Here is a 115343-nt window from a genome sequence, read left to right on the forward strand (position 1 = left end):
CCGGCTTCGCGAACGCATCTTGCAATATTTCTGATGCTTCCCATTTGCCCGACAACAACGTGGAAGTTAGCTTCTAAACGTTTTCCGTGCATTCCGACAGGTTCCTGAATTTCCCCTTCGGAATCCATTGGATTAGGAATTGATATGATGGATTGCGTGATGCCTACAAGAAATGCCAGAAATGCAATGCTTTTCACATGGCAAGGGGTAATGAATCTTAAAAATGAAAAATGGAAGCCTTAAATCATAATGTAAGCAGATAACTTTGTGTCTTTCGTGTTTCAACATTCTTTAAACATTTTTTTTAAAAATAAAATAGACAGGTCTGTCTGTCTGTTATTTTTTTTCATACATTTGTTCTATAAAAGAAAGCAATATGAAATCTCCAAGGGAAAGAATTATCGCAACAACGTTCAATTTGTTTGCAAAGCAAGGATATAATTCAACAGGAATTAATCAGATTATTTCAGAATCTGAGGTGGCTAAAGCAAGCTTTTATCTTCATTTTAAATCAAAGGAAGACTTATGTGTAGAATTCCTCAATGTAAGACACGAATATTGGTTCCATGAGCTTCATACTTTTTCTGCCCAGTCAGAAGATCTTTATTCAAAGATTATGAATGCTTTTGATTTTCTGATCTATATGAACAAAAAAGAAAATTTCAGAGGTTGTAGCTTTCTGAACATTTTATCAGAAATCCCCGCAGATAATATTAAAATTCTAAACGTGATCCAGTCCCATAAAGCTGATCTTAGAAATTACTTTCTGGAATTATTGAAAGACGATGATCTTTCTGATCATATTTATATGCTTTTTGAAAGCAACATTATAGAAAGCCAGCTTTATAAATCGAATGAGCTGATAGAGAAATCAAAAAAAATAGTCACCCAATTAATCCCTTAAACAATGGAACAAAAACATCCGCTTCCGCCTTTCACTCTTGAAACGGCAAAGCAAAAAATTCAAATGGCAGAAGATGCCTGGAACAGTCAGGATCCTGAAAAAGTTTCCAAAGCTTATACAATAGACAGCGAATGGAGAAACAGAGATGCATTTGTCAACGGAAGAGAAGAGATTGTTGTATTTCTTCAGAAGAAATGGGAAAAAGAACTCAATTATAAACTTAAGAAAGAATATTGGGCACACACTGAAAACCGTATTGCGGTTCGTTTTGAATATGAATATCAGACTAAGGAAGGAAATTGGTTTAGAGCTTATGGAAATGAGAACTGGGAGTTTGATGAGAATGGCTTGATGGCTAAAAGATATGCCAGCATCAATGATCTTGCTATAAAAGAAGAGGAACGTAAATTTAGATAAAAGAATAAAACCGAGAGTAAAGATTCAAAGGTTTTTCCTTGCCACGAATGCACAAATTATAAGTGTATTCGTGGCATTTTTAATTTAATAGGAGTAATACAGCTAAAAATAAATAGTCGTAGAACTACTACACTTTTAGATATTTATGAATAAAAATATCTTCTAATAAAATAATATTTCTAAATTTAGAGAGTTATTGATTTAAAAAACACACTTTATGAAAAAACACATCTTAAATTCAGAGCTGTTCAGGCTCCTCATTGCTTATGATACTATAGAAAGAAACAATAACCTCTAATTTCTATACCATGAGCAGAACGAGAATTGTAAAAGGGAGCTATACCAAGATTTCTCAGGAAGGACACAGCATGTATTCCAATGAAAACATTATCACTACTGCAGGGAATTCAATTACAGAAATAGGAGTAAAAAATGGGGTTAGTTATGGGGAGCCAAAAGACCCTCCTAAGCCTCCGATGATTGATTACCCTGAGCCTTTTTTAAATGGTGATATTATTTTTTGTAACGGTTATTTGAGTAATCCAAAGAAAAATTTTGAATCCTATCTTAATGTAATTACTGATAAAGTTCCGGACGATCGAAAAGTAAAGCCATTACGGGGAGCTAATATGAGTGAAAAGAAAGTAACCGATGACGAAGACATCATGACCAACGATGAACTTGAAAAAATAAATGAGAAAGGAGGGGGAACCCTGTATAGTGAAAAAAACTATAAAGATACTGAACGTTTCCGTTGGTTATTTGCCGCGAAGGAACAGTTTGAAGGATATTGGGAAGGTTATGACAATGTTTCCGGGAAACGATACTCACAAATATTCAAGGAGTATTTTCATGCAAAAGGGAATGCCCATTTCATTAATGGATCCCATGGACTGCAATCATCCGGTGCACACCGTGTAGAACATGGTATTGCTCAGGGGTATGCCTGGGCAAAAAGAAAATGGAATATAAAAGAAAAGTCTGAAATTGATAAAATAAAGGATAAAAATCCAGGCTCGTTAAGTTACTCTCCTCAATATAAACCTGTAACCGTTGTTGGTCATAGCCAGGGAGCTGCAATTGCGGCAGGGGTTGCTTTAGGGATAATGTATTATGCTAATGAACTGGGGTGGGAGGAAATGTCCATTAATATTTTATTTTTAGGAACTCATCAACCACAAGGATTATACGGGCAGGACTATGAAGGGTTCAAAAAATATTATTTTGAAGATTTTATTAATGAATGGGTTTTGGAATGGGTAGGAGATATCTTTTCCAAGGAAAAACTGTATCAAAATCAGGGGATTTATGAAAAAATGAATGAACTTCTTGGAGATTCTTCCTGGGGAGGGCTTATTGAAAGGGCCGTACAATTTACTTTCCCGAATGACAGGGCTTTATTTGTAACCCGGATGGGCGATATTCCTTATGTAAAAAATGCCTGTAGTGAAAAGGATAATTTATACATAGAAAGCTGGGGATTTTATAAAGGAGAAAGCCGTGAGGGGTTCTTCTCTGATGGCGATGGTTATCACTTTCCCAAAAGGCTTCTTGATAAAGCATTCAATCCTGATGGAAGTCCCAATGAAAAAGGACATACTTTCAGGCAATGTGTGAAAGAGTATTGGAAGGCTTATCACTACTATAAAGACTATCGTAATGAGATAAGGGCAAATCCCCAAAAGAAATATACTGCAGCCTTACACCCAATTCCTAAAATTGGAAGAGTGCTACCTTTATGGTTTCAGGATATTATGATGCAGTCCATTGCTAAAAAAGAAGGCATAAAAAAGCAAGTTTATATGGAGAGTGAGCTTTATCGTCGTAAGCTTCATGCTCTGCTTGCTTTTGCAAAAGTACATGAAATGGAATTGCAGGCTCATTTTGCCCCGGTAGGACTGATGTTTAATAAAGGGACTTTGTCAAGTTGGGAACAATATCAAGATCAAACTATTTGGGATAGAATACAGGATGCAGGAAAAGATATTTTTTACAAAGTCCACTATTCTGATCAGAGGCAGGAAGATAAAAAGAAACAAGAAAAAGAATATGTAGAAGGTGAAGGAAAAAATAGACTGATAAAGACCAGTATTGCCAATACTCCCGGAATAAAAGAATGGGTAGATAAAGCGAAAGAAGAGCTTAAAGTTGAAAAACACTGGTATTCTGATATTCTGGATTGGTGGAACGGGAATAAGGAATATGATGGTTCCGGGTGGGGACATGGAGCAAGACAAGGGTTTGCCGAAGCGATTGGTCTTACAGGTGGAAATATTGATAGTATTGTTGAGGCAGGGCTTTATTCAATGCTGCAAGCCCGAGAAGTTGATATTAGCAATAGTGATAGATTGGTTAGAGATATAAATGAAGATCCAGCAGTAATAGATAGGGAAAAATTAATTGCAGAATTAGTATTAATTAACCCTAAATATTTGAAAGAAGATTTTACCTTTGACTTTGTACATCCCGACCCTAAAAAAAGAAATGGGATTCAACTTGGGGGCAAGCGATCTAATGAAAAAAGTATGTGGGAACAATTTAAAAATCCATTTAGTACCAAATATCTTGATACATGGAAAGTAGCAGTTAATGAATTAGCATGGCTTTTACGCTCTATAAATTTAAGCAGTGTAGTTGAGGTGAAAAAAAATGGTACCGTATATATTTATCATAAATTTAATGATCAATTTGATTTACGCCCATCTTCCAATGGAGAAAGAGTTATTGAGTATGATGTTGCATGTATTATATTAGGATTTCTTTATCATGATATTGCAGGAGGAAATGATCATATGAAAATAAAAGGCAATTGGAGTAATACTTATTCTAAGGAACAGATTGATTGGAAGGCCAATTCTATGAAAAGAATAGAAGAAGGAATGAAAAAAATGAAAGAGAAAATGGATGAGAATCGTCTAAAATGGATTAGAGATACACATTAAAAATGATATGAAGAATATAGTATATTTATTTAGCATGATAAGTGTTTTATTATGCATACAAAATTGTAACAAATTAAAAAACAAGGTGAAAGAAAATATGAAGGTACCTGATTATTCATACAAGGATGCCAAAATAGATGATTTCTACTATGTTATTGAAACCGAAGGAAGCAGTAATATAGTTCCTTTGATTAAGCCTTTTGATTTAATTAAAGCGGGCTCTCCTCAAGAATGGCAATTGGCAACCTATGATTTACCAAATGAATTGGGGAATGTCATCACTCCTGTCACTTCTATAAATGTTTTTCAAATATACATTTATGGTTATAAGCCATTTGAGAATGGTATGAGTGGTCCTGAGTTTGATTCTCCCGAAAAGTGGTTTATTCTTAATGCAAAAGATAGAAAGCTTACATTTTTTGACAAGGAGCTTGATTTCAAGATGGAAATAAAAAAACTGAATCTTCCAGATCACCTTTTAAATCCTGACGCAGTCTTTGAGGAATATAAGAATCAACGTATTTTATCTTGGTTCCCCGAAAATATTAAAAAACAATTGGAAAAAGTAAAAAAATAACATTATGTTGGAAATTATCATTTTATTCGTTCTTACCGGAATTTCATTCTTATTTATACTATATGCTTTGTTTATGCTCATCATAAAGAAGAAGAAATCTTTTAAATATCCTATTCTTATCAGTATCGTTGCATTTATTTCTATAGGATGTTTTACTCTATACCAAACCGCTACTAAAACCTACAACAAAATAGATGATTTGCTTGTAAAAGGAGCTTCTAAAACAGGAGAAATTACAGGGAAAACGGTTACAGCTTTTGGAAAATCAGCTTATGATGGAGTGGGAACAGTTTTGAAAAATAAAACAGAGATACAGTCATCACTTAAGCAAAAGGGAATTGAGGTAGGTAAAATTTTGAATGAGGAAAATAATATGTTACAGGTTTACATAATATTTAATAAAGATTACAAAGGAAATGTAACTGTTAGAGTTAAAGATATTAATAATGAAGAGATAGGGAGATCTACAGTATATGTCGAGGGAAAATCAGGCCAAGCCAATTATAAATCATTTATATTTAATCAATTGACAGATATTCCTGAGCAATCAACAATTTTCATAGAGTAGGAAAGAAAATTAGTATGCGGGATTTTACGTCTATTGTAATTTTTTTAGGTTGTAATAAAGTAGAATTGAAAAACTCGATCTTCCTAGAACATTAGCAATGAACGCATTTTATCTGATGGGAAGGGGGGCAAAGTTCATAAGATAAAAGAAAGCCCCCAAAATGATAAAGACTATTGCTACAACAGTTTTTACTGTTTTATGTACATGTTCACCATTGTAATTACAATAATAAAAACTTCGTATCTGTAAATTACAACTCACTTTTCTTCCCATGCAAAAGGGTATTGATCTTTCTTCTGGTCTGAACAGATACTTTATAAGCACCATCCCTTAATTTTTGAATTTTTCCTACGGGTTGAAAGATCATCTTACTTTCAAACGGATTAAATGAAAGAAGTTCATTACTACAATCTCGGGGATCCAGTAAAGAATTCTTTTCTATTTTAACTTCACCAATCTTGATGTAGGGCGAATTTTTCCATTCTACATTCAATTTGTTGATGGGTTGGTCTTTCAGGTCATAGCACAGCTGAATCAAAACATCGGCGGTAAAATCATTCCTCTGAAAATAATTCTTTAAAACCTTTTTCATGTTTTGTTTCTTTTCCATATTCTTATTAACAGACTTAGGACTGAGCTTTATTTTTATCATATAATCTCCCAGGCGGTAAGCCCCTACAGAATGATAATCAAAAGAGAGAATAAAATCATTTCTCTTGCTGAATAGTTTTAATGAATTTCTAATAAATGAACCTGTAAAAACAGAGGGAATAACTTTAATGGCTTGTGTTATAATTGAAAATAAACTGCTCCACTTTTTGATATAAGAAAGATTGACGGCAGTAAATAGTTTTAGAAATGTTGAAACTGAATTAACTGGGAACAATGGAAAGTTTACCAATGGATAATTGGAAAGCAGATTATTATTCTCATCCCTGATTTGCACCGCAAAGCCATAGGCTGGAATATCCCTTTTAGAATTTGTAATTTTCAATTGTGCATTGGAAAGCCTTACAAACAAATTAAATTTCTCTTTATCAAAAAAAGGTTTGAGAAATTCAGGAATATTGGGATCCACCCAAAAAATTCCCTTAGCAACAGCATATGTTTTCGCATGGGCATTTCTGGTAGCATAATTGACGTCACTTATAGAAGAGGACTGCTCAACAAAATCAGCAATCGATTTTTTATTGATTTCAAGAAGTTTTTTTTCCTCTTCATTAAGCTCATCAAACTTCTTATTATATAATATCGGATTTGGCATTTAGTTTTTAAATCCAATTATAACGCCAAGTTTCGGAATTTGTGTTAAGGAATTATTACAATTATTTGAATTTTATGAATGAGAAAGGGCGAATGCTGGAGGAGAGCGGTAACGAAACTATATAATTTTTATAGATATGCTTTTAAATGACTGAATATCAATTGATAAAATATTTTTATGAATGCTTGCTTATTGAAGCTGATAAGACAAATTGATGCCTGTTCATATAATTAAAGTTTGAACTTCCATCTCTCAGCTTCCATCTTTCAACTCCAAAAAGCCTTATCTTTGTAAAAAATTATAATATGGGAGTAGCAGATTTGTTATTTAAACGTAAAAAAGAATTAGCCGAAAAGAATCTTAATGACGGTAAAGAATATATGGAAGAGTATGGTAAGAGAGAAAGCGTTGTTCAATTACCAAGCGGCTTACAATACGAAATTATTACAGAAGGAGATGGGGCAAAACCAGGACCAAAATCTACTGTAAAATGCCACTATCATGGAACTACCATTTCCGGTAAAGTTTTCGATAGTTCTGTAAAAAGAGGAACTCCAGCATCTTTTCCTTTGAATAGAGTGATTTCCGGATGGACAGAAGCGCTTCAGCTAATGCCGGTAGGAAGTAAGTGGAGGCTGATTATTCCACCACATTTAGCGTACGGAGATCAGGAGATCAGTAAAGAAATCGGACCAAACAGTACCCTTGTTTTTGAAGTGGAATTATTGGGGATTAAATAATCCGGCTTAAAAATAAATTAAAAGATTACCTGATTTCAGGTAATTTTTTTTATTTGTACTATATTCGTATTGATGAATTATATTGAAACTGATTGATGATTTCTCACAATGATTCAGCTATTGCACAAAAATTGGTTTGAATGAAAAAGCTACTTTCCCTCTTTATCGTTTTCGGTCTGCTGACTTCTTGTGTTTCCAGGAAGAATCAGACTATTCAACAGAATATACTTACTCTGAAGGATAGTTATTGTAAAGCTCCTTTTAAATACAACTATAGTAATAAAGTCCCTTCCCACAATTCGGATTCTATTTTAGAAGCCAATAAAGAGCTGAAAGAAATGTTTTCTGACCAGAGTATTTTAATTTTAAATGCTTTGGATAATCTGCATGAAGTTCATCAGATTATGGATCTTAAAAAAGATTCCTCTTTGGCTTCTCAGGTTAAAGTTTTACAGTTAAAGACAAAAATCAATAGTAAAATCACCATTGCCCTTACTGAATTGGATGCGGTAGCTGCAGAATTCGATTGCGAAGGCGAAAGAGTAGCGCAGATAGGTAATTATGTGGATAATCTTAATTCTTCCAGAAATAATAAATTGATTCTATATTCTATCATTACAGGTGCAGCTGCCTCTATTGCCGGAGGAATTGTTGGAGATCAAGGCTGGAGCAATGCTATTGATATTGGAGGAGGGGTGCTGGGAGCAGGTTTTGGTTTAGCAACGCTTAATCCGAAAGGGAAAAAGGTAGAATTTATTCATCAGAGAAATCTTTTGAGAGATATTTGGAAAGGTAAATTGGAATCCCCAAACTTTCCACCATTTATCTGGTATATGTATACCGAAAAGAAATTTTCCAATAGAGAAGAACGTTCCATTATCGGAAACATGAAAGAAAGATGGCTTCATTATCAGTTCGATGATAATAAAGCGGCCGCAGATCAATCCGTTATTTTCAGTGATGGTGGATATTATAGAGCAGATGACCTTCATAACCGCGCTGCGATGCTCAATCAGATGCAATCGGCTACCCGAACAATCAATCAAAACATTAATTATTTACTGCTGGATCTGGATAAATAAATCCTTTAAGAAAAATTTAACTGTAATATATTTTGTTACAATTAAAATTTGTCTATCTTTGCAATGTAATTACAATGAACAATACAAGATTTGCTACGGCAATACATATAATGACCTTATTGGCGAAAAGTCCTCAGGAGTGGCTCACTTCTGATTGGATTGCGGGTAGTATCAATGTAAACCCGGTTATTGTACGTAAAGAAATCAGCGTTTTGAGAGAAGCAGGTTTAATTATCAGCAGACAAGGAAAAGAAGGAGGAAGCCATTTGGCTAAAGATGCTGAAAATATTACGATTTCTGAGATTTACAGATCAGTAAAGAATACAGAAGTACTAGGAAAGAAAAATCAGAACCCTAATCCTGCCTGTAGTGTTGGAAAAGAAATTAACAGTCATTTAAATACACTGTTTGAAGAAACAGATCAGTTGGTAAGTCAATTTTTAGGAGATAAATCTTTGCAGGAGTTCGCAGATCAGTTCGAATAAAAATTTTTTATCTATAAATGTAACAAAATTTATTACAATTTAATTAAAAATAAAACATTATGAAAAAAGTAGCAGTAATTGGTGCAACCGGATTTGTAGGAGCACACATCGTAACAGAATTATCAGACAGAGGATATGCAGTAGAAGCTTTAGTAAGAGATGCGTCTAAAGTAAAAACACAGGAAAATGTAACGGCAAAAAGCGTTGATGTAAACAATGTATCAGAATTAGCAGAAGCTTTAAAAGGAAGTGATGCTGTAATCAGTGCTTTTAATGCAGGATGGACCAACCCAAATCTTTACAATGACTTTTTGAATGGTTCTGAAAATATTGAAAAAGCAGTAGAAGAATCAGGAGTAAAAAGACTGATTGTAGTAGGTGGAGCAGGAAGCCTTTACACACCGGATAATGTTCAGATCGTAGATACACCGGATTTTCCGGATGCTTACAAACCGGGAGCAACTGCTGCAAGAGATTATTTAAACAAGATCAAAGGAAATAATACCTTAGATTGGACATTCTTCAGTCCTGCGGTGGAAATGAATCAGGCTAATGTAGGATCAAGAACGGGGCAATACAGAACATCTTTGGAAACACCTGTTTTTGATGCAGAAGGAAGAAGCCGTCTTTCTGTAGAAGATGTAGCCGTAGCTTTAGTGGATGAACTGGAACAGAACAACCACATCCGTGAACGCTTCACAGCAGCCTATTAATCTAAAAAGAACAAAATGTTAAAAAGAAAGCTATTATCATTAGTGACTATTTTAGGTTTCATCAGCATATTTGCAGGGAATCTGAAAGTTAAAGTCTATAATCCCGGAACCAAGGCAATATTTCCAATTACTTCTACCATTATTTATGGTGATAAAGATGCTATGCTTATTGATGCTCAGTTTCAAAAGCAATATGCAGAACAGTTAGTAAAAGAAATAAAAGCAACGGGAAAAAACCTGAAAACCGTTTTTATTTCTCATAGTGACCCGGATTTTTATTTTGGATTAGATGTCATTAAAAAAGCTTTTCCCAACGCAAGAATTATTTCTACAGCACAGACGGCTTATCTTATTTCCGCTTCAAAGGAGGATAAACTGGCAGTTTGGAAACCGCAATTAAAAGCAGATGCGCCCTCAGAAATTATTGTTCCGGAAGCAGTGACTTCCATTCCAGATCTTGAAGGAAATACAATTGAAATCAGACAGAATCCTGAAGATCCTGCTCACAGCTTTCTTTGGATTCCATCTATTAAAACTGTTGCAGGAGGAATTTCGGTTTCTGTAGATTCTCATCTTTGGATGGCAGATACTCAGAATGTAAAAGCTATTGACCAGTGGATTGAGCAGATTGATGCTATGAAATCTTTGAAACCTGAGCAGGTAATTCCATCACATTTTGCCAAACAGTCTCTATCGCCTGTATCTTTGGATTTCGTTAAAACTTACCTTGAAAATTATAAGAAAGCGGTTACGGAAAATAAAACTACAGCGGCTATCGTAGACTTTATGGTAAAGAAATATCCAAATCTTCCAGGAAAAGATGAATTGGAAATGGGGGTGAAAGTTTTCTTAGGTCAAATGGATTGGGATTTAAAATCACCTTATCCGGCTATCGGTAAGAAAGTAGAAGTTGATTTTGGAGCTGTAAAATTCCTTCTGGATTTTAAAGACAACAAAACAATGACATTCACCGGAACTGCCGGAAGCTCAAAAAACAGTACAGATACTGTAGGGTATACAGCAGTAGAAGTAGCAAAGAATATTTTTATGGTATACTGGCATGAGCCTCATTTGGGATTCAATGTAACGCATATTCAGGATTACAATAAAAATATAGTGTATTCCAATATTGCAGGACCAGATGGTACCTTTACTCATCCAAAAGGAACGCTTAAGATTCTAAAATAGAAAACAGCTGCTATGGGCAGCTGTTTTTGTTTATAGTGTAACCTTAAAACCTTGCGATAAAATAATTTCTCGCAGATTTCACAGATTTATAAGGGAAAAACTAATGTAATCCTTGAAAAACCTGTGAAGCCTGCAAGATCAGCAATACTACTACACATTATCTATCTTTTAGAGCCAAAAAAAGCTGCCTCATTAGAGACAGCTTTCTTTTATAGATTCATAAACAACTTCGGATTTACCGGAGTATTGTTTTTATGTACTTCATAATGAAGATGAGGTCCTGTAGAACGCCCGGAGTTCCCTGATTTAGCAATCACCTGACCTACTTTTACTTTATCATTCACCTTGGAAACAAGCTGTGATAAATGTCCGTAAAGAGTAGCCAGTCCGTTTCCATGAGAAACAATGACACAATTCCCATAACCACCTTTCTGCCCGGAGAAAATAACGGTTCCCGCGGCGGCGGCTCTTACATCAGAACCGAATGCAACGGCAATATCCAGTCCTTTATGGAATTGCATCTGGTCCGCTTCAGCTGGAGGATTATTTCTTTCCATAGGAGCTGCTTTAGAAGTAGTTGTTCCTGCAACAGCTTTTGTAGCAGGAGCTGAAGCAGCCGGTGCAGAAGCTACAGGAGCTGCTTTTGGAGTCACCATCACTTTAACTTCTCTTTTATTTCCATAACTGTCTGTTAATTCAACGATTTTTTCTACAGGTTCGGCTTTAGCTTCCGGCTTTGGTGCTGCTGCAGCAACAGGTTTAGCTTCTGTAGTAGCACTCGATTTTACCGAAGCAAAAACAGTTCTAAATGGAATAGGATTTTTTCTGATCCCGAAATTAGATGAAATATATCCATCTGTAGGCATTCCTAATGGAACCTCCATCAGTTTTTTCTGTAGGTTCATCAGGTATTGGCTGTATCGGTTGGCTTGTTTGGAAAGATAAATAGAATTGGCAATACTGTCCTGATTAAGCATCATTAGCTTTTCATTTGAAATGTCTTTAGACTTCAGGAAAGAGTTCAGTTGGGCAACGGTCTGATCTACCAACGTAAGATCAGTTTTCATTTTCAGATAATCTACACTGTCTTTTTCAGTGTTTATTTTTACAAGATTCACTGCGTAGGTTTTGTCATCCTTCTCTGAGAAAAGTTTGGCAATGAAGATACCTTGTGCAAAAACTACTAGTAAAAGTCCTCCCAGGAGAATGTTTACGTTCTTCTTGCTGTTTAGAAATTTTTTCATATTTCCTCTCTTAGAATATTTAAAACGGTTTTCAGCTGCAAATTTAATTAAAAATAAGTTTTGTTGGTTATTGTTAATTAAAATTCAGTTTTTTCTGTATCTAACGCTTAATTGTATATTTAATTGTGTTGAAGCATTATTTTTTTCAGAAAATGGTTTTTTATCATGCTTTAAAGTATTCTGTTAAATCTTTGTTTAATATATTTGCAGTTCACATTCCAATTATGGCTAAAAAGAAAATTATTTCAGAATCTTCGAATCCAAAAAAGACTAAAAAGGATGTTTCTGTAGGAGTAGTAGGAAGCGGAAGTTTTGCAACTGCTATCGTAAAAATGCTTGTTGAAAATTGTAAAGTTGTGCACTGGTGTGTAAGAAGTGAGTTTGTAAAAGGAGCTATTGAGCTTCGAGGACATAACCCGACTTATCTTACGGCTGCTCATTTTAATCTGAAGAGTTTAAAACTGACCACAGATATTAATGAACTGGTTTCTGCGTGTGATGTCGTTGTATTGGCAACACCTTCCATTTACCTGTCAGATACTTTGGATAAGATGACCTGTGATTATTCAGATAAAATCTTTGTTTCTGCAATCAAGGGAATTATTCCTAAAGTAAATGATGTGGTAGCCCATTACCTGCGTGATGAATTTAAGATCGGTTTCAGAAACCAGGCGGTCATTGCAGGACCTTGTCATGCAGAAGAGGTTGCGATGGAAAGACTTTCTTACCTCACCATTGCTACCGTAGAAGATGAAACAGCAGAAAAGCTGGAAGGAATTTTCAGTTCAGATTTTATTAAGGTACAAACCAGTAAAGATATTCTGGGAAATGAGTACAGTGCCATTCTTAAAAACATTTTTGCTATCGGAGCAGGAATTGCAAGCGGATTAGGATATGGAGATAACTTTACTGCCGTTTTTGTATCTAATGCGATCCGTGAAATGGAAATCTTCCTGGAAGCTATCTATGAAGCACCAAGAGATGTAAATGAAAGTGCTTACCTTGGAGACCTTTTGGTAACCGCCTATTCACTTTTCTCAAGAAACAGAAACCTTGGAAACCTTATCGGAAAAGGATATACTGTAAAATCAGCAATCCAGTCCATGAACATGGTCGCGGAAGGGTATTATGCCGCACAATCCATTTACAAGACTTCAAAACAGAAAAACCTGAAATTGCCTATTATTGATACGGTATATGGCATTCTTTATGAAGGTAAAAATGCTGAAAAACAGTTTAAAAAACTGACCGCAAAACTAAATTAAAAAACAAGGTTCCATATTCCAGAACCTTGTTTTAATACCTATATTGAAGACTTAAGTAGTAGTTTACTTAAGTCTTTTTTATTGACTCATTTTAGTAATAACAAGTGCCAGTGACGAACGAACATTCAGATTGCTGGCCGTAAATCCGTTGCCTGTATCAAATTCAAATTTTTGACGGATAGTGGTAGGGGCAGCTAAAGTCAAAAAATAACTTCCCTGAAAAAAAGTAAAAGAGCTTGATAACTGACACATTCTGTTAATTTCCGTAATATTAGTACCAGTTACTGCATTGATAATATATGATCGTGTGCAGGTGAAGTTTTGAGACAGGTATTGTGTATTGGCTGTTCCATTATTGTTATTTGCATTGCTGGAATCTACAGAATACCGAAGGATGTATGTTCCAGCCGGTAAAGTAATAGTAGAAGTATCAGATCCTAGTGAGGCAGCTGTAATTTTATTGGCAGCTACGGTGAAGTTGGTAAGTGTATTATTTGTACTTCCGGTAGGAATTAAAATACCTGAATTGATAATTAAGGACATAGACTGAGGTTCCGTTCCGGCAAGTATAAAACGTTGCCATTGATCTCTGATCCATACATAATATCCTTTAGGAAAAACAGAGGTTCCTCCTTTATTATAAATCATCAGACCATCGGCAGGATTAGCAATGGGGGTTGATGTACTATTCAGTACCGTAAGATCATATTGAGGAAAAAGCACTCCTTTATCGGATGAATTAATGTCTAGGACACTGCTTGCGTTAGGATTTGTTGTATTAATACCAACTTGTGCGTTAACGCGCGTGCTCAACAGTATTATAGTTATACAAGCAAGATAAATATAGTTTTTCATTGTAATAGTAATTATTGATTAAGGGCTGATCTTTGAATATCAATTTTAGCATTGGTAATAATAATTTCTCCGTTATTGGGAGTTGTTCCTCCTGCTCCCTGTTGATAAGTACCTCCTGCATCATGTGCAATGGAAGGAACTAATGTAATAGGGGTAACTGATGTGGAAACAAAAGAAAAGCTCATATTTAAAGTATGTGTTTTATTAGTCGCTATCGATTGTGCATTGATGCTTATTGTTTTTCCATATTGAGTTCCTGAAACAGGATCAATAAGTTTAACAAGATATTGATGCAATTGTATAGGAGTACCTCCAATTCCGGCAGTAGTACTTTCCAATGCCGTTCTTATATTCAGGCATACATTGACCAGGTAACCACTATTTCCGGGAAGTGTAATGACTCCTGACGTGGTGTTGTAAGATGCTCCAATATCATTTGAAACAACCGTAAAAGAAGCATCATTAAAATTTTTAAAAGTACCGTTGGCAAGGTTTCCCAATATTGTATAATCTGTAGTACGTTGAAGCATCATATAGCTTACGAGATTGTAAGTATCAGCGAGCTGAGTCCATCGGTTGTTTTTCCATATATAAAGACCGGGGCTGATAGAATTTCCTTTATTGTATACAATAAGCCCTTCTGCTGGATTAGGAACAGGGGTGATATTGTTCAATATGTCTACGATATCTACTCTGGGAAGAAGAACACCTTTATTTGTAGATTCGGATACTTCCAATACAGCTGAGCTATTAACAGTAGATTTCCCAATTCCTACTTGCGCGTATATTGTTTGTGCTATAATAAATAATAGGAGAATATAACCTTTTTTCATGTGTTTTTGTTTTTAAAGTTGTGATATTTTAATGTAAGATCCAGTTGGTATCACGTTGACAAGATCATAAAACGTACTGTTCTGCATTCTTCCCAATCGTAATCTTAGTCCTCCAATGATGTTGGCATTGGCATTAGCAGGAACACTGTAATAGTAGGACCATGTTGCTAAATGATTGGTATTTACTTTAGAGACAATGGGAACTTCCTTTCTGGTATTAGCTCCTGATACAAACGTATTACTGGTGTTATTGTATTGATCGTTGGTAAAATCTATAAAATATCCCATCAGATAATAAGTACTTCCTGAAAGAGGAGCGGTTCCCCCTTGTCCTGAAGGACTTTCCTGAGGCGAATTTAAATTAAGATTCACTTCTACCAGATAATTTCCTTGAGGAAGAACCAGAGAATATCCTCCAGAACTTGGATTCTGAACTACTTTGAAACCATTAATGTTGGATACGCCGGAGACCGCCGGAGGGTTCACTAACAATTGAGTGTTAGCTCCGGCAACAGCATTATCCAATGCCGAGAGGTTTCCTGTGAAATCGAGATAAGCAACCTTGGGAGTATTTTCGGCATCAATAGTACTTTGCCATTGTTTGGTAGTTCCGTTAAAAACATGTATGGCTTTATTATTAGTATTATTTCCTCCATTAAAACCAATAAGAGCATTAGCCGGTGAAGAGACAGGAGTAGTTATGCTGCTGAGATTGGTAATGTTGAGGTTAGGGAATAGCAATCCTTTACTTCCTCCTGAAATGACTAATGTGGGAGCACTCGTATAACCGCTTCCTCCGTTATTAATAGTGATACTGGTTATGGTTCCATTAGAGATATTAGCCGTAGCCCGTGCTTTAGTACCCCCGTTTATAATGGGGCCGCCGCCATAAAAATTAATGGTAGGTGCTGTAATATACCCACTTCCACCGTTGGTTATGGTAATTCCGTTTACAGCCCCACCTGATACCGTGGCTGTAGCTGTTGCAGAAACTCCATTGAAATTTTCGATATGCAAAATTGCACTGGGGTCCGGTTTGGACGTGTTGATTCCTACACTTCCGCTTTGGGCTAATGCCATTGTAGCGAAAAATGTACTTAAGAAGTTAACAATTGTCATCTTTTATATGTTTACGAAATAATTTTAACTAAATACACATGGAATATGGTATTAAATCAATTGAAAGATACGTATAAAAAATGATTAATTTGTGATTTTTTTACATAATTAAGGCTTTTAAATTATTATTTTGTCAATTAAAAGTGAATTTTAGTTGTTTGTTTTTAATTCGTATTCACTTATTTTTGAAAAATTATATGTACATAAACTATTATGATTAAAGTATTTTGTATTGCAAACTTTAATGAACTTAAATTAATATAAAATAGATGAGGGACTGAAATGTGATAATTACTTACTTTTTGGTGAATTATATGAGTCAAAATTTAATGTTAATTTAATAAAAAACATGATTTATAATTCATCATTTCAATGTTACTTTATTGATACTTTCCATCATATCGCCTTGCATAATTCAGAAGTGCTTTCAGAACAAAAAATAACGTGTTAAAATCGTTAAACGCGTTTCTCTTTTTAAAAGTTTTCCCGAAATTTGAACTAAAATTTAAAATTATGTCACAATCGCTTACAAGCAGAACACCGAAACCTAAATACGACGTTGTACTGATAGGGGGCGGAATCATGAGCGCCACTTTAGCAACACTGCTTCATGAATTTGATCCAACACTTGAAATTGCCATCTTCGAGAGATTAGGAAGGTTTGCCAAAGAAAGTACAGCAGCTTGGAACAACGCCGGAACAGGGCACTCCGCATTTTGTGAGCTAAATTATACACCGGAAAATCCGGATGGTAGTATTGATATCAAGAAAGCTGAAAGTATCGCAGAACAATTTGAAATTTCAAAACAGTTCTGGGCTTATTTATTAGCGAAAGGATATATTCAGGACCCGAAAGACTTCATCAATTCATGTCCACATATGAGTCTGGTATTTGGAGAAAAAGATGCTGAATATCTTAAAAAGCGTCATGATAAAATGTCCGAATCAGTTCTTTTCTCAGGAATGGAATTTTCTACAGATCATGATAAGCTGAGAGAATGGATCCCATTGGTAATGAGTAAAAGAAACAAATCTGAAATAATGGCTGCCACCAAAATGGATATGGGTACTGACGTTAACTTCGGAACATTAACCAGAAAAATGGGCAGACACCTGTTGGAAGATTCTAATGTAGAAGTATTTTTATACCATGAGGTAAAAGATATCAGCCCTAAGGAAGATGGAAAGTGGGAAATGAAGGTGAAAGACAGAATTCATAACCATAAACAGGAGGTGAATGCTGATTTTGTATTCATTGGTGCCGGAGGATACGCCCTTCCGCTTTTGGATAGCTCAGATATTAAAGAAAGCGAAGGCTATGGAGGATTTCCGGTTTCCGGACAATGGTTGGTAACTCATAATCAGGAATTGGTAGAGAAACACCAGGCTAAAGTATATACACAGGCAACCGTAGATGCACCGCCAATGTCTGTTCCTCACCTTGATCTTAGAATTATTGATGGCCAAAAAGCCCTTCTTTTCGGACCTTTCGCAGGATTTTCAACAAAATTTTTGAAAGAAGGAAGCTATCTTGATTTACCGGAAAGTGTTAATACTAAAAACTTAAGATCTTTATTTGGTGCATGGTGGCATAATCTTCCTCTTACTAAATACCTTATTCAGCAGGTAGCGATGACCAAGTCTCAAAGAATGCAGCATTTAAGAGAATTTATCAAGGACGCTAAAGAAGAGGATTGGGAATTGAAAGTAGCAGGCCAAAGAGTTCAGATCATCAAAAAAGATGATAAGTTAGGAGGTAAATTAGAGTTCGGAACAGAGGTAGTAGTAAATAAAAACGGTACAATTGCTTCTTTATTGGGGGCTTCACCGGGAGCATCTACAGCGGTACAGGCAATGCTTAATGTTCTTGAGAAATGTTTCCCAGAGAAACTTCATGGAGAATGGAGAGACAAATTGCTTGAAATGGTTCCATCATACGGACAAAAGCTGGCAGAGCATCCTGAACTTACTGAAAAAGTAAGGGAGTATACCAAAGAAAAGCTTGAATTAGAATACTAAATATTAATAATGAGCAATGAATAATAAGCATTACCAACAGCATTATTCATTGCTCATCACTTATTACTCATAAAAAGGTGGAAGAAATCGTTATAAAGCCGGTTATTGCAAAAGAGCTCCTGGAATCTCTTCAGACAAAGATAGAAGAAGAGAAACAGGTGATTGTACACTGTTGCTTTCCCGCATCACCATTTTTAGGGAATCTAATCAGGATCTGGCATTCGACTTATCTTTTTGATAACCAATCTGAGCATAGAAGCAAGATGATTCATGCGGAGAATATTTCAATTTCTCCTTATTGGACACCTGTTCCCTTTATGCAGGACTTTTGGTTTACTTTAATCTTTTCAGGGTTACCAAAAGACTGTAAAAGTTTTGATCTTAAAGAAGTTATTCCTGAAGAAGGTGGCTTCTTTGTAGAATCTATTAAAAGGAATTCTTCCGATGTCTATCGGGTAAAAATATCCGAATCTTATTAGCATGAAGATAAGGGACGAAAAGCTGGAGCAAATCATTCACTGGGCAGAAAATAATCAGGATGTCCGTGCTGTTCTATTAACCAGTTCATTGGTCAATCCCTATGCTCCGGTAGATGATTTTAGTGATCTTGATGTGGAGCTGGTTTTTCAAAGCAGAAAAGCTTACGAAGACAATAATGAATGGATCAGCCTTTTCGGAGAGCCAATTTCAATGATTGAAGAAAATGATACAGTCTTTGATGGAAAACATGCTATGAAGATGGTTTTGTATAAAGACCATGTGAAAGTAGATTTTAAACTATACCAGGTATCAGAATTTTCCGAAGAAGTGAAGGAAGAAAAACTTCCTGATGATTGGGATGTAGGATATAAGGTTTTGATTGATAAAGATGGTCTTACAAAGGATCTGAAGGCTCCAACCCATCAATCCATAATGATTCATCAGCCCACGGAAAAGAAATTTAAGCAACTATTGAATGATTTCTGGTGGGATACCACTTATGTGGCGAAATGCCTTAAGCGTGGTGATATTTTCTATGCTAAATTCATGTCTGAAGATGTATTGAGAACAGACTATCTGGTTCCTTTAATCGAATGGTATATTGCAAGTTCTCATGACTGGAATAATATAACTACGAATAAACACGGAAGGCTCTTTAAAAAACACCTTTCTGCAGAGCTATGGAGTAGAGTAGAGGCTACTTTTTCAGGATATGATATTGAAGAAAACTGGACGGCATTGTTTGCTTTTGCTGATCTTGTTCATGAGCTGGGAACTGCTTTAGCAGAAAAATTGAATTTTGAATATCCTTTTCAGCATGAAACAGACATTCGTCATTATCTCAGAGAAGTAAAAGAACTGCTTTAAGCAAACTCATTCTGGCGAATCAGATTTTCAATACAATATTCTGCAATAGCAGTAATCGTTACAAACGGATTAACTCCAATAGTTCCGGGAATTAAAGATCCATCCAATACATAAAGGTTTTCATGGTCCTTTAATTTTCCAAATTCATTGGTTGCTTCTCCTAATACACATCCGCCAAGGGGATGATAACAAATATCTGCTCCAAAACCATTATTGAAAAGGAAATGGCTTCTGGTTCCTCCATTCGCTTTATTCATTTTCCGGATAAAATACTTGGCATTTTCTTTCATTTTGGATGTATGGCTTTCATCCCAGTTCAATCTGATTTTTTGAGTGATTTTATCATAACCAACTTCTCCTTTTTTATCCACTCTGTTGATGAGCAGGTACAATGCTGTTGCAACATCCATTCCCATCGGTAAAGGGGCAATTTCTGTAAAGAAAGGATGTTCTTTATCTTCCCAGTTATCAATACCACCCACCGGAATTGTTGATTGTTTTGATCCTGTTCCGCCTGATAATGGTTTTACCCAGTTTCTTCCGGTCATAAAATTCCCGTTATTTCCCCAATTCTTACCGATTTGTTCATGAATAGGAAGGTTATTAACTGCATTAGAATGCAACAGCAGTTGTAAAGTTCCCATAGTTCCAGCCGAAAGGATCAGTTTTTTACAATTAAAAACCTTGTCTGCAACTATATTTCCGGAGGTATCAATTTGCTGTACAGTGAGTGTATAACTTTTATCATCATTGAGTTTAATATGATCCACACAATGAAGATCCAGAATTTCAAGATTTCCGGTTTCCATTGCTTTTTTCAGATAGGTTTTATCTAAACTGTTTTTACCATGGTTATTTCCATAGATCACTTCGGTATTGAGTGCTGAGCGGGGAACTTCATTCCTGAATTCCTTTTCCATATATTTAAAGTCATATACATTGGGAACCCGCATCGTTTTGAAGCCGGCTTTATGGGCTTCTTCTTCACCTACCCTCGTAAATTTATAATAGGGACATTCTTTTAGAAACTGTTCATCAATAACATTTATTTTAAGTTCTTCCTGTACCAACGGAAAGTAATGACTGTAAAATTTTTCAGCATCCAGATTGGGAAAAACTTCTCTGAAATAGCTTTCTTTGGGAGTCACGGCCATTCCGCCATTAACAAGTGAGCCTCCGCCTACCCCTCTTCCTACCCAAATATTAAGGTGTTCAAAATCCAGGCGGTCCAATGTTCCGGTAAAAGGAGTCAGAGAGAATAAATTCATAAAGGGAGCAATACTTTTCTTTTTCAGCCATGCGGCACTTTTCCCTGGTTTCAGAAGATTAGAGAATGGAATCCCTGATTTTTCCCAATTAAGACCCATCTCCAGCAGAACAACTTTCTTGCCGGCTTCACACAGTCGTAAAGCAGAAACAGCGCCCCCATATCCACTCCCAATGATAATAACAGAAGCATCTACAGTTTCTTTTATCCTATTGGCCCTTCGTTCAGCTGCCTGAAAAAGATCCGATTGTAGAAAATAAAAACCTGAGATAGCTAGTACGCTCGTTTTGATGAATTTCTTTCTGTCCATGGGCTTTTATAGTCAAAAAGTATGCTAGAACAACGATAACTTATTTTGTTTAAAACAGATTATGCTTTTTTAGTACAGTTTTAACTTTTCATACGGCGAAAAAATTCATAGTTTTACTTATAATTTTAAGTTCATGAGAAGATATATACTCCTATTTTTGCTTTTACCTTTGTTGTTTTTTTCTCAAAAAAAAGTTTCTAAAGAGGTAATAGAGATTAAAAAATTTCAAAAAGATCTTGATAAAGAATATCTGGATCCAAAGGAGACTCCCTTACGTGGGGACAATTTTAAGAATTTTAAAAAGCATCCGTTTTTCCCGATAGATATGAAATACCGGGTAACGGCAAAATTTGTTACCACTAAAGATGCACAGCCTTTTGAGCTGCCAACATCTTCAGGCAAAACAAAGTCTTATAAAGAATATGGAAAGGCAACATTTGAACTGGACGGAAAGCCCTATACACTAACGCTATATCAGAGTCTGGATCTGATTAAACAGGACAAGTACAAAGACTACCTTTTCCTGCCATTTCGTGATGCTACCAATGAAAAAGAAACGTATGGTGGCGGAAAATATATGGATCTGAAAATTCCTAAGGGAAATACCATCATTCTGGATTTTAACCAGTCTTATCATCCGTTTTGTGCTTATAATGCCTATGATTATAACTGTCCTATTGTTCCTGAAGAAAATAAACTTCCGGTGGAAATACGGGCGGGGGTAATGTATGAAGATATTTATCATCATTAAAGTATGGTAAAACTAGAATTTTTTAAATCAGAAGAGCATCTTTCAGGAGTTAGCTATAGTTTAGACGAAAGTCAGTTACGTTTCACCGCTTCAGCCGATCAGGCTTTACAAAGAATTAGAGAAAGAGACGATAATCATGCGTTTCCCATTATCATCCTGGAAGATAATATTCCGGCAGGATTTTTTGTCCTTGATTTTGGAAATGATAAATTCGAACTTACAGATAATGAGAATGCTGTGTTGGTAAGATCCCTATCTGTAAATCCTGTAATGCAGGGTAAGGGAATCGGGAAAATTGCCATGATGCAGGTAGACGATTTTATAAGGGAAAACTTTAAACAGTGTGATGAAATTGTTTTGGCTGTTAACCAGGAAAATAATTCAGCATATCACATTTATCTTAAAGCCGGATATATTTATGATGGTAAAACCAGAATGGGAAGAAATGGTCCGCAATATCTGATGTATAAAAAACTTTAATAAAATTTTAAAATCATAATTTTTTTCTTGCTGATTTCTTTCCATAACTTTGAGTAACATCAATTTACAAATATGGAAATATCACTTCATAATCAGGTAGCAGTGGTTACCGGAGCCTCCAGTGGAATAGGATCCGGAATTGCAAAATCATTGGCTTCCGCAGGAGCAATTGTTATTGTCAATCATTCTTCACCAAGGTCTCAGGACGAGGCAAAATCAGTATTAAAAGAGATTACGGATGCTGGAGGAAAAGGAATTACCTATCAATGTGATGTCTCACAGGAAGATCAGGTAATTCGGATGTTTCAGGATGTTGTTTCAGAATTTGGAACGGTAGATATTCTAGTAAATAATGCCGGAATACAGAAAGATGCCAAGTTTACGGAAATGACTTTAGATCAATGGAATGCAGTAATAGGGGTAAACCTCACTGGTCAGTTTCTTTGTGCAAGGGAAGCCATTAAGGAGTTTCTTCGCCGGGGAATAGATCCTTCCCGTTCCATAGCTTGTGGAAAGATTATCCATATCAGTTCTGTACATGAGATTATTCCCTGGGCAGGACATGCTAATTATGCGGCCAGTAAAGGAGCTATCAGAATGCTGATGCAGACATTAGCTCAGGAATATGGTGCGGATAAGATCCGTGTCAATTCTATTTGTCCGGGCGCCATTCAGACACCTATTAACCAAAATGCATGGAATACCCCGGAGGCTCTCAGTTCACTCCTCACCCTTATTCCTTATAACAGAATCGGACAACCGCAGGATATAGGAAATTTGGCTGTATTTCTTGCCAGTGATCTCGCTGACTATATTACCGGAACCAGTATTTTCGTTGATGGCGGAATGACTACGTTCGAGAGTTTCTCTACAGGCGGGTAGAGTTTCTCATTCAAGATTTAAAGTTAGGAATTGTTATCATGAGTACGTGATAGTTTTACCATTATATTATGTATTACTCTTAATTAACGCTTATGTCAGAAAAACAGAGAGTTTCAGATATCTCATGGAAAAAATGGGGACCCTATGTAAGTAACCGTGAATGGGGACTTGTTCGTGAAGATTACAGTGAAAATGGAGATGCCTGGAATTATACTAATCATGACACGGCAGAAGCCAAGACCTACCGATGGGGTGAGGAAGGTATCTGTGGAATATGTGATGATCTTCAGAAGCTTGTATTTTCCGTTGGGTTCTGGAATAAAAAGGATAGAATGGTAAAGGAACGTTTTTTTGGTCTTACCAATGGGCAGGGAAATCATGGGGAAGACGTAAAGGAATATTTTTATTATCTGGATTCCACACCTACGCATTCTTATATGAAGATGTTGTATAAATATCCTCAAAATCCTTTTCCTTATGATGACTTGATTAAAACCAATGCAGAAAGAAGTAAAGAAGAGCCTGAGTACGAGTTAATCGATACCGGAATTCTGGAACACAATGAATATTTCGATATTTTTATTGAATATGTTAAACAAAGTCAGAACGATATCCTTGTCAGACTAACAATTGTCAACAAAGCTGAAAAAGATGCAGACCTTATCATTTTGCCTACAATCTGGTTCAGAAACACTTGGAACTGGGGATATGATGATTATAAACCTGAATTGTCTGCTGAAGAAGCCAATCACATCAGAATAAATCATAAGGATCTTGAAGTGAAGAATTTATACGCAAGACAATCTTTAAAAGTATTGTTTTGTAATAATGAGACCAATAATGAAAGACTTTATCAATCTTCCAATGAATCAAGGTATTGTAAGGATGGAATTAATGATTTTGTTCTGAACGGAAACTCCCAAGCGGTTAACCCTAAAAATACAGGTACAAAAGCTTCATTTTTTATTGATGAATGTATTAAAGCTAAAGAATCCAGAGTATATGAATTCCGGCTTTCGGATAAGGAATTAAAAGATCCGTTCAGTGATTTTGAATCTACTTTTGAAGCAAGGCACAAAGAGGCAGATGAATTTTATGCTGAGGTTCAGAAAGGGATTCAGTCTGAGGATGAAAAGCTGATACAGCGACAGGCATTTGCCGGTATGCTTTGGAATAAAATGTTTTACCATTATAATGTTGAAAAATGGCTGAAAGGTGATCCTGCAGAGATGCCACCTCCTAAATCCCGTGAAAGAATAAGGAATTACGATTGGAAGCACCTCAATAATGAACATATTATTTCGATGCCTGATAAATGGGAGTATCCATGGTATGCTACCTGGGATCTTGCTTTTCATACGATCAGTTTTTCATTGATAGATCCGGATTTTGCCAAGCACCAGCTGAAACTTTTCTTATTTGAATGGTATATGCATCCAAATGGGCAGTTACCTGCCTATGAATGGAATTTTAGTGATGTGAACCCGCCTGTACATGCATGGGCTGTTTTCAGGGTGTTTAAGATTGATGAATACTTGAAAGAAAAGCCTGATCTTGAATTTTTAGAAAGTGCTTTTCAGAAACTCCTGATGAACTTTACATGGTGGGTGAATAAAAAGGATATCAATGGTAATAATATTTTTGAGGGTGGCTTTTTAGGACTTGATAATATCGGCGTTTTTGATAGAAATTGCACTTTGCCCAATGGAGAGCAGCTTGAACAATCAGACGGAACAAGCTGGATGGCTATGTTCGCTTTGAATATGATGCGGATTGCGTTGGAACTTGCTCAGTATAATAATGTATACGAAGAAATGGCAATGAAGTTTTTTGAACATTTTCTGGCCATTGCCAATTCGCTGGATAATATGGGAGATGAAAATTTCAGCCTTTGGGATGAGGATGATGAATTTTTTTATGATGCAATTGCTTCCAATGATGGTACTCATATGTATCTAAGACTAAGAACCATTGTAGGATTAATTCCTATGTTTGCTGTTGAAGTAATAGATGATGAAATGATCGAAAACCTGCCCAACTTCAAGAAAAGAATGAAATGGGTATTGGATAATAAACCCGAACTGGCTGCCCTGGTTTCAAGATGGGAAGTGAAAGGTCAGGACTCCAAACACCTTTTATCTTTGTTGCGAGGGCATCGGTTAAAAAGATTGCTTGCGAGAATGTTGAACCCTGACGAATTTCTAAGCGAATATGGGGTAAGAGCTCTTTCAAAAGAATATGAGAAAAACCCTTACACACTGAATCTCAATGAAACTGATTATAGCGTAAAATATACTCCTGCAGAAAGCGACAGTGGATTGTTTGGAGGGAACAGCAACTGGCGAGGACCAATTTGGTTTCCAATCAATTTTTTGATTATCGATAGCCTCCAGCGGTTTTTCTTCTATTACAGCCCCGACTTTTTAGTTGAATATCCTACCGGTAGTGGAAATTATTCGAGTTTGGATCAGATTGCAGATTCTTTAAATAAACGGCTGGCAAAAATATTTTTAAAGGATGAAGATGGTAAACGGCCTGTACATGGACAGTATGAAAAAATTCAAACTGATCCTGATTTTAAAGATTATATTTTATTCTACGAATATTTCCATGGTGATAATGGTCGTGGAGTAGGAGCTTCTCATCAAACAGGTTGGACAGGGCTTATTGCTAAAATTCTGCAGCCAAGGTTTACTAAGAAAGCAATTGCTGAATCCGAAACAGAAATGCCGGAGGATATTGAAGAAAATAAAAAAACAAATTAGGTTGAGGAAGTTGAGATAGTGAAGAATACTCATATTGCTGAGACTGTGAAAAGGAAAGATACATAAATAGGAATACTGAATTTGCTTTTTACACTTTGCCCATCAACTTTCTTTACCTTTAAAAACTATTCAAATATCTGCTGTATCACCTCCAGTGATGCAGGCGTTTTAAAATCTGTAATATGATAGTGGTAATATACCAAAAGGCTATCCAGGAAATCTTTTCTTAAGGAAGAATGTATTTTTACACTATAAAGATTTTCAGCGCTAAGAATGTTTTTCCAAATCATGGAAATTTCTTCACTGAATAGCTGATGGGCAGAAATGGTAGAAAAAGTTCCTGTTTCAGGATCTAAAAAGTTTCCTTCCCCTATTAAAGGAGCAACTCCCTGTACTTTTAGGATGACAAGCAGAAATAATAAATGACACTGATAGTTTTGTTGTTCCAGTTCAGCAATAAACCTTTCAATACTGAAGAAAATATTTAGGTTTTTATTTTCAAGCTTTAAAACCTGATTCAGAAAATCTGAAATAAAGAATATAACAGTACCTGCCTTGATATCAGCATAAGCATCATTACCTTTTACCAGCTCAAATTTTGAGATGGTGGGGATTCCATTTCCTCTTACCGGGCTAATGGAGAAGTTCAGTTTATTCAAGGGTTGCAGGAAGGCTTTCTTTTTATTTTTTCTGGAATAAATCCCCTTAAGAAAATAAGACTGAAAACCATCCTCTTCTGTAAAACAATGCAATACAGCATCATTTTCCCCGTATTTGATGAATGAAAGTAAAAAACCGGTTTGTGTATTCATTAATTGACTACGCCTATTTTGGCTGTCGCTTTATCAGAACCATCTTCATTGGTCATGAGTACAAAGTAAATTCCTGATGCCACTCTGGCTCCTCGTTGATTATTAAGATCCCATTCATAATAACCTCCTCGCGCTACGGCAGAATGTACAACATTTCCTGCAGCATCAACGATTCTTATGTTGGTCTTTTCCGCCAATCCTTTAATTGTAACTTTCCCTTTGAAATTAGAATAAACAACAGGATTAGGATAAACGACTACATCTCCAAAATTGGACGTTACATCAGAGATATCTCCTTGATATGTTACAATACCATTATAGGTAGCAAAATAAACTTTTCCAGTTTTTCTATCTACTTTTATATCGGTAACGGTATTGGTAGGAAGAGGAGAGTTCTCCATAGTAAAATGTTTTATGGTCTTTTGACCATCTGAAGAAAGGTAATACACACCACCTCCATCTACAGAAACCCATTTGTAATTTCCTCCGTCTGATTCTATCTGAAGAATACTGGAATCTCTGAAAAGTTCTTCACCAAGACCATTTTGTTCTATAATAATAGGGTTAACCTTAGGTTCAGGAGTTTTTATTTCAGAAGCGGCATTAGATAAAACCCTTACTCCTTTGTCTGTACTAATCCATACGTCACCGGATTTGTCGGCAGCTACAGATAATGTTCCGGAAGCAGTACTTGGAAACCCATTCTTTTCAACGAGTATATAATCGGTGTCATCGGAAAAATTGAGTGCATCTTTATAGTCATATACCCAAAAGGCATTTGATCGTGATAAAGGAATCCATAACATATTTTGATAAACAATAGGCTTTTGCACGGATGCACTTTTAAAATTAGATATTTTTAGATTGAAATCATCTTTAGCCTTGTCATATACAGCTACTGCGGGACCTCCATCATTAAATGAAAATACAGCAAAGATGTTGCTTTGGGCATCAGTAGTAAGACCTACCGCACGCCTTTGTCCAGGAGTGGCTTGTACTGGATAATATTTTACAAAATCAAAGTCTTTATTGGAAGCATTGTATTTCAGTTTGTAGATTCCCTGGGTATTTGCTAGTGCATAATTTGCAAAAAGAACTTCGTTATTATCAAGAGGGTTCAGGATAGCATCCAATACATTCAGAGTCCCGGTAAAAGTTTTAAAGTAAGAAGGATAGATCCATTCTGTACCATTAAAATAATAAAATCCGGGTCTTTTAGGGTTATTTACCGGTGTATTGTATCTTTCAGCTCTTGCTCCAGTAGAGACCAATAGCTGATTATTATCGTGTATACTTATTTTATAGGCAAAATTAAACTCCGGTCCGGATGGTTTATAGGTATGGTTGCTTTCATCCTTTATTCCTGATAATACAGTTCCACCAAATAATTTTCCACCAGCCATGATAGCAGTATTACACTGCTCTCCAAAATCTGTAGCATTCGAATTGGTTCCGTTAAGTCCAAAAGTATATACTCTACTGTCTGTAACTACTACATTGTTTTCTGTTACCACAACGTCCTGAATATTTCCAAGGTTAATAGGGAGCTGAATTGGAGCTCCATTATTATAGACAAATGCAGCAGTAGCCGAAGAAAATGCTAATTCTGTGTTAGAATCAATATGTTTGAAGGTTCCAGGAATCTCTGTAGTCCATGTAGAAAATACAGGAAAAGTAGTATTCATTTCATGGCTTTTTAAACCTGTATTCGTAACAGCGTATACCTTGTTTCCAAATATCGTAGCTTCATTACTGGCTTCATATACTCCAGCATTAAGAAAAAAAGCAGAGTCTCCAAATTCTTTTTTCTTTATATTGAATATAGATACCCCATAACCTACAGAAATTACAGCCTGTTCTCCTGTAATGGAGATATGATTAATTTTCTTGTTTCCATTATATCCGGCAGCAATAGGGATGTCAATGATATATTTAACCTCATTTGGGGTAAACACATCTATGGCTCCGTTTTCATAACCAATAACCCCTGTTTTACTTTTAGGATCATAATCGAAAGCTGTTATTCCTATATTATGGAGGCCATTCGCTTTAGATAACTTCGTAATTTCTCCTGTTGATATTGTATAATAGAAAATCCCGTTTTCTGTGGCAGCTACTATTTTTCCATTGTCTTCCTTCATGGCTAAGACATTGTTATAGGAAAAGAGATCTGCCCATTTTTTTGATGAAATGACCTGAGCTTTTGTAAACTGCAGGGAGGCTAAAATACCAAGAGAAATTAGAGAGAGTTTTTTCATGTTATGCTATTATGCTGCTATCTATTGCCTGGTTGTTCCAGGAAATATGCTGTACGCTTTTGTTTGAATCAAAATAAAAATCTATTCTACCTAAAAGAAGACCTGCCCATCCCACCTGGTTAACAAGAACGTTTTTGCCCTGTCTGTTAGTGAATGTTTCAGGTTCCGGTAAGAATGTATGGGTATGGCCGCCTAGAATAATGTCAATATTTTCAGTATTGGCCGCTAAAATTTTATCACTTATCTTATTAGGTTCATCCCTGTAATCATATCCGATGTGTGAAAGACAAATGACAAGATCACATTTCTGGTCTTTTTTCAAAAAGTTTGAATAATGCTGTGCTGCTTCAATTGGATTAGAATACACGGTTTCTGCATATTGCTTTTTACCAACAAGACCATCTAACTGGATACCTACTCCAAATATTCCAACTTTAATCCCATTTTTGTTGAAAATCTTATAAGGAGATGTTTTTCCATCCAGAATTGTATTCTTAAAATCATAATTTGAACAGATAAAAGGGAATTGTGCGTTCGGAAGAACCTTTAAAAATCCTTCAAGTCCGTTATCAAAATCATGATTTCCCATCGTAGAAGCATCATATTTCATCATGGACATTAGTTTGAATTCCAGTTCACCACCAAAAAAGTTAAAATAAGGAGTTCCCTGAAAAATATCTCCGGAATCAAGAAGAAGTACATTACTTTCCTGATTTCTGATTTGCTGAATTAAGCTGGCTCTTCTTGCAAAACCTCCCTGATTGGGATTCTTTGTGTAGCTTGCATCAAAAGGCTCTATTCTGCTATGCTGATCGTTAGTATGAAGAATGGTTAGTTTATTAGCGGGTTTTAAGTCAAGAATTTTTAATTCTTCCGCCATCATCATATTGGGAGCTAAAGCCATTGCCAAAGATCCACCACCTATTGCTTTTAAAAAACTTTTTCTATCCATTACTTTTTACCAATAAAATTTAAACGAACATCTGTAGGAGAAACAATTTCAGGATTTCTCTTGAAATAATCTATGTATAAATCCCTAAGCTTAACTCCTGTAGGGATAGACTCACCTTTTGAAAAGAATTTCATATTATCACCACCCAAAGCTAAATAGTCTGAAGTAGCAATATAATAGTCCTTGCTCGGATCTACTTCTTTTCCGTTAATTAATGATTTTACTAACTGTCCGTTTTTTGTTTCAATATACAAATGAGAGACTGGATTGTTGACTTGTGTTTTTGCATAGTATTCAAAAAGTCCCGGTAAATCTGCGCCTTTCATTTTTACAATAATCAGTTCGTTTTCAAAAGGCATTACCTCAAAAAGATTTTTCAGCATAATGTCTCCTTTTCCAATTGTAGTACGGATTCCTCCAATATTGATTAATGCAGCATCCACATTTTGTTTAAGATGGGCTTTCGTCCATTCATCACCGCCCTCAAGGGTATAGTCTGCTAAAAGATTTCCCAGATTGCTGTTATCTCCCTGCTTAGTAAGGTCTGCATTGGTGTGTGAGATTTTTTGGTTCATCTCTTTATCCAATTTCTGCTTATAAGGTTCAATAAATTTTACAAACGCCTCATCATTCTTTAGTTCATTATTAATAGAAATATTCTTCTGGGTCTTTACATTCACAAGCTGTGGCGTAGAAGCCGTTTTGCATGCAGTAAGAGATGCCAGAGCAATTCCTAGTAACAATAATTTGTTTTTCATATGCTGTAAATTATTTTTTATAAAGGTCATATGCAATCGCTGGTTATTTAGATGTTTTTATAAACAATTTCAGGTATAGCGATTTCATAATATCTTTTAGTATATGCAAATATAACTATATGTATAATAAAACATTATTATTTATTATAAATTCTTATTGTAAATGATTAAATTTGGCAAAAATAATTCGAACAGATGAGCATTTTAAAAGGAGTAGGTGTTGCATTGGTAACACCCTTTAATGAAGATTTATCCGTTGACTTCGACAGTTTAACAAAACTGATTGATTATAACATTGATAACGGAACCAATTATTTGGTAGTATTGGGAACTACAGCTGAGGCTGCAACGCTTTCTGATGAAGAGAAGAAACAGGTAATTGAGCATATCATTAAGGTGAATAATAAACGTCTTCCTTTAGTTTTAGGAATTGGCGGTAACAATACTCTTGAGGTCAAGAAACAGATTGAAGAAGCAGATCTTTCTGCATTTGAAGCCGTACTTTCTGTATCTCCATATTACAATAAGCCTAATCAGGAAGGTCTTTACCAACACTATAAAGCTTTAGCTGCTACTGGAAAGAATATTATCATTTACAATGTTCCTTCCAGAACCGGACAAAATATTGATGCTGATACCACGATTCGTCTTGCAAAAGAATTCCCGAATCTATTCATGATTAAAGAAGCTGCACCCAATATTTTGCAGTATTTTGATATCCTTAGAAAGAAACCTGAAGGATTTTCGTTGGTTTCCGGAGATGATGAGTTTACTCTTCCTGTAACATTGGCAGGGGGAAATGGAGTGATTTCTGTAATTGGACAGGGATATCCAAAAGAATTCTCTACGATGGTACAATTAGCTTTTGAAGGAAAGATAAAAGAGGCTTATGAGATCCACAATAAACTGGTTGACATTACCCGTCTTATTTTTGCAGAAGGTAACCCTTGTGGTATTAAAGTCGTATTAGCAGAAAAAGGAATTATCAAGAATTATCTTAGACTTCCTTTGGTTCAGGCATCAGAAGGGCTTTATGCTAAAATCAAAGCTGAAATGGCTAACATTTAATGGATGAAAATAGTAAGTGTTGAGATATTTTATGAATTTCAACTGCTTAATAAAGATAACCATTAACTATTATAAAATACAACAAAGTGAAAAGTTCAGGCTTTTCACTTTTTTTAATCATAATCTATAAAATATGAAATTAATAAAAGCAACAGGGGAGAATATTCCTCTCATCCAGGATCTTGCCAGAAGGTCATGGAAGAATGCCTATTCAGAGATCCTTTCAGAAGAACAAATGGAATATATGCTTTCTGAAATGTATTCAGAACAGGAAATTGATCGTCAACTTCAGAATCCCAATTATCACTATTATCTGATTGAAGATGAAACTAAGGGCTCTTATGAGGGCTTTATTGGATATGAACACAATTATGAACATGAAACTACAAAGCTTCACCGAATCTATCTGGTTCCTGAAAGCAAAGGAAAAGGTTTTGGAAAAGAAGCACTTCTGTTTCTAAATGAAAAAGTTTCTGAGAACGGAAATAAAAGGATTATCCTTAATGTCAATAAGTATAATGCTGCCAGAAACTTCTACGAATCCCAAGGCTATAAGGTTTATGGTGAAGGAGTGTTTGACATTGGAAACGGATTTGTGATGGATGATTTCTTAATGGAGTTTCTAATTCACTAATAATTGACTTAAAATTTTGTAACTTTATCCTGTAATTCTATAACGGGTGATTTCATTTTTTGAATCATCTTTGTTTCAGAACCCAATCACTTATAAATAATACATTCATATGCTTGGTTTTGAGCTGACATAGCTTTTTATCAGTATATTTTTTTCATCCTTAGTGTTTAAATTCCTGTATTTTCGGATACAGGAGTTTTTGCGTATTTATATTATGTTAAAAAAATATTTTCTATTTCACATTTAATTGAAATAAATTATTATATTTACGTAAAAAATAGGCTTACTTATACCAGGATGAAAATGTACGTTAAATTTGATTTCAATGCCCTTTGTAAAAAGGTATTGGACGAAAAACTGAAGGAGCACGGGCTGAAATACCGGTTGCTGAACTTCGGTGAGGTGGAGTTCTATGAACCTTTTACTCAGGAACAACATAATCTTTTCAAGAAAAATCTTGGTGATTATGGTATTGAGATCATAGAAAGCCAGAAAACGGCTTTGGTACAGAAAATAAAAGATGCTATTGTAGAACTTGTCTTTTCCGAAGAGATTATTCCCGTAAAAGCATCCATTTATATTTCTGAAAAACTGAATCACAGCTATGGATATCTTTCCAATTTGTTTTCAGAGGTTGCTTATACTTCCATAGAGAATTTTATTATTCTCCAGAAGATAGAACATGCGAAAGCTCTGATTATAAGAAATAAGCAAAGTCTTACTGAAATTGCCCATAAACTGAATTATTCCAGTGTGGCACATTTAAGTACTCAGTTTAAAAATACAACGGGAATTACACCCTCACAGTTTCAAAAGATCATAGGAAAAAGAAGAAGAGCCCAAAGCATGGTAATAAACCCTAAAATGCAGTATGAATAAAGAATTTCTGAACGTAATTGTAGCTGATAACGATGAAAACACCTTAATTTTTTTTAAAAATATATTTAAAGAGTTGAAGATCTCTATAAAAGTTCAATGTTTTAATAATGGAAAAGATTTGATGGAGTATCTCAATAATGATGATGCTGTAGTTCCCGAAATTGTTTTTATCAAATATACCATTCCCGGAAAAGACAGTATGGAATGCATTGATGAAGTAAGAGCCCATCAAAAGTTCAGCAACATGGTGACAGCTATTTATGGTGAAGAGATCTCTGAGAGTGAAATTGAAGAAACCTTTGTAAAAGGAAACAATATTTGTATCAGAAAACCTACCGATTTTGGGACTTTAAAAAAGGTACTTACAGAGGTTATTACAATAAACTGGCAGTATCATACTTCAGGATTAAACAAAGATAATTTTATTCTAAAAGTATGATGAACAGTAAGTTTCTGGTTTCCATTTAAAGAGAATGGGATGTTATTTATTGTATAATATTCACATTAAGGTGAAAATTTTATAACTAATAACTGAAATAATATAAAAAAGAAGACGGTTAATATTCAGACATTTGTAAATGTAAACTTAGTGACACAAATTTAATTATATACATGAAGATATAAATGAATGAGAAGTAATTGTTTCTACAGTAAAATATATAAATCACGATGTAAACAAAATGAGTTATATTCATTTCCAATTTTAAAGCATAGAAGATCTTTAAACAAAACGGTACAATCATGAAAACTTGAAATAGTTGGAGATATTTTTATTCGTTTCATTCCCTCATCTCCACCTAAACACAGTTAGTTTTTATAATAAGCAAGTTGGAAAAATAATTCATTTTGTTTTTTTATAATTTATTTTAATAGTGATGACTTATCTTCAAATAATATATAGATATTTTCACACCACATCACAAAATATTAAGTATAAGCTATTAAAATAAATTTTTAGAACAGACCAAAAGTAATTTCTTCTAAATAACAGTTTTATAAGGGGCCGCAGGAAAATCTTTTTTTCTGCGGTTTTTTTATGAAATTTTACTCCATTTATTTTTCCCTTTGTAGTACTTTATGTAGTAGTTTTTAATAATCAGATTGTCCTGTCTTGTTAGCATAGGATCAGCTTCAAGGATTTTGTCAACGGTATTTTTAGTGGTCTTAATGATGGCCGAGTCATTCACCAAATCTAGTCTTTTAAAATCAACCACACCACTTTGCTGGGTTCCTAAAATATCACCAGGACCACGAAGCTGCATATCAACCTCAGAAATTTTAAAGCCGTCGTTAGTTTCGGTCATCGTTTTAATACGGGTTCTGCTTTCTTTAGATAACTTATCGGATGTCATCAGAATGCAATAGCTCTGTTCTGCGCCTCTTCCTACACGTCCCCTGAGCTGATGAAGCTGTGAAAGCCCAAACCTCTCAGAACTTTCAATAACCATTACAGAAGCATTTGGAACATTTACCCCTACTTCAATAACCGTAGTGGCTACCATAATCTCTGCTTTTCCTGAGGCGAAATAAGCCATAGCCGCATCTTTTTCATCCGGTTTCATTTTCCCATGCAGCATGGTAACATTGTAATCAGAGAAGAAGTCCATGACATGCTCCAAACCTTCCATCAGATTTTTGTAATCCAGAGTTTCAGACTCTTCAATCAATGGATAAACAAAATAAATCTGTCTCCCTTTTTTGATCTCATCCCTACAGAAATTATAGACATACAATCTGTCTTTTTCCCTTCTGTGAGCTGTAATGATTGGCTTTCTTCCAACAGGCATTTCATCAATGACAGAAACATCCAGGTCCGAATAAAAACTCATCGCCAATGTTCTTGGAATAGGGGTTGCTGTCATTACCAGAATATGGGGTGGAATTTTATTTTTAGCCCAAAGTTTCGCCCGTTGTGCCACCCCAAATCGATGTTGCTCATCGATAATAGACAACCCAAGATTTTTGAATTTAACTTTGTCTTCCAAAACGGCGTGAGTTCCTACAAGAATAGAAAGTGTACCATTTTCCAATTCTTCATGAATAATTCTTCTTTCCTTTATTTTGGTAGAACCTGTCAACAACCGGATGTTGATTCCTGTTTTTTCCAGTAAATCCTTAATTCCATTATAATGCTGTTGGGCAAGAATCTCAGTAGGTGCCATCAGACAGCTTTGAAAGCCATTATCCATGGCAATAAGCATGGTTAATAAAGCAACCATTGTTTTTCCGGAACCTACATCCCCCTGTAAAAGCCTGTTCATCTGAATCGGTCTTTTCATATCCATTCTGATCTCCTTTAATACTCTTTTTTGAGCACCAGTAAGTTCAAACGGAAGGTGATTTTCATAAAAATCATTGAAATGATCACCTATAATAGGAAACGGATTACCATAAGACTGTGTTTTGTGATGAAGCTTTTTTAAACCATATCCCAATTGAAAAAAGAACGATTCTTCAAATTTTAATCTAAAATCTGCTTTATCAAAATGTTCCTGATCTTTTGGAAAATGGACATTTAGAAAAGCATGCTGTCGTGACATAAATTTGAATGTCTTCATCAAGTATTCCGGAAAATTTTCTTCAATAAGATTCGGAATTTCCCTGCAGATATTTCTTAAAGCATTTTGAAAAAATCTCTGATTGAGCCCTCTTTTCGTAAGTTTTTCAGAGCTTGGATAAATAGGTTTTAACCGGGTTTCGCCTTCTTTCTTTTCCTCAGCCTCAATTTCAGGATGTGGCATAGAAAACTGACGGTTAAAAACATTGATTTTCCCAAAAATATAAACTTCACGGTTAATGGGAAGCTGTTCCTTCAACCATTTAGAGTACTGAAACCATACAAGATCCATACTGCCTGTCTCATCATTGAACTTGGCCGTTAGTCTTTTGGTTTTTCCAGTCTGAATTTCCTGAACCTGGGTAATCTTTCCTTTAAACTGTATCTCCTGACTGGACTCTTCGTGAAGCTGAGAAACTTTATAGATTTTACTTTTATCCAGATAGCGGATAGGATAGAAGTTCAACATGTCTTCTACAGTGGATAAACCTAACACACTTTTGATGAGTTTGGCTCTTTCCGGACCTATTCCTTTTACATATTCTATGGAAGTTTCTAAAGTCATTTCTTATCTGAGATTCGGGAATCGAATATGGTATGAAAAATAAAGGTTCGAATTTCGGGAAAATAAAAAAGACTTCCAAACAAAATTGAAAGTCTTAGTTTATATAGCTTATTAAAGTTTAAAACTTAATGGCTGATTACTCTTTGATTTTAGATTTGAACTTTTTCTGATAATCTTCCCATTGTTCTCTGGTACGGATCTTTTTAAAGAGATCCTTTGAGATCAGCTCCAGATAAGGTTCCAGTTCTTTAGCAGATAATTCTCCCTGAAGAATAGTGATGGGGTCACCATGTTCATCTAAAAATACAGTACTAGGGACAGCACCTACATTCATATATTGAGTAAATTCATGTAAAGAATTTCGTCCTTTTTTCTGCTCTGTATTAGGATTAGAAAATGTTCTTCCAAAAATTTCAATAGTCTTTTTTTCTTCTGCATTAAATTTTACAGGATAGAAGTTCTCATTTAAAATCTGGGACAGTACGGGATGCCCGTAGGTTTTCTTGTCCATAATTTTACAGGGTCCGCACCAGTCTGCATAAAAGTCAATAAGAATCTTCTTGGGATTTTCCTTTTGAGCTTTTAAAGCCTCTCCAATAGTCATCCATTTAGTTTGTGCAAAACTAAAATTTAATAATAATAAGAGAACTATGCTTAAAAATTTTTTCATAATTTGATATTTACGTAAAAATAAGCATAATTACTTATTTTTTTTATTTTACATCCTGCATTAATTTTTTCACGAACGGAGATATCAAAATTAATACCACTCCGGCAATTATCGCATACAAACCCAATTGTTTATATCCATCGGTATAAGTGATAAGTTCATCATAGTTGGTAGAGCCTTCTTTTGCTGTAGCAAGACTTGCTCCGATAATTCCGGCAACATATTGGCCGTATGCTGAAGCAAGAAACCACATTCCCATCATCATTCCCTGAAGGTTCTTGGTAGAAAGCTTGGTCATAATAGATAGTCCGATAGGAGAGAGACATAATTCCCCAAGGGTAATGATTAGTAATGCCAATGTAAAGAAGTTCAGCGAAGTAATTCCTTGAAGGTCTGCAAATAATCGGGTGGCAAATAAAACGTAATATCCTGCCCCTAAGAAAATAAATCCTAATCCGAATTTAATGATCGTGTTCGGTTCAATTTTTCTTTTATTCAGCCAAATCCAAAGAAGACCAACTAACGGAGCAAGGAAAATAATGAAAAATGCACCTCCGGAATTATTAACACCATTTGGATCTAATCCGAAAAGATCTTTATTAAGGTTCTTTGCTGCAAAGATGCTTAATGAGCCTCCACTTTGCTCATAAATTCCCCAGAAAATAATGGAAAAGATAATGAATACTAAGGCTGCCCAAAGTTTTTTACGCTCTGCTGCAGTTACTTTAGACATTTCATAGAATAAATAGATCAAAGTCAATGGCCCGATTGTCCACATAAAATAATCCGTATATTCTGTTTTCGCAACCATGGTCATAATGATTGGAATGAAAATTAAAGACAGAACATACACACCATATTCTTTCCATTTTGGAATAGGAGCACTTTTTGTTTCTGCTAATGGATGACCTGGCTGTAAACCGATAGTACCCAATCTTCTTTGAGTAAATACAAAATTGATTAAGCTGATAACCATTACTACCGAAGCCAATCCGAAAGCAATATGCCATCTCATTTCTTCTGCGATCATATTTCCTAAGAACTCTCCTTTACCAATAGCAATACATAAATAGCCTCCTAACAAAGCACCTAGGTTAATTCCAGCATAAAACAAGGAGAAACCAGCATCTGCTCTTGAATCATTAGGCTTATAAAGCTGGCCTACCATGGATGAAATATTAGGTTTGAAGAAACCTGTTCCTACTACAGTAAATGCAATTCCAAGGAAAAAGAATTTGTGCGGATCGGTGGCCAGAATTAAACTTCCGAGAATCATCAGAAGCCCACCCCAAAACAGGGATTTTCTGAATCCTAAGATTTTATCGGCAAAAAGTCCACCTACAAAGGTAAAAGCATATACGAAGGCCTGGGTGGCGCCATATTGAAGGTTCGCTTCTTTTTCATGGAAATTAAGCTGTGAGATCATAAAGAAAACCAGCATTCCACGCATTCCGTAGAAACAAAAACGTTCCCACATTTCAGAGAAAAACAGACTCCAGATTTGTCTAGGGTATTTTCCTTTGAAATTTTGTATTTCATCTAAAGTTAAGCTCATAATGATATATGATTAAATTTTAATTAAGGGTTTTTATTTTTCTGATTCAGTTCAAAACGAATTCTGTCCTGATCGATGATTTGTTTTAATTCTTCTTCTTTTGGGAGATACAGCAGGTATTTGTTGGCAAATATTCTTATCATCCTGGCTGGAAAGTAATCGGTAATCATTTTCAACAATAAGTTTTCCAATCTGCCCATAGGTAAGCAGTAATGTAGAATTCGCTATTCGAAAAACTTTTTCGCGCGACTGTCTAATGATTTCCTTTACGGGTTGGAATAAAGAATCTTCGGAAATTTCCATCATACGAAAATAAAAAAAACCTCTGACTTAGCAGAGGTTTTATTCATATTTTGTTAATGCAGTTAGTTTACACCGTGCATCATTTTCTTTAAGACAGGTGAAAGTAAACCTAGGATCACAGAAGCAATACCACAAAGTACAACAAATACCATGAAGAATTCAAATAAGTTGTGAATCTCAAATCCTACAAAAGTAGGGTTGTGTAATGGTAATTGAGCCTTTTCAAATGCAGCAACCTGATCTGCGGTAAGCGTTACTTTTTTATCTAAAACATCCTGTAAGTTAACTCCAATTTCCTGAGCTTTCTTAAACTTATCACCAGTTGCAGGGATAAGTGCTCCTAATGAACCTGCTAAAGCATATCCGGCAGCATTGGAAATAAAGAAAACACCATACAATAATGAAGCAAATCTTTTTGGTGCTAATTTACCCACCAATGATAGTCCGATTGGAGATAAACAAAGCTCACCACAAGTTTGAATAAAGTAAAGAAGCATCAACCACTTAATAGCTAGTAAACCTGAGTTTCCTAGATCTTTTACATTGTGTGCAATGATGAAATAACTTAAAGCAATCACAGCAAGACCAATAGCTTGTTTCAGAGGAGATACAGGCTCTTTTCCGTTAGCTCTTAGCTTATCCCACATTAAGCTAAAAGGGAAAGCTAATAAAACAACGAAAATTCCGTTGAAAATCTGAACCATTGAAGGAGGCATATTCCATCCAAAAATATTTCTGTCAGTCTGGTTATCTGCAATAAACGTTAATGAAGAACCTGCCTGTTCAAAAGCTGCCCAGAAGAAGATAATGAAGAATGAAACGATATAAATTACCCAGATTCTCTGTCTTTCAATTTTATTTTCAGCAGAAGACATAATCAGGAATGCTAAGGAAATACCAGCTGCATAGATGAACGGATAGATGATTCCTTTAATCATGTGTCCCATTTCCATGGAGTTGAATCCAAATTCTCCTACCAATAAATACCTGAATACAAAGAATAGAACAACAAATATAGCAACAGTAGCACCAAGGAATGCACCAGAGAATTTTGCTGTTTGAGATTCTCCTTCTTCAAAATCTGCCGTTGAATTATTTTTTGGTAATCCTCCGATAGGTCTTCCTTCAGGAGTTACTACATATTTATTTTTAAGGATAAAGAATGTTACAGTTCCAATTACCATTGCAATTGAAGCGGCTAAGAACCCCCATTTGAAAGCAAAGATATCTCTTACCCCGGTAGTAGCATCTTTTACGTCTCCTACGTATGGGCAAATGAATTGTCCTAAGAATGCTCCGATGTTGATCCCCATATAGAAAATGGTAAATGCAGAATCCAGTTTGGATTTTTCCTGTTTTGGATACAGACTTCCCACCATGGAGGAAATGTTCGGTTTGAAAAATCCATTACCAAAAATGATAACAAATAAAGCCAGCCACATAATAAGCTTAGCGCTTCCAAGATCCGCAGAGAAAGTAGAGGCACTGATGAATAATAAAAACTGACCAATTGCCATAAGGGATCCCCCCACGATAATTGCAAATCTGTTTCCTATATATTTATCAGCTATAAATCCCCCCAAAAGCGGGGTTAAATAACATAAAGCTAAAAATCCACCATAGATAATTGCCGCATCAGCTTCTTTTATCAATAAGGAATTTACCATAAAGAGCGTTAAAAGTGCTCTCATTCCGTAAAAGTTGAAACGCTCCCACATTTCCGTTCCGAACAGAACCCACAATCCTTTTGGATGTCTGGAATTCTTATTCTCTACAAATTCATCCGGTTTAGGACTCAATGCTTCAATATTATCCATTCTATTGTTAATTTTTGTTAAGACTGACAAATATAGTTTATTTTGGGTTTTTGGCAAGGTTTTAATTTTATTTTTAAATAAAAAAGCTGCGGACCTAGTCCGCAGCTTTCTATTCTTTATAATATCAAGGGTTAATGCCCTTTTTCCTTCATAATTTTATTTAATCTTTTTAGCATTGAAAGGCCTAAAAGTGTAGCAAATATTAACAAACCGAAATTCACAAGGAAATAATTCGTCTTGTTTTCATAGTTGTACCACGTACTTGCCAGAATTCCTGAAAGTTTGTTTCCTACAGAGTTGGCAAGGAAGAAACCTCCCATCATTAAAGCTGTAATCCTTGCAGGGGAAAGCTTGGAAACGAAAGAAAGCCCCATTGGAGAAAGACATAATTCCCCAATAGTGATTACACCGTAACTTGCTACCAGCCATAATGGAGAAACTTTTACAGATCCATTATCTCCAGCCATTACCGCTAAAACCATTACCAGACATGATAATCCTGAAATAAACAGTCCTAAAACGATTTTGGTGGGTGTTAAAGGTTCTTTCCCTTTTCTTCTTAATAAAGCCCAGAATCCTACCACAACAGGAGTCAGTGCAATTACCCAGAATGGATTAATGGATTGGAATAATTCAGTATTGTATAAGTAAACTTTACTTTCAGGGTTTTTCTCAAGAGCAGCACGTTGTTCCGGGGTAATGTTTTTAAAGTAAACATCTTTTCCTATTTCTTTTTTCGTATCTCCGTTGTCATCTTTCTGAGAGCGGAATTGGTTATCATACACAGGAACTTCTTTGTCTTCAAAGCTTTTTCCATCAACCATGTAGATTCCTTCCAATGGTTTTTCCAAAGATGCAGGAACACTTCTGTCTGTATAATAATTAGCCCATCTCGTTAAAGCTGTACCATTCTGCTTGAAAACTGCCCAGAAAAACATACTGATAAGGAATACAGAAAGTAATGCACCGATGGATGCTTTTTCATCAGGTTTAGCCTTAAAGTAAAGAGAAGCATAGAAGTAAATAACAGGAACACATGCAAAAATAAAGGCATCTGTACTGTCACTTCCAAAGATATTGTTAGGAATGAACCAACCTATTGCACCAGCAACAATGGCTGGTAGAAATACTTTAAGCATGATCTCAGAAAGTTTTGTATCACCTTCCTGTACAGGTTTCATCTGTGCTGCGTGAATGTAATGTTTTCTTCCGATTGTAAAAATAACCATACCAATAAGCATTCCCACTCCTGCAGTAATGAAGGCCTCTCCCCAACCGAACTTATTACGCATAAATGCAGCAATAATGTTACAGATAAATGCCCCGATATTGATTCCCATGTAGAAAATATTGTACCCGGAATCCTTGTTCGCTTTATAAGGCTCTTCAGAATAAAGATTTCCTAAAAGGGTAGAGATGGTAGGTTTAAAGAAACCGTTTCCAATAATAATTAATGCCAGAGAAGCATAAAATAAAGGTAAATCCTTGAAAACACCCATCCCAATATATCCTGCGGCCATTAAGAAACCTCCAAGGTAAATAGATTTGATATATCCCAGCACTCTATCGGCAAGAAACCCTCCGATAAATGGAGTAAGATAAGTTAACGCAATATAAGTTCCGAAAATGTCATCAGCAGTTTTGTCCGGCAGTCCAAGACCTCCCTTCATACCGGCAGGTTCAATAACATACAGAACAAAGATTCCAAGAATCAGGTAGTACCCGAAACGCTCCCACATTTCTGTAAAGAAAAGATAGGGCAGCCCTTTAGGATGTTTTGTCTTCATATATTCAAATTTCAATTGCCCCAAAAATAAGTTTTTAATTCCAATTGATAAAATAAATAATATAGCCCTAAATGATTAATGAAATAAATATAAAAATCCCTTTCAAAAATTTTGAAAGGGAGCTATTTTTAGTTTTGAATTCTTGGTGGTGATGGAACCGGAGCTTGAATATTGACTTGTTCAACATATTTCTCCGTTTTCACTTTTATCAGACCATTGAGAAAATCCTGCAGATCCTTTTCACTAGATGCAAACTCTTTTTCCGGAGAGCCAGCACTTATTTGTGCACATGCTTTATCATCGGTAATCACATAATAATGGATAATGTCATAATCCAGATCGATGTCATGATATTTTATATAAAATATTTCCGTTCCGTTCACAGTCCTGAATTCTGTTCTTTTGATTTTATAGTGACTGGGATTCATTAGAAAACCTGTAAGGACAATGTCCTTTACATTTTTTAATGTGGCATTATTTTCTAAAGAAAAACTCCCAAAACTAGCAAACAGATCTTTATTCAATACTCCCTGAAGTGCAAATTCTCCACGGGAGTATTCATGTTGTTCTTGAAGAATAGTCCATTTTTTAGGATCAAAATAAAATCCGGCATCCGCTCTTTTGCTTTGAGCCAATGATAAAGCAGTTTTGGGATTTGTGTAAGATGTACTGTTGACTACAGTGTTTTCATACAGGCCTTCCGTTGCTTTGTTCATGAACTTCCATGTGTTGTCTGGGAAAATAATCACTTTTTGATCACCTGCTGTAAAGGCTTCCATAGTGGAAAAGTTTCCAAGGTCGCCTCTACTGGATTTCCAAGTTTTATCTTCAAAAAGCATAACTTCTTTACCATCGTTAGTAGTTGCTCTCTGTGAAAAGAACACAGACCAACACAATAAAAATAATAAGTAAAGAGCAGGCTTCATTAATTTTTTCTATAAATTATTCAAAATAAAATCTGTCATTTTCTGATACAGTTGTGGTCTTGTCTGGCCTCCGTAAATCCCGTGGTTTTTATCAGGGTAAGCCATAAAGTCAAATTGTTTTTTATTTTGAATCAGGGCTTCAGATAATTCCATAGAGTTTTGGAAATGAACGTTATCATCAGCTGTTCCATGGATTAAAAGAAATTTACCTTTCAACAGTTTTGCATATTCAGTAGGAGAGTTCTTATCATATCCATCAGGATTTTCCTGTGGTGTTCTCATAAATCTTTCTGTGTATACAGAATCATAATATCTCCAGTTGGTTACGGGTGCTACTGCAATACCCATTTTGAAAACATCCACTCCTTTTGTCATGGCTAAGCTGGTCATATAACCTCCGAAGCTCCATCCGAACATTCCGATTCTGCCTTTATCAATATATGATTGGTTTCCGAACCATTTTGCAGCCGTAATCTGGTCTTCGATCTCATATTTACCAAGATTCATATAGGTAACTTTCTTGTATTTTGCTCCTTTATAACCTGTTCCACGTCCATCTACACAAGCAACAATGTATCCTTTTTGTACAAGATGGTTGAACCACATTGTGTTACCGTTATCCCAAGAATTGGCAACCTGTTGAGAGCCCGGTCCTGAATACTGGAACATGAACAATGGATACTTTTTATTAGGATCGAAATTTTTAGGTTTCATTATCCATGCATTCATTTGATCGCCTACAGCATTAGGGATAGTGATAAATTCTTTTTCAACAAAATTATCTGCTTTCAATTTCTGAAGCTGATCGTTGTTGTTTTGAAGCTCCTTCACTGCTTTACCGTTCCCGTCTTTTAAAACATAAGTAAGAGGTTTTGCTGCCGTAGAAGAGGTTTCAATGAAATAATTATAACTTTTACTGAAATTAGCAGAATTGTTTCCTTCTGCATTGGAGATCAGCTGAGACTTTCCGTTTTCAATATTTACCTTAGAAACAACTTTATTGATGCTCCCTTTTTCAGTAGTTTGGATGTAGATTTCTTTAGATTTTGGATTGAAACCATAATAATCTGTTACCTCCCAATTTCCTTTTGTGACTTGTTTTTTTAATTTTCCATCTTTATCATACCAATATAAATGGCGGTTCCCATCTCTTTCGGAAGCCCAAAGGAAAGAATCATCATCAAGGAATTCAATAGTTGGGCTGTCAGTTTCAATCCACTTATCATCAGTTTCTGTGAATAATTTCTGTACTGTTCCTGTTTTAGTATTTACTTTTAAAACATCCGAAGCATTTTGAATTCTCTCCGAAGTAATTAAAACTACTTCATCTGCTTTTGCAGTCTGGAAAACATTCTGGATATAATAATTTTTAAAAGAACCTAAGTTGAGTGGCATTACTTTCTCTGTATCAAGACGGAATAACTGTGCCGAAACTACAGAGTTTTTTTCTCCTGCTTTAGGATATTTATAACGCATTTCTACAGGATAAAGGTTTTTTCCATAGATCGGAATATAAATTTCCGGAACCTGGCTCTCGTCCGATTTTATAAATACAATAGCATCAGAGTTTTTCGTCCACTCGTACTGTTTTGCATGTCCGAATTCTTCTTCATATACCCAGTCTGCCAAACCGTTAAGAATAGCATTTTTCTTACCATCAGTAGTAATCTGAGTGATTTTACCTGATGTTAGATCCTGATAAAATAAATTATTATCAGAAATGAAAGCTACTTTTGTGGCATCAGGTGAAAAAGCTGGCTCCTGAACAGGCTTTCCTTCGTTTAAGCTGATTACTTTTCCTGATTTTAAATCCTTCACTTCAAACTTTCCGAGGAAAGAGTGTCTGTAGATAGGCTGACTTTCCTTCTGCAAAAGGATTTTAGACTCATCATCCGAAAATATATAACTTTCAAAGCTTCCATCCACGATATTTCCTTCTTTCTGAGAAGTTTTATATGAATATTTTGCAATTCCTGAAGGTTCAATAACAAGATAATTTTCTCCGTTTTTCATAGAAGTAATCCCGGCAATACCTTTACCACGGTAATATCCTGAATATATTTTGTCTAAAGTGATTTCCTGTGCAGACCCATGATGAAATGCCGCTGCTATAGTCAAAGTTAAGAGTAGTTTTTTCATTTCTAATTTTAATGCTTCCAAATTTAATGAATCTTACTTACATAACCATATAAAACAAAAATCAGGACGCTATGCCCTGATCTTTTATTCTAATTTGCAACATGAATAGTGCCCGGGTCTCCATTGTCCGGTGGGTAATATCCTTCAGGAGCGCAGGTTGGGTAAGGAGAATTGCATGGTATTTCTTCCAATCCTCCGATCCACCAGATTCTGAGCTTACACGTTTGTCCGTCTACACATCTTTTCATTCCTGGTAAAACACCACCTTGTAGTTCTTTTAACTGTTGTCTTGAAACTTTTTTTAAATTTTTCATGGTAAATATTTTTGATTGAAAATCTAAGGTAATTAAAAAAATATCTAATGGTGAAATTTTAAAAAAAATAGAATTTGGCAGAAAAATTGAATATATATAATCACCAATCAATCAAAAAAGAGTAATTATGGAAACGAATGCATACAACCAGAAACTCAACCGATATGTATTGAACGACAGAATTGTTTATACAGGTTTTTCTAGTTTTAATGATGCACAGGAATGTGCCGATAAAAAAGGTGGAATATTAGTGGAAGTAGGGTTTAAAGATGGCAATGATAACCCCGAAATTACAGATGAAGCCGGTTTGATAGAAAAAAAAATTCATTACTATGTGTATGCAGGCGATGAGTATAAATTTATCCATTCATCTGATCCCGGATTTAGGAAATATGCGGAAGAGTTACAGAAAATTAAGGCGAGAAATGATAAAACAAGCCCAGATGAAAGGTACTTTGCCAATTTTGAACTTGAAAATATAGAAGACCCGATCATTGTGATCAAAAATGATCAGTTTCAGTCCGTAACTTCAAGAGAACGTTCAAAGTATTTGAAACATGCCAGAGTTTATGAACTAGGGGTATCCCTGCCAAAATCTTAAAAAATCATATTATGAGCAAGACTAAATATTCAGATAAAGCTCAGGACAAAGTAGGAAAAGTAATGCATGAATTCAAGGAGGGAAAGTTGAAATCTTCTTCCGGAGAAAAAGTAACAAACAGAAAACAAGCTGTAGCTATTGGTATTTCTGAAGCGAGAGAAAAAGGCCTGAAAGTGCCACCCAAAAAGAAAAGTAAATAATTTAAAATACAGATGCCCGGAAATTTTCCGGGCATCTTTTTATGATAGATAAAGATTAATTTTTTTATTGATAAAGTACTCTATAATATTCATCTGCCATTCTATCGCTATTGAACTGACCTTTTACATCATTCATGGCATTGTGCTGGATTTTTCTCCATTGGTCCGGACGATCGTAATACATAGGAAGAATTTCGTTTTCAAGAATCTCATATAATTTGTTTAAATCATAATTATCCTGTTCATAGATGCTCATATTCAGATAATCTGCTTTAGGAACAACGAAAGAGTTTTCTCCGTGTTGAGCAAATTCCGGGATCCAGCCATCATCTGTGGATAAATTGACAGATCCGTTCATAGCAGCTGTCATTCCTGAAGTTCCGGATGCTTCTCTTGGAACTCTTGGGTTGTTGAGCCAAAGGTCGGAACCTTGTTTTAGTGATTTACTTAAAGAAAGCTCATATCCGGTAAGAACGGCCATACTTTTGTGATTCTTACTTTCTTCAACCAAAGTATTGAAGGTAGAAATTGCTGAATAATCCATTGGGTAAGGTTTTCCTGCCCAGATGATCTGTACCGGATATTTCGGATTGTTCAGAAGTCTGTAAAATCTTTCTTTATCATGTAAAAGCAGTTCTGCACGTTTGTAGCCTGCAAATCTTCTTGCCCATACAATGGTAAAAACATTTGGATTGAATAGGTTTCCGGTTTGGTCTGCCACTATGCTGAACAGTTTCTTTTTTAAATGCTTTTTACGGTAATCGAAAACGGTATCATCATTTTCATCTTTCGCATTATAAAGAGGCTTATCTGCCCAATATTTGAATTCCTGTGCGTTGGTAATAGAAGTAATTTCACAGATACCGGGATATTTATTCCACATGGTACGGGAAACAACTCCGTGAAGCTGAGAAACCCCATTAGCCATTCTTGCCATTTTCAAAGCACAAAGAGAATGATTGAAACGTTCATCATCCATACCTTCAATGGCTTTTACTTCTTCCATGCTATAGCCGGAGAAATAAGTCATATCATAACATAATTTTAAATTATGCTTTTCATTTCCTGCCTCTTCCGGGGTATGCGTGGTGAAAACCAGTTTTTCTTTGACCTTATTCAGGTCACCATTGTATTTTCTTAATAAATAAAATGCCGCCGGAAGCCCGTGAGCTTCATTTAAATGGTAAACATCCCTTTCTATGTTCAGTTCATCCAGTAATTTAGCTCCTCCTTTTCCAAGTAAGATATATTGAGCCAGTTTGGTTGATTCATTAGCATCATAAAGTTTGTGGCAGATAGTTTTGGAAACATGATCATTTTCAGGGACATCTGTAGAAAGGAAAAACATGGGTGCCGTATTGAAAATTTCAGGATCAAGATACCATACTTTTACCCAAACAGGAGCACTGTGAATCTCAATTTGAAATTTTATTCCCGTATCCTCAAGAAAACTGTACATTTTTCTGGTCCATACAGGCTGAAGAGTCTGATCATGGTTTCTCGCCTGGTCATAATACCCGAATTTCCAAAGAATACCAATTCCGATAAGATCCTGCTTCAGGTTATAAGCACTTCTCATGTGAGATCCTGCTAAAAAACCAAGTCCTCCGGAGTATATTTTCAAGACCTGCTCAAGGGCAAATTCCATTGAGAAATAGGCTGTTTTTTTTGAATATTGGGGATTGATGCTGTAGGGTATTTGAAAATTCCTAAAATCCATAGAATTGCTGGTTTGTGTTTGAAAAGGCAAAGGTATTAATAATGAAAATAAACTCTATATTAATTAATGGATAAATTAATTTTAAAAATAAGCATTGAATAGTTTTTTTACTTACCTTTAAGAGTGTAAATTTTTGATAATCAAAAACTTTTAATAGTGAAAGCCAATGGCAGCATGTGTTTAATTAAATAAAAAAAATCACACATGAAAAAGACGTTTTCTGATGAAGATCTGATTAAGAATCTGAGTTTATATTACCTGAACCGGCATTTGAAAAAAAAGCCCATAGAAAAGTATCACCGTACCATAGATGAATCTCCGCTTCATGACCGTGAAAAATATCGAAAAAAGTCTGAAATTCTTCTACTCAATTCTTTTATGCATCATTTTCCTGATGTGAAATTTGAAAATCTTACCTGCGAGAGCCCGGACTTTATCGCAAAACTAAACGACAAAAAAATCGGAATAGAACTGACTGAAGTTATCAATCATCTGGAAATGAAAAAGGTAGAGAGTACTTTGAATAAAATGTTCCGTCAGGCAGAAATATTATTAGAACAGGAAGACACTACGAAATATCGTGGTGTTTATTTTTTAGAGTTCTACCCCAATATAAAGTTTGATAACCTTGAAGAGCAGGAGGAAAATATTATTAATATCTACAAAAGCATCAAAAAAAATAAAGGAATAGGTTGTGTGAAAAGCATAAGGAAATCTTTTCATCGAAGAAATGTTTTCATTACCCACGAGTATAGTATGAATCTTTTTGATGAACTCTGCTCAGATAAAATTCTGGAGCTCATTGAAAAAAAGAATGAAAAATTTCCATATTATGATACTTCAGTGGATGAATGCTGGCTGGTTATTGTTTCCGATATGAATTCTATTGCTTCAAGATATACATTTATTCAGGATAAAGACCATCTGAAAGAAGTGAAAAGTCCTTTCCATAAAATTTTTCATCTGGAAAATCTCTGCGGAAATATTACGAGTATAAAATAAGAAGTATGAATATTGACTTTTTAATTAATTAATGTATTTGTTTTAAATATCATAAAAAATATTGTCTTTTGTTATTTGTAATTAAATTATAGGTATATTTGGTATAAGTTGGATATTGGTCTGACTCAAAATGACTTAACCATAAAAACAAATATATCTATGAGGAAAATTTTACTATTTGCTTTTTTATACATTTCCCATTTTTTATACTCCCAGGCAGATTGTGCTACCGCGCTGGCTGTTTGTGGAAATTCTAATATTACTTATAGCCCTACCGGATATGGTAGTATCAAAGAAATGGTAAATTCCGGGACTTGTATAGATGCGTCAGGTGAACATAATTCAATCTGGTATAAAATTACGATTGCCACAGGAGGTACTCTTACCTTTAACCTGGTTCCTAATAATCAGGATGCTGATTATGACTGGGCTATTTTCGGACCCAATGTGAATTGCGGAAGTCTGGGAGCTGCCATACGTTGTAATGCTGCCACAGTTGTAGGAGTAGGAGCCGCTACCGGATTAAATATGACCAGTACGATTACAAATGCGATAGGAGGATCAACAACTCCCTATTGCCGATATTTGGACGTGTTACCTGGAGAATCGTATTACTTGTTTATTGATAACTGGGTCAGCAGTACGAGTAGTACAACTGCTCCTTTCTCTTTAACATGGGGTGGAACGGCCACGTTGGCCTCTCCATTTACCGATCCTACTCTTCAGCCTAATCCTTTTATTCCACCAGGCATTCCATCTGCTAATCCGGCAAACCCAAGAGAAGTTATCATTTGTGGAAATCCTGTTACATTTGATTTTACAACCTTATCAGCAGGGATTATTAATGGAAATCCTGGTTTTAGCGTAAGTTATCACACCAGTGCTAATGATGCATTAACAGTAAATAATCCCATTACAGCTCCTTTAACAGTAAATACTACAACGGTTTATTATTATAGTATAAGCTATACAGATCCAACCAACCCAAACAGCCCTCTCAATAAATGTAAACAGACGGGAACATTTAAATTTAAGGATGGATCTATTACAGTAAAAAATGCAACATTAATAGGGTGTAACAACAATAATGCAGGGACAGCTCTTTTTGATCTGACAACAGCTGATGTCACAGCAGCACCTAATGTTTTTAAAAAATACTATAACAGCATGTTTGATCTTAATGCCGGAACTAACGAGATCATCAATCCCAATGCATTTATGTCTGCTGAAGGAACAGTGTATGTAAAAGTGACTTCTGAGTATGGATGCAGTGCCATTGCAGAGATTACATTAAAATTCCATCCTGTAGTTGTTGTCAACGAAGCGACGCTTACCACTTGTTTTATAGAATCCAATCCGAGTACTGGATCTTTTAATCTTGCGGATGCTTTTGTTACCAACCCAAGCAATACGGATAAAAAGTATTACCCATCTGAAGCTGATGCTATTCATCAGACTAATGAAATTTTGACCCCTACGAACTATATTGCACCCAATGGAGTGGTGTATATAAGAGTGGCCAATAACAGAGGTTGTTACGCTATTGTTAAAGTGACTTTAGTAGTGATTCCTCCGAAATATTCTGATGTACTTAAAGATAAAACTATATGTATAGAAAGTAAAACCATTTTAGACGCAGGGCCGGGGTTCAAAAGTTATCTGTGGAGTACCGGAGAAACTACTCGAACAGTTAATGTAGGAGTAGGAGTATATTGGGTAAAACTTAAAACCGGAGATTGCTATACCACCCAAACTGTAAAGGTAATACCGTCTGAACAGCCTGTGATTTCCAATATTGAGATAGGCAGTAGTACGATAACAGTATCTGTAATAGGAGGTACACCACCTTATCAATATTCGCTGGACAATATTATCTGGCAGGATTCTAATATGTTTACTAACCTTTCAAGAGGGATATATAAGATTTTTGTAAAAGATGATTATAATTGTACTCCTATAGAAGTTGAAATTGTTGTTCCAAACCTAGTGAATGTGATCACTCCAAATGCTGACGGAGTGAATGATGTAATTGATTATTCAGCATTATCAGGTAAACAGAATCTTGTAATTAATATTTTTGACAGATATGGAACCAAGATCCATCAGGCTGATAAACTTAACAGTTATAAATGGGACGGAACAGTAAGTGGAAGAAGGGTTCCTACTGGTACCTATTGGTATTCTGTACTGTGGAATGAGAATAATAAAAAAAATACTCCTGTTAAATTTACAGGTTGGGTATTAGTAAAAAACCGGGAATAGTGATATACCATAAATAAAATACATAGATAAAACCACTTCTGCGGAGGTGGTTTTTCTATTTGATTTTTTTACTTTAGTTATTAAAATAGAAAGCATGAAAGACCTCTTTATGAAACGCTTTGAATACTATAAATCCTTGGGTGATAAATCGTTCGAGCAATTGTCAGATGAACAGATTTTTTGGCAGTATAATGAAGAAAGTAACTCCATTGCAGTCATTGTCCATCATCTTGCAGGAAATATGTTGTCAAGATGGACTAATTTTCTTACTGAAGATGGTGAAAAGTCCTGGCGTCACCGAGATGAAGAATTTGTGAATACTTTTAAAACCAAAGATGAGGTTCTTGCATTTTGGGAAAGAGGCTGGAAATGTTTTTTTGACGCCTTAGGTCAAATCAATGATGAAAATTTTTATGATACGATTTATATAAGAGGAGAAGGGCATTCTGTTATTGATGCTGTTTTCAGACAACTGGCTCATTATCCATATCATATCGGGCAGATTGTTTATATTGCTAAAATGATTAAAAATGAAGATTGGAATACACTTTCTATTGCCAGAAACAAATCGCAAGAGTTTAATACAGAAATGAAAAACAAATTTTTAAAGAATCCGGATTATGGAAACGTATAATTTTATCATTAATGAAAAAAACGGAGTTGTTTCCAGAAGTTTTATAGCATTGGATATTCATGATTTTCAGGCAGCAGGTAAATATATAGCCCAACTTCCCTATAAAAGGAATCAGAATAAAAATGATATACTTTGTGTTTTTGAAGAACAAGGGGGAACCTGTAGTATAAAACACGCTGTTTTGAAAAAACTGGCTATAGAAAATAATGAAGACAGTGTCCAATTAATACTTGGTATTTTTAAAATGGATTCAAAATATGCTTCTTCTATAAAAAAAACATTGGATCAGTATGCGCTCAATTATATACCAGAGGCTCACAACTATTTAAAAATAGGTGATCAGTATTATGACTTTACAAAATCCAGATCAGATTATAATGATTTTAAAAATAATATTGTCTCTGAAACAGAAATAGAATACTTTCAGATAGGTTCTGAAAAAATAGCAATTCATAAAGAGTTTCTACAAAAATGGCTAATAAATGAGAAACTAAGATACAGTTTGGAGGAAATATGGAAAATCAGAGAGAAATGTATTGAAGATTTACAAAAGCCATTGCAGGAAGAATTTGTTTCTAATTTTTCACCGGTTTGCTTTCAAAACAGTCCAGAAGTAAGAGAAGAATATAAACAATAGACTGAATCAATCTTGGATTATTATTAAAATTACTATCTTTGCACCCATAAAATTCAGAAGTAACACATGTCTGCTTTTCAAAGAACTGCCGCGTATCATACACTTGGCTGCAAATTAAATTTTGCAGAAACATCTACTATTGCCCGTCAATTAACAGATGCAGGTTATGATAAGGTGAACTTTGATGAGAAGGCAAACATTTACGTAATCAATACATGTTCAGTCACAGAAAACGCTGACCGTGAATGTAAGCTTCATGTAAAAAGAGCAATGAAAGCCAATCCTGATGGACTGGTGGTTATTGTTGGATGTTATGCACAGCTGAAACCTGAAGAAATTTCACAAATTGAAGGTGTAGACCTTGTGTTAGGAGCTAAAGAAAAATTCAATATTCTAAGCTACCTTGATGATTTAGAAAAATCAGACAACGAGGGTATCGTTCATTCATGCGAGATTGAGGAAACGGATTTCTTTATCGGAAGTTATTCTATTGGAGACAGAACAAGAGCATTCCTGAAAGTTCAAGACGGATGTGATTACAAATGTACTTATTGTACGATTCCATTAGCAAGAGGGATTTCTCGCTCAGATACCATCGATAATGTTCTTAAAAATGCTACAGAAATTGCAGCAAAAGACATCAAGGAAATCGTTCTTACCGGAGTCAATATCGGTGATTATGGTAAAGGTGAGTTTGGAAACAAACGACATGAACATACTTTTTTGGATCTTATTTCAGAATTGGATAAGGTGGAAGGAATTGAAAGAATCCGTATTTCCTCCATTGAACCTAATCTTTTAAAGGATGAAAGTATTGAACTGGTTTCTAAAAGCAGAAGCTTTGTTCCACATTTTCATATTCCGTTACAATCCGGATGCGATGATTTATTGAAAAAAATGAAACGTCGTTACCTGACTAAGCTGTACAATGACAGAGTAAACAAAATCCGTGAGGTAATGCCTGACGCTGCTATCGGCGTGGACGTTATTGTTGGATTTCCTGGAGAAACGGAAGAGAAGTTTATGGAAACTTATAATTTTCTTAATGAACTTCCTATCACGTACCTTCATGTATTTACTTATTCTGAAAGAGAGAATACTGAAGCCGCTGCTATGGATGGAGTCGTTCAGATCGCAGAAAGGAAAAAACGTAATAAAATGCTTAGAATTCTTTCTGAAAAGAAAAAAATGGCATTTTATCAGACTCAACTTGGAAAAACGCTTCCTGTACTTTGGGAGCACGAAAATAAAGACGGGAAAATGTTTGGCTTCACAGAAAACTATGTGAGAGTTCAGAAAGACTTTGACCCTGCCTTCGTCAATCAAATCGAATTTCTAAATTTAGAAAAAATCCTGTCAGATGGCACAGTTTCTGTGCAATCTTCCTACCAAAATTTTTTAGCAAAAGCATAGGCTCTTTGCAAAATTTCCACTAAATTTATTTTTAAACTTTAAATACTACATTCATGAGAGATAAGTTTTTATCTTGGGGAATTGTATTAGTAGCTGCTACCTGGATTGTAGCACTGCTGATAAAAGCGCATTACTGGATACCAACGCTGTTATCCGCTATTTATGCATTGGGAGTTTACAATGCTTACCAATCGAAACATGCTATTTTGAGGAACTTCCCGGTATTGGGGTACTTCAGGTATTTTTTCGAAAGTATTTCACCCGAAATGCAGCAATATTTCATTGAAAGGGAGACAGATGGGAAACCGTTCCCAAGAAATCAACGTTCTGCTGTATACAGACGTGCTAAAAATCTTAGTGATACTGTAGCTTTCGGAACTCAGTTAGAAGTAAATCATAGAAAATATGAGGGAATTAAGCATTCTATTTATGCAAAATCTCCATCAGAAGAACTTCCGAGAGTTTGGGTAGGAGGAGAGCAGTGTACACAGCCTTACCATGCTTCTTTATTTAACATCTCTGCAATGAGTTTTGGTGCATTGAGTGACAGGGCACAGATTTCATTAAACAGAGGAGCTAAAAAAGGAAATTTCTTTCATAATACAGGCGAAGGAGGGGTTTCTCCTCACCACCTGGAAGGAGGAGATTTATGCTGGCAGATCGGTACAGGATATTTTGGATGTCGTGATGAAGAAGGGAAATTTAATCCTGAATTATTTACAAAATATGCAACGCTTCCTAATGTTAAAATGATTGAGATTAAATTATCACAAGGAGCAAAACCAGGACACGGAGGAGTACTTCCGGGGGTGAAGAATACCCCGGAAATTGCAGCTATTCGTCATGTAAAACCAGGAATGACCATAATTTCTCCACCATCACACACTGCATTTTCAAATGCTGCCGGATTGTTGAAATTTGTACAGGAATTAAGAGAACTTTCAGGAGGGAAGCCTATTGGATTTAAACTTTGTATTGGTGATACTAAAGAATTTGAAGATATCTGTGTACAAATGAATGTATTGAAGATCTATCCTGATTTTATAACGATTGATGGAGCAGAAGGGGGAACAGGTGCCGCACCACCTGAATTCTCAGACGGAGTGGGAATGCCTTTAGAGCCTGCTTTGATCTTTGTCAACAGAACCCTTAATAATTATAACCTGAGAAATAAGCTGAGAGTAATTGCCAGTGGTAAAGTACTTACAAGTTTAGATATCTTAAGAGCGGTAGCGATGGGAGCGGATATGTGTAATAATGCAAGAGGATTTATGTTCTCGCTGGGATGTATCCAGGCCTTAAGATGTAATTCCAATAATTGTCCGACAGGAGTGGCTACACAAGATAAAATGCTTATTAAAGGGCTTGATGTTACAGATAAGGCAGAAAGAGTATATCATTTCCATAAAAATACCCTTCATACTTGCAATGAGCTGATTGCAGCAGCAGGAAGAAGTTCTTATGAAGAAGTAGACGCTACGATGTTTATGAGAGGAGATGAATTTGACCACCTTGCAGATCTTTATTTCCCTGATATTTTAGGAAATGTAAAGCAGAAAGCGAGAACTTAATTTAATCAGATGGCTGTAAAGACAGCTTTAATAAATAAAAAAAACAGATTAGAATATACCTCTAATCTGTTTTTTTATATCTGTTAAACTTGATAAATGTTTTGTCCTATTCTTGAAAAAACATAATGCCTTAGTTTAATAATGATAATAAAAAACCGTCTCTTATAGACGGCTTGTTTTTATTTATCATCGGTAGGTCTTGTCTCAGTTCCATAGATCTGGAAATTGAAAACAAATGATTTGTTTCTATAATTGTACCCACCATAAGGATAGTAAGCATTTCGAGCAAAAGCAGCTCTTGAAGGTACAATAATTACCCCTTGAAGGTTGTAAGGTGTTTCATTTGGTAAATCTTTAAAAGCGGTAAACTTCTGTAGTGCCTCTCTGAAACCAGGTATTTCAAAATAGTCTCTTTCTCTACCATTGTTCACTCTTACACTTTTCTTTGCATAGTAATAAGCTGGGTCAACCAATGGAATTGTGCTATCATCTATGGTATTTAAAAGTGGACTCTTAGCAGAAAATACAGAAGTTCCATTGTTATCAATAGCCAGGTAAGAATCAGCCCTACCCATTATTTTAATGATATCATCGGTACCAATTACTTTGCCTTCGCCTGGGGCAGGTTGTGCTCCGTTTCTCATGATATAAATTGTTCCTGAAGGAAGCTTTTCAACTCCCAATTGTGATAATTTCTTCTCATTATCATCAGAAGTATCAGTGGCACTGAAAGCTTTTATATTTCCTTGTGCATCCAGATAATTCTCATCCATGAATTTCATAATAGCTTGATCATCATACGTGTTTTGCACATTAATATCTGCGGGTTCCTGGTAAGCAGCTACCTCATCATCTTTTTTACAGGCGGAAAAACATAAAGATCCGGCAAGGATATATAAAAATATTTTTTTCATTTCAAAAAACTTTAATTACTTTACAAATAATATAACGGCAAAAGTATAAAAAAATATGAGAATAGATAAATTTTTATGGAGCATTCGTTTTTATAAGACGAGAAGTATTGCAGCTGAGGAGATTAAAAAGAATAGAGTTTCTATAGGAACGTCTGCCGTAAAATCATCTAAGGAGGTAAAAGAGGGAGATGTTATTAAGATTCGTAAGAATCAGATTGATTATAAAATAAAAGTATTGCAGATTCCTAAAAGCAGAATAGGAGCTAAATTAGTTCCCCTTCATATACAGGATGTTACTGATAAAGAACAATACGAATTGTTGAAACTGCGTAAAATGTCCCAGGATTATTACAGAAACAAAGGAGAGGGAAGACCTACAAAAAAGGACAGAAGGGATATGGATGATTATGTAGGCAATGATATTGATGCTGATTTTACTGATTGGGATGATTTCTTCGGAGAAACTGGTAATGAAACCGAAGATGAAGATTAAAATAAAAAGCTCTAGTGATAGAGCTTTTTTATTATCTCGTTGACAATGTCTTCAGGTTCTCTGGCGTCAGTGCCAACCGTGAACTGGGCCTTACTGTAAAATTGATTTCTTTCAAATAAATGCTTGGCAATAAATTCCGGGAGGTCTTCATCAGAGATGTTGGCAATTAACGGCCTTTTTTCCTTTTGTTTAGAAAGTCTTTCAACCAATGTTCCTACAGAGGTTCGTAAAAAAACGCTTTTAGAATTATGATTAATGATTTCCATGTTATTATAATAAACAGGAGTTCCGCCTCCGAGACTTAATATTACATTCTCTTCCGAAGCTAATATTTCTTCAAGGGTCTCTCTTTCTAGTTTTCTAAAGTAAATTTCTCCTTTTTTCTCAAAAATCTCAGGAATGGTTAATTTATTTCTTCTGGAAATCTCTTTATCAAGATCAATGAGTTTGAAATCTATTTTATCGCTTAATATTTTGGAAATGTGGGATTTGCCACTTCCCATATAACCAATTAGTGAAATTATCATGAATTTTTTTTTAACAAATTTGCGAAAAAGTTTTGAGATAAAGAAAAAAGTCATATCTTTGCACCACTTAAAACAAGAGACATTACTTAAATGAAAACTTGTTTATGAAGTGGCCGACTCGGTAGCTCAGCTGGTAGAGCAATACACTTTTAATGTATGGGTCCTGGGTTCGAATCCCAGCCGGGTCACTAGCAATAAATATTACAAATCTTGTAATTTTATTGCCTGCGTGGTGAAATTGGTAGACACGCCATCTTGAGGGGGTGGTTTCCTAAGGATGTGCTGGTTCGAGTCCAGTCGCAGGCACTGCAAAGAAAATTTTATAATTAAGAATATTTATCTATATTTATTCTTGATTGTGGCCGACTCGGTAGCTCAGCTGGTAGAGCAATACACTTTTAATGTATGGGTCCTGGGTTCGAATCCCAGCCGGGTCACAAGTTTACTGAAAAGTAAATTTTTTTCATATTAATATTTTGTGATTTGGTGTTTCAAAGGCTTCCTTCCGGAGGCCTTTGATTTTTTGCATTTAACTGAATAAAATATTTAATAATAAAGGAGATGTAATGTCTAAAACGGATAAAGCATGGGTTATATTTCTTTGATGATATGATGGTATTTCTATGTGTAAAATCCTAAAGAAAAGTATGCTTTGGAGGTAACTCTAAAGAAAAACTCTGACCAGACATGATCAGAGCTATGTTTTACTAGGAAAAGCCTTTGGAAGTAAGTATTAATCCAAATGCATATTGTCAATTAATCTCACTCCATCTACAACGACCACAATAAAGGCTCTGAATTTTCTGTCTTTATAGAAAAAATCGGTTTCCTGTAAGGTGTTTTCATCTGCAATAAGGAAGTATTCCAATTGCATTCCTTTTTGATTGTCAAAAATATCAGTTACTCTTTCTTTGATTTCAGGAATACTAACAGTTCTGAACCAGTCATTTACTTTTTTTAAAGTTTCATAAATGATTTTCGAAGCTTCTTTTCGGTCTTCATGAAGTCTTTGGTTTCTTGAGCTTAACGCCAGGCCGTTATCCGCTCTGTAAATAGAAACACCTTGTATTTTAACGGGTAGGTGTTTTTTATCAACCATTTTCCTGATTATAGCCAATTGTTGGAAATCTTTTTCTCCAAAATAAGCATTGTCAGGCTTTATCTGTCTGAATAATTCCTCTACAACGGTTCCTACACCGTCAAAATGTCCTGGTCTGGATTTTCCTTCCATTTCATTTTCCAATCCATCAAAATCATAGTGTTGACTTTCTGCTTTTTCAGGATAGATATCTGTAACTTCGGGAATGTAAACAGCATCTACAAGCCCGGATTTTTCCAAAATCAGGATATCCCTGTTGATATCTCTTGGGTATTTTTCAAGGTCTTCAGGATTGTTAAATTGAGTTGGATTTACAAAAATTGAAGAAATAACAAGGTCATTCTCCTTTTTTGCTTCTTCATACAGAGAAAGATGTCCCTTGTGCAGAGCTCCCATCGTAGGGGCAAAGCCAATTCTTTTTCCCATTTCCTTCTGTCTTTCAATGAAATCCTGAAGGATTTTTCTGTTTTTTATAACTTCCATAGTTTATTTTAATACTTATTCAAAAATACTAAAAATATCATATAATAAAATGTGTTTTTACCAATTTGCCAAAGGGAATTTTCGTAAAAAAATGTTAATTAAAATAATGTTGGATGTTTTTTTGTAATTTTGCACATTAAAGCATTTTTACAAAAATTAGATAGAAAGTTTATGCCGAATCAAAAAATACTGTATATTACTACAGAGATGTATCCGTACCAGGAAGATACAAATATGGCCGCTGTGGTAAACAAAATGGCGCTTAAGATGCACAATGAAGGCAATGATGTAAGAGTTTTTATGCCAAGATTTGGACAAATAAGTGAGAGAAAATTCCAACTTCATGAGGTGATCCGTCTTTCAGGGATGAATATTATTATCAATGACCTGGATCAGCCACTTATCATTAAAGTAGCGTCTCTTCCGGGGGAAAGACTTCAAGTTTACTTTATAGACAATGAAGAATACTTCAAAAGAAAACAATATTATTTCGATGATGAAGGAACCCCTTTCGATGATAATGACGAAAGAGCTATTTTCTTTGCCAGAGGAGTAATTGAAACCATCAAAAAGCTCAATTGGGTACCGGATGTTATTCATTTGAATGGATGGATGTCTTCATTTGTTCCAATTTATCTTAAAACTTACTACGAATCAGATACTTATTTCAAGGATGCAAAGATTGTTCTTTCCTTATACAATGAGAAAGAAGCTGAACTTGATAAAAAGATCGATGAAAAGCTGAAGTTTGATAATATTTCAGGATTAAAAGCGTTAGATAATCCAACGATCAAAAGTTTCGTTATCGAAAGTATGAACTATGTAGATACTGTTGTAAAAGGAGATGAATTCCTGGATGAAGACCTTGATAAGGCTTTCAATGAAACAGCGACTCAAAAGTCGGAGTATCTTGATGTAGATTCTATAAATCAACTTTATTAAAAAAACACATTTTTAATGACTCATACTCTTAAAAGGACTTTCGCCATGCTTCTATTGGCGGTTTTCGGAAGTGCAATTCTTTATAACTGCGAACCGGATCCGGATTCGCTTGGTCAACAACTCTTTGATAAAGATGCTGCAAAAGGTACTGAACTTTCATTGCCTATTATAGCCTATAATATTAATAATAATGACTCTATCAGGAGTGATGCGACCGGACTGCTCGCTACTGGAGGATCTAATGTAGCTGTTCTTGGAGCTTTTAAAGAAGGTCAATTTGGAATGCAGAAAGCTTCTTATATTACTCAATTGAGATTACCTGCAACCTTTGATTTCGGAGATAAACCAGAAGTAGATTCCGTGGTACTTGTGGTAAGAACGCCTGCAAATACAGCAGATGATACTTATTATATAGCTGATAAAGTAGTCGCACCTGGTGCTTATGACAAAAATGACTTTCCTGTTGGAAATGAGAAAGTAGCTGTTTCAATAGAGAAGAAAACATACCCGATTTTTAAATACGGTAAAGATGGTGATGCTTTTAAGTCTATGAAGATTAATGTAAATGAAGTTACTTCGTTCTTAGACGCTAGCAAAACAGAGTTCACACGTTCTACTGCAAGTGGTGTTACTACGGGTGCTCTACTTGGGTCTGGAGTTTTTGACGGAAATGTAAGTACTGTAACGATTACTAGGAAATCTGATAATGTTAATGTATTTGATGGTAAGTTAGGCTTTAGAATAAACCTGGATAAAACTTTCTTCCAGCAGAAGATTCTTGATCAAAAAGGAAAACCTGTCCTTCAGGATGCAGCGAACTTTACAAGATATTTTAATGGAATCAAACTTTCAGTGGAAGAAAATGATGGTTATCTTTTCCAGTTTTCCCCTAATGATATGCAGATTATTATGTATTATAAATCTGATATAACGACGAATGGTACTACAACTAGAACACCATTAAAACTTGAGTTTGATCTTGGAAATAAAAATGTTCATCTCGGACAATATGCATATGATAGAAGCAATTCTGCTCTTGGAACGGCAATACCTACATTTACGAAAAATGGTGATTCTAGAATTTTCCTTCAGGGAATGGGAGGACCTTCTATGGGGGTGAAAATTCCAGATGATGTTATTAATGGCTTGAAAGATAAGTTTAAAAATGATAAAGCTGGTATTATAGGAGCTAAAATCAGAGTATATGTAGATATGGATAATACATTTGTTAATGCTCAATCTGTAGCGGCAAACCGTAAATTTACACTTGTTCCGCTTCCCTATAAACAAGATGGTACAATTGATTATGCAAACCTTGTGTATACAGCAGATATGAATGCCGGATTCCCAATGTATTATTATAATGCGAAGAATGGCGATACTCCTGAGTATTATGAATTTGTAGTCACAAAAACGATTAAAAATATTGTTGAAGGTAAAGACGGTACTACTACTTTGGCAATCAATGATCCTTTATTGATTAACCTAGGAGCGTTTGTGAAAAACCCATCTAACAGTGGAATACCATATGGAGCAAGATATACTACCAGAGCTACTGATATGAACAGAGTAGTACTGATAGGAAGTGATCCTAGTAATGATAAAAATAGAGTTAAGCTGGTAGTTACTTATTCAACAGCTAATAAATAAAACACAATAAACATAAGACAAAATAAATATGTGCGGAATAGTAGGATATACAGGTTTTCAGGATGCTTATGAGATCGTAATTAATGGTCTTAGAAGACTGGAATACAGAGGGTATGATAGTGCTGGAATAGTTTTGGAAGGTTCAAACAATAAGTTTGAAGTAGAAAAAACAAAAGGTAAGGTGGAAGATTTGGTGAATATTTCCAAGCAATTAAAAGGAACGGCCAATATTGGTATGGGGCATACTCGTTGGGCTACCCATGGAGTTCCAAGCGACAGAAATTCTCACCCGCATTTGTCAAATAATGGAAAAATAGCTCTAGTACACAATGGTATTATTGAAAATTATGATACCATTAAAACGATGCTTACTGAAAAAGGATTTACTTTCAAATCAGAAACAGATACAGAAGTATTGGTGAATCTTGTACAGTATTTTATGGACCTTAATCCGGAAATTGATTTCCCGGCAGCTGTGAGATATGCTTTAAATGAAGTGTATGGAGCATATGCTATAACAGTACTTCATGAAGATTATCCTGGAGTGTTGGTTGTAGGAAGATTAGGATCTCCTTTAGCGATCGGACTTGGTGAAAAAGAATATTTCATTGCTTCTGATGCTTCTCCTTTTGTAGAGTTTACAAAAGAAGCTATTTACCTTGAAGAAGGCCACATGGCTACCATTTCATTAGAAAATGGAGTAGATATCAGAACAATTAATGACAACTCTAAGATTGAACCTGAAATCCAGGAGCTTAAATTAAGCTTAGAGCAAATTGAAAAAGGCGGATATGAGCATTTCATGTTAAAAGAAATCTTTGAACAGCCTAAGTCTATTCATGATACAATGAGAGGAAGACTTCTTGTTGATGAGGGAGTTATCAAAATGGCTGGAATCTGGGATCATGTAGAAAAGTTCAAAAATGCTAATAGAATAATTATCATTGCTTGTGGAACTTCATGGCATGCAGGTCTTATCGGAGAATACCTTATTGAAGAATATGCAAGAATTCCGGTAGAGGTAGAATATGCTTCAGAATTCAGATACAGAAACCCTATCATTACGGATAAAGATGTTGTTATAGCAATTTCTCAATCTGGAGAAACAGCAGACACAATGGCTGCTTTAAAATTAGCAAAAGAAAAAGGAGCATTTATATATGGTATATGTAATGTAGTAGATTCATCTATTGCAAGAATTACAGATGCCGGTTCTTACACCCATGCAGGTCCGGAAATTGGTGTGGCTTCTACAAAAGCATTTACAGCACAGCTTACTATTCTTACTTTAATTGCATTTAAATTAGGTAAGCATAATGGAAATTTAGGAAATGCTGAGTTTATGAGTTTAATTGCTGAGCTTGATGCTATTCCTAAAAAGATTGAAGAAGTATTAAGTACTACTCATGAGCTGACTCAAAATATTGCAAAAGATTTTGTAAAGGCTACCAACTTCCTTTATTTAGGAAGAGGATACAATTATCCAGCTGCCCTGGAAGGAGCTTTGAAATTAAAAGAAATTTCTTATATCCATGCAGAAGGGTATCCAGCTGCAGAAATGAAGCACGGACCAATCGCTCTGATTGATGAAAATATGCCAATTGTTATTATAGCTCCTAAAAAAGGACACTATGATAAAATTGTAAGTAATGTTCAGGAAATCAAAGCAAGAAAAGGAAAAGTTATAGCTGTTGTTAATAAAGGTGACCGTCAGGTTAGCGAAATGGCAGATTACGTTATTGAAATTCCTGAAACCTCAGAATGTTTCTCTCCAATTGTAGCGTCAGTACCGTTACAACTGCTTGCTTATTATATTGCAGTATATAGAGGAGCGAACGTAGATCAGCCGAGAAATTTGGCAAAATCTGTAACTGTGGAATAAAAATTAGTTGTAAATAAAATAAATTTAGATTTCTTCCGTTATTTCAAAAAAAATCTTAAAAGTTTCTTAAAAAAATTATATATTTACGGCTTAATTATAAAAATTAACATGAAAAGGATATTTCTTTTATTATTGTCTGCGTCGGTAGCATCGGTATCTTGTTCAGGTGGTGGCAGCTCTTCTGTAGGGAAGCCAGGAACAAAAGGAGAATTGATACCAAGAGAAAAAACGAAATCATTTGTTGCGGAACGACCATACGGAATGGTTGCAATTCCTGCAGGTTCATTTGTTGCTGGTTTAGCAGACCAGGATCCAACAAATACACCTGAAAAAGCATCATTGAAGACAGTTACTGTTTCTTCTTTCTTCATGGATGAAGCAGAAACTACCAATGCAGAATACAGGGTATTTATCAACTATGTAAGAGATTCTATCGCAAGAACTCTACTCGCTGAAGCTGCCGGAGAAGGTGGTGATGAAGGTGGTCGTAGAGGAGCAAGCATAGGAGATTATGCATACCTTGCTAAAAAAGAAGAAAATTTAACACCTTATCAAGAATATATGGAAGGTCAGGGGGGCCGTGAAGACGGAACCTATGATGCTAGCAAAAGATTAGACTGGAAAATTCCTTTACACTGGAGTACTTCAAAATACCCGGATGTAGAGTACGCAGAAGTTCTGGAATCTATGTATTTGCCTGCTTCTTCAAGAATTGGAAACGAAAGAATTTTAGATGTAAGTAAGTTGAAGTATACGTACCGTTGGGGAGATATGGATGCAGCGCTTGCAGATAACGAAAGAGGAGCCAATTACCTGAAAAGCCAAAGTATCGCGATTTATCCCGATACTACGGTTTGGGTAAAAGATTTCCACTTTGCTTACAATGAGCCATTATTTGAACAATATTTCTGGCACAAGGCTTACAAAAACTATCCTGTAGTAGGTGTAACATGGGATCAGGCGAGAGCTTATTGTAACTTCAGATCTAAATTGAAAACTGATTACAACGAAAGTCTAAAAAGAAAAAAACAAAGACCATTGCAGTTCCGTCTTCCAACAGAAATCGAATGGGAATATGCTGCAAGAGGCGGTATGCAAAATGCCACTTACCCTTGGGGAGGTCCATACTTAATGGATGACAGAGGTTGCTATTTAGCTAACTTCAAACCTAAGAGAGGTAACTATATGGAAGACGAGAAAAAAGGTACTTATACATATACAGCTCCAGTTAAGAAATTTAAGAAAAATGGATTTGGGTTATTTGATATGGCTGGAAATGTTTCTGAATGGACAGAATCTGCATATAACAACTCTTCTTATGGATTCTCTTCTACACTAAATCCTTCTACTAAAGATAAAAAGGATACTAAAAAATCTGTAAGAGGTGGATCTTGGAAAGATATAGGATATGCGTTAATGACGGGTGCAAGAGACTGGGAGAGAAAAGATTCAGCAAGAAGCTATATCGGATTTAGAACTGTACAGGACATTCCTGAAGCAGCTGTTAAGCCAAGAAGAGTTAACAGATAATAAACCAAAACAATTATTTTTCAATACAATTTTATTTAACATTAAAAAAACTAACTCAATATGTTTAAGACGAAAGATGCTTGGATGAATTTCTTCTATTCATTCGGTGCTGCAATTGTAATTCTTGGAGCTTGGCTTAAAATTACTCACATAACCCTGGGACCAATTAACGGTAATATAGCACTTACTGTAGGGCTTATTACAGAAGCGATTATCTTTATTATCTTCGCTTTCGACCCTCCAAAAACTGAAGAGTCTTATGCTTGGGAAAATGTTTACCCTGAATTATTAGATAAACATGCGAACCCAAACCCATTACACTCAAATGTAACTACTAGAAATACAGGTAACCAATTCGCAGAATTAGAAAACTCTCTTTCTACTAAATTGGATAAAATGCTTGAAGACGCTAGACTAGATGTTCAATTATTTGAGAGACTAAGAACTGGAATTGACAAGTTTTCAAGTTCTGTAGATCAAATCAACCAGACTGTTGACGTTTCTGCTTCTACTCATAAATATAACGATCAGTTGAACAAGGCTGCTCAGCATATGGAAAGTATGAATGCATTATATGCAATGCAGTTGGAAAGCGGTAAGAAACAAGCAGAATTTGCTACTAAATATGTTTCTGATATGCAGAAATCTGTTGAACATTCTGAAAAATTCAACCAAGAGCTACAAGGTTTAACATCTAATCTTAATAACTTAAATAGAGTTTATGGTGGTATGCTAACTGCTATGAAGTCTTAATTCCTAACCATTTCTGAACTTAAACTATTTAATCAAAAAACAAAGAAAAGAGAATGGCACAAGGAAAACAGACCCCTCGTCAGAAGATGATCAACCTGATGTATCTGGTGTTCATCGCGATGATGGCCCTAAACATTGATGCAGAAATCATCAGATCATATTATGACTCTACAAGAGCATTAAATGAAACCAGAACTTTAACAGAAAGAAAGAACGAAAAGATTTTTGAAAAAACGCTGGAAGCTAAAGCTCAGCAGGTTCCGGATACTTACTCAAAACCTTGGGAAGATTATAAATCTTTGAAAACCAAGATTGATGCGTTAGTAAAACATGCTCAGGATATCAAGGATTTACTGAAAAAGCAATCAGAATTTCATGATAAAGATCCTAAAACCGGAAAAGAGATTGACGTAAGTGAAAACTTTGCTGCATTAAATAACAATGAAGCTACTACGGAATATTTCTTTAAAGAAGGAGATGAAAATTCACCATCAAAAAATGCATTAGATCTTAAAGCAAAAATTGATGATGTCAGAAATTACATTAATGCTACTTTTGGTAATAATGAACAGCTTAAAGATTTAGTAGATAGAGCCAACAAATCTCTTATCGCGGAATATCCTAAAGGAAAATCTCCGAATGAGAAAACTTGGTTCCAAAATAAATTTTATCATCAGCCACTTATTGCTGCGATATCTAATTTGGAAATTATCCAAAATGATGCCAGAAATGTACAATCTGATGCATTAGCATTAATGCTTCAGGAGAAAGTAGATGCTAGTATCAAGTTTACAAGCTACGAACCAATTGTTTCAGGACCTACAGATATTCAGGCTGGTAAGCAGGCTGAAGTAAAAGTAATGTTAGGTACTTATTCTAATAGTAATAAGATTAGCATTTCTGGAGTTAGCAAGCAAGAAAATGGTAAAGGTATCATTCCTATTTCAGGAGCAGGTATCGGAGAACATAAACTAGCTGGAACGATTACATTAACAGATGCTTCAGGTAAGCCACAGTCTTTCCCTTGGACGCATACTTATAATGTAATTGCTGGACCTAGAGAAGTAAAACTTGAAAAAGGATTATTACTTTCTGCTGATAAAATGAACGTAATGTATAGAGGATTAGAAAACCCTGTATCAGGATCTATCCTAGGTGCAGATAATTCTAAACTTTCATTATCAGCTCCGGGAGCTTCTGTAAGAAATACAGGCCCTGGTAAGTGGATTGTAAAACCTTCAACAGGTACTACAGTGAAATTGACATTATCTGGAGTAGATCCTTATGGAAAATCAGTATCTCAGGTATTTGAATATAGAATCAAGAATGTTCCGCCACCGCAAGGTCAGATGAGAGGACAGAATGTATTGTCGATGCCGGCAACTTCTATTCCTAACCAATCTGTACAGGCTGCTATTCCTGACTTCGATTTCCCTGTTTCGTTCAATGTAACACAGTTCATGGTAAGAGTACCTGGTAGAGCAGCACTATTGATTCATGGAAATACATTAGGTGAAGCAGCAGGATTAATAAAGAATCTGAGAGCAGGAGATGTTGTATCTATCTTTGATATTAAAGCAACAGCTCAAGGATTGGAAGGCCAACAGATTAAAAACATTACTCCTATTATTATTAATGTTCAATAGGACTAAAATTGTAATTTATTATGAAAAAATATATTAGCACCCTTTTAGTATTAGTTTCGGGATTTGCATTTTCCCAGACTATTCTGAACGCTTCTTCTCCAGAAGAGTTTAGACAGATGAGAGCGGAGAACAAACAAAAAGTTGGTGATACTATTATTGATAAAACAGTAAAGCCTCTTGAATATGGATTTGTGGAAGACAAAGACATCCTTAAGAGTATGTTTGTTTGGGAAATCATCGATATGAATGATAAGATCAATCAGCCATTTTACTATGATAATCCGGACGGTCTTCTTTCTACACCTACTAGATCTCTATACCAGTTACTGTTAGATGCAGCTTTAAGTGGTAAAATTGAGCAGGTGTATGACGACGAAAACTTTACTGTAAAGCTTTCACCGGAGGGAATCCAAAAAAGATTAGAGAACGTTAGAATCAACGATGCTGCTATTGATATTCTAAACTCAGGAAGACAATTAACTGAACAGGAGAAAAAAGAATATACAGACGTATTTAAGACGACTACTGAGAAAGTAAAAGTGCTTAAAATCATGGGAATGTGGTTCGTAGATAAGAGAGACGGACAGATGAAATACAGACCTCTTGGTATTGCAGCAATGGGACCAGATCCTGCAGTACAAGGAGTTATAGGACCAGACGGTAAGCCAATTGCAAGCAATGATGATCTTATCGACCTATTCTGGATTTTCTATCCTAATGCAAGAGATGTTTTAGCAAACAATTATGTTTACAACAGAAAAAACTCTTCTGCAGACTTGTCTTTTGATGATATTATCAATGCAAGAAGATTCTCTTCTGTAATTTATAAATCTTCAAGCGGTTTAGGAGATGGTACCATTAAAGATTATATCCCTAAAGATGCTGATGATCAGTTAGAAGAAAGCGACAGAATCAAGTCGCAGATTCTAGAAATGGAAAATGATATGTGGAATTACTAAATTTCACTTGATATTTATACAAAACCTGAGTATTTTTACTCAGGTTTTTTTTATTATGAAATCGCCCTTTGTTTATTGCTAATCAATAATTAATGATATAGGCGATTACATAGAACCTTTAAATAAATGAAATTTCTCATATGAAAAGTGTAGATTATATTATTGTAGGAGATGGATATGCAGGGCTTTTTTTAGCTCATCAGCTGATTAAAAATAATAAATCCTTCGTGATCTTTTCCGAGGGAAGAAAAAACGCTTCACAGGTTTCTGCGGGCATAATTAATCCTGTGGTTCTTAAAAAGTTTACCACATTCTGGAAAGCTCAGGAGCAAATTGACTTCCTGAAAAGCAGCCTTAAAGAAATAGAATCCTATACAGGAGAAAATTATTTAATCGATGCATCTATTCATAGAATCTTTCATGATGAAAATGAACAGAAGCTTTGGCTCAAAAAATCGGGAAACGAAGAACTTTCGAACTTTTTGGATGAAAATTTTGAGTCTTTAAATGTAGTAAAAAACGACTTTCTCTCCGGAAAGGTAAACCAGTCTGCTAGATTAAATGTTAATGGATTTTTCGCAGGTTTATTCAATTATTTTGAAAAAAATAATTTTCTTATCAGTGAAAAGTTTGAATATGCCAAATTGAATCCATCAGAATCAACGTATAAAGATTTTAATTTTAAAAATATTATTTTCTGTGAAGGAATGGGAGTGAAGGAGAATCCTTACTTTTCAGAAATTACGGTGAACCCGAATAAAGGACATCACATAAAAGTTGAGCTCTCTCAGCCTATTCCGGAAAATATAACCATTAAAAAGAAGCATTTCCTTTTCCCAACTGGAAATGGACTTTATTTCTATGGTGGAACTTATGACCGGGAGCAGCTTCACCATCATATTGATGAATCAGCCGTTAATCAGTTAATCAATGGGTTGTCAGAATTCTATCCTTATGATTTTGAAGTGAAGGAGATCAATTTTGGTTTCAGACCTACGGTAAAGGATAGGAGACCCATTATTGGAAGACATGAAGTCTATAGTAATTTGTATGTTTTCAATGGACTGGGAGCAAGAGGAATTCTGAACGGATGTTATTTCTCAAGAGATCTTTTCCGTTTTATTGAAGAAGATATTCCCCTAGATGAAGAAGTTTCATTAAATAGATTTAATAAATAACTTTTATCAAATGTAATCTTAAAGGCGATACTATATGAATGAAAATCTATTAGGGATTATTGCAGGAGTTCTTACTTCCATATCCATGATTCCACAGCTTGTAAAAGTGATTCGGGAGAAAAATGTTGAAGATATTTCCCTGCTTATGCTTTTGGTTCTTATTTCCGGATTATCTTTATGGGTATGGTATGGCTTTGTAAAAGATGAACTTCCTATTATTTTATCAAATTCATTTGCTGTTTTGGTAAATATTTGCCTTTTGGTTTCCTATATAATATATCATAAAAAGTAAAAAAGACGTCCCCATACAAGGACGTCTTTTTATATTAAATCTAATTATTTTTTTCTTATTCAAGAATGAATTTAGCTAAAGGTGCCATTCTCGCTTTATTTAAAGTTAATGTATTTCCATTAACAGAGTAATTATCAGCGGCAAGGATTGCTTTTGTAAACTGATTTTCGATATCAAGATCCTCACAAGCCATCATGGTAGACATCCCTTGGTTGAATTTGATTCTCATCACATCCTGTTTGATCTCAAAAGTTCCTCCTAATCCGTTACATCCTGCGTGACCTTCATATTTCATCCCATTCATATCAAGTTTGAAATAAGGATTATTTTTTGGGTTCTTTAATGCAATCGGTTGACCGTTAAGCTCAGTTAATTTCCATTTTTTTCCAGTAATATCTGTTGTAGGTTTCTGTGCAGTTTGTGTCTGGCAAGAAACAAGAAATACAGTCAGGAAAAGAGCGGATAAATAGTAATACAAGCTTTTCATAAATTTTAATTTTAAATTTTCTGTTTGTACATAAGCTAATACGATGCCATTTTTGCCGGACCAGACTCTTTTTTTGCCTGTTTAAGATGGAAGAGCACCATATCTACATTCTTCTTTAAAAAAGTGATATTACCTTTAATTTCAGAGTATTGGTACTCTTCATTTGAGGCGGTATAGTCTGGTAAAGCTTCACTTTTTTTAAGGTCATAAGTTTTACCGTTTAAATGTACCGTTGCTGTATTTTTAGTCCGGTTTATAGTAACTTCTATTTTTTCTCCATAGCTGTCAACATATACATTTTTTGAAATGTCATCTGTATTTTCGGGAACAGCAGTGGTAACAGTTTCAGCTTCTTTTCCGGGGTGTTTACACGCTGTTGAGGAAAGAATTGCCAATCCCAAAAGGAGTGTTGTTAATAATTTTTTCATAGTGATAAGTGATTTTAAAGTGTTTCATGAAATATGATATTAATACTATATAAAAATACGAATATTTTTAATAAATATATGTTAATTTTTCATAAACTAACATTGTGTTTTAATCAGATAGGTTTTGTCCATTCTTTTTAAAACATTCTTCCGTGAAACAAAAACTGATTATTTATAGTAAGAATTTTGTGATTGAAGGTGCAGATGATGGTTTTTTAACCGTTTTATTTTCAATAGAATAATGAATTTTTTTTCGTTGTTCATTTGTTGTGTAAATTTTTTGCAAAAATAATTCTAAAATCAGAGAATAACAATATGCTTATATTAATAATTTGAAATTATGATAAATTTTAGTTTTTCAAGTTGATATTTTTCTTGATTCATGAGTTTGTTCTAAATAAAATGTCGAAAAACAAGACACAAGTCAATTGAAAAAGTAAGAACCGAGAAGTATTATGATATGGATGAGGAGCTTAATTGGTTTATAAACGCTTGTTTTCTAATGTATTGCATATTATGTGAAATTTCAGATTCAGGTTATTTAAAGAAGCGTTAAATTTTGTTAATCTATTATGATGATATAATAATCTAGATGTACATTTGCGACTTCAAAATGAGAAACTTTATAGTATATTTTTTAACTGGTCTTTTTCTGCTCTTTGTAGTAGAAAGCAGGCTTAACGTTAAAACGCTACGAAATGACTATTCCGGTCATGTTTCTCATCATTTACCTAAAAGAGCCAATAAGCTGAATCAGACCTATGAAAAACTTTCAATTCAGCAAATGGCAGATACCATAGACAATGCAACTTTAGAACTTGCGGAAAATGACTTTCAGCTGTCTGATGTATTTCAGGCGATTGTTGTTTTTGCCGGAGTTTTCGGTTTGGTCTATATTTTTGGATTAAAGAGTAATAAACAGTTTAGAACGGATATTCATGGGTTTATCTGGGGGATTACTGCCAAAAAGTTTATTCTGATCCGTTCTATAAGAATTTAAAATTTCATTTTTCCTAGTGAGTTTCTACCTGTTTTCAGGTGGGGAATGCTTTACGTTGTGTATGCGGTAATCATCACATCGTACTATTTTCTCTATTACCATTTTATTTCTATTCAAAACATTAACGATTTATAAAACTCTAGAATTATGATAAAAAGAGTTGCCTCAGCTATTGCACTTAGTGTCCTTTTACTGGCCGTAAGCTGCAATAAGAAAAAAGAGGAGAAAGAAGAAGTAACCACTTACCCGGTAACATCTCCGGTAGTGATGGACACTGTAATTAACAAGGAATATGTAGCTCAGATTCAATCTGTAAAGAACATTGAAGTCCGAGCACAGGAAAAAGGATTCCTTGAGAAAATTTTTGTCGATGAAGGTCAGTATGTACAGGCAGGACAAACCCTGTTCCGTATTATGCCTAAACTGTATCAGGCAGAATTATTAAAAGCAAAAGCTGAAGTTGAGCAGGCTTCTATCGAACTGAAAAACGCAAGCACATTAGCCGGAAACAATATTGTATCCAAAAATGAAAAGGCAATGGCTAAAGCTAAACTGGATGCTGCCAATGCAGAAATGAAGCTGGCTCAGATCCATTTGTCTTTTACCGATATTAAAGCTCCGTTTTCAGGAATTATCAATAGAATTCCTTTAAAGTTGGGAAGTTTGGTAGACGAAGGTGATCTGTTGACCTCATTATCAGATAATACAAGCATCTACACCTATTTCAACGTTTCTGAACCGGAATATCTAAGCTATCAGACCCATGCAGCAGACAGAGGAAGTAATCAAGTATCACTGATTACAGCAAATGGCGAAACGTATACCCAAAAGGGAGAAATTCAGACTATTGAAGGAGAATTTGACAATGAAACCGGAAATATTGCTTTTAGAGCGAAGTTTCCAAACCCAGACAAGCTTCTGAGAAATGGAGAAACCGGTAAAGTACAAATGACGATGCCGGTTCACAATGCTCTTATTATTCCTCAGAAAGCTACCTATGAAATTCAGGATCAGAAATATGTATTTGTTATTGATAAAAACGGTACTGCCAGATCCAAAAATATTAAAGTAGCCTATGAACTTCCTGATCTTTATGTGGTAAGCTCAGGAATTTCAAAAGGAGATCAGATTCTTTTGGAGGGTGTTCAGAAGGTGAAGGATGACCAGAAAATAAAAACAAAATTCCAGGATCCTAAAAAAGTTCTTCAATCATTGAAATTAAAAGCAGAGTAGTGGTCTCTAAAATGAAGTAGTATGTTTAAGAAATTCATCCGCAGACCTGTTCTGTCTATTGTAATCTCATTGATTATTGTATTTTTAGGGATATTGTCATTGGTAAAACTTCCGGTGACCCAGTTTCCCTCAATTTCTCCACCTAAAGTAAATATTACCGCAGAATATCCTGGTGCCAACAACGAATTATTGATTAAATCTGTTGTCATCCCATTGGAAAGAGGATTAAACGGGGTTCCGGGTATGAAATATATGACCTCGGATGCCGGAAATGACGGAGAAGCTTCCATTCAGGTGGTATTTGATCTGGGAACAGATCCCAACGTTGCAGCAGTAAACGTTCAAAACCGTGTATCTTCAGTGGTTAACAAATTACCTCCTCTGGTCGTTCGTGAAGGGGTAAAAATTACCCGTGAAGAACCGAATATGCTGATGTACATTAACCTGTACAGTGATGATCCAAAAGCTGATCAGAAATTCCTGTTCAACTATGCCGATATCAATGTGATGTCTGAATTGAGAAGGGTAAGTGGAGTAGGTTTCGCTGATATTTTGGGAACCCGTGAATATGCTATGCGTATCTGGCTTAAACCTGATAGACTTACTGCGTATAATATTTCAGCAGATGAAGTGATGGAAGCATTGAATGAGCAGAGTTTGGAAGCATCTCCGGGGAAAACCGGGGAGAGCTCAGGAAAACGCTCCCAGTCATTTGAATATGTATTGAAATATCCGGGACGTTATAATAATGAAAAAGACTATGGTAATATCATTCTAAAGGCTAAGCCTAATGGTGAATCTATAAGATTAAAAGATGTTGCTGATATTGAATTCGGAAGTTCCATGTATGATATTTATTCTACATTGAATGGAAAACCTTCTGCCGCTATTACTGTAAAACAATCTTATGGATCTAATGCAAGTGATGTTATTAAGAATGTAAAAACATTAATGGCAGACCTTGAGAAAAATAATTTCCCTAAAGGGATGCATTATGAGATCAGTTATGACGTTTCCAGATTCCTGGATGCTTCTATGGAAAAAGTAATCCATACTTTGTTTGAAGCTTTTGTACTGGTAGCTATTGTGGTATTCCTTTTCCTTGGGGACTGGCGTTCCACATTGATTCCTGCACTAGCTGTTCCTGTTTCATTGGTAGGAACTTTTGCGGTGATGTCAGCATTTGGGATTACTCTGAATATGATCTCACTGTTTGCTTTGGTAATGGCCATTGGAGTCGTTGTTGATGATGCCATTGTGGTGATTGAAGCGGTGCATGCCAAGATGGAAGAGAAGAACCTTTCTCCTTTAAAAGCTACGGAGGAAGCAATGCATGAGATCAGTGGAGCAATTATCGCCATTACTCTGGTAATGGCATCGGTGTTTATTCCGATTGCATTTATGTCCGGACCGGTTGGGGTGTTTTATCGCCAGTTTTCGATTACAATGGCATCTTCTATTATTTTATCGGGAGTAGTAGCCTTGACTTTGACACCAGCATTGTGTGCTTTAATTCTTAAAAATAATCACGGAAAAGCTAAGAAGAAAACTCCAATTACGATTTTCCTTGATAAATTTAATAATCTGTTTACGAAAGGTGCTGGAAGGTATGAGAAAATGCTAAATAAGACGGTAACTAAGAAAATGTTCACATTACCTCTTTTATTAGCTTTTTGTGCAGGTACTTATTTTCTGAGTAATTCAATTCCATCCGGATTTATTCCTGCTGAAGATCAGGGGATGATCTATGCGATTATCCAAACACCGCCGGGATCTACGTTGGAAAGAACCAATCAGATTGCAAGAGAACTTTTAAAAGAATCAGAAGATATTGATGGAGTACAGTCGGTTTCATCATTGGCAGGATATGAGATCTTAACAGAAGGTACCGGATCAAATTCCGGAACCTGTCTTATTAATCTTAAGAGCTGGGATGAACGTAAGGAATCAGCTGCTGAAATTATTGAAAAACTGGAAGAAAAAGCCAAAAATATACCAGGGGCCAATATTGAGTTTTTCCAACCACCTTCCGTTCCGGGATATGGTGCAGCAGGAGGTTTTGAACTCCGGTTGCTTGATAAGGCAGGAAGTGGGGATTATCATAAAATGGAACAGGTAAGTAATGATTTTGTAAAGGAGTTAAAGAAACGTCCGGAGCTGGGATCTGCATTTACCTTCTATTCTGCGAGTTTTCCTCAATATATGCTTAAGATAGATAATGACCTTGCTGAGCAAAAAGGAGTGACGATTGAAAAAGCGATGGATAACTTATCTACCTTGATTGGATCCAATTATGAGACGAGTTTTATTCGTTTTGACAGGCCTTATAAAGTGATTGTTCAGGCAGGACCTCAATATCGAGCTTTACCAACAGATTTATTGAAGTTATATGTTAAAAATGACAAAGATCAGATGGTGCCTTATTCAGACTTTATGAGATTGGAGAAAGTATATGGTTTATCTGAGATGACAAGACATAATATGTATAACTCTGCTCAAGTGAGTGGTACTCCGGCACCAGGATACAGTAGTGGGCAAGCTATTCAGGCTATTCAGGAAGTGGCAGATAAAACACTTCCGAGAGGTTTTGGTATCGACTGGGCTGGGATTTCAAAAGATGAAGTAAGCCGTGGAAATGAAGCTGTGTTTGTATTCCTGGTGTGTTTAGGATTCGTTTATCTGATCCTTTCTGCTCAGTATGAAAGTTTTATTCTTCCGTTACCTGTAATTTTATCATTACCAGTGGGGATTTTTGGAGCGTTTCTATGTCTGAAATTGTTAGGACTGGAAAATAATATCTATGCTCAGGTAGCTATGGTAATGCTTATCGGGCTCTTAGGTAAAAATGCTGTGTTAATTGTAGAATTTGCAGTACAGAAAAAGGCGGAAGAAGGAATTCCTGTGATGCAGGCTGCTATTGAAGGAGCTGCCATTCGTTTCCGTCCTATTTTGATGACCTCATTTGCATTCATTGCTGGATTGATTCCGTTGGTGATCGCTACAGGACCTGGTGCAGTTGGTAACCGTACCATTGGAACGGCAGCAGCGGGAGGGATGCTGATAGGAACTATTTTCGGATTGATGATTATTCCGGGATTGTACTACATCTTCGGGACCATAGCTGAAAAATCGAAACTGGCTAAATATGAAGAGGAGAATCCTTTAACAGAACAAACTGAACCTTATGAACACGATGGAAAATTCGAAGACTAAAAATATAATAATAGCTATTGCCTTATCTCTTGTGTTAGCAAGTTGTAAGGCACCAATGGCAACCGTCATAAATGATGAGGTAAAAACAAATATCCCTCAAAATTTCAATCAGGAAGAACAGCAGAATGCGAATAACAACAGTGGAACCACTCCCTGGAGACAGTTTTTTACTGATCCGAATCTGGTAAGCCTTATTGAAACAGCTTTAAAGAACAATCAGGAGCTGATGATCACTCTTCAGGAAATTGAAATTGCCAAGAGTGGCGTTTTAGCTAAAAAAGGAAGATTAACTCCTTCAGTTTCTGCGGGAATAGGAGCGGGGTTGAAAAAAGCTGGCCGTTATACGAGTGAAGGAGCTGGAGATGCCAGTACAGAAATGGAACCCGGTAAACCAATACCAGATCCGCTAGGAAATTTTGAAGCAGGTCTCAATGCGAGTTGGGAAATCGATATCTGGAAAAAGCTGAGAACAGAAAAGGAATCCGCAGTGGCACATTATCTTTCTACGGTAGAAGGGAAGAACTTTGTATTGTCTAATCTTATTGAAGAAGTGGCTGATAATTACTATGAATTATTGGCTCTGGATAATCAATTGGATATTATTCAGCAGTATATCAAACTTCAGCAAAGAGCATTGGAAATTTCCAAAATTCAGAAAGAAGCTGCTGCTGCTACAGAATTGGCAGTGAAGAAATTTGAAGCAGAATTAGCAAAATCCAAGGCTTCAGAATATACCATCCGTCAGCAGATTACAGAAAAAGAGAATGAGATCAATGCGTTGTTGGGAAGATATCCACAACCAATTGTGAGAACAAAGGAAAACTTTATGTCAACGATTCCGCCAACGGTGTATACAGGCATTCCTTCACAATTGCTGGCTAACCGTCCTGATATCAAGCAGGCTGAATTGGAGTTAAAGGCTTCAAAACTGGATGTAGAAGCAGCGAGGAAAGAGTTTTATCCATCATTGGAAATTTCTGCAACGTTGGGACTGGAAGCGTTTAAGCCATCTTATCTGGTGAAAATGCCGGAATCTATTGCTTACAACCTTGTAGGGGAACTGGCTGGGCCACTGATTAATAAAAGTGCCATCAAAGCGAACTTTCAGACTGCGGATGCTAAACAGATTCAGGCATTATATGAATATGATAAAACCATTTTAAATGCTTATCTGGATGTAGCCAATCTGATGTCAAAAGTTAAAAATATAGACCAGTATTATCAATTGAAATCTCAGGAAACAAAAGCGTTGGATCAATCTATTGATATTGCCAACCAGTTGTTCAGAAACTCCAGAGCAGATTACCTTGAAGTTCTTTTAAACCAAAGAGATGCTCTAGATGCTAAAATGGAATTGATAGAAGCGAAGCAAAAACAACTGAGTACAGTAGTAGACATCTATAAAAGTTTGGGTGGTGGCTGGAAATAAAGAAACATCATAATTCAATCAATAAACAGTTAATGTTTTGAGGGTTGGCTCTTCGGAGCTGGCCCTTTTTTGTTTTTGTTACGACAAGTTCTGTCGTTGTGTTGTGGTAGCTTTGGGTAAGATAAGATCATAAAAATGTAATGAAATTCCATAATTCATTACAAATATTTTGTGTTAAATCACATGGATATGATTTGTGCTAACGAAAAAAAGTTAAATTTGTGCGAATTTAAAAAGCTAATCATTAAACTCAAAAACAACACGGGAATGAAAAAAATGTATCTCGGTGCATGTACTATATGCACGGTTCTGGGTATGTCTGCTCAGGAAGTACTCTGGCAGAAAGATATCAAATCCACTACCCAGGATTTCCTAAGTCAGGTGACTACGACCATCGATCAGCAGTATCTTATTACAGGCAGCTCTATACAGAGCGATAAACTCCAACAAGGCAATAAACAAAACAACGGCTATGATTTTCATCTGGTGAAGCTGAATCAGCAGTGAGAACAGTCCTGGGAAAAGTATTTCTCAGGACAAAATCATGACTATTTATCCGCAACAGTAAGCACTCAGGATGGTGGATTTCTCTTAGCCGGAACTTCTTATTCAGGAAAAGGACTCGATAAGAAAGATGATTCCAAAGGTGGTTCCGATATCTGGCTCATCCGGATCAATGAATTCGGGGATGAATTATGGCAGAAAACATTGGGCACTTCTTCTGATGAGGAAGCTAAATCTGTTATTCAAACGACAGACTTAGGCTTTTTTATCGCCGGGAATGTCCAGAACTCTTCCAAAGGCTATGGTTCCAAAGATGTCTGGATAACCAGACTCGACAAAGATGGTAAAGAACTTTCTCAATTGATATTAGGCGGAAAAGGCTTAGACGAAGTCGAAAAAATGATTCCAACGAAGGACGGTGGAGCTTTGTTAGGAATTTATTCAAGGAGTTCCGAGGTTCGTGATATGGGTTCAGGAGCTAGAACCCGCGAAGAGAAGTCTTTAGGTGAACAATCTGTTACTCCAATAGCCATTAGCCAAAAGCCAAAAGCCAGCAGCAACTTCGGCGAAGGCGACTACTGGATTGTTAAACTGGATAAAAATGGAAAAGTAGAATGGGAAAAGAACTTTGGAGGTAAGGGAGACGACCATATCAGAACCTTGGCCTTAACATCAAACGGTTATGTTATTGGTGGTGAATCCCGATCAGAACGATCAGGAAACAAAACAGTAGGCACCCAAGAAGGTACGGATCTATGGCTGATTGCCCTTAATGAAAGAGGCGATGAGCAGTGGCAAAAGTCCTACAATTTCAAAAACCGTGATATTCTGATGGGAATGAGTGTGATTCATTCCGCAGATGACAAGTCTTCAAAAGGAATTTTACTTGGAGGTTACACTCAAGCAGAAGGAAGAATAGAAAAAGATGATGAGACCTTCTGGATGTTATATTTAGATGGCAACGGAAATGAACAATGGAGAAAACATATAACAGGAGAATCCAGACAAAAAGAGGAAAGACTTTCTGATTTGAAACTGAACAGAGATGGTTCTATTGTGTTAGCGGGAACCAGTGCCAAAGAATTAGGGAAAGAAAACTGGAAGATTGTAAAGCTTGGCGACAAGCAGGTAAGTGATCTGATTGCCAAATATGATATTAAGATCTACCCGAATCCGGTATCAGACTATGCCTATGTAGAAATCGGCTTTGATTTTAAAGAAGCTGATATTATGCTGTATGATATGAGCGGAAGACAGCTTCAGAACTTCAAAACCAAGAACAGAGTGACCAAGATTGATACTCAGGTTTTGGTGCAGGGAGCTTATCTAGTGACCATAAAAACTGATAATAATAAAACAGCGAATGCAAAGCTGATAAAAAAATAAAAAACTGATAACAATGAAGAAAATAATTATTCCCATAGGTATACTGCTTATGATAGGAACTGTACATGCACAACAAGATGCTCTAAAAATGGTTCCTAAAGTTATAGCTCCCAACCTGAATGCCAATGCCCTAGGACTATTTGATAAGCAATCTGTGAACATGTCTACAGGGACTCCGAGTATAGGGGTTTTGCTTCATACCATTCGTGTGGGGGATCTTGAACTTCCTATCAAGCTGCAATACGATGCCTCGGGAATCAAGGTAGGGCAGATGGCTACCTCTGTGGGACTAGGTTGGTCCATCAACAATTCAGGAATATTGACTCAGGAGGTTCGGGACAAGATAGATGGGCAATCCAATAATATTATTCAGCAGTATGTTAATACTACTACCATTGATGGAAGAAATGCTATTCTATATAATCATGAATATATTACACAGCCCTATACAGGGGATGATTTGGAAACCGACAATTATAATATTAACTATTTTGGGAATACAATTCCATTTTTTTACAACTATAACAATAATAGCTATATTCCCCAGCAAAAGGATGACACAAAAATTTTTAAGGGAGCCAATAAATGGACGGTCACCCTCAATGAGGGTACAGAATTTAATTTTGATCAACAGTATTCAAGTAAATCTGTCTCTTCCACTAAAGTTATCAAGCAACCTCCGTCCACACAACAAGCATTTAGCTCTCCCAATATTAATGATTCATGGTATCTGACGGGAATAACTAACAAAGGCCAGACAGCAACTCTTGAATATCTGAACTCTTCATGTGTATATGTTTCAAGAGGAGACGAAACAAATGATGCCCTGTCTCTTATAAGAAGTAAAGAAGACTTTAAGATAATAAAGGAAATTACTACACCATTTGAAAAAGTGGCATTTGAATACAGTGCCGAAAGAGAAGATCTGGTGAGCAATAGTGGTAAGGCTGATCTGTTGAAGTTCATCAAGGTATATGACAACTATGGAAAGCTTGTCAAACAGTTTCAACTCTTTTATGACTACTATGATGAAACACAATCATTACCCTCCTATGTTTCCATCGTCTCAAATGCTACTAATATTTATAAAAATAAAAGATTGCGATTAAGGGGAGTGAAAAGGCTGAATATTCAAACTGGAAGTTACGAAAATTATTATTCATTTGATTATAATTCAGAGACTCTGCCCAACAGATTTTCTGCCTCACAGGATATATGGGGGTATTATAATGGAGGAAATAATGGGGATTATATGTTTTCCGGAATCGAAAAGAAAAAACTTACAGTAGAGCCACAGTATGCCTCAATCGGCTTATTAACAAAGGTTACTTACCCAACAGGAGGTTTTTCAGAATATGATTATGAGAGTAATGTATCCAACCGTCCTGTTAATTATGATCTGATGATTCCAGCAGCCATGAATTCAGTTTCCAAGTCAATACGACTCAACAGGATGCCAATGAATTATAAAGGAAACGGAAAATATGAAATCCCATTTACGGTGGATGCTCCAATAGTTGGTAACTCCTTTAATGCTCAGGTTAAGATAAGCAACTGTCCGGGGACAGTATATTCAACTACTTGTAATTACAAGGTTATGATAGATGGTAATTGGCTTAATCCTGGTACAGGTACCTTCAATGCAAATTCTTTAACGATCGGAAATCATGTGCTTACTGCAAAAAGCAATGGGCATACAGAAGATCCTGATAATCTCGAAGTACCTTATTTCTTTTCTGTTGGAATGCAATGGGAGGAAAAAATACCTGAGACAGGTCCAATACCTCCCCCTATTTTGGTAGGAGGACAACGGGTGAAAAAGATCACCACAAACGACAATGTTAATAGCTATACCCAAGATTTTACCTATGTTAATGAAGATGGAACTACATCCGGGACTATACTTACACTCCCATTTGTGGGTGCTACGAATAGCTTTGGGGTAATCTATTCCCAAGGATCCAATCCTTTGTCTAAATTAAAGGGACAAAATCTGGTATACAGAAGAGTAGAAAGAATAGAAAAAAATTCTTCAGGCCTAGCCAATGGAAAAACGGTGCAGTATTTTAATAAGCCTATTACCCACTCTAATTTCAATAAAACACCTTTTCCTCCTCCTGATGACATAAGCCATACCTATGGACAGCTTAATAAGGAAGAGATTTTTGAATTCAAAAACGGAATATTCAATAAAATTGAAGAGGAAACCTATGTTTATACATATCCTGATAAATGTATCTCCGATAATCCAGCTAGCAACTGTATTACAATATTAAAAGGATTATCCTATAGTGAAGTTGTTAATATAATCAACACGAATAATACAATATATGATAACTTTGACTGGGGTCTTTATTCCCTTATGGCATCACCCTATAAGTTGCGTGCAAAGACATCAAAGAAATATTACAATAATTCTAGCATTAGTACTAGTGAGACACTTGATTATACCTCCTCTATGCACAACAATCTTACCTTAAAGATCACCACACTCCCGGGTAATATCGTTCAGCAAACTGCCTATCAATATGCTCATGAGAAGAACAATCAAAAACTGATTAACGCCAATATGGTTGGAATTCCTTTAGAAACCTCTGTATTACAAAAGAAAAATGTAAATGATCCGGGGAATATAATTTCCAAAACTGAAACCAAGTATGACGATCCTGCTACATTATTTCCAACCTCAATATTGTCTTACGATCTCCAAAATCCTAATCAGGGATCAACAGAATTGAGTTATGATAAGTATGATTCTAAAGGGAATATTGTGCAGTATACTAACAGATCGGGAGTATCAACAGTCATTATCTGGGGGTACAACCAAACTCAGCCTATTGCTAAGATTGACAATGCAAAACTGGAAGGAATTGGACAATCATTCATAGACAATATTGTGAATGCCTCTAATCTGGATGCTGCCGCTGAAAGAAATAATGATGAAACCAATCTGCACAATGCCTTTAAGGACTTTAGGAATAATTTGTCCGGTTACCAGATCACAACCTACAGTTATGATCCATTAATTGGAGTAAGAAGCATTACCCCTCCCTCCGGAATCCGTGAAGTTTACCTTTATGATGATGCTGGCAGACTTAAAGAAGTAAGAGAACATAATAATACCGGAAAACTATTAAAAGAATTCAATTACCATTACAAAAACTAAGACGATGAAAAAACTTATAATTCCCATAGGCATGCTGCTGATAAGCCATTCAGTCCATGCCCAGGCTACTCCGGGAGAAAACTATATCCAATCCAAGACCTATCTTGATTATAATGGAACGACCCCTTCAAAAACCTCAGAAACCGTCCAGTATTTTGATGGTTTGGGAAGACCTAAGCAGGTAGTGAATGTAAAAGCCTCTCCCTTGGGAAAAGATGTGGTTACTCACATTGAATATGACCAGTTCGGAAGACAGGTAAAAGATTATCTTCCCGTACCTCAATCAGGAACTTTGAATGGGGGGATTATTCCCAATCCTTTATCCAATGCCAGCAATTCTCCTTATGGCTCAGAAAAGATCTATTCCGAGAAAATATTGGAAAACTCTCCTTTGAACAGGCTTCAGCAACAGATCCAGGTGGGGAATGACTGGAGTACTAAGCCTGTGAAGTTTGGGTATGAAGCTAATGTTCTTAATGAAGTGTACCAGCATATGACCACTACCACCTGGGAAAACGGAGCCACTAAAAGTGGGATAAGCCTATCTCCAGCTGTTTTATACGCATCTGGTACCTTGTATAAGAATACAGTAACAGATGAAGATGGAAACCCAACGGTGGAGTTCAAAAACGGAAAAGGGCAAACTTTGCTGGTAAGAAAACTGATGGGCTCCACCGAGCAGGCAGATACTTACTATGTGTATAACGAATACGATCAGCTGGCCTTTGTGATTCCTCCCAATGCGGTTCAAAAACCTATTAGTGAATCTCTGCTTAATGATCTCTGCTACCAGTACCGTTACGACGGAAGAGGAAGACTGGTAGAAAAGAAACTTCCTGGTAAAGGTTGGGAATATATGGTGTATGATAAGGCTGACCGGTTAGTATTTACCCAGGATGCTAATATGAGCCCAACGAATAAATGGTTATTTACAAAATACGATGCATTAGGAAGAGTAATCATAACAGGTATTGTGAGTGGGAGCAGCAGAGCTTATATGCAGACAATGATTGGAGATGCAGTGATGACTGAGAATGGATCTGCCACCGGCTTTACAAAAAACGGAATGCAGATATTTTATACTAACACCAATTTCCCTTATCTTGAAACAGTCTTTTCGGTTAACTATTATGATACTTATCCGGGGTATAACTTTAATCCATCATTTCCTTCTACCATTCAGGGAGTAGAAACGTTAAAAGAAACGGTATCCCCGGAAGGGAAAAGTACCAAAGGACTTGCTGTAATGAGTCTGGTAAAAAATATTGAAGATGACAACTGGACCAAGATTTATACGTATTATGACACCAAAGGACGAGTGATAGGAACCCATTCCATCAATCATTTGGGAGGCTATACCAAAACAGAATCCAAGCTGGATTTTGCAGGACTAGCTCAAACGGTGATCATCAAACATAAGAGGTTAGAAACCGATACAGAAAGAGTCATCACCGAAACCTTTGATTATGACCACCAGAACAGACTGTTGGTTCACAAACATCAGGTAGATGCTAATCCCACAGAAATCCTTACCCAGAATACGTATAATGAACTTTCCCAGCTGGAATCTAAAAAAGTGGGTGGAATTGCTGCAGGATCTGCGCTTCAGCAGATGGATTATAAGTACAATATCCGTGGCTGGATGACTAAGATCAATGATCCTTCGAATCTAAATGGAAGATTGTTTGGGTATGAAATAAAATATCATAATCCTGTATCTTCAGCAAAATCACCTGGGAAGTTTAACGGAAATATTGCAGAGATCGACTGGAAGAATTCTTCAGAAGATATTCTGAAAAGATACAACTATGAATATGATCCTCTAAACCGTTTAAAAAATGGCTTTTACTCAGAACCTAATGCCACTAATCCTGCCAATGGTAATTTTGATGAATATCTTACCTATGATCTGAATGGAAACATTAGTACCCTGCAACGGAAAGCCACTCCAGTGTCAGGTCAAACTCCTGCATTGGTAGATAACCTTGAATATAAATATACCGGAAACCGCCTGAATCAGGTGATAGAATCTGCAATGAATGATACCGGGTATGAAGGCGGAAATAATATAATAGATTATGATGTAAATGGAAATATGATTAATATGAAGGATAAAGGGATGAATACTATTGGTTATAATCACCTTAACCTTCCCAATGCTTTCACAATCAGTAATGCAAATCCTATAATTGGGCAGCCATTTAATGCTAACCTAATGTATTTATACCGTGCAGATGGAACCAAACTAAGAAAGACGTATTCAACCCGGCCTCCGAGAGGATCGGCTAGAACCAGTATGACCGATTATCTGGATGGCTTCCAATACTCATACCGTGAGGGTGAAGGAATCTGTCTGACCTGTCGTACCGAATCTGCTTTTGAAGAACAGGCTTACGGAAATCTTGAAAAAAACTTTCCCAATATAGGAAATCCGCCAGCATGGAAACTGGATTTTGTACCCACTTCAGAAGGCTTTTACAGTTTCACAGAAAACCGTTATATTTACCAGTATAAAGATCACTTAGGCAATACCCGGGTAAGTTTTGCCAAAGACAGCGCAGGTGTTCTGGAAGTTACCGATACGAATAACTATTATCCTTTTGGTCTCAACCATATCTCAGGAATGTTTGGAACTTCTAATTTTGGAGGATTATATAGTTACAAGTACAACGGTAAGGAATTACAAGAGACTGGTATGTACGATTATGGGGCTAGAATGTATATGCCGGATATTGGAAGATGGGGTGTCGCAGATGAACTAGCAGAAAAATCAAGAAGGTTCTCACCCTATACTTATGCTTTGGATAATCCAATAATGTTTGTTGATCCAGATGGTAGAGAAGCACAAGGATGTTGTGGTAATTTATGGAATCTTGCCAAAACTTATTACTCTGGAATGTATCAGGGTGCAAAAGGTGTGGCAACAGAAACTTATCAAGGTGTTAAACAAATTGTTACTGATCCAGGAGGAACAGCGAAATCAATATACAATAATTCAGGGAGTATTCTAAAAGCGGGTGTTAATAAAGGAGTAGGTGCTGTCGCTACTGCAATATCAGCTCCAGCAATTGCTGTGGATAGTTTTAAAAAAGGAGATGCAACAGGAGCTGGAAAGATAGCAGGAAAAGCTTTGGCTGAAATGGCTATAATTGCTGGTACGGAAGGAGCTGGAAGTGCTATTAAAGGTAGTATTACAGCTGCTAAAACAGCCAGAACAATAAGTAAACTTGGTACTGAAGTAAACACTACTGCAGCTGAAATGTTTAACGCTGGAAAAGCTCCAGCAGCTATAGTTGGAGCAGAATTAAATGGAAAAACAGCTATAGGGATAAGTGGAGCCCCACCGTCTACGATTGCTCCACAGTTGGAAGGTGTTGTGAATGAATTAGGGGGGCTTGGTACGAGGACAGCCTCTGGAAATCCGGTTGGATGCTGTGCTGAGTTTAATGCCGGAAATGAATTATTATTAAATAATCCTTCCGCTACGGCATCACAAGTTAATTTTACTGAAGCAATAAGGCCAAGAACTGGAAAAGTTGTACCAATGTGTGATAACTGTAAAGCAACTTTTGGGAAATAAAAATATTATTATTTATGTACACAGAAATAGAACAACAAACCTTAGATATAGATTGGTTTTTTACAGATGGTAAGTATATAGGGTTTATAGCGTCTGGAGCTGGTAGATTACCTGAATCAGTAGCGAAATCATCGGAAAATAATGAAAGACTAGTGTCATATTTTAGAAATTTACAAGAAATATCGGAGGTAATAGTAAACCCAAAACTGAATGATTTATTGATCGAAATATTTGGCACAGGTGCTGATGAAAGATATTTACACGATTTTGTTTCTATGACCAAAAAAGGATTTTATTCTTTTGATAAAACTAATTTAAATAACTTTCTTGACTATGATTATCATTTAGTAACAAGCCCTATGAATCCTTTGACTATAGATGATTTGCCTCAGGATATATTAAATATTATTCTGCAAACTAAGTATTCAGATGGGATGAACAATATTATAAATATTGGTAAAATAAACTAATGATTACAAAGTAACAGATTTTGAGTAGATAACACAATAACCACTGCGACAGCGGTGGTTTTTGTATTGTTCTGTTTTGTATTAGGAAACAGAATAATACAAATAAATCTTTAGGATAATGTTTAGGTATAGAATAAAAGGACTGAATTTTTTATATTTGTGGTAATGAATAAACCTCCCGCTCGCGCGAGCATCATGCTCGTGTCCTCAATAACAAAAAAGCCATTGCTAGATCAGCAATGGCTTTTTTACATGGCTTAGAAAATCTTTATATTATTAAAAATATCTCCGCTGGCGCAAACATTTTGCTTATACCAACATAAAAAGAAAACCAATATATTCATTAAGAACTCATTACACTCTATTTTTTTAATAAAAGAAATTTATATTCTTTAACTTTGTCTTTTTCAATAGCGAACATTTCTTAGCATTGAAATTCATACCAACCCAAAAATAAAATCATGTCAATTACCAACGACGATCAATTAATCGGAATGCAGAAAGTGAGTGAAGCGGTTGCTTATACCTTGAAAGAGATGAAGCAATACGCTCAGCCAGGAATGACCACAAAGGAGCTTGATGAATATGGTGCCAAAATACTTGCTGATTTCGGAGCTAAGTCTGCACCTTATCTTACCTACGGATTTCCTGGATGGACTTGCATCAGTGTAGATAACGAATTTTGCCACGGGATTCCCACAGATCAAAGAGTTTTGAAGGAAGGTGACCTCATTAACATAGATGTTTCTGCAGAGCTCAACGGATATTGGGCTGATAATGGAGGATCCTTCGTGATTGGGGAAGACATCCATCAGCATCAGACATTGGTAAATGCTTCTAAAGATATTCTTCAAAAAGCAATTGATAATATAAAAGGTGGTGTGAAAATAGCAGATATCGGATTTTTAATGGAGACAGAAGCAAAGAAAAAAGGCTTTAAAGTCATTAAAAATCTTGGCGGACATGGTGTAGGAAGAAGCTTACATGAGGAGCCCGATGAGTTATTGAATTATAAAAACCGTTTCGATACCAGACGTTTTAAGAAAAATTCTGTAGTGGCGATTGAAACATTTATCTCTACTTCCTCAAATCTTGCTGTAGAATTAAAAGATGGTTGGACGATGGTAGGGAACAAAGGCGGCTATATGGCACAACATGAACATACCATTTTAATCACTGATGGAAAGCCTGTCATTTTAACTGAAATGAATGGAATCTTGAATTAACATATCATCTGTTTATTAATATTTTATCCCAACTACTGAACATATTTTAATTATTAATTCTGTTTATCCAATAAATGGAAGAGTAGATATTTTGTCTTTAACGTAGAAATTCCTCAATTAAAACATATAAAAATGATCAGTGAAAAGAACTTGAAGGTTATCGAAAATTTCATTCATTTATTTGATAGCAATATCTATCGTAAAAAAGAAATATTGATGGATATCGATCAGGTGCACCGTGACTTATTTTACATTAAAAAAGGAGTGGCCAGAATCTTTTACTATGACGATAAAGCACAGGATCATACCCATTGGATCAGTTCAGATCATAGTTTTATAGCTCTTTTTTCAAGCGTATCGTCTGGAAAGGCAGTTCCATTTGGAATTGAAGTCATTGAAGATCATAGCGAAATATTCAGATTGCCTTACCGTCAACTTCTTGAGTTGAAATTAAACAATCCCGAAATGCAGCAGTTTACGGAAGATTTATTTGCTGAGAGTTTAATCACGATGGGCTGCAGGCTGATGGATCTTCAAATCAAAACTACAGATCAGCGTTATGATGATTTTGTGGCTGCTCATCCGGAATGGCTCCAGAGAATCAATCTTGGATATATTGCCGGATACCTTGGGATGACGCAACAACAACTGAGCAAAGTAAGAGCTCAACAGAAATAATCCTTTTTTAATCCAGGTGAAAAGAAAAGCTAAACTTAAAAACTAATTTCGAAAAAGTTTAGCTAGCAAGGTATTGCTGAAAGAAAAATACAGCATACCATTTTTTCACCAAAATAGAAACATAATGAAAAAAGGAACATATCAATTGCATGATGAAGCCAATTTTAATTTTCAACTGAACAGAACCTTAATGTGGGGAAATGGAGATCTGGAAGAAATCAAAACAATAGCATCCAGAATCAATACCACAGAAGATTGGGTAAAGGAAATGAGTTCTCTTGCTAAAGAAGCAGAAGCCAATAAACAGATTCCTAAAGCTATTGGGTATTACAGGATGGCAGAGTTTTTTAAAGCAGATGGAACCTCTGAAAAATCAAGATTATATTCCAAATCAAAATCTTTATTCTACGAATATCACAAAATCATTTTTGAAAAGGAAATCAGAAGGGATGAGATAGACTATGAAAATGGAAAATTACCCGTTTGGATCTGTCTTCCCCAAGAAGAAATAAAAGATACTGTGATTATTCATGGGGGAAATGATTCCTACATGGAAGAATTTTTACCAGTAGTTCAGCGTCTGGTATCTGAAGGAATTGCAGTGTACATTTTTGATGGTCCAGGGCAGGGAGGGGCTTTAAGAGAATCCGGAATTTATTATACCCATGAATGGGAAAAGCCTATTAAAACTATTTTAGATGCCTATCATTTGGAAAATGTAACTTTAATTGGGTTGTCTTTAGGAGGAATGTTGGCACCGAGAGCTGCTGCATTTGAAAATCGTATTCAAAGAGTAGTAGCTTGGGGAATTATGCCTAGTTTTTATGAGGTCATATTGACTAAAGTTCCTCATGAATTAAGGATGTTGATGGATGCACAAGAAAAAGAAAAAGTCAATGCGCTTATTCAAAAGAAAATGGATGTTGATCCTCTGGTGAAATGGGCAATGCAGCACGGAATGTTCAGTATGAATGTGGAAACACCTTATGATTATATCAAAAAAGCTCAACATTTTGAAATGGAAAGTATCGGACTAAAGATTACCCAGGACTTTTTACTCCTAGGTTCCAATGAAGATCACTTTATCCCCGTTGAATTATACAAAAGAGTGATTGATGCTTTACCTAATGTAAAGTCACTTACCTATAAAATGTACACCAAGTACGATGGGGCTGAAAATCATTGTAATCTTGGAAATACAGAGCTTGTTTTGAGTGATATTATCCATTGGATATTACAGGCTAGAAATAAATAAAAAGATACTTTTTGTTTTAAAAACTTAAGGTTGTTTCTTAGGAAGCAGCCTTTTTTTATAGGTTAACAATTGAAACCCTTGGCTTTAAAATTGTTAATAAGCAAATACTTTCCTATATTTAAAGAACCAAACCATTCAGAAACTATTCACTATGAAAAAAGTTCTTTTAGCCATTCTGGGAATTCTCGTTATTCTTGCTGCTGTCGTATTAATTAAAACTTACACCTATCCTTTTAAGAAAAATCCGTCAGGAGCAGGGGAAGGATGGAAGCCTGTAAAAAATGACTCCGCAGTGTCACGATTTTCTGGAGGGATAAAAATTCCTACCGTTTCTACCGGAAGTTTAGGCGAATTTAATTATGAACCTTTTGACCGGTTTAAGGAATATTTAAAAGCTACTTATCCATTAGTCTATCAAAATACTGAAAACGTAGAGATTAATAAATACGGATTGGTTTTCAGGCTTAAAGGAAGTAATTCAGCATTAGAACCTATATTGTTTCTATCTCATATGGATGTAGTTCCTCCGGGGGATGCTGATATTAAAAATACCGCTGAAAATATCTTCAGACCGGATGATAAACCATCAGAACCTGTGGCCAAAGTTGCGGAAGACTGGGATTTTTCCCCTTTTTCAGGAGCTGTTGCTAACGGGAGAATTTATGGAAGAGGAGCAATAGATATGAAAGGAATGCTTTTCTCTTTAATGGAGTCTATGAATAACCTTATTAAAAGCAAACAAATTCCCCAGAGAGATATTTATTTAGCCTTTGGTTTTGATGAAGAAGTGGGAGGAAAGAACGGCGCTATGCAGATTGCAGATTATTTTAAGAAAAAAGGGTTGAAGTTCGATGCAGTATATGATGAAGGCGGACTGATTATGCGAAAAGGAAATGTAGCAGGGGTAGAGGCTGATGTTGCTGTAGTAGGTTGTGCTGAAAAAGGATTTCTTTCTGCCAAAATAAAAGTAAAAGGATTGGGTGGGCATTCCTCAATGCCTCCTATGGAAAGTGCTATCGGAAAAGCTGCAGTCATTATGCAAAGACTGGAAGACGATCAGATGAAACCGGAGATAACTCCATTAATTAAAGAATTTTTTGATAATATTGGCGGTGCTATGCCTTTTACGACAAGAATGGCACTGGCTAACCAATGGCTTTTAAAACCGGTACTGATCTCGCAGCTTACCAAAAGTAATACCACCAATGCATTGGTACGAACTACAACAGCATTAACGATGATGAAAGGAAGTGACGGAACCAATGTACTTTCTCCCGAAGTCGAATTTGTGGTCAACTTCAGGCTTCTTCCCGGAAATACTGTAAAAGATGTTAGAGATCATATTGCAAAAGCAACCAAGGGTTTTGATGTTGAAGTAGAGGAAATTGATAATACAAGAGAAGCATCAGCAATATCTTCATCGAATACCAAAGCATTCAAACTGATCGAAGCAGGAGTAAAAGAAATTTATCCTGAAGCCATTGTTTCCCCTTATCTCACCATGGCCGGAACAGACGCCGGGAAATATGAAATTGTAAGCAAAAACGTCTACAGATTCATGCCGATCAGAATCAACAGTGCGGAACAGCAAAGCATCCACAGTACCAATGAATATCTAAGCATAGAAAACTATCTGAAGATGATCCATTATTTTGAATTTATGATGAAAAATTATGATAAGTAATGCGGAGTTCGTGGAGAATAAAAAAGTAATCGTAAACTCTGTTACTAACAAAATATTGACAAGCTGAAGCGACTTGAGCATATAGTATTAACATTTATGCTGATTGTTGATTACAATCTTTTAGCCTGTCTCTATTTTCTTCTTTTTCAAAAAAAATATTATGCGTCAAGTTTTGTCGCATTACGGTAATAGCTTTGTCATATCAAAATTACAGAGCTATGGAATTGCCACTTTACTTAAACTTTAACGACTTTGAAAACCATTATTACGATCATCTTGAAAAATGGTTTGAAGAATATTATAATGCTAGTGAAGCAGATTACCTGAAAACGTTGGCAAGTATGTATAGTCCTTATGTATACTACAATTTTGCTGATGATAGCCTGCAGGCAGATGCAACCATTGAAATCAAAGACTGTTTCTTCCCTTATCATGAGAAAATCGGGATTTCTTTCTGTACAGGTTGTGAAAATGGTACCTCACCCAAAAAAGGAATGAATCACGTTTTTGAATGGAAAAACATTTCCATGATGGAATACGCTCAGCATATTTTGGACAAGATCAATCGCTATTGCTCAAAAAATAAAGAAGCCCTGAGTGGCAGTAAAAATATCCTGGATTACATCAATGATTATGATATTGTGACTTCCCGCGAAGGAGCAGGATATTGTATCAGCTATAACAGGCATCAGATGACCATTCCTTTTCTTAAGGCTTATCTTCCTTATTATGGACAGACGGTAGACATGGCACTATATAGGGATTTTATATTTTCCATTGTACAAATTGCAGAGTTTATTGATCAGAAATTAAAAACTATTCAGGCTTTTGAACATACCATTTATGCCCAGTCAAGAGCCGAAGCCAAATTCAAGGTGCAGATGAGCCGCCAGTTTCTGACCCTATGCAATTAAAATTTTACACCAACATTCATACTTAATTATATTGCGGAGAATCTATATTTTCCAACGAAAATCCCAGCCATTACTGACTGGGATTTTTTATATATAAACTTAATCAAGGTGATCCTGATCCGTTGTCTCTTTCTTTTTATAAGGAATGTTCCATATGAGGTCTGCCGCAATATAATGAACTCCTCCGTGCTGAATACTTTTGCTGCCCCTTATCAGATCATCCATATAACCGATATCCACTGTAAAAGGAGAATTGGGAATATTGAACATATAATAAGCAGCCAGCCGCAATTCACGGTATCCAAAAGAGTTCCAGTGTTGGTCATGCTCATTGAGATGACTAATGGAAAACAATGCTTCAGCACTTAATGCCAGTTTCTGATTATTCTTAGGAGATAGGTTATAGGTTAACTGGCTTTTGATCCGGGTTCTTAATTGAAAATCTTCATCCACTTTATGAAAATCAGCATCAAAGAACTTTCTGAATTCCTGTCGAACCGTATTTTTAAGCTTTAGTTTTTTCCCAAGATCAAAAGTATAGGCATAGCGTCCATAAATTCTGAATTCCTGTTCTATACCTTCTTTATCATAAGGAGCTTCTTTTTCATATTCAGGCTGTCGGCGGTAGCTTAAAGCATAACTGTATTGCTGATGAGGTGCAAAAGAGTGATAAAACTCGTGATTTAATACAAAAATAGCCTGTTTTGCAAACAAATTATTGTTATCCAGAGTACTTTTACGTCCTATCGCAACATAGCTCATCGTTTGTTTCTTTCCTAAAGAATCGAGATTACGCTTCACACCAAAAGCTGACCAAAAGGCGGTCTTGGCATCGCCTAATCCAGGCGGACTGATCTGTGCCTTTACTAGGCTTCCTAAGCAACCTGTTATACCTAAAATAATAAAAATTTTTCTTATACCGAACATCATGATAACTGCTTTACGATTACTATTAATACCTGCGAAATCATAAGGTTAGATAAAAATATCAGTGATACGCAGAGAAAATATGTGGTCAAAACAAATTTATGAGACTTTATGAATAGAATGTTTATTCAAACATCTTAAATACTGTTTAAAAACATGACAAAATAACCACCTGATTTAGGAAAGATTTAGGAACAATAAGCATGCTTGATAAATATTTGCAGGATTAAAATTTTATTCAATTCCGAATTTTTCCTTTGAACAATCAATGTAAATTTTATGGTTTAAAAAGATCTTATTACCCAACATTCCTGACATTCCTGAAAACTTCATCAACATATATTGACTTTGGGTAAATCCCTCCACGTAAGTTACTTCTCTCAATGGAAGATCTTTATTGTTAAACCGGATAGTGCTATGTGTTCTTGTAGTATATGTTGTTAAAATATTTGGCCTTGATTGGGCTTTTTCTATTATAACTTGTGATTGTGGTAGTCTTAAACTTTCCCAGTTTTCTTTATTCGTCAGCAATTCATAAGCACTTGTTCCGGAATCATACAGAAACTTTTCATCTTTTCCTTTTAAATTTCCGTGAATAACAATTTTCCTCTTTGTAAATTTAAAATCAATAAGAGTATTTTGAAACTCATCTGGTTCCTTAGAGAGATTGAAAACAACATTATTATCCTTGAAATTAATCAAAGTCTTTCGATCTTCAAGAATATCAGCGCCAAGAGTTCCAATGATTTTTGCAGGATTATTTTTTTTCAAATTTTTTCCTGTATTGGATATTTTGATTTTGTGTGACGTAATTTTTGTTTTGCCAATATAAAATGAGGTGATAGCCTGCTCATCTTTGGGGGTAATCCCTTTCAGTAATGGTATCGCTTTATTATAAAATTCTGTATAAACAGCTCCCGTATCGAATTGGAGATAATAAGTAATAGTGTCTTTTGGGAAATGTATGGGAACAAGCAATGCGTTTTTATCTTCTCCGATCCATTTGATGGGGATTGGTCCACTTTCGTTGTCTACTCTTAAGTAATTCTTTTCTGGAGTAAATTTTTGGTTAAAATAGAGGTACCCGCCTAATCCTGTAATGGCAATGATAATTAAAATATTTAGCGCAATTCTCTTTAGTATTTTCATGCTGATTTTTTATGCAAGATTCGGAAATCCCTTATTATTTTTACATGAAAACAATGCGACAATTTTACGACATTTCTATGTCCTTGTTTACAAGAAGCTGGTTTTCAATTTTATACTTAACTCTTGGGTTTTGTTCAGGCTGATTCCATTCTTAATGATAATAAATAATTTCAGCCCTAAAAATAGGATTAAAGGAATGATAAAAAGTGGAAATTTAAACGAAAATAACTTTTGAATAAACGGACTGATAATCATTAAAACCGAAAAAATTACCGATATAATAATCTGGATACAAAGGATGTTTTTTCCAAGTTCCCTGTTTTTTAAATCCTTCGTCTGATAGGTTAAAACAGCTGGAATAATAATACCTCCATATGGTATAATAAGACCAGCCAAAGCAGAAAAATTGATCTTTTTAGCTCTTTGGACATCAGCTTGTTCTTTTGCTGTTGTAATAAGATCTTCCGGTTGAACATTTAAAGCCTGGGCAAGTGCTTTTAAGGTAAATCCTTTTAGAATATTTCCGGCTTCAATTCTCTGAACTGTCCGAAGAGAAAGTCCCGAACTCTCAGCAAGTTCATTTTGAGTCATATTCATACGCTCTCGTAAAACTTTAACCTGGTTTTCCATGATTTGTCAACTATAACTGTCCTGCTAATTTAAAAAAGGAAAAAATTTTGATGTCAATAAACTTATAATTTAAATTCTTCAATTGTGGATAACTTGTTAATAAAATATTGATAAAATGTGAATAAGTCCATTTTTTATTTAAAACATCTCGTAAACCTGCTTTTGAAAGGGATAATGAAATTTATAAATAGAAATGTGATATTCATAAATATCTATTTTATTAAGATATTTTTAAAAGAAGAATGATGATTTTTATCTTTTATTTAGAATAATTCAAATTAATATTGCGAGAAAAATTGTTTATCCTTTATTTTGCATTTTTATTTATAATTATTTTAAATAAGGCTGAAAAAATGATACGATCAAGTGAATGTGAACTTCTGATGAAGTCAATAACCCATGCCCATGAAGCAGAACAGGATGATGTTTTAACAAATAAGATAGTACAATGGTCTAAACCATTTCTGATTTTCTTCTTTTCCCTAATAAGTTTAACTCAACTCTATGCGCAGGATCTGCAAGGTGGAATAACCGGTAAGGTCAATATGGTGGACGGACAGCCTTTAAGAGCAATCTCCGTCTCATTATTGGAAGCAGATCGCCAGACACTGACAGATGATGAGGGATACTATCGTTTTACCAATATAAACGCAGGCTCCTATACCCTAAAACTACAAATCTTAGGATCTAAAGAAATACGTATTCCTGTTGAGGTAAAAGCAGGAGAAAGTACCATACTGGATTATCAACTTACCAAAGAAAATATTCAGGCCATACAGGAAGTGGTTATCATGAAAAATGTCAACAGATTTTCTAAGAAAGAAAGTGGGTTTGTTGCAAGACTGCCTTTAAAGAACCTGGAAAATCCTCAGGTGTATAATACGGTCACTAAGGAACTTTTTCAGGAACAGGTTGCTGTAGACCTTGGAAGTATTTCTAAAAATGTACCGGGAGCCGGAGTTCCCATGATTGCGAATCAGGGAAGAGTGACATTCCGTTCAAGAGGATTTGAAACGGAGCCTAATGCAAGAAATGGAGTAGCCGGAGCTGCTTTTTCAGTGATAGATCCTGTCAACTTAGAGCGTATTGAAGCGATAAAAGGACCTTCTGCTACTTTATTCGGAAAGAGTGTGGCTAGCAGCTATGGTGGTGTGTATAACCGTGTAACAAAAAAGCCTTACAATAAGTTTGGAGGTGAAGTGGGATATGTTGGCGGAAGCTGGGATTATAACCGATTGACAGTAGATGTAAATACTCCTGTGAATAAAGACAGAACAGCACTTTTCCGTCTTAATGCTGCCGGAACATTTGAAAAAAGCTTTCAGGACTTAGGGTTTACGAACTCGCTGGCAATTGCCCCAAGTTTTTCTTATCAGATCAACGATCGTATGTCGCTTCTTTTGGATGTAGAGTTTAATCAGGCAAAAGGAACCTCAGTAGTGCGCTTTAATCCTTATACAGGAAGCAACAAAACTCAGTCTATTGCAGATATGAAGTTCTCTTACTATAAAAATTTCCTGGGTGATGATCTTGCTTATGAAACGCAGATGATGAATATCTTTGCTCAACTTAATTATAAAGTATCAGAAAACTGGACCTCCCAGACGATTATATCCCGTGCAAGGTCTACAATCAATGGATATATTTCTGCCATTAACGGGAAAACAGATTCTACCGCAAGTGCTCAGGTAATGGTAGGAACTACTTCATTTATCGCAACGAATATTCAGCAGAACTTTATCGGAGATTTCCATATTGGACGTTTCAGAAACAGAATGGTTGTAGGATTGGATTACTATAATAATTCTAATCATTTTGACCGTTATCATACCAATACAAAGGTATTTAACTTTGTTCATCCATCGGCGGATTTTAGAGTCAACCGTAATACAATCGATGCCCTTACTGCAACTTCTGTTGTTAGAAAAGAAAATAACAGTGACAATACCTATGCGGCCTACGTATCAAATGTCTTCAATGTAACAGATCAGTTGATGGTAATGACCAGTTTGAGGGTAGACAGATTCCAGTTTAAGGGTGTTTACGACATTACTACAGGTCAGATAAAAGGAGGTTTAAGTAACAGTGGAACCCAAGCAGGGCCTTATGCGCAGACAGCACTTTCTCCTAAGCTGGGACTTGTATATGAAATACTGAAAAATAAAGTTTCCCTGTTTGGAAACTATATGAACGGTTTCAATAATGTAAGTGGGGTAGATATTAACGGAAATTCATTTAAGCCTGAATATGCCAACCAGTTGGAATTTGGGGTAAAAGGAGATCTTTTCAATCACAGACTTGTGGGAACATTGAGTTATTACAATATCCGTGTTGATAATATTTTGAGAACCAATCCGGATGACATCAACTATTCTATACAGGATGGAACTCAATTGAGTAAAGGATTTGAAGCAGAATTAACAGCCAATCCTTTTGATGGATTGAATATCGTAGCAGGATATGCTTATAATGATAGTAAATTTACAAATGCCAATCCTTCTGTTAATGGGCTAAGACCAGCATTATCAGGTCCGGCAAACATGTTCAATTTCTGGATAAGTTACAGAATTCCGCAAGGAAAATTAAAAGGCCTTGGAATAGGAGGAGGAGGAAATATGGGATCATCTTCCTATCAAACCAATACACAAACAGCTAAAGTCATTATTCCGTCTTATACAATGCTAGACCTTGGAATTTTCTATGACCAGCCAAAATATAGAGTAGGATTGAAATTTGATAATATCACTAATGAAAAAGCTTGGTCGGTGCGTTTAACGCCGCAGGCACCAGCTCGTTTCTTAGGAAGCGTTTCACTGAAATTCTAAAATAAGTTTTTAATAATTGATGATAAAAAAGTCCCGGATTCATAGATCCGGGACTTTTATTTATATTGATTTTCTCAACTTTTTATCTTGATTCTATTCATTACTACATTTTGTATCTGATATAGCTTCGATCTTCTTAATTAATCCAAAGACAATAATTATTACGGTATCTTATCTTCGAATAGGAAGTTCCCAGAAATATTCCTGGAGTAGTATCCTGCCAATCCTGTCTGATGACATAAAGTCCCGGCATCGTTGGTTTAAAAATGGCTCTATGCTCCTTATCTACCGGAATATTCTTTTCCCAGTTTTCAGGATTAAAAATCCGAAGCATTGTGCCTTTTTCAGAAGGTTTCATATTACGGTAAGGGAAAATAGTATAAATACCGTTTTTTTCTTGAAGGCTTATATCCATAAACTGAAGAGGAGTGGTATTTTCTGATGGAGTCCCTACATGATAAGCCCCACACATAAAGTCAATAGGCCGTACATTTTCTTTCGGATCCTGAGAACGTACCAAAACAGGTTGTTGGTCATTCATTCCAAAGATCCTGTAGGTTCCTTCGTGATCCGGGATGAAGGTTCCTTCCCAATGATCTTCCTTTGGCTGCAGCTTAATGGTTAACTTTTCTCCTTTAGTATTCAAAAAAAAGAAACTAAAATCTTTGATTCTTTGAAATTCAGAGCCGGTAGTACGGTGCCGTTCACTGAGATCGTCAATAAAACCATAACATACCTGTATTTTAACCTCTTCTTTTATTTTTCCTGATCCATGAATTTCCATCCAGTAAGCACTGGCTTTTGCAAGTTGTGGAAAAAGGAAAGTACTCAGAAATAACAGCAAAGACAACGCTGTCCGTATTGTAAACATTTTACTTAAATTATATTGATGCTGCTAATTTAGGGAAAAGCTTAAAATAAAAACTGCGATATTAAAAAATACCGCAGTGTACTTGATTATAATGATTGATTTTGCAAGTTTGCTTTATTCTTATGCACCTGTTCTGCACATCGCATCCCAGGTAGTCCAGAAATGGGCATTAATAGCACCGATAGGTGGGTTGATACTGTCTGCAACAATTCCTACCATAGATGCACAGTTGGAATTACAACCTATTTCATTGTGGCTTCCTGTCTGAGGGGGGATTTGTCTCCATGTACCGGTAGAACCACTTAATAACTCCACCTTAATCTCGAAAATTCCTGAAAGGTTGGGAGTCTGAATTTGTTTCGTTGGATTGTCACTTGAAATAGAATCACTCCAAGTTCCCTGTGAAAATGTTACTCTCCATTTGCTAATCATTTTAGCAGTATCGTGTTGAGGTGAAAGATACACCCAGAACTGTGCTCCGCCTCCCAGTTGTAGCTGGCCGGAGGAATTGGCATTTACACTTGTTGATGTCATATTAAATTGATTTTTGTGGTTATTTATAGACCAAAGTAACAAAGAACAAAACAGATGCTGTAGAGTATAAACAACCAATTATATAGTTGAGTATAAATACTTATTTGAGTGGAAAATTGATTTTCTGAAGATTTTTTTAAACTGGTAAGAAATATGGGGTGATCTGAACATTTATCCAGACCGATAGTACTTTTTTAACGCAAAATTTTACTATCATATTTCATAGATTTTAGGGAGAAAAGATAGATCAACAAAGTTGATTCTTATGAAGCGAATGTATAGCCATATCACTTAATAAGCGACGAAGTCATACTCTTTTGTATTCTTAAAAGTATAGGGTTTTTATCATGAAAAATTTTGTGTGAAATTAATAGGTGAATTATCAATAACCCACTGTATATAAAACAAAAGAGTCTTAAGTTTTTTACTTAAGACTCTTTTTTGCAGAAAGGAAGGGATTCGAACCCTCGATACAGTTACCCGTATACTACCTTTCCAGGGTAGCTCCTTCAACCACTCGGACACCTTTCTTTTTGAGATTGCAAAAATAGGATATTTTCTTTAATTACCAAATTTTTAATGTGTTTTTTCATCAGTAATTTCTCCGCAAAGGCTTTGGGTAAAGTTGTCTGCGAAACTTCCGGAGTAATTAGGATTGTCGATCAGGTGCATAGCTTTCGTAATGGCAGTCTCTGCAGTCATATCTCTTCCGCTAATGGCTCCGATTCTTGAGAAGATATTACTGTTCTCATATTTACCGAACGAAATACCTCCGGAAATACACTGGCTCACCACTACGATCTCTGTACCGTTATTTCTGATCTCCTGCAGTGTTTCTTGAGTCTTTTCACTACTGAAAATAGTTCCGGAACCAAAAACCTGAAGAATTAGTACCTTCATTTTAGGAATTTCCTTAAAGTGGCTCAAATGCATTCCTGGGAAAATTCTCCAGAACAGAACATCTTCAGAGATATGCTCGTCAACATGAAACTCAACTTCCGGATTGCAACGAAAAAGATTGTCTTTGATGATATTTAAATGAACCCCGGACTGCCCAAGAATAGGATAGTTCGGACTTGCATACGCATCAAAATATTCCGCAGAATACTTTAATGTTCTGTTTCCTCGTAAGAGTTTATATTCAAAATAGATGGCAACCTCCTGAATGACTGCTTCGTCATTTTCATACAAACTGGCATAATAAAGACTTGTCAGAAGATTTTCTTTCGCATCGGTTCTCAGATCACCAATAGGCAATTGTGAACCGGTCATAATCACAGGCTTTCTTAATCCTTTTAACATGAAACTTAATGCTGAAGCAGTATAAGACATAGTGTCTGTCCCGTGAAGAATCAGGAATCCATCATAATCATTGTAGTTCTCAAGAATGTAGTTGGCAATGACCCTCCATTCTGCAGGTCCCATGTCCGAAGAGTCCAGTGGTTTGGCAAAAGGATGTACAAAAACTTCACATTCCATAAGCTTCATTTCAGGCATCTTTTCGAAGATATTGCCAAAATCAAAGGCACGCAGGCTTCCGGTTTCATAATCTTTTTCCATACCGATGGTTCCTCCAGTATAGATGAGTAGGACTTTTCGCTTCATGTATTATTTTTAATTAAGAATTTAACCCCGGTTAAGGATCATAGCCCAAAATTACGTTAATTTGCAAAGATTTGAAAATGAATGAAACGCTTATCATCAAATTTTATCAGAATAAGATGAATTCCATGCGTTATATAAGGCTATTGAAAAAAATAACTAAATGCAGATGAACGATTTAGCACAAACTTATGAATATTTAAAACAGTTTTTAACAGAAGAAAGATTCGCGAAAATTGAACACTTTTCTCAGGAAAGTTCAGACTTTGTACTTCCGGTGGTAGAAGATATCTATCAGTTTCGGAATGCCGCTGCCATTGTACGTTCTGTAGAAGCTTGTGGTTTTCATAAAGTAGTGGCTTTGCAGGAAGAATATAGTTTTGAACCTAATCTTCGGGTAACCAAAGGGGCAGATACTTGGGTTGAAGTGGAAAAACTTCCCCGAAATAGGCAATCCTTTCAGGAAATTAAAGACAGAGGCTACAAAATTGTAGTAGTATCACTGGAAAATAATGCTAAAATGCTTCCTGAATATGAGATTACAGAACCTATAGCGTTGGTATTCGGAACGGAAATGGAAGGCGTTTCGCAGGAGATTCTGGATTTCGCAGATGAAACACTGGCGATACCAATGTATGGTTTTACAAGGAGTTTTAATGTTTCCGTAGCGGCTTCCATTTGTGTGTATGAACTGAAGCAAAAACTGATAAAATCTGGTATTGATTATAAATTAGATGAAGAAAAGCTGCTAAGAATGAAAATCCTTTGGACAGTAAACTCTATAAGAAGCGGGCAGCAGATCTTTGAGAAATACCTGAAAGAAAATAATATTGATTGGAAATAATCAATTCGGAATATAAAAAAGGAGGTGTTTAAAACCTCCTTTTTTATAGATATAGATTAGGAATCTATTATTTATATTTTAAATGATATCTAGTTTAAAATCAAACTTGTTGTGTCATTCTGAATGTAACGAAGTGGAATGAAGAATCAAAGTTTTTAATGAGATTCTTCCTTCGTCAGAATGACAGTGAGCATAAAATTATATAAGCCAATGGCACTATAAACCTATATCATATTGTAATAATTCCACGCGGCTACAAATACGCCTGCAGTTTCAGTTCTCAACCTTTGATTTCCTAATGAAACCGCTTTGATCTTATGTTCAGCCAAAAATTCAATTTCCTTTTCAGAAAAATCCCCTTCAGGACCAATTAGGAAAGTAATCTTTTCCATTTTTGGAATACTTTTAAGTTCCATTCTTTCCAGATTTTCATGACAGTGCGCCACAAAAGTGTTTTCAGGATGAATGTCTTTTAAAAAATCGCTCAGCTTTACAGTATCATTAATAATGGGAAAATGAAATCTCAAACTTTGTTTTGAGGCAGCAACAGCCTGTTTTCTGATCTTATCAATATTAATATTTTTACGCTCTGTTTTTTCTGTAGCAATAATGCTGATTTCTGAGATTCCCATTTCTACAGCTTTTTCTACAAAAAATTCTATACGGTCAATATTCTTTGTAGGAGCAATAGCAATATGAAGTTTAGGAGTGAAATCCGGAAGGTTATTTTTGATTTCTGAAACCTCAATACCTGCTTTTTTTCCTTCTATAAACAGTTTTCCTGAAGCCAGTGCTCCTTTTCCATCTGTTACATGGATATCTTCACCCTCTTTCATTCGAAGAACTTTTACAATATGCTGCTGTTCCTCGTCGTTGATGATGACTGTATTACCTGTTATTTCTCCGTAAAATAATTTCATATATCCTGAGTTAAGAATGCGACACCTGTTTTTATGGTCGTGTAAATATCCGTATCACATTCACGGTAACTGCACAGGTATATTTCTTCTATCCATTTATTGTTAATGAAAATCAGATTTAAATATTCCTGTTTCCTTAAGTTATTTTTTATAGATAAATAATCACCTTCCTTGGGAGTATAAGGAAAACTAAAAAGGTTTTCGGAATTGATTTTCTCAAGAATTTCCTCTTTTACATCCTGGATGTATCCTGTTTCAGAGCTTGACGGAAAATAGTCATTAGCATCTTCCGAATCTTCATTTTTTCCTGTAACGGTTTCTAATACCCAATAATATTTTGAGTTCTTTTTAGAATGTGTTCCCAGTATTTTTTCTTCTAAGAGTATTTTCATAAGTCATATTTTGCAGTAGCAGAAGTTCTCAGATCAGTAAACTCACCTCTTTCAAACTTCAGTTGTGCTACCATGGCAATCATCGCTGCATTATCGGTGGTATATTCAAACTTTGGAATATAGATATTCCAGCCTAATTTTTCTTTGTTGTCTTCCATAGCCTTCCTTAATGCAGAATTGGCAGAAACTCCACCTGCAATGGCCACATCTTTTACATCAAGATCTTTAGCTGCTTTTTCAAGCTTATTCATTAGGATCTCAATAATACATTTTTGTACGGAAGCACAAAGATCGTTAAGGTTTTCCTTAATGAAATCCGGATTTTTTCTAACTTCTTTCTGAATGAAATATAAAACGGATGTTTTAATACCACTGAAAGAGTAGTCGTAGTTCTCCAACTTTGGTTTATTGAACTTAAAAGCATCGGGATTTCCTTCTTTGGCAAGCCTGTCGATAATTGGCCCCGCCGGATAATCCAGATCGAAGATTTTTCCAATTTTATCAAAGGCCTCTCCGGCAGCATCATCCGTTGTTTTTCCGATAATTTCCATATCAAAATAGTCCTTTACCAATACAATCATGGTATGACCACCACTTACGGTAAGGCATAGAAAAGGGAAAGTAGGCGGCACAGGATTTGCATCCTCGATGAAATGGGCCAAAATGTGAGCTTGAAGGTGATTAACTTCAATTAATGGAACATTAAGACTCATTGCCAGAGATTTAGCAAATGAAGTTCCTACAAGAAGTGATCCCAAAAGTCCGGGGCCGCGTGTAAATCCTATAGCAGAGATTGCATTTTGTTGTATATTTGCTTTGGTAAAAGATTTTTCAACAACGGGGATTATATTTTGTTGATGGGCTCGCGAAGCCAATTCAGGAACCACGCCTCCATATTCTTTATGGATAGCCTGGTTCGCAGCAATATTTGAAAGAATAGAATTCCCCTTGATGATAGCTGCTGAGGTGTCGTCGCAAGACGATTCAATACCTAAAATTATAGAGTCGCTCATAATAATGGCAAAGTTAGAGAATAATAACGAGAATGAGAATAAAAAATCAGTAGCTGAAAACCTAGGGGATCAGGTACAGAAGACTGTTGAAAATGTAGAGGAGAAAGTACGGGAAACAGTAAAAGAAGCCTCTGAACTCGCTTCAGATGCTATCAATCACCCTGTAGAAACTGCTGAAGAGTTTGGTAAACAGGCTATAAAAGATGTCACCAGCTATACCTGGTGGGCAAAGCTTCTTCTTATTCTTTTTTGGCTAGGTATTGTTCTTGCTGGAGGAGTACTTATTACCATCAATCTTCCGGTTACCAAGCAATGGGCAGCAGATCAGGCTTTGAAGCTTGTGAATAATGACTTTAAATCCGGATTTTCTACCGAAAGTGTAGATGTAAACTATTTTGGAGATGTTACCATAAAAGGGTTAAAAGTAAAAGATTATAAAGGCTTGGATTTTATACAGGCCCGTGAATTTCGTGCCGATTCAGATTGGCTTTCTCTTGCTGCAAATGCCATTTCAGGAAAAAGTAATTCCCTAAGCTTTAATTCCCTTACGCTGGTGAATGCAGAGATAAAGGTCATTACCTATAAAGGAGACAGTATCTCCAACTTTGTCCGATTCACAGAATTATTTGATGATGGAAAGAAAAGAGATCCTAAAAAACCTCCTTTTCAACTTAATTCAAGAGTACAGATCATAGATTCTAAAGTATCTATTGTTAATGAAAACTCTGATGGAGATCATGGGAAATGGCTTACTGCAACAAAATTTAATTTAAAAGCACCCAATGTTAAGGTCGTTGGTCCTAATATTACAGCGCTTATTAATAATATGTCTTTCGTAACCTCCAGATGGGGAAAATCTCATATTGTAGATACCTTTTCAACAGAACTGTCTTTAACCAAGCAGTTTTTGTCGTTAAAAGACCTTACTTTAAATACAGACCATACTTTATTGCAGGGAGATATAAAATTTAATCTTCATGATGGCTCATGGGCAGATTTTGCAGATAAAGTTCGCTGGGATATGAATATTAACCAGGGAAGTCAGGTGAGCGGATATGATATCAGCTATTTCGTAACCAACTGGGATAATATCAAACCGTTTAATCTTTCAGGACAAATGACGGGTCCTTTAAATAAATTTCATTTAGAGAACTTTCTGATCAGAAATCCTGATGTGAATATTGCCACCAAAACGATGAAGGTGGATAATTTATTAAACGGTCACTTTTCTATTGAAACAAAAGATCTTTCTACAGATTTTACTTATAAAGATTTGAAGGCAATGATGCCTACATTCATCTCCAGCAAGATGAAGAATTTTGCAGATGATTTTGGAAAGCTGAAGTATAACGGAACGGCTAAAGTAAATCCAGATCAAGTCTATGTTGAGAGTGGAAATTTAATGACAGGAATAGGCCAGGCGAAAATTTCTAAACTCTCTTTAACAGGGTACAGTACAGCAATGCCTAAGTATTCAGGTCGTCTTGAGGTAAAAGACCTTAATACTTCTGTGATTACTAAGAATAAGTCAGTTGGATTGATTTCCGGTAATTTTGACCTCAATGGGCAGAGCTTTGATGTAAATACAATGCGTCTCACCACCAAATCTCAGATTACCAGCATTGAGATTATGGATAAGGTCATCAATAATCTCTATTTGGATGGATTATTGGATCACAAAAAATACAATGGACTGATTACGGTTAATGATGAACAGGCAAAAGCAACCATCAAAGGGTTAATAGATTTCAGTACCTCTAAAATTGCAATGGATGTGAATGCGGATGTTACCCAGTTGAACATGAATTATTTTACCAATAAACCTGGCAGCCAGATTGTAAGTGGGCAGGTAGAAGGTAAAATGTCTATGTCATCCATTAATGATCTTACGTTAGACGTTAATGCCAATAATCTTTACTTTGCTACTGCTACACAGAAATACAATATTCCGACAGCGAAATTAAAGACATTTGTTGAAGCCGGAGGGCGTGTTATTGATGTGGATGCACCTGGAGCTGCTAACGGAAAAATTTCGGGTAAATATAATCTGGCGGATCTTGTAGGAATGGTAGAGAATGGAGTAGGCAGAATTCTTGTAGGACCACCTCCAAGAAAATTATATAGAGGTCAGAATTTTGCCATGAAATTTGATGTTCAGCAAGGATTGGTTAATTACTTCTTGCCAGATCTGAAGCTGCCTAACGGAGCAATGGTGGAAGGAGAATATGATGGAGACTCAAATAATCTTATCCTGAATCTGGACGCAACTGCTCTGAAATATATTATGACCAAAGAAGAGGAAATTACTGATGCTGACAAAGCATTAGCTTCTTCTAATCCTGATTATCAGGTCAACAATAGAAAGAATCTCAGCAAAGATAGTGCAATGGTAGACAGTGTTAAAGTAAGAATCAATACTGCAAACCTTGCTCAACAGGTGTATGCCAGAATCAATAGATTAGAATACAATAAAAATATCATTAAAGATTTTGAGCTTAAAGGGAATAATGAAAACGGAAATACCCTGCATCTTGCTACGGTGTTCAAACATGGAAGCCCGGATGATGAAATCAATGAAAAGCTTAAAGAATATGCTATTAATGTAGATCAGTCTACGGATGCAGCAGGTGATTATGTTTTCAGATTTGAACCTACTGAAGTTAAGTTTAATGAAGTTTCCTGGGCTATTGATACAAGTCCTGAGCTGAACCATTCCATTACCTACAGGAAGGCAACCGGAGATTTTGAAATCAGGAATCTGAGGGTTTATTCTGATAAGAGTGCTTTATTTATAAAAGAAGCTGAATTTAAATCTATCAAGGATTTTTATGTAGATGCTGATATCACTGATTTCTCGATAGAAAAACTGCTGGAAATGCAGTCCGGAGGGAATAGCATGGATATAAAAGGTCTGGCGAACGGAAGTGTAAAGATCAAGATGGATAAAAGTACTTTACAGCCTCTGGTAGATCTTAATATAGATGATATTAAAATGAATGGGAATGATATGGGAGCAATTTCCATTTCAGCGACCAACGGGTTTTCATTGAACGTATACGATATTGATGTAAAGGTTCATTCTGCAGGAGTTTTAGGAAACAACAGTTTAAACCTTACAGGTACTGTTAATAATAATACAGCTTCACCGGATATTGATCTGACAGCGGAAATGCGTGATTTTGACCTGTCATTTACCCAGCAGTTTGTTCAGAGTATTTTTGGAAACCTCAGAGGAAAAGCAACAGGTGATCTTAAGATTAACGGAAAGCTTAATAACCTTGATTATAGTGGTGATATTGCCTTAAAAGATTTCGGTTTAAAACTTCTGTTTACAGGAGTAGACTATTCATTTGATGATAACGTGATCCAATTAAGTAAAGGACTTGCCATTCTCAACAATATTGAAGTACATGATGGCAGATCCAATTCCAAAGGAAACATTTCCGGAGCGATTCGATTTGAAACACTATCTTCAATGGGGATTGACCTGATCATGAGAGCAGATAATCTTTTGGTATTGAATTCTACTCAAAAAGATTCTGACCTGTTTTGGGGAAGAGTTTACGGACAAGGTGATTTATATGTCTCTGGTCCTGTCTCCGGGTTGAGTATAAACACGCCTAATATGAAGGCGCTTAACGGAAGTACCTTCACCTTTAATTCAGCTTCTACTTCAAATGTTGAAGAGTTTAAGATGCTGAGGTTCCTGAAAGAAGGAAAAGATGGATTGGTAACACTGGAAGAAAAGAAAAAGACCGGTGCCAATATGAATATTGATTTCAATTTGGCTGTAGATAAAGGAACCACAGTAAATGTGCTTATTGGTGACGATGTGGGAAGCATTACCGTAAAAGGAGCTGCAGATCCGCTGAGATTCCACATGAACAGACAGGGAAATATTGCCATGAGTGGGACCTATAAGGTAGACAACGGAACATTTGTTTCTAAAGCAATTCTTAATAAAACCTTCCAGATCCAGAAAAACAGCAGCATCAGATGGGATGGTGATGCGATGAAGCCGGCACTGGATATTACAGCCAATTATGTAAGAATGGTTTCCAATGCAGGAGAATACCTGAGTATGGGAAAACTGCAGCCTATAAGTATTTTATTACAAGCTAATATTACGGAATCTCTGGTAGATCCTAAGGTAGAATTGAATGTAACAGCGATGGATGTTTCCAGTCAGGTAAGAGAGACGCTGGCAGCAAAAATGAGCCAGGAAGGGGAAAAAGTTCTTCAGTTTGGTTCTGTCCTTCTGTTGAGTACTTTTAACGTGTCTAATACCGGTGGAGTGGATGTGAATGTAGGAAACGTTGCCGAATCTTCAGGATATAACATGCTTCTAAAGCAGCTGGGTTCGGTTCTTAATACGATGAGTAATGAATTCCAGATTGACCTGAACTATGTAAAAGGTGATCAGAACTCCAATATTGGGGACAGGGCTAATGCAGGAGTTAGCGTTGCGCTTTCACCTAGAGTTAATATCAAGACCGGATTGGGAATTCCGTTATCCAGAACAGAGGCAAGTACTACCGGGGCACAGAACAATTATCTTTCTGGAGAAGGTTCTATAGAATATGATTTATCTAAAAAGAATGACGGTACTTTAGTGGTAAGAGGGTATTCTAAGCCTACCAACATTGGAATGATTAGTACAAACGGAACTGCTAATCAAGCCTATGGAGTTGGAGTTATGTGGAGTAAAAGCTTTAATTCTTTGTTTAAAAAGAAGAAAAAAGACAAAAAAGTATCTGCCGAGAAAACGGAAATAAAAACAGATTCTACAAAATCAAAAGCTAAATAATCGGAATATTTTAATGATTTTTATCATCCGTGTTAATTATTGTTAATGTTTGATATATTTTTTTTAGTTAAATTATTTTTCGTAAATTTGCAAAAAATACATAGATTTTTTAAAGAAATTGTAATTTAACTAATATGAACTATCAACTGGACGAAATAGACAAGAAGATTCTTGATTTCTTAGTAGAAAACACAAGAATGCCTTTTACAGAAATTGCTAAGCAGATGGATGTTTCTGCTGGAACAATTCACGTAAGAGTGAAAAAGATGGAAGATGCAGGTATTATTTTGGGATCATCTCTAAGCATCGATTATGGTAAGCTGGATTATCATTTTACAGCTTTCATCGGAATCCTTTTGACAAAATCAAACCGTACTCAAGAAGTATTGAAAGAATTGTCAGTTATTCCTAACGTAATAGAAGCTAGCGTTATTTCCGGGAAATATAATATTTTCTGTAAAGTAAGAGCGAAAAATACGGATGATGCTAAGAGAATTATCTATCAGATTGACGACATTCAGGACGTAATGAGAACTGAAAGTATGATTTCTATGGAAGAATTCTTGAGTGACAAAAATAGACTGATCAACGCGATCTCTATTTAATTCAAATTTTAAACGAATAACTATAAAAGAACTTATGAAATCTCTCATAAGTTCTTTATTTTTGTACCTATGGAAGAATACAGCTATTTTGACGAAGATCCGAAGAAAGGATGGGGATTTGTATTGGCATTTGCTGCCTTAATGTTGTTTACAGTAATGGGATTGGGAATAGATGTTGATGAATATCTTCAGCATGAATACCTTGATATCCCAAGATGGTATTTTTATGTTATCTTTTCAATTGATGCGCTCATGATGATTGGTCTGGTGCTAATGTTCTTTTATAAAAAAGTAGGAATTATTATGTTCCCGGCTTTATTGGTGCTGCATTTCTTTATGCATAACTACTATCTGTCTACCTTCCTGTATACAGATGTTACCAATCTTTTCCTTTTTACAGGTTTTGGAATGCTGGCTATTATTCCGAAGTGGAAGTTTTTTAAATAAGGGTGTTGTAAACCTCTTATTTCTACATAAAAAATAGCTTTTAAACATTGTTTAAAAGCTATTTTGCTTCTTGGATTTCATAATGGTGGATGGCTTTCTGTTTCAGTGGATTTTTACTCCATTCTTTCCATTCATTAGTAAAAGGATTATAACCGCACTTTAAAGGCTTTGATATATCTATGTTTTCTGAAGTATAATGTGATCGTTCAGTATAAGCCCTGCAATCTGTACAGATATACCTGAATTCACAGTCTTTACAGCCTTCTATACTGTCTTTAGTAATATTCCAGTATCTCTTGAATCCTGGTTGCATTAAAGCTTCTTCAAGACTTCTGTTTTGAATTTTTCCAAAGCTTTCCGGCATTAAAGGGCAATTTTTAATGTTGCCTTCAATGTCTATACTGATCTTTTTATACAGGCAGGAATTATGATTGATAGCTTCCAGTACTTTGGGAAGATTGGTATTGAAATACTTCATATCTACCTTTCCACAGGATGATATTTTTAGATGTTCTTTTACAAAGTTCAGGCTGAATTTGAATTCATCTTTTATTTTGAAAGGTTTCTGAGGACACTGATAGAAAATGAGACTATAAATTCTTTCCGTTTCATGGTTCAGTTTCTGTATGTATGATTGATCTATTGCTGCATGAAAAGGAGAAATGATTTCTATTCCCATAAGTACGGATGAGGTGAAGATGTGATCTATACTTATAAATTCCTCTACTGTTAACGATCTTGAACTGTAGATTACCAAGTGTCTGATCTCAAGATTCTCTACAGCGTTTCTTAACCTATTTAAAAGGCTGATCTCCGCAATTTCGATAAAGAGGTCATTGATACGATTTGGCTCACTGTATTCATAAGATAAGGCAGGAAAATTCCAATCCCAATCATTCTGTGTAATAAATCCATATTCATTTTCTAAAAGAATTTCTAAATATTCCTGAACAATATCCTGAGATTCTTTATCATACATTTCCAGGATTTCTTCAATAGATTTCTTTTTTAATTCTTCCATCAGGTCATAAAATTCTAATGGATAGAGCTCAGAGGTGTTCCTCTGAAGGTCAGAAATCAATATTCTATTGACTCCCTTCGTAATAAAAATGGTACTGAATATATTAAAATATCTCATAAGAATCTTACCAGGAATTTGTAAGGTTTTGATTTTGCATAGAAATCAGTCTGATATTTTTTACTGTTCATAGTGGTATTGACAGTAAGTTTCCTGCTTTCTTTGTTGTGTATCATTTCCATATAGTTATAAATGAGAGGAAGCGGGTGTTTTTCTTTGGGAGTAAAATTCTTTTTCATAAATAGTCAGCAATTTCTTTTTCTAATGAATAATTACAGAGCACTGAATGTCCAAGAAACTGGCCTATGGCATTCACTTCTAAAAAATAAAATTTATCCTTGCTCTTAATAAGATCCAATGAACCACTGTTGAGGTCCAGCGACAGCATCAGTAAATGAATTTTGTCTTCAATACTTTTGGGCAGATTATAAGGAACATTTCTGTTGGGTTTTGTATGGTTATATTTTCTGAAATCAATTTTGGTCCGCTCATCATTTTGTGAAAAGATGGCCGTTGACCATACTTTTCCATTCAGATAAAAGCTCCTGATCTCGAAATCTTTTTCAATTTTTTCCTGAAAAAAAGTAATAAAGAAATTACCTTTCTGAGGTTCCGTTACAATTGAAGTATACATCATCCCGGTGACATTTTCAGTAATATTTTCAGCCCTGGGATTTCCACCAATGGTTTTGATGATTGTTTTGTTGAGCTCTACTTCATCGGTATTATCAGCCAGGAAATAATCAGGGACATCCAAACCAACCTTTTTTGCCTTTTCCAATACCAGGAGTTTGTTGACATCACTATTGCTTTCTTTATTAATATGTCTTTTAGATTCTAAGGTTTTTCTCACATAATCTTCCAGCCAATGTTGATATTCATTCATATTAAGATTAATAGATTCATTGTCATAGCGCAGCCGCCTGAATGTCAACCCTCCGGTTCTGTACCATACACTGTTTATATCATCAATGCAAAATCTATTTCTTTCACTTACCAGAAAAAGTCTTTTTTGATCGGTTTTAATTTCAAAAATTTCATCTTCGTGTACTCGAATGAACTTCTTATTCATAGCAAGAAGATATTTGATCACTTCATTGGTTGTATTTTCTTTATTTTCAGAAATAATGAGAATCATTTTTGTTTTTTAAGCTTATCAAAAAAATCTTTGGCAATCTTCATCGAGGTTTTCATTCTGGGAAAGCCTACCGCTGCACGGTTTTTATCAATTCTTGCAGAATCGGCAGCACTCAGATTAGCCTCATCAAAGCGCATAAATATTCCATACATTGTTGCTCCTTTATTCGCATATTGATATTTGTCTACCATTTCAATATAATCTCTTGGAGTGCACTCTCCGGATTTTACATATTCAAGTAATTTAGCTTTGAAATATTCATAGTACTTCGTATAGGCCATGTGGTTAAGCATAGTTCCCATCGCCATTAGCTGGCCATCTCTTCCCAGATGTCCTTTTTTTTGCAAAGACGGATATCCATAATTTTTAAAAGTCCATAGTAAAAGTTCTGCATTTTTTTTATCATTCATTTCAACAATCTCTTTGATATTTCTGTTATGCTGATCTCTTGTAAAAGCAATACTGAATGAGTCTACCAAAACTTGATTAAGTCCCTTTCTCCATCGTTGAAATTTTTTTTCTACCTGTAGACTGTCTATTCCATGTCTTTTATATAGCTGATAAAAATCGCGGTCAGGCTGCCAATAAGGGGCTGTTTGTGCTAATAGCTTATCCAGACTTTTTACGCCGCCAAAATCCTGATGATATTTGTCCGCCATTTTGATGTAAACTTCATATTCGGTAATTCTCTCATTCTGGACCGGTGGATATTGCCTGAATAATTTCTTGTACTGTTTAATGGTAGCCAGGGTATCTTTATTTACTCTATGGATACTGTCAATAGTATACACTTTATTATAATAATCTATATAATTAAGGTCTCTGTTTTTACAAGAAATTAATAGAAAAATGGAAGTTAATAATAGGGATGAAAATAAGCTGTAATTATGATTTTTCATGATTGTGCTGAGTGTTAATTTAAGCGAATGAAAAAAGTAGTATTCTATCATTTTTTGTATTGAAAAAAATAGAGGGATAAACCCTCTATAATATTACAATCCGCCACAATTATCACCTATATATAATGTATTTATAAGTACACACTTGTCATTATAAGTTTTTTTGTCATAGCATGTTGCGTTTTCTGAAATGTCGTAGCTATTGGCTCCCTGAACAGCTTTTAAATCATTTCTGTTGATCTTTTTGTTTTCTAAAGAAGAGAAGTTTCTCTTCATGCCAATTAATTTTTTCATTTTTGATTGTTTTTTTGGTTGTTAAATAAAATGGTTTGTCATACAACCCCTGACATTGGGTAGTTTATTCTATTATTCAATTTGTACTGTACACATACAACTTAAATACAGAATAGGTATCAACGTCGATGTTTCAAAACTATAAAATAATTAGATCACTTTAAGGTGATAATACTTGTAATTTACTTGTAGATTTTAAGATGGATTTCTGTAATATGTACAGTAATTAAAGCCATTGTACATATTTATACCATTAAATTTGAGAATGATTTAATGGTATTGTGGAAAATCAAAAAATAGTATAAAGTATTGTTTGATAAGGAAAAAAAGAAACCAGAAAAGGGAGAGTTAAAAAAAGTATTATTTTTTTATTGTACATAAATCGTATCCTCATACAATATGTATCGAATTTACATAAAGCAGTCCAAATAGGATATGGAAACTCGGAAAAATGAGAGTAAAACTTTCGTGGAACGGAACCGATAATGAAATGCCTCCTTTTTGTGTCAATTCAATAGATGAAAAAAGTAAGGAAATGAAGCAAGGATACTGATGATCTTGAAATGAATACAAGTATTGTTGCCGGACCCTACAACAATTGGTAGACTGATAAACAAATAGCTCCAGATCTGTTATGATGAACATTATTAATTTCTGTCCGGGATTGTTATGCAAAAAGACTAGCTATAATCATGAAACTGGCTAGACCTTTCACAAATATAATACCCTGATTTAACAAGATAAAGGTAATTTTACCGCCCATTTAAAAAAAAGAAAATGAAGTAAAATAAATAATTGTCTCAGGCAGGTCTTATCATAATAATAAGCTGATGATTTGTTCTTTTTTCTATTCATGCTACTTTCAATATTCTAAAATAAACTGTAGAATACTATTAATCCTAATCAGATTAATCTCAATAACACCTAAATCAAATATATATAAATAACTTATTATGAATTCGTATAAATTTTACAAACAGGAAGGGAACCAATATATTTTTAAAAATCAACCGGTTTTTGTATCTGTTTTATGTCTTTTCTTTTTAATAATAGCAGGATTGATCTTTAAAGATGTAAGAGCTCTCAGCCTTATTCTTATTGCATTGGTAGTACTTATTGCTATTAACTTTTTTACCAAAAAGTTGGTCATTGATATGGACCGGAAAACAATTACGGGTAAGCATACCATTTTTGTTCCTGCCAGAACTTATGATATAAAAGATTTTACCAATTTTCATGTTTTGGCCACAAAATATATGGGTTTTATTACCACCAATGTAGTGTTGTCTATTTACTTTGAAGTTGACGGAAAAGAG

The 115343-nt window shown here is 35.5% G+C and carries 97 protein-coding genes, 4 tRNA genes and 3 pseudogenes (1 of these 104 running past the window's edge); 63 read left to right on the top strand and 41 right to left on the bottom strand.

Annotated features, from left to right (window positions below):
* Window positions 1-128, bottom strand: a pseudogene (locus tag NBX25_RS03085) (hypothetical protein); the annotation flags it as partial.
* On the opposite strand from NBX25_RS03085, the pseudogene tgt reads away from it, so the two are divergent.
* The 6 genes and pseudogenes from tgt to NBX25_RS03115 form a co-directional block, all read left to right on the top strand.
* A pseudogene (gene tgt, locus NBX25_RS03090) lies at window positions 121-237 on the top strand (tRNA guanosine(34) transglycosylase Tgt); the annotation flags it as partial. The pseudogenes NBX25_RS03085 and tgt overlap by 8 nt on opposite strands.
* Window positions 238-376: 139 nt before the next feature.
* Entirely contained in the window at window positions 377-904 is a 528-nt protein-coding gene (locus NBX25_RS03095; protein WP_250252799.1) for a TetR/AcrR family transcriptional regulator, read from the top strand.
* Window positions 905-907: 3 nt separating this feature from the next.
* Complete coding sequence (locus tag NBX25_RS03100) at window positions 908-1321, top strand: nuclear transport factor 2 family protein (protein WP_123908898.1); 414 nt, start codon at window positions 908-910, stop codon at window positions 1319-1321.
* Window positions 1322-1629: 308 nt separating this feature from the next.
* The gene (locus NBX25_RS03105) at window positions 1630-4263 is read left to right on the top strand and encodes an alpha/beta hydrolase family protein (RefSeq protein WP_250252802.1); all 2634 of its coding nucleotides are present in this window, start codon (window positions 1630-1632) and stop codon (window positions 4261-4263) included.
* Between the two features lie 7 nt (window positions 4264-4270).
* Window positions 4271-4840, top strand: a complete 570-nt coding sequence (locus NBX25_RS03110; RefSeq protein ID WP_250252803.1) for a hypothetical protein — start codon at window positions 4271-4273, stop codon at window positions 4838-4840.
* A gap of 4 nt (window positions 4841-4844) precedes the next feature.
* A complete protein-coding gene (locus NBX25_RS03115; RefSeq protein ID WP_250252805.1) occupies window positions 4845-5408 on the top strand; it encodes a hypothetical protein in 564 nt (187 codons plus the stop codon).
* 250 nt (window positions 5409-5658) lie between these two features.
* On the opposite strand, the gene NBX25_RS03120 is transcribed toward NBX25_RS03115, so the two are convergent.
* Complete coding sequence (locus NBX25_RS03120) at window positions 5659-6672, bottom strand: catalase family protein (RefSeq protein ID WP_250252807.1); 1014 nt, start codon at window positions 6670-6672, stop codon at window positions 5659-5661.
* 305 nt (window positions 6673-6977) lie between these two features.
* Here NBX25_RS03120 and bamJ point away from each other — a divergent pair, with 305 nt between their 5' ends.
* The 5 genes from bamJ to NBX25_RS03145 all read left to right on the top strand — a co-directional run bounded on the left by bamJ (window position 6978) and on the right by NBX25_RS03145 (window position 10880).
* Window positions 6978-7412 (top strand): BamJ family beta-barrel-assembly machinery protein, encoded by a 435-nt coding sequence (gene bamJ, locus NBX25_RS03125; protein WP_123859134.1) that lies wholly within the window; start codon window positions 6978-6980, stop codon window positions 7410-7412.
* 140 nt (window positions 7413-7552) lie between these two features.
* Window positions 7553-8494, top strand: coding sequence for a hypothetical protein (locus NBX25_RS03130; protein WP_250252809.1), 942 nt, complete (start codon window positions 7553-7555; stop codon window positions 8492-8494).
* A gap of 74 nt (window positions 8495-8568) precedes the next feature.
* On the top strand, window positions 8569-8979 hold the full coding sequence (locus NBX25_RS03135; protein ID WP_250252811.1) for an Rrf2 family transcriptional regulator: 411 nt from the start codon (window positions 8569-8571) through the stop codon (window positions 8977-8979).
* A 59-nt stretch (window positions 8980-9038) separates the two neighbouring features.
* Complete coding sequence (locus NBX25_RS03140) at window positions 9039-9692, top strand: NAD(P)-dependent oxidoreductase (RefSeq protein ID WP_123859137.1); 654 nt, start codon at window positions 9039-9041, stop codon at window positions 9690-9692.
* 15 nt (window positions 9693-9707) lie between these two features.
* Entirely contained in the window at window positions 9708-10880 is a 1173-nt protein-coding gene (locus NBX25_RS03145) for an MBL fold metallo-hydrolase (RefSeq protein ID WP_250252814.1), read from the top strand.
* 209 nt (window positions 10881-11089) lie between these two features.
* Here the strand turns inward: NBX25_RS03145 and NBX25_RS03150 are convergent, their stop codons facing one another.
* A complete protein-coding gene (locus NBX25_RS03150) occupies window positions 11090-12124 on the bottom strand; it encodes a M23 family metallopeptidase (RefSeq protein ID WP_250252815.1) in 1035 nt (344 codons plus the stop codon).
* A gap of 224 nt (window positions 12125-12348) precedes the next feature.
* On the opposite strand from NBX25_RS03150, the gene NBX25_RS03155 reads away from it, so the two are divergent.
* Window positions 12349-13389 (top strand): NAD(P)H-dependent glycerol-3-phosphate dehydrogenase, encoded by a 1041-nt coding sequence (locus NBX25_RS03155; protein WP_123908890.1) that lies wholly within the window; start codon window positions 12349-12351, stop codon window positions 13387-13389.
* A gap of 78 nt (window positions 13390-13467) precedes the next feature.
* Here the strand turns inward: NBX25_RS03155 and NBX25_RS03160 are convergent, their stop codons facing one another.
* Genes NBX25_RS03160 through NBX25_RS03170 form a run of 3 tightly spaced genes read right to left on the bottom strand, consistent with a single transcriptional unit; the run spans window position 13468 to window position 16196 of the window.
* Window positions 13468-14244, bottom strand: coding sequence for a phage tail-like protein (locus tag NBX25_RS03160; protein ID WP_123908889.1), 777 nt, complete (start codon window positions 14242-14244; stop codon window positions 13468-13470).
* 11 nt (window positions 14245-14255) lie between these two features.
* Entirely contained in the window at window positions 14256-15077 is an 822-nt protein-coding gene (locus NBX25_RS03165) for a phage tail-like protein (RefSeq protein ID WP_123908888.1), read from the bottom strand.
* A 12-nt stretch (window positions 15078-15089) separates the two neighbouring features.
* Entirely contained in the window at window positions 15090-16196 is a 1107-nt protein-coding gene (locus tag NBX25_RS03170) for a phage tail-like protein (RefSeq protein ID WP_250252817.1), read from the bottom strand.
* Window positions 16197-16709: 513 nt separating this feature from the next.
* Between NBX25_RS03170 and mqo the strand changes: the two genes are divergently transcribed.
* From mqo to NBX25_RS03185, 3 genes are all read left to right on the top strand, one after another.
* Complete coding sequence (mqo, locus tag NBX25_RS03175; RefSeq protein WP_250252818.1) at window positions 16710-18215, top strand: malate dehydrogenase (quinone); 1506 nt, start codon at window positions 16710-16712, stop codon at window positions 18213-18215.
* Between the two features lie 77 nt (window positions 18216-18292).
* Entirely contained in the window at window positions 18293-18694 is a 402-nt protein-coding gene (locus tag NBX25_RS03180; RefSeq protein WP_045493119.1) for a hypothetical protein, read from the top strand.
* A 1-nt stretch (window position 18695) separates the two neighbouring features.
* On the top strand, window positions 18696-19562 hold the full coding sequence (locus tag NBX25_RS03185; RefSeq protein WP_250252819.1) for an AadS family aminoglycoside 6-adenylyltransferase: 867 nt from the start codon (window positions 18696-18698) through the stop codon (window positions 19560-19562).
* Here the strand turns inward: NBX25_RS03185 and NBX25_RS03190 are convergent.
* Window positions 19559-21139, bottom strand: coding sequence for a GMC family oxidoreductase N-terminal domain-containing protein (locus NBX25_RS03190; RefSeq protein ID WP_250252820.1), 1581 nt, complete (start codon window positions 21137-21139; stop codon window positions 19559-19561). The two genes, NBX25_RS03185 and NBX25_RS03190, sit on opposite strands and share 4 nt — an antisense overlap.
* A 133-nt stretch (window positions 21140-21272) precedes the next feature.
* On the opposite strand from NBX25_RS03190, the gene NBX25_RS03195 reads away from it, so the two are divergent.
* The 4 genes from NBX25_RS03195 (at window position 21273) to NBX25_RS03210 (ending at window position 26017) form a co-directional block, all read left to right on the top strand.
* The gene (locus NBX25_RS03195; protein ID WP_123908883.1) at window positions 21273-21890 is read left to right on the top strand and encodes a DUF1684 domain-containing protein; all 618 of its coding nucleotides are present in this window, start codon (window positions 21273-21275) and stop codon (window positions 21888-21890) included.
* Between the two features lie 3 nt (window positions 21891-21893).
* On the top strand, window positions 21894-22370 hold the full coding sequence (locus NBX25_RS03200) for a GNAT family N-acetyltransferase (protein WP_250252821.1): 477 nt from the start codon (window positions 21894-21896) through the stop codon (window positions 22368-22370).
* A 72-nt stretch (window positions 22371-22442) separates the two neighbouring features.
* Window positions 22443-23252 carry a glucose 1-dehydrogenase gene (locus NBX25_RS03205; protein WP_123908881.1) on the top strand — a complete coding sequence of 270 codons (810 nt, stop codon included), beginning with the start codon at window positions 22443-22445 and terminating at the stop codon, window positions 23250-23252.
* Window positions 23253-23344: 92 nt separating this feature from the next.
* Window positions 23345-26017, top strand: coding sequence for an MGH1-like glycoside hydrolase domain-containing protein (locus NBX25_RS03210; RefSeq protein ID WP_250252822.1), 2673 nt, complete (start codon window positions 23345-23347; stop codon window positions 26015-26017).
* Between the two features lie 125 nt (window positions 26018-26142).
* Here NBX25_RS03210 and recO read toward each other — a convergent pair whose 3' ends face one another.
* Genes recO through NBX25_RS03230 form a run of 4 tightly spaced genes read right to left on the bottom strand, consistent with a single transcriptional unit; the run spans window position 26143 to window position 30797 of the window.
* On the bottom strand, window positions 26143-26829 hold the full coding sequence (gene recO / locus NBX25_RS03215; RefSeq protein WP_250252823.1) for a DNA repair protein RecO: 687 nt from the start codon (window positions 26827-26829) through the stop codon (window positions 26143-26145).
* A complete protein-coding gene (gene porZ / locus NBX25_RS03220) occupies window positions 26829-29087 on the bottom strand; it encodes a type IX secretion system anionic LPS delivery protein PorZ (protein WP_185145596.1) in 2259 nt (752 codons plus the stop codon). Before porZ ends, recO begins: the two co-directional genes overlap by 1 nt.
* A gap of 1 nt (window position 29088) precedes the next feature.
* Window positions 29089-30039, bottom strand: a complete 951-nt coding sequence (locus NBX25_RS03225; RefSeq protein ID WP_250252824.1) for a bifunctional metallophosphatase/5'-nucleotidase — start codon at window positions 30037-30039, stop codon at window positions 29089-29091.
* Complete coding sequence (locus NBX25_RS03230; RefSeq protein WP_123908877.1) at window positions 30039-30797, bottom strand: 5'-nucleotidase C-terminal domain-containing protein; 759 nt, start codon at window positions 30795-30797, stop codon at window positions 30039-30041. Before NBX25_RS03230 ends, NBX25_RS03225 begins: the two co-directional genes overlap by 1 nt.
* A 195-nt stretch (window positions 30798-30992) precedes the next feature.
* Between NBX25_RS03230 and dapA the strand changes: the two genes are divergently transcribed.
* The 4 genes from dapA to NBX25_RS03250 all read left to right on the top strand — a co-directional run bounded on the left by dapA (window position 30993) and on the right by NBX25_RS03250 (window position 33817).
* Window positions 30993-31865 (top strand): 4-hydroxy-tetrahydrodipicolinate synthase, encoded by an 873-nt coding sequence (gene dapA, locus NBX25_RS03235; RefSeq protein ID WP_123908876.1) that lies wholly within the window; start codon window positions 30993-30995, stop codon window positions 31863-31865.
* A gap of 133 nt (window positions 31866-31998) precedes the next feature.
* On the top strand, window positions 31999-32499 hold the full coding sequence (locus tag NBX25_RS03240; protein ID WP_250252825.1) for a GNAT family N-acetyltransferase: 501 nt from the start codon (window positions 31999-32001) through the stop codon (window positions 32497-32499).
* A 297-nt stretch (window positions 32500-32796) separates the two neighbouring features.
* A complete protein-coding gene (locus NBX25_RS03245) occupies window positions 32797-33378 on the top strand; it encodes a helix-turn-helix domain-containing protein (RefSeq protein WP_123859156.1) in 582 nt (193 codons plus the stop codon).
* A complete protein-coding gene (locus NBX25_RS03250; RefSeq protein ID WP_123908873.1) occupies window positions 33371-33817 on the top strand; it encodes a response regulator in 447 nt (148 codons plus the stop codon). Before NBX25_RS03245 ends, NBX25_RS03250 begins: the two co-directional genes overlap by 8 nt.
* A 595-nt stretch (window positions 33818-34412) precedes the next feature.
* Here the strand turns inward: NBX25_RS03250 and recG are convergent.
* The 9 genes from recG to NBX25_RS03295 all read right to left on the bottom strand — a co-directional run bounded on the left by recG (window position 34413) and on the right by NBX25_RS03295 (window position 46011).
* Window positions 34413-36500 (bottom strand): ATP-dependent DNA helicase RecG, encoded by a 2088-nt coding sequence (gene recG / locus NBX25_RS03255; RefSeq protein ID WP_123908872.1) that lies wholly within the window; start codon window positions 36498-36500, stop codon window positions 34413-34415.
* 136 nt (window positions 36501-36636) lie between these two features.
* Window positions 36637-37170, bottom strand: a complete 534-nt coding sequence (locus NBX25_RS03260; RefSeq protein WP_250252827.1) for a thioredoxin family protein — start codon at window positions 37168-37170, stop codon at window positions 36637-36639.
* A gap of 43 nt (window positions 37171-37213) precedes the next feature.
* On the bottom strand, window positions 37214-38725 hold the full coding sequence (locus NBX25_RS03265) for a peptide MFS transporter (RefSeq protein WP_250252835.1): 1512 nt from the start codon (window positions 38723-38725) through the stop codon (window positions 37214-37216).
* A 23-nt stretch (window positions 38726-38748) separates the two neighbouring features.
* On the bottom strand, window positions 38749-38925 hold the full coding sequence (locus NBX25_RS03270) for a hypothetical protein (protein ID WP_250252837.1): 177 nt from the start codon (window positions 38923-38925) through the stop codon (window positions 38749-38751).
* 165 nt (window positions 38926-39090) lie between these two features.
* Window positions 39091-40845, bottom strand: coding sequence for a peptide MFS transporter (locus NBX25_RS03275; protein ID WP_250252839.1), 1755 nt, complete (start codon window positions 40843-40845; stop codon window positions 39091-39093).
* A 131-nt stretch (window positions 40846-40976) separates the two neighbouring features.
* On the bottom strand, window positions 40977-42632 hold the full coding sequence (locus NBX25_RS03280) for a peptide MFS transporter (protein WP_123908868.1): 1656 nt from the start codon (window positions 42630-42632) through the stop codon (window positions 40977-40979).
* 128 nt (window positions 42633-42760) lie between these two features.
* Window positions 42761-43558 carry a hypothetical protein gene (locus NBX25_RS03285; RefSeq protein ID WP_250252841.1) on the bottom strand — a complete coding sequence of 266 codons (798 nt, stop codon included), beginning with the start codon at window positions 43556-43558 and terminating at the stop codon, window positions 42761-42763.
* A gap of 9 nt (window positions 43559-43567) precedes the next feature.
* Window positions 43568-45697 carry a S9 family peptidase gene (locus tag NBX25_RS03290; RefSeq protein WP_250252846.1) on the bottom strand — a complete coding sequence of 710 codons (2130 nt, stop codon included), beginning with the start codon at window positions 45695-45697 and terminating at the stop codon, window positions 43568-43570.
* Window positions 45698-45786: 89 nt separating this feature from the next.
* A complete protein-coding gene (locus NBX25_RS03295) occupies window positions 45787-46011 on the bottom strand; it encodes a bacteriocin-like protein (protein WP_250252848.1) in 225 nt (74 codons plus the stop codon).
* Window positions 46012-46138: 127 nt separating this feature from the next.
* Between NBX25_RS03295 and NBX25_RS03300 the strand changes: the two genes are divergently transcribed.
* Both NBX25_RS03300 and NBX25_RS03305 read left to right on the top strand, forming a co-directional pair.
* Entirely contained in the window at window positions 46139-46612 is a 474-nt protein-coding gene (locus tag NBX25_RS03300) for a hypothetical protein (protein WP_250252851.1), read from the top strand.
* 11 nt (window positions 46613-46623) lie between these two features.
* Entirely contained in the window at window positions 46624-46812 is a 189-nt protein-coding gene (locus NBX25_RS03305; protein ID WP_123908863.1) for a DUF6496 domain-containing protein, read from the top strand.
* Between the two features lie 64 nt (window positions 46813-46876).
* Here the strand turns inward: NBX25_RS03305 and glgP are convergent, their stop codons facing one another.
* Window positions 46877-48532, bottom strand: a complete 1656-nt coding sequence (glgP, locus tag NBX25_RS03310; RefSeq protein WP_250252852.1) for an alpha-glucan family phosphorylase — start codon at window positions 48530-48532, stop codon at window positions 46877-46879.
* A gap of 204 nt (window positions 48533-48736) precedes the next feature.
* Between glgP and NBX25_RS03315 the strand changes: the two genes are divergently transcribed.
* From NBX25_RS03315 to NBX25_RS03340, 6 genes are all read left to right on the top strand, one after another.
* The gene (locus NBX25_RS03315) at window positions 48737-49534 is read left to right on the top strand and encodes a hypothetical protein (RefSeq protein WP_123908861.1); all 798 of its coding nucleotides are present in this window, start codon (window positions 48737-48739) and stop codon (window positions 49532-49534) included.
* A gap of 159 nt (window positions 49535-49693) precedes the next feature.
* Window positions 49694-51796, top strand: a complete 2103-nt coding sequence (locus NBX25_RS03320) for an FIDD domain-containing protein (RefSeq protein WP_250252853.1) — start codon at window positions 49694-49696, stop codon at window positions 51794-51796.
* 94 nt (window positions 51797-51890) lie between these two features.
* Window positions 51891-52430, top strand: coding sequence for a DUF1572 family protein (locus tag NBX25_RS03325; RefSeq protein ID WP_250252854.1), 540 nt, complete (start codon window positions 51891-51893; stop codon window positions 52428-52430).
* Window positions 52417-53067, top strand: a complete 651-nt coding sequence (locus NBX25_RS03330; protein ID WP_250252855.1) for a hypothetical protein — start codon at window positions 52417-52419, stop codon at window positions 53065-53067. Before NBX25_RS03325 ends, NBX25_RS03330 begins: the two co-directional genes overlap by 14 nt.
* Before the next feature lie 66 nt (window positions 53068-53133).
* Window positions 53134-54480 (top strand): tRNA (N(6)-L-threonylcarbamoyladenosine(37)-C(2))-methylthiotransferase MtaB, encoded by a 1347-nt coding sequence (gene mtaB, locus NBX25_RS03335; RefSeq protein ID WP_123908858.1) that lies wholly within the window; start codon window positions 53134-53136, stop codon window positions 54478-54480.
* Window positions 54481-54533: 53 nt separating this feature from the next.
* Window positions 54534-56051 carry an FMN-binding glutamate synthase family protein gene (locus tag NBX25_RS03340; RefSeq protein WP_250252856.1) on the top strand — a complete coding sequence of 506 codons (1518 nt, stop codon included), beginning with the start codon at window positions 54534-54536 and terminating at the stop codon, window positions 56049-56051.
* A 179-nt stretch (window positions 56052-56230) separates the two neighbouring features.
* Here the strand turns inward: NBX25_RS03340 and NBX25_RS03345 are convergent, their stop codons facing one another.
* Window positions 56231-56965: a hypothetical protein gene (locus NBX25_RS03345; protein WP_250252857.1), complete on the bottom strand. Its 735-nt coding sequence runs from the start codon at window positions 56963-56965 to the stop codon at window positions 56231-56233.
* A gap of 55 nt (window positions 56966-57020) precedes the next feature.
* On the opposite strand from NBX25_RS03345, the gene NBX25_RS03350 reads away from it, so the two are divergent.
* Window positions 57021-57458, top strand: a complete 438-nt coding sequence (locus tag NBX25_RS03350; protein WP_123908855.1) for an RNA-binding S4 domain-containing protein — start codon at window positions 57021-57023, stop codon at window positions 57456-57458.
* A gap of 11 nt (window positions 57459-57469) precedes the next feature.
* Here NBX25_RS03350 and NBX25_RS03355 read toward each other — a convergent pair whose 3' ends face one another.
* A complete protein-coding gene (locus tag NBX25_RS03355) occupies window positions 57470-57985 on the bottom strand; it encodes a shikimate kinase (protein WP_250252858.1) in 516 nt (171 codons plus the stop codon).
* Window positions 57986-58100: 115 nt separating this feature from the next.
* On the opposite strand from NBX25_RS03355, the gene NBX25_RS03360 reads away from it, so the two are divergent.
* From NBX25_RS03360 to NBX25_RS03370, 3 genes are all read left to right on the top strand, one after another.
* Window positions 58101-58173 (top strand) — tRNA-Lys (locus NBX25_RS03360).
* Between the two features lie 35 nt (window positions 58174-58208).
* Window positions 58209-58291 (top strand) — tRNA-Leu (locus tag NBX25_RS03365).
* A gap of 58 nt (window positions 58292-58349) precedes the next feature.
* Window positions 58350-58422: transfer RNA gene (locus NBX25_RS03370), tRNA-Lys, on the top strand.
* A 296-nt stretch (window positions 58423-58718) separates the two neighbouring features.
* Here NBX25_RS03370 and panC read toward each other — a convergent pair.
* Window positions 58719-59567 carry a pantoate--beta-alanine ligase gene (gene panC, locus NBX25_RS03375; RefSeq protein WP_123908853.1) on the bottom strand — a complete coding sequence of 283 codons (849 nt, stop codon included), beginning with the start codon at window positions 59565-59567 and terminating at the stop codon, window positions 58719-58721.
* Between the two features lie 171 nt (window positions 59568-59738).
* Here panC and NBX25_RS03380 point away from each other — a divergent pair, with 171 nt between their 5' ends.
* The 9 genes from NBX25_RS03380 to NBX25_RS03420 all read left to right on the top strand — a co-directional run bounded on the left by NBX25_RS03380 (window position 59739) and on the right by NBX25_RS03420 (window position 70399).
* Window positions 59739-60509 carry a glycogen/starch synthase gene (locus NBX25_RS03380; protein ID WP_089738608.1) on the top strand — a complete coding sequence of 257 codons (771 nt, stop codon included), beginning with the start codon at window positions 59739-59741 and terminating at the stop codon, window positions 60507-60509.
* A 15-nt stretch (window positions 60510-60524) separates the two neighbouring features.
* A complete protein-coding gene (locus NBX25_RS03385) occupies window positions 60525-62159 on the top strand; it encodes a DUF4270 family protein (RefSeq protein ID WP_250252859.1) in 1635 nt (544 codons plus the stop codon).
* Between the two features lie 28 nt (window positions 62160-62187).
* Window positions 62188-64041 carry a glutamine--fructose-6-phosphate transaminase (isomerizing) gene (glmS, locus tag NBX25_RS03390; protein ID WP_123908851.1) on the top strand — a complete coding sequence of 618 codons (1854 nt, stop codon included), beginning with the start codon at window positions 62188-62190 and terminating at the stop codon, window positions 64039-64041.
* A gap of 108 nt (window positions 64042-64149) precedes the next feature.
* On the top strand, window positions 64150-65571 hold the full coding sequence (porK, locus tag NBX25_RS03395) for a T9SS ring complex lipoprotein PorK/GldK (protein WP_123859180.1): 1422 nt from the start codon (window positions 64150-64152) through the stop codon (window positions 65569-65571).
* Between the two features lie 60 nt (window positions 65572-65631).
* The gene (gene porL, locus NBX25_RS03400) at window positions 65632-66324 is read left to right on the top strand and encodes a type IX secretion system motor protein PorL/GldL (protein ID WP_065396532.1); all 693 of its coding nucleotides are present in this window, start codon (window positions 65632-65634) and stop codon (window positions 66322-66324) included.
* A 53-nt stretch (window positions 66325-66377) separates the two neighbouring features.
* Complete coding sequence (gene porM / locus NBX25_RS03405; RefSeq protein WP_250252860.1) at window positions 66378-67970, top strand: type IX secretion system motor protein PorM/GldM; 1593 nt, start codon at window positions 66378-66380, stop codon at window positions 67968-67970.
* 20 nt (window positions 67971-67990) lie between these two features.
* A complete protein-coding gene (gene porN / locus NBX25_RS03410) occupies window positions 67991-68929 on the top strand; it encodes a type IX secretion system ring subunit PorN/GldN (RefSeq protein ID WP_250252861.1) in 939 nt (312 codons plus the stop codon).
* Window positions 68930-69069: 140 nt separating this feature from the next.
* Window positions 69070-70107 (top strand): NAD(P)/FAD-dependent oxidoreductase, encoded by a 1038-nt coding sequence (locus NBX25_RS03415; protein ID WP_250252862.1) that lies wholly within the window; start codon window positions 69070-69072, stop codon window positions 70105-70107.
* Window positions 70108-70141: 34 nt separating this feature from the next.
* Window positions 70142-70399, top strand: a complete 258-nt coding sequence (locus NBX25_RS03420) for a SemiSWEET transporter (protein WP_250252863.1) — start codon at window positions 70142-70144, stop codon at window positions 70397-70399.
* Window positions 70400-70454: 55 nt separating this feature from the next.
* On the opposite strand, the gene NBX25_RS03425 is transcribed toward NBX25_RS03420, so the two are convergent.
* Both NBX25_RS03425 and NBX25_RS03430 read right to left on the bottom strand, forming a co-directional pair.
* On the bottom strand, window positions 70455-70886 hold the full coding sequence (locus NBX25_RS03425; protein ID WP_123908846.1) for an META domain-containing protein: 432 nt from the start codon (window positions 70884-70886) through the stop codon (window positions 70455-70457).
* Window positions 70887-70921: 35 nt separating this feature from the next.
* Window positions 70922-71314 (bottom strand): hypothetical protein, encoded by a 393-nt coding sequence (locus tag NBX25_RS03430; protein WP_123908845.1) that lies wholly within the window; start codon window positions 71312-71314, stop codon window positions 70922-70924.
* Between the two features lie 613 nt (window positions 71315-71927).
* On the opposite strand from NBX25_RS03430, the gene NBX25_RS03435 reads away from it, so the two are divergent.
* From NBX25_RS03435 to NBX25_RS03500, 13 genes and pseudogenes are all read left to right on the top strand, one after another.
* A complete protein-coding gene (locus NBX25_RS03435; protein ID WP_250252864.1) occupies window positions 71928-72314 on the top strand; it encodes a hypothetical protein in 387 nt (128 codons plus the stop codon).
* A gap of 150 nt (window positions 72315-72464) precedes the next feature.
* Complete coding sequence (locus NBX25_RS03440; RefSeq protein WP_123911777.1) at window positions 72465-73547, top strand: efflux RND transporter periplasmic adaptor subunit; 1083 nt, start codon at window positions 72465-72467, stop codon at window positions 73545-73547.
* Between the two features lie 21 nt (window positions 73548-73568).
* The gene (locus NBX25_RS03445) at window positions 73569-76760 is read left to right on the top strand and encodes an efflux RND transporter permease subunit (protein WP_250252865.1); all 3192 of its coding nucleotides are present in this window, start codon (window positions 73569-73571) and stop codon (window positions 76758-76760) included.
* Window positions 76732-78189: a TolC family protein gene (locus NBX25_RS03450; RefSeq protein WP_250252866.1), complete on the top strand. Its 1458-nt coding sequence runs from the start codon at window positions 76732-76734 to the stop codon at window positions 78187-78189. The genes NBX25_RS03445 and NBX25_RS03450 overlap by 29 nt, the downstream gene beginning before the upstream one ends.
* 267 nt (window positions 78190-78456) lie before the next feature.
* Window positions 78457-80079, top strand: a pseudogene (locus NBX25_RS03460) (T9SS type A sorting domain-containing protein).
* A 13-nt stretch (window positions 80080-80092) separates the two neighbouring features.
* Window positions 80093-83245 (top strand): hypothetical protein, encoded by a 3153-nt coding sequence (locus tag NBX25_RS03465; RefSeq protein ID WP_250252869.1) that lies wholly within the window; start codon window positions 80093-80095, stop codon window positions 83243-83245.
* A 4-nt stretch (window positions 83246-83249) separates the two neighbouring features.
* Window positions 83250-86825, top strand: coding sequence for a DUF6443 domain-containing protein (locus NBX25_RS03470; RefSeq protein WP_250252870.1), 3576 nt, complete (start codon window positions 83250-83252; stop codon window positions 86823-86825).
* Window positions 86826-86839: 14 nt separating this feature from the next.
* Entirely contained in the window at window positions 86840-87295 is a 456-nt protein-coding gene (locus NBX25_RS03475) for a hypothetical protein (protein WP_089738640.1), read from the top strand.
* A gap of 461 nt (window positions 87296-87756) precedes the next feature.
* A complete protein-coding gene (map, locus tag NBX25_RS03480; RefSeq protein WP_250252871.1) occupies window positions 87757-88521 on the top strand; it encodes a type I methionyl aminopeptidase in 765 nt (254 codons plus the stop codon).
* Between the two features lie 132 nt (window positions 88522-88653).
* Window positions 88654-89199 (top strand): Crp/Fnr family transcriptional regulator, encoded by a 546-nt coding sequence (locus NBX25_RS03485; protein WP_250252872.1) that lies wholly within the window; start codon window positions 88654-88656, stop codon window positions 89197-89199.
* 124 nt (window positions 89200-89323) lie between these two features.
* The gene (locus NBX25_RS03490; RefSeq protein ID WP_250252873.1) at window positions 89324-90454 is read left to right on the top strand and encodes an alpha/beta hydrolase; all 1131 of its coding nucleotides are present in this window, start codon (window positions 89324-89326) and stop codon (window positions 90452-90454) included.
* 151 nt (window positions 90455-90605) lie between these two features.
* Window positions 90606-92138, top strand: a complete 1533-nt coding sequence (locus NBX25_RS03495; RefSeq protein ID WP_123908834.1) for a M20/M25/M40 family metallo-hydrolase — start codon at window positions 90606-90608, stop codon at window positions 92136-92138.
* 218 nt (window positions 92139-92356) lie between these two features.
* Window positions 92357-93052: a hypothetical protein gene (locus NBX25_RS03500; RefSeq protein ID WP_123908833.1), complete on the top strand. Its 696-nt coding sequence runs from the start codon at window positions 92357-92359 to the stop codon at window positions 93050-93052.
* Between the two features lie 99 nt (window positions 93053-93151).
* Here NBX25_RS03500 and NBX25_RS03505 read toward each other — a convergent pair whose 3' ends face one another.
* The 3 genes from NBX25_RS03505 to NBX25_RS03515 form a co-directional block, all read right to left on the bottom strand.
* Window positions 93152-93982 (bottom strand): DUF2490 domain-containing protein, encoded by an 831-nt coding sequence (locus tag NBX25_RS03505; RefSeq protein ID WP_250252874.1) that lies wholly within the window; start codon window positions 93980-93982, stop codon window positions 93152-93154.
* A 231-nt stretch (window positions 93983-94213) separates the two neighbouring features.
* Entirely contained in the window at window positions 94214-95128 is a 915-nt protein-coding gene (locus NBX25_RS03510) for a hypothetical protein (RefSeq protein WP_250252875.1), read from the bottom strand.
* A gap of 87 nt (window positions 95129-95215) precedes the next feature.
* Window positions 95216-95758: a helix-turn-helix domain-containing protein gene (locus NBX25_RS03515; RefSeq protein ID WP_250252876.1), complete on the bottom strand. Its 543-nt coding sequence runs from the start codon at window positions 95756-95758 to the stop codon at window positions 95216-95218.
* Window positions 95759-96111: 353 nt separating this feature from the next.
* Here NBX25_RS03515 and NBX25_RS03520 point away from each other — a divergent pair, with 353 nt between their 5' ends.
* Window positions 96112-98583 carry a TonB-dependent receptor domain-containing protein gene (locus NBX25_RS03520; protein ID WP_250252877.1) on the top strand — a complete coding sequence of 824 codons (2472 nt, stop codon included), beginning with the start codon at window positions 96112-96114 and terminating at the stop codon, window positions 98581-98583.
* Window positions 98584-98719: 136 nt separating this feature from the next.
* Here NBX25_RS03520 and NBX25_RS03525 read toward each other — a convergent pair whose 3' ends face one another.
* The 4 genes from NBX25_RS03525 to NBX25_RS03540 all read right to left on the bottom strand — a co-directional run bounded on the left by NBX25_RS03525 (window position 98720) and on the right by NBX25_RS03540 (window position 101593).
* Window positions 98720-99454, bottom strand: a complete 735-nt coding sequence (locus NBX25_RS03525) for a hypothetical protein (protein ID WP_250252878.1) — start codon at window positions 99452-99454, stop codon at window positions 98720-98722.
* Window positions 99455-99574: 120 nt separating this feature from the next.
* Window positions 99575-99988: a hypothetical protein gene (locus tag NBX25_RS03530; RefSeq protein ID WP_123908827.1), complete on the bottom strand. Its 414-nt coding sequence runs from the start codon at window positions 99986-99988 to the stop codon at window positions 99575-99577.
* Window positions 99989-100432: 444 nt separating this feature from the next.
* Window positions 100433-100519 (bottom strand) — tRNA-Ser (locus NBX25_RS03535).
* Between the two features lie 45 nt (window positions 100520-100564).
* Complete coding sequence (locus NBX25_RS03540) at window positions 100565-101593, bottom strand: asparaginase (protein WP_250252879.1); 1029 nt, start codon at window positions 101591-101593, stop codon at window positions 100565-100567.
* Window positions 101594-101759: 166 nt separating this feature from the next.
* Here NBX25_RS03540 and NBX25_RS03545 point away from each other — a divergent pair, with 166 nt between their 5' ends.
* Window positions 101760-102434: a TrmH family RNA methyltransferase gene (locus NBX25_RS03545; protein ID WP_502799727.1), complete on the top strand. Its 675-nt coding sequence runs from the start codon at window positions 101760-101762 to the stop codon at window positions 102432-102434.
* Between the two features lie 224 nt (window positions 102435-102658).
* On the opposite strand, the gene NBX25_RS03550 is transcribed toward NBX25_RS03545, so the two are convergent.
* From NBX25_RS03550 to tsaD, 3 genes are read right to left on the bottom strand one after another with little or no spacing between them, the layout of a single operon-like run.
* Complete coding sequence (locus tag NBX25_RS03550; RefSeq protein ID WP_250252881.1) at window positions 102659-103354, bottom strand: RsmE family RNA methyltransferase; 696 nt, start codon at window positions 103352-103354, stop codon at window positions 102659-102661.
* A complete protein-coding gene (locus tag NBX25_RS03555) occupies window positions 103351-103746 on the bottom strand; it encodes a hypothetical protein (protein WP_123908823.1) in 396 nt (131 codons plus the stop codon). The genes NBX25_RS03550 and NBX25_RS03555 overlap by 4 nt, the downstream gene beginning before the upstream one ends.
* A complete protein-coding gene (tsaD, locus tag NBX25_RS03560; protein ID WP_123908822.1) occupies window positions 103743-104759 on the bottom strand; it encodes a tRNA (adenosine(37)-N6)-threonylcarbamoyltransferase complex transferase subunit TsaD in 1017 nt (338 codons plus the stop codon). The genes NBX25_RS03555 and tsaD overlap by 4 nt, the downstream gene beginning before the upstream one ends.
* Window positions 104760-104763: 4 nt before the next feature.
* Here tsaD and NBX25_RS03565 point away from each other — a divergent pair, with 4 nt between their 5' ends.
* From NBX25_RS03565 to NBX25_RS03575, 3 genes are all read left to right on the top strand, one after another.
* Window positions 104764-109566, top strand: a complete 4803-nt coding sequence (locus tag NBX25_RS03565; RefSeq protein WP_250252882.1) for a translocation/assembly module TamB domain-containing protein — start codon at window positions 104764-104766, stop codon at window positions 109564-109566.
* A 134-nt stretch (window positions 109567-109700) separates the two neighbouring features.
* Window positions 109701-110171, top strand: coding sequence for an Lrp/AsnC family transcriptional regulator (locus NBX25_RS03570; protein ID WP_045493567.1), 471 nt, complete (start codon window positions 109701-109703; stop codon window positions 110169-110171).
* Between the two features lie 69 nt (window positions 110172-110240).
* Window positions 110241-110618, top strand: coding sequence for a hypothetical protein (locus NBX25_RS03575; RefSeq protein WP_123908820.1), 378 nt, complete (start codon window positions 110241-110243; stop codon window positions 110616-110618).
* Between the two features lie 58 nt (window positions 110619-110676).
* Here the strand turns inward: NBX25_RS03575 and gwsS are convergent, their stop codons facing one another.
* The 5 genes from gwsS to NBX25_RS03600 all read right to left on the bottom strand — a co-directional run bounded on the left by gwsS (window position 110677) and on the right by NBX25_RS03600 (window position 114027).
* A complete protein-coding gene (gene gwsS / locus NBX25_RS03580; RefSeq protein WP_250252883.1) occupies window positions 110677-111756 on the bottom strand; it encodes a grasp-with-spasm system SPASM domain peptide maturase in 1080 nt (359 codons plus the stop codon).
* Window positions 111753-111935, bottom strand: a complete 183-nt coding sequence (locus tag NBX25_RS03585; RefSeq protein ID WP_250252884.1) for a hypothetical protein — start codon at window positions 111933-111935, stop codon at window positions 111753-111755. The genes gwsS and NBX25_RS03585 overlap by 4 nt, the downstream gene beginning before the upstream one ends.
* A complete protein-coding gene (gene gwsG, locus NBX25_RS03590) occupies window positions 111932-112834 on the bottom strand; it encodes a grasp-with-spasm system ATP-grasp peptide maturase (RefSeq protein WP_250252885.1) in 903 nt (300 codons plus the stop codon). The genes NBX25_RS03585 and gwsG overlap by 4 nt, the downstream gene beginning before the upstream one ends.
* Window positions 112831-113733 carry a hypothetical protein gene (locus NBX25_RS03595; protein WP_250252886.1) on the bottom strand — a complete coding sequence of 301 codons (903 nt, stop codon included), beginning with the start codon at window positions 113731-113733 and terminating at the stop codon, window positions 112831-112833. Before NBX25_RS03595 ends, gwsG begins: the two co-directional genes overlap by 4 nt.
* A gap of 93 nt (window positions 113734-113826) precedes the next feature.
* Complete coding sequence (locus NBX25_RS03600; RefSeq protein WP_250252887.1) at window positions 113827-114027, bottom strand: TIGR04139 family peptide modification target; 201 nt, start codon at window positions 114025-114027, stop codon at window positions 113827-113829.
* Between the two features lie 953 nt (window positions 114028-114980).
* Here NBX25_RS03600 and NBX25_RS03605 point away from each other — a divergent pair.
* Window positions 114981-115343 carry the 5' portion of a hypothetical protein gene (locus NBX25_RS03605; RefSeq protein ID WP_123908814.1) on the top strand. It continues 117 nt past the right edge of the window, so 363 of the gene's 480 nt are visible here — the first part of the coding sequence; it begins with the start codon at window positions 114981-114983; its stop codon lies off the right edge, out of view.

Source organism: Chryseobacterium sp. Marseille-Q3244, assembly GCF_940807095.1.
GTDB lineage: Bacteria > Bacteroidota > Bacteroidia > Flavobacteriales > Weeksellaceae > Chryseobacterium.

Bases quoted from the DNA above. Each gene is read 5' to 3' on its own strand.
- NBX25_RS03095 (WP_250252799.1), top strand. From the start codon at position 377: ATGAAATCTCCAAGGGAAAGAATTATCGCAACAACGTTCAATTTGTTT.
- NBX25_RS03100 (WP_123908898.1), top strand. From the start codon at position 908: ATGGAACAAAAACATCCGCTTCCGCCTTTCACTCTTGAAACGGCAAAG.
- NBX25_RS03105 (WP_250252802.1), top strand. From the start codon at position 1,630: ATGAGCAGAACGAGAATTGTAAAAGGGAGCTATACCAAGATTTCTCAG.
- NBX25_RS03110 (WP_250252803.1), top strand. From the start codon at position 4,271: ATGAAGAATATAGTATATTTATTTAGCATGATAAGTGTTTTATTATGC.
- NBX25_RS03115 (WP_250252805.1), top strand. From the start codon at position 4,845: ATGTTGGAAATTATCATTTTATTCGTTCTTACCGGAATTTCATTCTTA.
- NBX25_RS03120 (WP_250252807.1), bottom strand. From the start codon at position 6,672: ATGCCAAATCCGATATTATATAATAAGAAGTTTGATGAGCTTAATGAA.
- bamJ (WP_123859134.1), top strand. From the start codon at position 6,978: ATGGGAGTAGCAGATTTGTTATTTAAACGTAAAAAAGAATTAGCCGAA.
- NBX25_RS03130 (WP_250252809.1), top strand. From the start codon at position 7,553: ATGAAAAAGCTACTTTCCCTCTTTATCGTTTTCGGTCTGCTGACTTCT.
- NBX25_RS03135 (WP_250252811.1), top strand. From the start codon at position 8,569: ATGAACAATACAAGATTTGCTACGGCAATACATATAATGACCTTATTG.
- NBX25_RS03140 (WP_123859137.1), top strand. From the start codon at position 9,039: ATGAAAAAAGTAGCAGTAATTGGTGCAACCGGATTTGTAGGAGCACAC.
- NBX25_RS03145 (WP_250252814.1), top strand. From the start codon at position 9,708: ATGTTAAAAAGAAAGCTATTATCATTAGTGACTATTTTAGGTTTCATC.
- NBX25_RS03150 (WP_250252815.1), bottom strand. From the start codon at position 12,124: ATGAAAAAATTTCTAAACAGCAAGAAGAACGTAAACATTCTCCTGGGA.
- NBX25_RS03155 (WP_123908890.1), top strand. From the start codon at position 12,349: ATGGCTAAAAAGAAAATTATTTCAGAATCTTCGAATCCAAAAAAGACT.
- NBX25_RS03160 (WP_123908889.1), bottom strand. From the start codon at position 14,244: ATGAAAAACTATATTTATCTTGCTTGTATAACTATAATACTGTTGAGC.
- NBX25_RS03165 (WP_123908888.1), bottom strand. From the start codon at position 15,077: ATGAAAAAAGGTTATATTCTCCTATTATTTATTATAGCACAAACAATA.
- NBX25_RS03170 (WP_250252817.1), bottom strand. From the start codon at position 16,196: ATGACAATTGTTAACTTCTTAAGTACATTTTTCGCTACAATGGCATTA.
- mqo (WP_250252818.1), top strand. From the start codon at position 16,710: ATGTCACAATCGCTTACAAGCAGAACACCGAAACCTAAATACGACGTT.
- NBX25_RS03185 (WP_250252819.1), top strand. From the start codon at position 18,696: ATGAAGATAAGGGACGAAAAGCTGGAGCAAATCATTCACTGGGCAGAA.
- NBX25_RS03190 (WP_250252820.1), bottom strand. From the start codon at position 21,139: ATGGACAGAAAGAAATTCATCAAAACGAGCGTACTAGCTATCTCAGGT.
- NBX25_RS03195 (WP_123908883.1), top strand. From the start codon at position 21,273: ATGAGAAGATATATACTCCTATTTTTGCTTTTACCTTTGTTGTTTTTT.
- NBX25_RS03200 (WP_250252821.1), top strand. From the start codon at position 21,894: ATGGTAAAACTAGAATTTTTTAAATCAGAAGAGCATCTTTCAGGAGTT.
- NBX25_RS03205 (WP_123908881.1), top strand. From the start codon at position 22,443: ATGGAAATATCACTTCATAATCAGGTAGCAGTGGTTACCGGAGCCTCC.
- NBX25_RS03210 (WP_250252822.1), top strand. From the start codon at position 23,345: ATGTCAGAAAAACAGAGAGTTTCAGATATCTCATGGAAAAAATGGGGA.
- recO (WP_250252823.1), bottom strand. From the start codon at position 26,829: ATGAATACACAAACCGGTTTTTTACTTTCATTCATCAAATACGGGGAA.
- porZ (WP_185145596.1), bottom strand. From the start codon at position 29,087: ATGAAAAAACTCTCTCTAATTTCTCTTGGTATTTTAGCCTCCCTGCAG.
- NBX25_RS03225 (WP_250252824.1), bottom strand. From the start codon at position 30,039: ATGGATAGAAAAAGTTTTTTAAAAGCAATAGGTGGTGGATCTTTGGCA.
- NBX25_RS03230 (WP_123908877.1), bottom strand. From the start codon at position 30,797: ATGAAAAACAAATTATTGTTACTAGGAATTGCTCTGGCATCTCTTACT.
- dapA (WP_123908876.1), top strand. From the start codon at position 30,993: ATGAGCATTTTAAAAGGAGTAGGTGTTGCATTGGTAACACCCTTTAAT.
- NBX25_RS03240 (WP_250252825.1), top strand. From the start codon at position 31,999: ATGAAATTAATAAAAGCAACAGGGGAGAATATTCCTCTCATCCAGGAT.
- NBX25_RS03245 (WP_123859156.1), top strand. From the start codon at position 32,797: ATGAAAATGTACGTTAAATTTGATTTCAATGCCCTTTGTAAAAAGGTA.
- NBX25_RS03250 (WP_123908873.1), top strand. From the start codon at position 33,371: ATGAATAAAGAATTTCTGAACGTAATTGTAGCTGATAACGATGAAAAC.
- recG (WP_123908872.1), bottom strand. From the start codon at position 36,500: ATGACTTTAGAAACTTCCATAGAATATGTAAAAGGAATAGGTCCGGAA.
- NBX25_RS03260 (WP_250252827.1), bottom strand. From the start codon at position 37,170: ATGAAAAAATTTTTAAGCATAGTTCTCTTATTATTATTAAATTTTAGT.
- NBX25_RS03265 (WP_250252835.1), bottom strand. From the start codon at position 38,725: ATGAGCTTAACTTTAGATGAAATACAAAATTTCAAAGGAAAATACCCT.
- NBX25_RS03270 (WP_250252837.1), bottom strand. From the start codon at position 38,925: ATGGGCAGATTGGAAAACTTATTGTTGAAAATGATTACCGATTACTTT.
- NBX25_RS03275 (WP_250252839.1), bottom strand. From the start codon at position 40,845: ATGGATAATATTGAAGCATTGAGTCCTAAACCGGATGAATTTGTAGAG.
- NBX25_RS03280 (WP_123908868.1), bottom strand. From the start codon at position 42,632: ATGAAGACAAAACATCCTAAAGGGCTGCCCTATCTTTTCTTTACAGAA.
- NBX25_RS03285 (WP_250252841.1), bottom strand. From the start codon at position 43,558: ATGAAGCCTGCTCTTTACTTATTATTTTTATTGTGTTGGTCTGTGTTC.
- NBX25_RS03290 (WP_250252846.1), bottom strand. From the start codon at position 45,697: ATGAAAAAACTACTCTTAACTTTGACTATAGCAGCGGCATTTCATCAT.
- NBX25_RS03295 (WP_250252848.1), bottom strand. From the start codon at position 46,011: ATGAAAAATTTAAAAAAAGTTTCAAGACAACAGTTAAAAGAACTACAA.
- NBX25_RS03300 (WP_250252851.1), top strand. From the start codon at position 46,139: ATGGAAACGAATGCATACAACCAGAAACTCAACCGATATGTATTGAAC.
- NBX25_RS03305 (WP_123908863.1), top strand. From the start codon at position 46,624: ATGAGCAAGACTAAATATTCAGATAAAGCTCAGGACAAAGTAGGAAAA.
- glgP (WP_250252852.1), bottom strand. From the start codon at position 48,532: ATGGATTTTAGGAATTTTCAAATACCCTACAGCATCAATCCCCAATAT.
- NBX25_RS03315 (WP_123908861.1), top strand. From the start codon at position 48,737: ATGAAAAAGACGTTTTCTGATGAAGATCTGATTAAGAATCTGAGTTTA.
- NBX25_RS03320 (WP_250252853.1), top strand. From the start codon at position 49,694: ATGAGGAAAATTTTACTATTTGCTTTTTTATACATTTCCCATTTTTTA.
- NBX25_RS03325 (WP_250252854.1), top strand. From the start codon at position 51,891: ATGAAAGACCTCTTTATGAAACGCTTTGAATACTATAAATCCTTGGGT.
- NBX25_RS03330 (WP_250252855.1), top strand. From the start codon at position 52,417: ATGGAAACGTATAATTTTATCATTAATGAAAAAAACGGAGTTGTTTCC.
- mtaB (WP_123908858.1), top strand. From the start codon at position 53,134: ATGTCTGCTTTTCAAAGAACTGCCGCGTATCATACACTTGGCTGCAAA.
- NBX25_RS03340 (WP_250252856.1), top strand. From the start codon at position 54,534: ATGAGAGATAAGTTTTTATCTTGGGGAATTGTATTAGTAGCTGCTACC.
- NBX25_RS03345 (WP_250252857.1), bottom strand. From the start codon at position 56,965: ATGAAAAAAATATTTTTATATATCCTTGCCGGATCTTTATGTTTTTCC.
- NBX25_RS03350 (WP_123908855.1), top strand. From the start codon at position 57,021: ATGAGAATAGATAAATTTTTATGGAGCATTCGTTTTTATAAGACGAGA.
- NBX25_RS03355 (WP_250252858.1), bottom strand. From the start codon at position 57,985: ATGATAATTTCACTAATTGGTTATATGGGAAGTGGCAAATCCCACATT.
- panC (WP_123908853.1), bottom strand. From the start codon at position 59,567: ATGGAAGTTATAAAAAACAGAAAAATCCTTCAGGATTTCATTGAAAGA.
- NBX25_RS03380 (WP_089738608.1), top strand. From the start codon at position 59,739: ATGCCGAATCAAAAAATACTGTATATTACTACAGAGATGTATCCGTAC.
- NBX25_RS03385 (WP_250252859.1), top strand. From the start codon at position 60,525: ATGACTCATACTCTTAAAAGGACTTTCGCCATGCTTCTATTGGCGGTT.
- glmS (WP_123908851.1), top strand. From the start codon at position 62,188: ATGTGCGGAATAGTAGGATATACAGGTTTTCAGGATGCTTATGAGATC.
- porK (WP_123859180.1), top strand. From the start codon at position 64,150: ATGAAAAGGATATTTCTTTTATTATTGTCTGCGTCGGTAGCATCGGTA.
- porL (WP_065396532.1), top strand. From the start codon at position 65,632: ATGTTTAAGACGAAAGATGCTTGGATGAATTTCTTCTATTCATTCGGT.
- porM (WP_250252860.1), top strand. From the start codon at position 66,378: ATGGCACAAGGAAAACAGACCCCTCGTCAGAAGATGATCAACCTGATG.
- porN (WP_250252861.1), top strand. From the start codon at position 67,991: ATGAAAAAATATATTAGCACCCTTTTAGTATTAGTTTCGGGATTTGCA.
- NBX25_RS03415 (WP_250252862.1), top strand. From the start codon at position 69,070: ATGAAAAGTGTAGATTATATTATTGTAGGAGATGGATATGCAGGGCTT.
- NBX25_RS03420 (WP_250252863.1), top strand. From the start codon at position 70,142: ATGAATGAAAATCTATTAGGGATTATTGCAGGAGTTCTTACTTCCATA.
- NBX25_RS03425 (WP_123908846.1), bottom strand. From the start codon at position 70,886: ATGAAAAGCTTGTATTACTATTTATCCGCTCTTTTCCTGACTGTATTT.
- NBX25_RS03430 (WP_123908845.1), bottom strand. From the start codon at position 71,314: ATGAAAAAATTATTAACAACACTCCTTTTGGGATTGGCAATTCTTTCC.
- NBX25_RS03435 (WP_250252864.1), top strand. From the start codon at position 71,928: ATGAGAAACTTTATAGTATATTTTTTAACTGGTCTTTTTCTGCTCTTT.
- NBX25_RS03445 (WP_250252865.1), top strand. From the start codon at position 73,569: ATGTTTAAGAAATTCATCCGCAGACCTGTTCTGTCTATTGTAATCTCA.
- NBX25_RS03450 (WP_250252866.1), top strand. From the start codon at position 76,732: ATGAACACGATGGAAAATTCGAAGACTAAAAATATAATAATAGCTATT.
- NBX25_RS03465 (WP_250252869.1), top strand. From the start codon at position 80,093: ATGAAGAAAATAATTATTCCCATAGGTATACTGCTTATGATAGGAACT.
- NBX25_RS03470 (WP_250252870.1), top strand. From the start codon at position 83,250: ATGAAAAAACTTATAATTCCCATAGGCATGCTGCTGATAAGCCATTCA.
- NBX25_RS03475 (WP_089738640.1), top strand. From the start codon at position 86,840: ATGTACACAGAAATAGAACAACAAACCTTAGATATAGATTGGTTTTTT.
- map (WP_250252871.1), top strand. From the start codon at position 87,757: ATGTCAATTACCAACGACGATCAATTAATCGGAATGCAGAAAGTGAGT.
- NBX25_RS03485 (WP_250252872.1), top strand. From the start codon at position 88,654: ATGATCAGTGAAAAGAACTTGAAGGTTATCGAAAATTTCATTCATTTA.
- NBX25_RS03490 (WP_250252873.1), top strand. From the start codon at position 89,324: ATGAAAAAAGGAACATATCAATTGCATGATGAAGCCAATTTTAATTTT.
- NBX25_RS03495 (WP_123908834.1), top strand. From the start codon at position 90,606: ATGAAAAAAGTTCTTTTAGCCATTCTGGGAATTCTCGTTATTCTTGCT.
- NBX25_RS03500 (WP_123908833.1), top strand. From the start codon at position 92,357: ATGGAATTGCCACTTTACTTAAACTTTAACGACTTTGAAAACCATTAT.
- NBX25_RS03505 (WP_250252874.1), bottom strand. From the start codon at position 93,982: ATGATGTTCGGTATAAGAAAAATTTTTATTATTTTAGGTATAACAGGT.
- NBX25_RS03510 (WP_250252875.1), bottom strand. From the start codon at position 95,128: ATGAAAATACTAAAGAGAATTGCGCTAAATATTTTAATTATCATTGCC.
- NBX25_RS03515 (WP_250252876.1), bottom strand. From the start codon at position 95,758: ATGGAAAACCAGGTTAAAGTTTTACGAGAGCGTATGAATATGACTCAA.
- NBX25_RS03520 (WP_250252877.1), top strand. From the start codon at position 96,112: ATGATACGATCAAGTGAATGTGAACTTCTGATGAAGTCAATAACCCAT.
- NBX25_RS03525 (WP_250252878.1), bottom strand. From the start codon at position 99,454: ATGTTTACAATACGGACAGCGTTGTCTTTGCTGTTATTTCTGAGTACT.
- NBX25_RS03530 (WP_123908827.1), bottom strand. From the start codon at position 99,988: ATGACATCAACAAGTGTAAATGCCAATTCCTCCGGCCAGCTACAACTG.
- NBX25_RS03540 (WP_250252879.1), bottom strand. From the start codon at position 101,593: ATGAAGCGAAAAGTCCTACTCATCTATACTGGAGGAACCATCGGTATG.
- NBX25_RS03545 (WP_502799727.1), top strand. From the start codon at position 101,760: ATGAACGATTTAGCACAAACTTATGAATATTTAAAACAGTTTTTAACA.
- NBX25_RS03550 (WP_250252881.1), bottom strand. From the start codon at position 103,354: ATGAAATTATTTTACGGAGAAATAACAGGTAATACAGTCATCATCAAC.
- NBX25_RS03555 (WP_123908823.1), bottom strand. From the start codon at position 103,746: ATGAAAATACTCTTAGAAGAAAAAATACTGGGAACACATTCTAAAAAG.
- tsaD (WP_123908822.1), bottom strand. From the start codon at position 104,759: ATGAGCGACTCTATAATTTTAGGTATTGAATCGTCTTGCGACGACACC.
- NBX25_RS03565 (WP_250252882.1), top strand. From the start codon at position 104,764: ATGGCAAAGTTAGAGAATAATAACGAGAATGAGAATAAAAAATCAGTA.
- NBX25_RS03570 (WP_045493567.1), top strand. From the start codon at position 109,701: ATGAACTATCAACTGGACGAAATAGACAAGAAGATTCTTGATTTCTTA.
- NBX25_RS03575 (WP_123908820.1), top strand. From the start codon at position 110,241: ATGGAAGAATACAGCTATTTTGACGAAGATCCGAAGAAAGGATGGGGA.
- gwsS (WP_250252883.1), bottom strand. From the start codon at position 111,756: ATGAGATATTTTAATATATTCAGTACCATTTTTATTACGAAGGGAGTC.
- NBX25_RS03585 (WP_250252884.1), bottom strand. From the start codon at position 111,935: ATGAAAAAGAATTTTACTCCCAAAGAAAAACACCCGCTTCCTCTCATT.
- gwsG (WP_250252885.1), bottom strand. From the start codon at position 112,834: ATGATTCTCATTATTTCTGAAAATAAAGAAAATACAACCAATGAAGTG.
- NBX25_RS03595 (WP_250252886.1), bottom strand. From the start codon at position 113,733: ATGAAAAATCATAATTACAGCTTATTTTCATCCCTATTATTAACTTCC.
- NBX25_RS03600 (WP_250252887.1), bottom strand. From the start codon at position 114,027: ATGAAAAAATTAATTGGCATGAAGAGAAACTTCTCTTCTTTAGAAAAC.